The 115343-nt window shown below is 71.7% G+C and carries 89 protein-coding genes, 2 tRNA genes and 2 pseudogenes (2 of these 93 running past the window's edge); 48 read left to right on the top strand and 45 right to left on the bottom strand.

Annotation, left to right across the window (positions count from 1 at the left end):
* The 10 genes from manD to ACH4UK_RS16155 form a co-directional block, all read left to right on the top strand.
* Positions 1-839, top strand: the 3' portion of a protein-coding gene (gene manD, locus ACH4UK_RS16200; RefSeq protein ID WP_398356766.1) for a D-mannonate dehydratase ManD. Its footprint begins 376 nt before the window's first position; the window shows 839 of its 1215 coding nt (coding positions 377-1215); its start codon lies off the left edge, out of view; its stop codon occupies positions 837-839.
* 162 nt (positions 840-1001) lie between these two features.
* The gene (locus ACH4UK_RS16195) at positions 1002-2102 is read left to right on the top strand and encodes a LacI family DNA-binding transcriptional regulator (protein WP_398356764.1); all 1101 of its coding nucleotides are present in this window, start codon (positions 1002-1004) and stop codon (positions 2100-2102) included.
* 67 nt (positions 2103-2169) lie between these two features.
* Positions 2170-3783, top strand: a complete 1614-nt coding sequence (locus tag ACH4UK_RS16190; protein WP_398356762.1) for an FAD-dependent oxidoreductase — start codon at positions 2170-2172, stop codon at positions 3781-3783.
* A 190-nt stretch (positions 3784-3973) separates the two neighbouring features.
* Positions 3974-6103, top strand: coding sequence for a hydantoinase/oxoprolinase family protein (locus ACH4UK_RS16185; protein WP_398356760.1), 2130 nt, complete (start codon positions 3974-3976; stop codon positions 6101-6103).
* On the top strand, positions 6100-6732 hold the full coding sequence (locus tag ACH4UK_RS16180) for a hypothetical protein (RefSeq protein ID WP_398356758.1): 633 nt from the start codon (positions 6100-6102) through the stop codon (positions 6730-6732). The genes ACH4UK_RS16185 and ACH4UK_RS16180 overlap by 4 nt, the downstream gene beginning before the upstream one ends.
* A 4-nt stretch (positions 6733-6736) precedes the next feature.
* Complete coding sequence (locus tag ACH4UK_RS16175; protein ID WP_398356756.1) at positions 6737-8017, top strand: TRAP transporter large permease subunit; 1281 nt, start codon at positions 6737-6739, stop codon at positions 8015-8017.
* Positions 8018-8046: 29 nt separating this feature from the next.
* Positions 8047-9084 (top strand): hypothetical protein, encoded by a 1038-nt coding sequence (locus tag ACH4UK_RS16170; RefSeq protein ID WP_398356754.1) that lies wholly within the window; start codon positions 8047-8049, stop codon positions 9082-9084.
* A gap of 91 nt (positions 9085-9175) precedes the next feature.
* On the top strand, positions 9176-11047 hold the full coding sequence (locus ACH4UK_RS16165; protein WP_398356752.1) for a hypothetical protein: 1872 nt from the start codon (positions 9176-9178) through the stop codon (positions 11045-11047).
* 88 nt (positions 11048-11135) lie between these two features.
* Positions 11136-12149 carry an alpha/beta hydrolase gene (locus ACH4UK_RS16160; protein WP_398356751.1) on the top strand — a complete coding sequence of 338 codons (1014 nt, stop codon included), beginning with the start codon at positions 11136-11138 and terminating at the stop codon, positions 12147-12149.
* 96 nt (positions 12150-12245) lie between these two features.
* Entirely contained in the window at positions 12246-13346 is a 1101-nt protein-coding gene (locus ACH4UK_RS16155; protein WP_398356749.1) for a serine hydrolase domain-containing protein, read from the top strand.
* 35 nt (positions 13347-13381) lie between these two features.
* Here the strand turns inward: ACH4UK_RS16155 and ACH4UK_RS16150 are convergent, their stop codons facing one another.
* The 6 genes from ACH4UK_RS16150 to ACH4UK_RS16125 are packed head-to-tail and all read right to left on the bottom strand — an operon-like array spanning position 13382 to position 29496.
* Positions 13382-14575, bottom strand: a complete 1194-nt coding sequence (locus ACH4UK_RS16150) for a cytochrome P450 (protein ID WP_398356747.1) — start codon at positions 14573-14575, stop codon at positions 13382-13384.
* Positions 14576-14621: 46 nt separating this feature from the next.
* Entirely contained in the window at positions 14622-15677 is a 1056-nt protein-coding gene (locus ACH4UK_RS16145) for an MDR family NADP-dependent oxidoreductase (protein ID WP_398356745.1), read from the bottom strand.
* Positions 15674-17374, bottom strand: a complete 1701-nt coding sequence (locus ACH4UK_RS16140) for a phytoene desaturase family protein (protein ID WP_398356743.1) — start codon at positions 17372-17374, stop codon at positions 15674-15676. The genes ACH4UK_RS16145 and ACH4UK_RS16140 overlap by 4 nt, the downstream gene beginning before the upstream one ends.
* Positions 17371-19053: a phytoene desaturase family protein gene (locus tag ACH4UK_RS16135; RefSeq protein WP_398356741.1), complete on the bottom strand. Its 1683-nt coding sequence runs from the start codon at positions 19051-19053 to the stop codon at positions 17371-17373. Before ACH4UK_RS16135 ends, ACH4UK_RS16140 begins: the two co-directional genes overlap by 4 nt.
* Positions 19046-28501 carry an amino acid adenylation domain-containing protein gene (locus tag ACH4UK_RS16130; RefSeq protein ID WP_398356739.1) on the bottom strand — a complete coding sequence of 3152 codons (9456 nt, stop codon included), beginning with the start codon at positions 28499-28501 and terminating at the stop codon, positions 19046-19048. Before ACH4UK_RS16130 ends, ACH4UK_RS16135 begins: the two co-directional genes overlap by 8 nt.
* A 41-nt stretch (positions 28502-28542) precedes the next feature.
* Positions 28543-29496 (bottom strand): sterol desaturase family protein, encoded by a 954-nt coding sequence (locus tag ACH4UK_RS16125; protein WP_398356737.1) that lies wholly within the window; start codon positions 29494-29496, stop codon positions 28543-28545.
* Positions 29497-30054: 558 nt separating this feature from the next.
* Here ACH4UK_RS16125 and ACH4UK_RS16120 point away from each other — a divergent pair.
* Complete coding sequence (locus ACH4UK_RS16120) at positions 30055-31263, top strand: cysteine desulfurase-like protein (protein WP_398356736.1); 1209 nt, start codon at positions 30055-30057, stop codon at positions 31261-31263.
* 39 nt (positions 31264-31302) lie between these two features.
* Here ACH4UK_RS16120 and ACH4UK_RS16115 read toward each other — a convergent pair whose 3' ends face one another.
* Entirely contained in the window at positions 31303-32286 is a 984-nt protein-coding gene (locus tag ACH4UK_RS16115) for a MerR family transcriptional regulator (protein WP_398356997.1), read from the bottom strand.
* A 190-nt stretch (positions 32287-32476) separates the two neighbouring features.
* Between ACH4UK_RS16115 and ACH4UK_RS16110 the strand changes: the two genes are divergently transcribed.
* Entirely contained in the window at positions 32477-33022 is a 546-nt protein-coding gene (locus ACH4UK_RS16110; RefSeq protein WP_398356735.1) for a DUF4383 domain-containing protein, read from the top strand.
* Here ACH4UK_RS16110 and ACH4UK_RS16105 read toward each other — a convergent pair.
* A complete protein-coding gene (locus ACH4UK_RS16105; protein WP_398356733.1) occupies positions 33007-33849 on the bottom strand; it encodes a DUF1206 domain-containing protein in 843 nt (280 codons plus the stop codon). The two genes, ACH4UK_RS16110 and ACH4UK_RS16105, sit on opposite strands and share 16 nt — an antisense overlap.
* Positions 33850-33999: 150 nt before the next feature.
* Here ACH4UK_RS16105 and ACH4UK_RS16100 point away from each other — a divergent pair, with 150 nt between their 5' ends.
* From ACH4UK_RS16100 to ACH4UK_RS16090, 3 genes are all read left to right on the top strand, one after another.
* On the top strand, positions 34000-34578 hold the full coding sequence (locus tag ACH4UK_RS16100) for a fasciclin domain-containing protein (protein ID WP_398356731.1): 579 nt from the start codon (positions 34000-34002) through the stop codon (positions 34576-34578).
* A gap of 105 nt (positions 34579-34683) precedes the next feature.
* Positions 34684-35184 (top strand): MarR family winged helix-turn-helix transcriptional regulator, encoded by a 501-nt coding sequence (locus tag ACH4UK_RS16095; protein WP_398356729.1) that lies wholly within the window; start codon positions 34684-34686, stop codon positions 35182-35184.
* Between the two features lie 139 nt (positions 35185-35323).
* Entirely contained in the window at positions 35324-37456 is a 2133-nt protein-coding gene (locus ACH4UK_RS16090; protein ID WP_398356727.1) for an MMPL family transporter, read from the top strand.
* Here the strand turns inward: ACH4UK_RS16090 and ACH4UK_RS16085 are convergent.
* Together ACH4UK_RS16085 and ACH4UK_RS16080 are read right to left on the bottom strand one after the other, a co-directional pair.
* On the bottom strand, positions 37420-37950 hold the full coding sequence (locus ACH4UK_RS16085) for a hypothetical protein (RefSeq protein WP_398356725.1): 531 nt from the start codon (positions 37948-37950) through the stop codon (positions 37420-37422). The genes ACH4UK_RS16090 and ACH4UK_RS16085 overlap by 37 nt on opposite strands.
* Complete coding sequence (locus ACH4UK_RS16080; protein WP_398356722.1) at positions 37947-38477, bottom strand: DoxX family protein; 531 nt, start codon at positions 38475-38477, stop codon at positions 37947-37949. The genes ACH4UK_RS16085 and ACH4UK_RS16080 overlap by 4 nt, the downstream gene beginning before the upstream one ends.
* 206 nt (positions 38478-38683) lie before the next feature.
* Between ACH4UK_RS16080 and ACH4UK_RS16075 the strand changes: the two genes are divergently transcribed.
* Together ACH4UK_RS16075 and ACH4UK_RS16070 are read left to right on the top strand one after the other, a co-directional pair.
* Positions 38684-40699, top strand: coding sequence for an FAD-dependent oxidoreductase (locus ACH4UK_RS16075; protein ID WP_398356720.1), 2016 nt, complete (start codon positions 38684-38686; stop codon positions 40697-40699).
* A gap of 76 nt (positions 40700-40775) precedes the next feature.
* Positions 40776-41306, top strand: coding sequence for a PadR family transcriptional regulator (locus tag ACH4UK_RS16070; RefSeq protein ID WP_398356718.1), 531 nt, complete (start codon positions 40776-40778; stop codon positions 41304-41306).
* 41 nt (positions 41307-41347) lie between these two features.
* On the opposite strand, the gene ACH4UK_RS16065 is transcribed toward ACH4UK_RS16070, so the two are convergent.
* Both ACH4UK_RS16065 and ACH4UK_RS16060 read right to left on the bottom strand, forming a co-directional pair.
* Positions 41348-42316 carry a hypothetical protein gene (locus ACH4UK_RS16065; protein WP_398356716.1) on the bottom strand — a complete coding sequence of 323 codons (969 nt, stop codon included), beginning with the start codon at positions 42314-42316 and terminating at the stop codon, positions 41348-41350.
* The gene (locus tag ACH4UK_RS16060) at positions 42313-43311 is read right to left on the bottom strand and encodes a phosphatase PAP2 family protein (protein WP_398356714.1); all 999 of its coding nucleotides are present in this window, start codon (positions 43309-43311) and stop codon (positions 42313-42315) included. The genes ACH4UK_RS16065 and ACH4UK_RS16060 overlap by 4 nt, the downstream gene beginning before the upstream one ends.
* Before the next feature lie 160 nt (positions 43312-43471).
* On the opposite strand from ACH4UK_RS16060, the gene ACH4UK_RS16055 reads away from it, so the two are divergent.
* From ACH4UK_RS16055 to ACH4UK_RS16030, 6 genes are all read left to right on the top strand, one after another.
* Positions 43472-44101, top strand: a complete 630-nt coding sequence (locus ACH4UK_RS16055) for a TetR/AcrR family transcriptional regulator (RefSeq protein WP_398356712.1) — start codon at positions 43472-43474, stop codon at positions 44099-44101.
* A gap of 242 nt (positions 44102-44343) precedes the next feature.
* Positions 44344-45138 (top strand): SDR family oxidoreductase, encoded by a 795-nt coding sequence (locus ACH4UK_RS16050; RefSeq protein ID WP_398356710.1) that lies wholly within the window; start codon positions 44344-44346, stop codon positions 45136-45138.
* A 55-nt stretch (positions 45139-45193) separates the two neighbouring features.
* Positions 45194-46207: an SPFH domain-containing protein gene (locus ACH4UK_RS16045; RefSeq protein WP_398356708.1), complete on the top strand. Its 1014-nt coding sequence runs from the start codon at positions 45194-45196 to the stop codon at positions 46205-46207.
* The gene (locus tag ACH4UK_RS16040) at positions 46204-47103 is read left to right on the top strand and encodes a hypothetical protein (RefSeq protein ID WP_398356706.1); all 900 of its coding nucleotides are present in this window, start codon (positions 46204-46206) and stop codon (positions 47101-47103) included. Before ACH4UK_RS16045 ends, ACH4UK_RS16040 begins: the two co-directional genes overlap by 4 nt.
* Positions 47104-47197: 94 nt before the next feature.
* The gene (locus ACH4UK_RS16035; RefSeq protein WP_398356705.1) at positions 47198-47719 is read left to right on the top strand and encodes an NUDIX hydrolase; all 522 of its coding nucleotides are present in this window, start codon (positions 47198-47200) and stop codon (positions 47717-47719) included.
* 33 nt (positions 47720-47752) lie between these two features.
* Positions 47753-48157: an SHOCT domain-containing protein gene (locus ACH4UK_RS16030; RefSeq protein ID WP_398356703.1), complete on the top strand. Its 405-nt coding sequence runs from the start codon at positions 47753-47755 to the stop codon at positions 48155-48157.
* Between the two features lie 175 nt (positions 48158-48332).
* On the opposite strand, the gene ACH4UK_RS16025 is transcribed toward ACH4UK_RS16030, so the two are convergent.
* Together ACH4UK_RS16025 and ACH4UK_RS16020 are read right to left on the bottom strand one after the other, a co-directional pair.
* Positions 48333-48406, bottom strand: a tRNA-Pro gene (locus ACH4UK_RS16025).
* Positions 48407-48456: 50 nt separating this feature from the next.
* Positions 48457-51111 carry an ATP-binding protein gene (locus tag ACH4UK_RS16020; RefSeq protein ID WP_398356701.1) on the bottom strand — a complete coding sequence of 885 codons (2655 nt, stop codon included), beginning with the start codon at positions 51109-51111 and terminating at the stop codon, positions 48457-48459.
* A 110-nt stretch (positions 51112-51221) separates the two neighbouring features.
* On the opposite strand from ACH4UK_RS16020, the gene ACH4UK_RS16015 reads away from it, so the two are divergent.
* Both ACH4UK_RS16015 and ACH4UK_RS16010 read left to right on the top strand, forming a co-directional pair.
* Complete coding sequence (locus ACH4UK_RS16015) at positions 51222-51701, top strand: DUF309 domain-containing protein (RefSeq protein WP_398356699.1); 480 nt, start codon at positions 51222-51224, stop codon at positions 51699-51701.
* A gap of 113 nt (positions 51702-51814) precedes the next feature.
* Positions 51815-52270, top strand: coding sequence for a hypothetical protein (locus tag ACH4UK_RS16010; RefSeq protein ID WP_398356697.1), 456 nt, complete (start codon positions 51815-51817; stop codon positions 52268-52270).
* 34 nt (positions 52271-52304) lie between these two features.
* Here the strand turns inward: ACH4UK_RS16010 and ACH4UK_RS16005 are convergent, their stop codons facing one another.
* Positions 52305-53078: a sulfite exporter TauE/SafE family protein gene (locus tag ACH4UK_RS16005; RefSeq protein ID WP_398356695.1), complete on the bottom strand. Its 774-nt coding sequence runs from the start codon at positions 53076-53078 to the stop codon at positions 52305-52307.
* A gap of 148 nt (positions 53079-53226) precedes the next feature.
* Between ACH4UK_RS16005 and ACH4UK_RS16000 the strand changes: the two genes are divergently transcribed.
* Positions 53227-55146, top strand: coding sequence for a DUF2264 domain-containing protein (locus tag ACH4UK_RS16000; RefSeq protein ID WP_398356694.1), 1920 nt, complete (start codon positions 53227-53229; stop codon positions 55144-55146).
* A 3-nt stretch (positions 55147-55149) separates the two neighbouring features.
* Here the strand turns inward: ACH4UK_RS16000 and ACH4UK_RS15995 are convergent, their stop codons facing one another.
* The 5 genes from ACH4UK_RS15995 to ACH4UK_RS15975 all read right to left on the bottom strand — a co-directional run bounded on the left by ACH4UK_RS15995 (position 55150) and on the right by ACH4UK_RS15975 (position 59478).
* Complete coding sequence (locus ACH4UK_RS15995; protein ID WP_398356692.1) at positions 55150-55782, bottom strand: lactate utilization protein C; 633 nt, start codon at positions 55780-55782, stop codon at positions 55150-55152.
* Positions 55779-57332, bottom strand: coding sequence for a lactate utilization protein B (locus tag ACH4UK_RS15990; protein ID WP_398356690.1), 1554 nt, complete (start codon positions 57330-57332; stop codon positions 55779-55781). Before ACH4UK_RS15990 ends, ACH4UK_RS15995 begins: the two co-directional genes overlap by 4 nt.
* Positions 57329-58096 (bottom strand): (Fe-S)-binding protein, encoded by a 768-nt coding sequence (locus ACH4UK_RS15985; RefSeq protein ID WP_398356688.1) that lies wholly within the window; start codon positions 58094-58096, stop codon positions 57329-57331. Before ACH4UK_RS15985 ends, ACH4UK_RS15990 begins: the two co-directional genes overlap by 4 nt.
* A gap of 144 nt (positions 58097-58240) precedes the next feature.
* Positions 58241-58993 (bottom strand): FadR/GntR family transcriptional regulator, encoded by a 753-nt coding sequence (locus ACH4UK_RS15980; RefSeq protein WP_398356687.1) that lies wholly within the window; start codon positions 58991-58993, stop codon positions 58241-58243.
* Positions 58994-59190: 197 nt separating this feature from the next.
* Entirely contained in the window at positions 59191-59478 is a 288-nt protein-coding gene (locus tag ACH4UK_RS15975) for a DUF3040 domain-containing protein (protein ID WP_398356685.1), read from the bottom strand.
* Between the two features lie 247 nt (positions 59479-59725).
* Between ACH4UK_RS15975 and ACH4UK_RS15970 the strand changes: the two genes are divergently transcribed.
* The 3 genes from ACH4UK_RS15970 (at position 59726) to ACH4UK_RS15960 (ending at position 62381) form a co-directional block, all read left to right on the top strand.
* On the top strand, positions 59726-60679 hold the full coding sequence (locus tag ACH4UK_RS15970) for a HAMP domain-containing sensor histidine kinase (RefSeq protein WP_398356683.1): 954 nt from the start codon (positions 59726-59728) through the stop codon (positions 60677-60679).
* A gap of 2 nt (positions 60680-60681) precedes the next feature.
* Complete coding sequence (locus ACH4UK_RS15965; RefSeq protein WP_398356680.1) at positions 60682-61374, top strand: response regulator; 693 nt, start codon at positions 60682-60684, stop codon at positions 61372-61374.
* Between the two features lie 98 nt (positions 61375-61472).
* Positions 61473-62381 carry a DUF2510 domain-containing protein gene (locus ACH4UK_RS15960; RefSeq protein ID WP_398356995.1) on the top strand — a complete coding sequence of 303 codons (909 nt, stop codon included), beginning with the start codon at positions 61473-61475 and terminating at the stop codon, positions 62379-62381.
* Between the two features lie 102 nt (positions 62382-62483).
* On the opposite strand, the gene ACH4UK_RS15955 is transcribed toward ACH4UK_RS15960, so the two are convergent.
* The 13 genes from ACH4UK_RS15955 to ACH4UK_RS15895 all read right to left on the bottom strand — a co-directional run bounded on the left by ACH4UK_RS15955 (position 62484) and on the right by ACH4UK_RS15895 (position 76361).
* Positions 62484-64550 carry a phosphocholine-specific phospholipase C gene (locus tag ACH4UK_RS15955; protein WP_398356678.1) on the bottom strand — a complete coding sequence of 689 codons (2067 nt, stop codon included), beginning with the start codon at positions 64548-64550 and terminating at the stop codon, positions 62484-62486.
* A gap of 179 nt (positions 64551-64729) precedes the next feature.
* Positions 64730-65731: a beta-ketoacyl-ACP synthase III gene (locus ACH4UK_RS15950; protein WP_398356676.1), complete on the bottom strand. Its 1002-nt coding sequence runs from the start codon at positions 65729-65731 to the stop codon at positions 64730-64732.
* A gap of 51 nt (positions 65732-65782) precedes the next feature.
* Positions 65783-66580 carry an FAD-dependent thymidylate synthase gene (gene thyX, locus ACH4UK_RS15945; RefSeq protein ID WP_398356674.1) on the bottom strand — a complete coding sequence of 266 codons (798 nt, stop codon included), beginning with the start codon at positions 66578-66580 and terminating at the stop codon, positions 65783-65785.
* Positions 66577-67905, bottom strand: a complete 1329-nt coding sequence (locus ACH4UK_RS15940) for a cytochrome P450 (RefSeq protein ID WP_398356672.1) — start codon at positions 67903-67905, stop codon at positions 66577-66579. Before ACH4UK_RS15940 ends, thyX begins: the two co-directional genes overlap by 4 nt.
* 14 nt (positions 67906-67919) lie before the next feature.
* On the bottom strand, positions 67920-69509 hold the full coding sequence (locus tag ACH4UK_RS15935; protein WP_398356670.1) for a class I adenylate-forming enzyme family protein: 1590 nt from the start codon (positions 69507-69509) through the stop codon (positions 67920-67922).
* Between the two features lie 79 nt (positions 69510-69588).
* Entirely contained in the window at positions 69589-70065 is a 477-nt protein-coding gene (locus ACH4UK_RS15930; protein WP_398356668.1) for a PaaI family thioesterase, read from the bottom strand.
* 14 nt (positions 70066-70079) lie between these two features.
* Positions 70080-70739 carry a 4'-phosphopantetheinyl transferase gene (locus ACH4UK_RS15925; RefSeq protein WP_398356666.1) on the bottom strand — a complete coding sequence of 220 codons (660 nt, stop codon included), beginning with the start codon at positions 70737-70739 and terminating at the stop codon, positions 70080-70082.
* 17 nt (positions 70740-70756) lie between these two features.
* Positions 70757-71008 carry a phosphopantetheine-binding protein gene (locus ACH4UK_RS15920; protein WP_398356664.1) on the bottom strand — a complete coding sequence of 84 codons (252 nt, stop codon included), beginning with the start codon at positions 71006-71008 and terminating at the stop codon, positions 70757-70759.
* Positions 71005-72045: a hypothetical protein gene (locus ACH4UK_RS15915; protein ID WP_398356662.1), complete on the bottom strand. Its 1041-nt coding sequence runs from the start codon at positions 72043-72045 to the stop codon at positions 71005-71007. Before ACH4UK_RS15915 ends, ACH4UK_RS15920 begins: the two co-directional genes overlap by 4 nt.
* Positions 72042-72323 carry an acyl carrier protein gene (locus tag ACH4UK_RS15910; protein ID WP_398356661.1) on the bottom strand — a complete coding sequence of 94 codons (282 nt, stop codon included), beginning with the start codon at positions 72321-72323 and terminating at the stop codon, positions 72042-72044. Before ACH4UK_RS15910 ends, ACH4UK_RS15915 begins: the two co-directional genes overlap by 4 nt.
* Before the next feature lie 38 nt (positions 72324-72361).
* Positions 72362-74014 (bottom strand): AMP-binding protein, encoded by a 1653-nt coding sequence (locus ACH4UK_RS15905; protein WP_398356659.1) that lies wholly within the window; start codon positions 74012-74014, stop codon positions 72362-72364.
* A gap of 81 nt (positions 74015-74095) precedes the next feature.
* Positions 74096-75748 carry an MFS transporter gene (locus ACH4UK_RS15900; RefSeq protein WP_398356658.1) on the bottom strand — a complete coding sequence of 551 codons (1653 nt, stop codon included), beginning with the start codon at positions 75746-75748 and terminating at the stop codon, positions 74096-74098.
* A gap of 136 nt (positions 75749-75884) precedes the next feature.
* On the bottom strand, positions 75885-76361 hold the full coding sequence (locus ACH4UK_RS15895; RefSeq protein ID WP_398356994.1) for an RrF2 family transcriptional regulator: 477 nt from the start codon (positions 76359-76361) through the stop codon (positions 75885-75887).
* 666 nt (positions 76362-77027) lie between these two features.
* Between ACH4UK_RS15895 and ACH4UK_RS15890 the strand changes: the two genes are divergently transcribed.
* The 9 genes from ACH4UK_RS15890 to ACH4UK_RS15850 all read left to right on the top strand — a co-directional run bounded on the left by ACH4UK_RS15890 (position 77028) and on the right by ACH4UK_RS15850 (position 88547).
* Positions 77028-77894 carry a tryptophan 2,3-dioxygenase gene (locus tag ACH4UK_RS15890; RefSeq protein WP_398356656.1) on the top strand — a complete coding sequence of 289 codons (867 nt, stop codon included), beginning with the start codon at positions 77028-77030 and terminating at the stop codon, positions 77892-77894.
* Positions 77894-78784: an alpha/beta hydrolase gene (locus tag ACH4UK_RS15885; RefSeq protein WP_398356654.1), complete on the top strand. Its 891-nt coding sequence runs from the start codon at positions 77894-77896 to the stop codon at positions 78782-78784. Before ACH4UK_RS15890 ends, ACH4UK_RS15885 begins: the two co-directional genes overlap by 1 nt.
* Before the next feature lie 58 nt (positions 78785-78842).
* A complete protein-coding gene (locus ACH4UK_RS15880) occupies positions 78843-80438 on the top strand; it encodes a tryptophan halogenase family protein (RefSeq protein ID WP_398356652.1) in 1596 nt (531 codons plus the stop codon).
* Between the two features lie 68 nt (positions 80439-80506).
* Positions 80507-81802, top strand: coding sequence for a cation:proton antiporter (locus ACH4UK_RS15875; RefSeq protein ID WP_398356650.1), 1296 nt, complete (start codon positions 80507-80509; stop codon positions 81800-81802).
* Positions 81799-82308 carry a flavin reductase family protein gene (locus ACH4UK_RS15870; RefSeq protein ID WP_398356648.1) on the top strand — a complete coding sequence of 170 codons (510 nt, stop codon included), beginning with the start codon at positions 81799-81801 and terminating at the stop codon, positions 82306-82308. Before ACH4UK_RS15875 ends, ACH4UK_RS15870 begins: the two co-directional genes overlap by 4 nt.
* 82 nt (positions 82309-82390) lie before the next feature.
* On the top strand, positions 82391-83650 hold the full coding sequence (gene kynU / locus ACH4UK_RS15865; RefSeq protein WP_398356646.1) for a kynureninase: 1260 nt from the start codon (positions 82391-82393) through the stop codon (positions 83648-83650).
* On the top strand, positions 83637-85130 hold the full coding sequence (locus tag ACH4UK_RS15860; RefSeq protein WP_398356643.1) for a class I adenylate-forming enzyme family protein: 1494 nt from the start codon (positions 83637-83639) through the stop codon (positions 85128-85130). Before kynU ends, ACH4UK_RS15860 begins: the two co-directional genes overlap by 14 nt.
* Positions 85127-86914, top strand: a complete 1788-nt coding sequence (locus ACH4UK_RS15855; RefSeq protein ID WP_398356642.1) for an FAD-dependent monooxygenase — start codon at positions 85127-85129, stop codon at positions 86912-86914. Before ACH4UK_RS15860 ends, ACH4UK_RS15855 begins: the two co-directional genes overlap by 4 nt.
* A gap of 97 nt (positions 86915-87011) precedes the next feature.
* On the top strand, positions 87012-88547 hold the full coding sequence (locus tag ACH4UK_RS15850) for an FAD-binding oxidoreductase (protein WP_398356640.1): 1536 nt from the start codon (positions 87012-87014) through the stop codon (positions 88545-88547).
* 114 nt (positions 88548-88661) lie between these two features.
* On the opposite strand, the gene ACH4UK_RS15845 is transcribed toward ACH4UK_RS15850, so the two are convergent.
* From ACH4UK_RS15845 to ACH4UK_RS15825, 5 genes are all read right to left on the bottom strand, one after another.
* Positions 88662-89252, bottom strand: coding sequence for a hypothetical protein (locus tag ACH4UK_RS15845; protein WP_398356638.1), 591 nt, complete (start codon positions 89250-89252; stop codon positions 88662-88664).
* 108 nt (positions 89253-89360) lie between these two features.
* Positions 89361-91835 carry a glycoside hydrolase family 3 N-terminal domain-containing protein gene (locus ACH4UK_RS15840; protein ID WP_398356636.1) on the bottom strand — a complete coding sequence of 825 codons (2475 nt, stop codon included), beginning with the start codon at positions 91833-91835 and terminating at the stop codon, positions 89361-89363.
* Positions 91832-92653, bottom strand: a complete 822-nt coding sequence (locus tag ACH4UK_RS15835) for a carbohydrate ABC transporter permease (protein ID WP_398356635.1) — start codon at positions 92651-92653, stop codon at positions 91832-91834. Before ACH4UK_RS15835 ends, ACH4UK_RS15840 begins: the two co-directional genes overlap by 4 nt.
* Entirely contained in the window at positions 92650-93585 is a 936-nt protein-coding gene (locus tag ACH4UK_RS15830) for a carbohydrate ABC transporter permease (RefSeq protein WP_398356633.1), read from the bottom strand. The genes ACH4UK_RS15835 and ACH4UK_RS15830 overlap by 4 nt, the downstream gene beginning before the upstream one ends.
* A 32-nt stretch (positions 93586-93617) precedes the next feature.
* The gene (locus ACH4UK_RS15825) at positions 93618-94919 is read right to left on the bottom strand and encodes an ABC transporter substrate-binding protein (protein WP_398356631.1); all 1302 of its coding nucleotides are present in this window, start codon (positions 94917-94919) and stop codon (positions 93618-93620) included.
* A gap of 140 nt (positions 94920-95059) precedes the next feature.
* Between ACH4UK_RS15825 and ACH4UK_RS15820 the strand changes: the two genes are divergently transcribed.
* Complete coding sequence (locus tag ACH4UK_RS15820; RefSeq protein ID WP_398356629.1) at positions 95060-96088, top strand: LacI family DNA-binding transcriptional regulator; 1029 nt, start codon at positions 95060-95062, stop codon at positions 96086-96088.
* 174 nt (positions 96089-96262) lie between these two features.
* On the opposite strand, the pseudogene ACH4UK_RS15815 reads toward ACH4UK_RS15820, so the two are convergent.
* A pseudogene (locus tag ACH4UK_RS15815) lies at positions 96263-96988 on the bottom strand (cellulose binding domain-containing protein); the annotation flags it as partial.
* A gap of 39 nt (positions 96989-97027) precedes the next feature.
* Positions 97028-99625, bottom strand: coding sequence for a glycoside hydrolase family 9 protein (locus ACH4UK_RS15810; RefSeq protein ID WP_398356627.1), 2598 nt, complete (start codon positions 99623-99625; stop codon positions 97028-97030).
* Between the two features lie 975 nt (positions 99626-100600).
* Between ACH4UK_RS15810 and ACH4UK_RS15805 the strand changes: the two genes are divergently transcribed.
* The 4 genes and pseudogenes from ACH4UK_RS15805 to ACH4UK_RS15790 form a co-directional block, all read left to right on the top strand.
* Positions 100601-101683, top strand: a complete 1083-nt coding sequence (locus tag ACH4UK_RS15805; protein WP_398356626.1) for a lytic polysaccharide monooxygenase — start codon at positions 100601-100603, stop codon at positions 101681-101683.
* Positions 101684-101959: 276 nt separating this feature from the next.
* Positions 101960-103390: an endo-1,4-beta-xylanase gene (locus ACH4UK_RS15800; RefSeq protein WP_398356624.1), complete on the top strand. Its 1431-nt coding sequence runs from the start codon at positions 101960-101962 to the stop codon at positions 103388-103390.
* A gap of 937 nt (positions 103391-104327) precedes the next feature.
* Complete coding sequence (locus tag ACH4UK_RS15795) at positions 104328-104606, top strand: sensor histidine kinase (RefSeq protein ID WP_398356622.1); 279 nt, start codon at positions 104328-104330, stop codon at positions 104604-104606.
* Between the two features lie 13 nt (positions 104607-104619).
* Positions 104620-104848, top strand: a pseudogene (locus ACH4UK_RS15790) (response regulator transcription factor); the annotation flags it as partial.
* Positions 104849-105041: 193 nt separating this feature from the next.
* Here ACH4UK_RS15790 and ACH4UK_RS15785 read toward each other — a convergent pair.
* A tRNA-Pro gene (locus tag ACH4UK_RS15785) sits at positions 105042-105115 on the bottom strand.
* A 127-nt stretch (positions 105116-105242) separates the two neighbouring features.
* Between ACH4UK_RS15785 and ACH4UK_RS15780 the strand changes: the two genes are divergently transcribed.
* Both ACH4UK_RS15780 and ACH4UK_RS15775 read left to right on the top strand, forming a co-directional pair.
* Positions 105243-105968, top strand: coding sequence for a transketolase (locus tag ACH4UK_RS15780; protein ID WP_398356620.1), 726 nt, complete (start codon positions 105243-105245; stop codon positions 105966-105968).
* Positions 105969-106042: 74 nt separating this feature from the next.
* Complete coding sequence (locus ACH4UK_RS15775; protein WP_398356618.1) at positions 106043-106945, top strand: transketolase family protein; 903 nt, start codon at positions 106043-106045, stop codon at positions 106943-106945.
* Between the two features lie 89 nt (positions 106946-107034).
* Here the strand turns inward: ACH4UK_RS15775 and ACH4UK_RS15770 are convergent, their stop codons facing one another.
* Positions 107035-107418 carry an MmcQ/YjbR family DNA-binding protein gene (locus tag ACH4UK_RS15770; protein ID WP_398356617.1) on the bottom strand — a complete coding sequence of 128 codons (384 nt, stop codon included), beginning with the start codon at positions 107416-107418 and terminating at the stop codon, positions 107035-107037.
* Positions 107419-107639: 221 nt separating this feature from the next.
* On the opposite strand from ACH4UK_RS15770, the gene ACH4UK_RS15765 reads away from it, so the two are divergent.
* Positions 107640-111140, top strand: a complete 3501-nt coding sequence (locus ACH4UK_RS15765; RefSeq protein ID WP_398356616.1) for a ThuA domain-containing protein — start codon at positions 107640-107642, stop codon at positions 111138-111140.
* Between the two features lie 152 nt (positions 111141-111292).
* The gene (locus tag ACH4UK_RS15760) at positions 111293-112021 is read left to right on the top strand and encodes a sugar phosphate isomerase/epimerase family protein (protein WP_398356615.1); all 729 of its coding nucleotides are present in this window, start codon (positions 111293-111295) and stop codon (positions 112019-112021) included.
* Positions 112022-112274: 253 nt separating this feature from the next.
* On the opposite strand, the gene ACH4UK_RS15755 is transcribed toward ACH4UK_RS15760, so the two are convergent.
* From ACH4UK_RS15755 to ACH4UK_RS15745, 3 genes are read right to left on the bottom strand one after another with little or no spacing between them, the layout of a single operon-like run.
* The gene (locus tag ACH4UK_RS15755; protein ID WP_398356614.1) at positions 112275-113105 is read right to left on the bottom strand and encodes an ABC transporter ATP-binding protein; all 831 of its coding nucleotides are present in this window, start codon (positions 113103-113105) and stop codon (positions 112275-112277) included.
* Positions 113102-114124 carry an ABC transporter substrate-binding protein gene (locus ACH4UK_RS15750; RefSeq protein ID WP_398356613.1) on the bottom strand — a complete coding sequence of 341 codons (1023 nt, stop codon included), beginning with the start codon at positions 114122-114124 and terminating at the stop codon, positions 113102-113104. The genes ACH4UK_RS15755 and ACH4UK_RS15750 overlap by 4 nt, the downstream gene beginning before the upstream one ends.
* A gap of 26 nt (positions 114125-114150) precedes the next feature.
* Positions 114151-115014: an ABC transporter permease gene (locus ACH4UK_RS15745; protein ID WP_398356612.1), complete on the bottom strand. Its 864-nt coding sequence runs from the start codon at positions 115012-115014 to the stop codon at positions 114151-114153.
* Positions 115015-115271: 257 nt separating this feature from the next.
* Between ACH4UK_RS15745 and ACH4UK_RS15740 the strand changes: the two genes are divergently transcribed.
* On the top strand, positions 115272-115343 hold the 5' end (the start) of the coding sequence (locus tag ACH4UK_RS15740) for a LacI family DNA-binding transcriptional regulator (RefSeq protein ID WP_398356992.1). Its footprint extends 951 nt past the window's final position; 72 of the gene's 1023 nt are visible here — the first part of the coding sequence; its start codon is at positions 115272-115274; its stop codon lies off the right edge, out of view.

The raw sequence follows: 115343 nt of genomic DNA, 5'->3' as shown, positions 1-115343 counted from the left end.
GGGACATACCCGAGCTGCTCGACTCCGTACGGGCCCGGCTCGCCGAGGGCTACCCCGCCGTCCGCATCCAGTCCGGCATCCCCGGACTCAAGGCGGTGTACGGGGTGTCGGCCACCGACGACACCGGCGCGCCGGTCCTCCACCAGCAGGCCCGCCCCCTCGTGGAGGACTGGGACACCGCGGCGTATCTGCGCCACACGCCGGCCGTGTTCGAGGCGGTGCGCGCCGAGTTCGGCGCCGAACTGCCCCTGCTCCACGACGCCCACCACCGGCTCACCCCGATCCAGGCCGCCCGCCTCGGCAAGGACCTGGAGCCCTACCGGCCGTTCTGGCTGGAGGACTGCACCCCGGCCGAGAACCAGGAGGCGCTGCGCCTGGTGCGCCGGGGCACCACCACGCCGCTGGCCGTCGGCGAGGTGTTCAACACGGTGTACGACTACCAGGCCCTGATCACCGAGCAGTTGATCGACTACGTGCGCTCGGCGGTGACCCACTTCGGCGGCGTCACCCCGCTGCGCAAGCTCTTCGACTTCGCCGCGCAGTACCAGATCAAGAGTGCCGTCCACGGCCCCGAGGACATCTCCCCGGTCGGGATGGCCGCCGCCGTCCATCTGGACCTGGCCGTGCACAACTTCGGCATCCAGGAGTACTCGGGTCACACCCCGCTCACCGATGCGGTGTTCCGGCACGCCTACACCTTCACGGACGGGTACCTGCACCCGGGCGAGGCGCCCGGCATCGGCGTGGAGCTCGACGAGGAGCTGGCCGCCGCCCACCCGTACGCGCCCGCGTATCTGCCGGTCAACCGGCTCCACGACGGGACCGTGCACGACTGGTGACCCTCGGTGCGAGGTCCGGCGACGGCCGGGCCTCGCCCCCACAGGTCCGCGCCCAACAGGCCGAAAGAAGTCTTGCGCGATCCCTTGACCCCTGCGGGACGGAGGTTCACAGTACTCACTAATGCGCATTAGTAATACGCATTAGTGATCCGGAGGAACACCGTGGAAGAACCCAGGAAGCGGTCCCGGCCGGGCCGGGCGCCCGCCCCCGCGGGACGTACGTCCCGGCCCCGCCAGGCCGAGGTCGCCCGGCTCGCCGGGGTCTCGCAGGCCACCGTCTCGCTGGTGCTCGGGGCCCGGAAGCAGGGCGCCACGATCTCCGAGGAGACCCGGCGGAAGGTCCTCGACGCGGTACGGGCGCTGGGCTATGTGCCGGATCCGGCCGCCAGCCGCCTCGCCGCCGCCCGGAACAATCTGCTCGGGGTCTTCAGCTTCACCTCCACGTTCCCCACCGACGTGCAGCACTCGTACTACCCGTTCCTGATCGGCGTCGAGCAGGAGGCCGCGGCCCGCGGCTACGACCTGGTGCTCTTCACCGGTTCCAGCTCGGGCGGCGCGGGGGCCGGCGGGCCGAACGCGCTCGCCCGGGTCCGGCTCGCCGACGGCTGCCTCTTCCTGGGACGCCACGCCCCCGCCGACGAACTGCTGCGGCTGGTCGCCGACGGCTTCCCCGTGGTCCACCTGGGCCGCCGGGACGAGCTGGAGGGGCTGGCCTGGGTCGGCGCGGACTACATCAGCGCCGCCCAGGAGGTCGTCGCGCACCTCGCCGCCCTCGGACACCGGCGCATCGTGCTCGTACGGGAGGACGACGAGGCACCCGCCTCCACCGACCGCGAGCACGGCTTCCTCAAGGGCCTGGAGGAGGCGGGGCTGCCCGGCGGTCCCGCCGCCGTCTTCCGCTCCGCCGACCCCGAGCGCGACCTGACCGCCGAGCGGCTGCGCGGCTGGCTCGACGACGGCGTGACCGCGTTCGTCGCGGAGGAGACCGACACCGGCGACGCCTGGCGCGCCCTGCACGGCGCCGCGCACTTCGTCGGCATCGACTGCCCGCGCGACGCCTCGCTCGCCCTGCTCGGCAGCCCCCCGCCGGATCTGGCGGACGGGCCCGTCCCCACCGGTTTCGACGTCCCCCGGCCCCAACTGGGCGCGGCCGCCGTGCGCATGCTCGCCGCGCTGGTGGCCGGGGAGAAGGCGACGGAACCCCTGGTGGCCTGCACCTTCCGGCCCGGCTCGACGGCCGGCCCGGCCCCCGTATCTCTCTGACCCGGCCTCCGGAGGCGGTCGCACCAGCTCCAACGCACCACGTTCACACAGCACTTCAAGGAGAACCGTGACATCCGAACCCGACATCCTCATCGTGGGCGCCGGACTCGGCGGCGTCGCCGCCGCTCTCGCCGCCTGCCGGGCGGGGCGCACCGTCGTCCTCACCGAGGAGACGGACTGGATCGGCGGCCAGCTCACCTCGCAGGCGGTCCCGCCGGACGAGCACCCGTGGGTCGAGGAGTTCGGCGCCACCGCCTCGTACCGCACCCTGCGCGATTCCATCCGGGACTACTACCGCCAGTGGTACCCGATGCGCTCCGAGGCGCTCGCGCTGCGCAACCTCAACCCGGGCGCGGGCCGCGTCAGCAAGCTGTGCCACGAGCCGCGCGTCGCCCTGACCGTGCTGGAGGCCATGATCGCGCCGTACCGCTCCTCGGGGCGGCTGACGCTCCTCACCGAGCACCGGCCGGTGGCCGCCGAGGCGGGCGACGACGACACCGTACGGTCGGTGACCCTGGCCGACCTGCGCGGCGACAACCACCGTACGATCCACGCCCGTTACGTCATCGACGCCACCGAGACCGGTGAGCTGCTCGAGCTCGCCGGGGTGGAGCATGTGATCGGGGCCGAGGCACGGAGCGAGTTCGACGAGCCGCACGCCCCCGACGAGGCGCAGCCCCTCAACCAGCAGGGCATCACGGTGTGTTTCGCGCTCTCGCACCACGAGGGCGAGGACCACACCATCGAGCGCCCGGCCGACTACGACTTCTGGCGCACCTATCAGCCGGACTTCTGGCCGGGTCCGCTGCTCGGCTTCCTCGCCCCCGACCCGCGCAGTCTGGAGGCCGTCCCGCGCACCTTCGTCCCCAATCCGGAGCTGGATCCGCTGGACGTCAACGCCGACCAGTCGGCCGACGCGGGTGACAAGGAGCTGTTCGGCTTCCGCCGGATCCTGGCCCGCAAGCTGCACCGGCCCGGCGCGTTCGACTCGGACATCACCCTGGTCAACTGGCCCTTGAACGACTACTGGTTGAAGCCGCTGATCGGCGGGGGCGAGGAGACGTCGGCCGCCGCGCTCGCCGAGGCACGCCAGCTGTCGCTGTCGGTCCTGTACTGGCTCCAGACCGAGGCCCCCCGGGCGGACGGCGGCACGGGCTTCCCGGGTCTGCGGCTGCGCCCGGACGTGACCGGCACGGCGGACGGTCTGGCCAAGGCCCCCTACGTCCGCGAGTCGCGGCGGATCAAGGCCGTCACCACGGTCACCGAGCACGACGTCTCCATCGACATCGTCGGTCCCTACGGCGGCACCCGCTACCGGGACTCGGTCGGCGTCGGCAACTACCGCATCGACCTGCACCCCTCGACCGGCGGCGACAACTACGTCGACATCGGTTCGGTGCCGTTCGAGATCCCGCTCGGCGCGCTCATCCCGCGCCGCGTCCGCAATCTGCTGCCCGCGGGCAAGAACATCGGCACCACGCACATCACCAACGGCTGCTACCGGCTCCACCCGGTGGAATGGAACATCGGCGAGGTCGCCGGCGCCCTGGCCGCGCACTGTGTCGCCGAGAGCGTCGAGCCGCACCGGGTCCAGGCCGAGGACAAGCGGTTCGAGGCGTTCGCCGCGCTGCTGGAGCGCGAGGGCGTCCAGCGCCACTGGCCCGACGTGCGCGGCTACTGACCGACCCCGTCCGCGCACGACGGACGCGGACGACGCATCACCTGCTCCACCGCACGGCCCTCAGGGTGAGCGCGGAGCGCCGGGCGGGCGCAGCTCCACCTGTACCCGCCCGGCCCCAGGCCCCGGACCTCTCGACGACGTCCGGACCTGCCGCCCTCGCCCTGCCACCCGCACAAGGAGGTGCCCAGCCATGAACACCCACCGCATCCGCGTCGGCATCGACGTGGGCGGAACCTTCACCGACGCCGTGGCCGTAGACGCCACGACCCTGAACCTGTTGGGACAGGTGAAGGTCCCGACCAGCCACCATCACGAGGACGGCGTCGCCCACGGCATCGTCGAAGCTCTCGACCGGCTGCTGGAGCAGACCGGCCATACGCCCGAGGACGTGACGTTCCTCGCCCACGGCACCACACAGGCTACCAACGCCCTGCTGGAGGGCGACGTCGCCACCGTCGGACTGATCGGCATCGGCGCAGGCCCGAGCGGAGCGCTGACCCGCCGGCTGGCCGCGTTCCGCAAGCTGGAGCTGACCCCCGGCAAGCGACTGCCGCTCGCCTACGGACATGTGGCCGACCCGGACGACGCGCCCGCCGTGCGGGCGGCGCTGGACGCCGTCGTGCGGGAGGGCGCCGAAGTCGTCGTCGCCAGCCAGCCGTTCAGCGTCGACCGCCCCGAGGGCGAGGACGCGGTGGTGGCCGCCGCCGAGGAGCGGGGTCTGCCGACGACCGCAGCGCACGACATCACCTCGCTGTACGGGCTCCACAAGCGGACCCGGACCGCCGTGGTGAACGCCGCGATCCTGCCGCGCATGCTCGCCACCGCCGACCTGGTCGACGCCTCCATCACCAAGGCGGGCGTGAGCGCTCCGCTGATGGTGATGCGCTGCGACGGCGGGGTGATGTCCCTGGACGAGATGCGGCGCAGACCGCTGCTGACGGTGTTGTCGGGACCGGCGGCGGGCGTCGCCGGGGCGCTGATGCAGGAGCGCATCAGCGAGGGCCTGTTCCTGGAGACCGGCGGCACGTCCACGGACATCAGCGTGGTGCGGCGCGGCAAGGTCGCCGTCCGGCACGCGACCATGCTGGGCCGGACGTCGTATCTCTCGGCGCTCGACGTGCGGACCGTCGGGGTCGGCGGCGGGTCCATGGTCCGGGTCGACGGCGGGAAGGTCGTCGGCGTGGGGCCGCGCAGCGCGCACATCGCGGGGCTGCCGTACGCCTGTTTCGCGGAGCTGGAGGACCTGCGCGACGCGCGGCTCACCACGATCCGGCCGATGGCGGACGACCCGGCCGACTACGCGGTGCTGGACGCCGCCGGGGGACGCTTCGCGATCACGATGACCTGCGCGGCGAACGCGCTGGGACGGGTCCCGGAGGGGGACTTCGCCCGGTGCGACCCGGCCGTGGCGAAGGCCGCGCTCGCCCCGCTGGCCGCCCGGCTCGGCACCGATGTCGCCGCGGCCGCGACGCAGCTCCTGGACGCGGGCGTCGATCAGGTGAAGTCCGTGGTCGAGACGATGATGCGCGACTACCGGCTGGACCAGGACACCGCGCTGCTGGTCGGCGGAGGCGGCGGCGCTGCCTCCGTGACCCCGCATCTGGCGGCCATGACCGGCCAGGAGGGCAGGATCGCCCAGCACAGCGAGGTGATCAGCCCCATCGGCGTGGCGCTCGCCCTCATCCGGGAGCAGGTCGAGCGGATCATCCCGGGCGCGGGCCAGGAGCAGATCCTCGCCGTGCGGGCCGAGGCCGAGGCCGCCGTCGTCGCCCAGGGGGCCGCCGCCGACGGGGTGGAGGTGGAGGTCACGGTCGACCCGCAGACCAGCACCGTACGAGCGGTGGCGACCGGCGCCACCGAACTGCGCACCCAGGACCGCGCCCACCGGGCCGACGAGGCGGACCGGCTGCGCGCCGCCGCCGACAGCCTCCGGGCCGATCCGGCCTCGGTGCGGGTGCTCGCGGGCACCCCCGCCCACACCGTGTACGGCACCGAGGTGCACCGCCGGTTCCGCGCGGACCGGCACCCGGTGCGGGTCGTGGACGCGGACGGCGTCGTACGGCTGCACGCGCCGGACGCCCGGGTGGAGACGACGACCGTGGGGCAGGCGCCCGAGGTTCTCGCGGGGCTGGTGAAGGAGGCCACGTCGTACGGGGACGGCGGCGTCCGCGCCCCGGCGCTGCGGCTCCTGCTCGGCTCGCGGATCGCCGATCTGTCCGGGGTGATCGACCCGGATCCGCTGCTGGCGCTGGCCCGCAGCGAACTGCGCTCCCGGGCCGCCGACGAACCGGTCGTCGCGGTCGTGGAGGTGCGCTCATGACGGCCGCCCTGCTCGACCGGGCCGCCCGCACGGCCATCTCGGCCCTGGAGGCCGACGACGACGTCGAGTTCGGCGCCCGGCTGCTGGCGAACACGCCCACGCACGAGGGGCGCGATCCGGAGCTGCTGCGCCGCTGGGCCCGTACGGCCGACGCGTTCGGCGCCGCGCTCCCGCCCGTCGCCGCGACGGCCCAGATCGTGGAGAGCGACGGCGGCCTGGCGCGGGGGCTCCTGGCCCGCTACACCTCCCGGCCGGTGCCCACCGTCGAGCTGTTCAGCGACACCCTGGCGCTCGCCGACGAGCTGATCGATCTGCTCGGCTGGCGCGAGCTGTATCCGGCCGGATCGGTGCGGGCCGCGGCGATCGCGCACGAGGCGGTGCACGAGCGGCTCCACCACGGTCCGGCGAAGAAGTCGCTGAAGCACGCCCTGAACCACGTGGTGCTGCGGGCCGGCCGGCACACCCTGTACGGCCATGTCGCGGGCGCCGACGAGATCGCCGCCCATGCCCATGCCCGCACGGTCTGCGGCCTGGGCCGCAGTCCGCTCCTGCTGACGGCCGCCCTGGCCACCGCGGCCGAGCCGCGGCACGGGTCCTCGCACGGATCCCCGCACGGAAGAGAGAAGTAACGCCATGGGCGTCGTCATCCTTCTTGTCATGGCGGCCGGAGTCGCCGCGATGCTCACGCGCAGGCTGCCCACCGCCTTCGCCCTCGTCATCCTCGCCGTGGTCATCGCGTTCGTCGCGGGCGCGCCGCTGACCGGCGAGAACAGCGTGCTCGACACGGTCGTCCAGGAGGGCGCTCCGGCGCTCGCCGCCACGATGATCGCGATCCTGCTCGGCTCCTGGCTGGGCAAGCTCCTGGACGAGACCGGTATCGCGGGCACCCTGGTGCGCAAGATCGTCGAGTTCGGCGGGGACCGGCCGGTGGTGGTCGCCCTCGGTGTCCTCGGCGTCTCCACCCTGGTCGGCACGGTCACCGGCTCGGCCCCCGCGGCGATGCTCGCCGGGATCATCGGCATCCCCGCCATGATCGCCGTCGGCATCCCCAAGGTCACCGCCGCCGGGACGATCCTGATGGGCATCGCCGCCGGCATGCCCTTCGAGCTGCCCCTGTGGCAGTTCTTCTCCACCGCGCTGGAACTGCCCGTCGAGACCGTGCGCGGCTTCATGTTCAAGCTGTTCCCGTTCGCGCTGGCCGCCGCCGTCCTGTTCGTCCTCATCGAGACGCGCCGGCGCGGCGTCGAGCACGCCTGGTCGCTCAAGTCCGCTTCCGCCAAGCCCGCTTCGCGTCGCAAGCAGCTGGGCGACGCCCCGTGGTACGCGCTGCTCACCCCGGTCGTCCCGCTGGTCCTCGCGCTCGGCTTCGAGGTCGCGATCCTGCCCTCGATGCTGGCCGGCATCCTGTTCGCGCTGGTCACGACCACCCGGCCGCGCGAGATGAACAAGCGGCTGCTGCGGACGCTGTACGGCTCCTTCGAGGTCGCCGCGGCCCCCATCGTGCTGTTCATCGCCATCGGCATCCTGCTCGCGGCGGTGAAGCTGCCCGGTGCGGTGGAGTCGCTGGAGCCGCTGGTCAAGGCCGTCAGCCCGCAGAATCCGGTGCTGTTCGTCCTGGTCTTCACGCTGCTCGTGCCGCTCTGCCTGTACCGGGGGCCGCTGAACGTCTTCGGTCTCGGCGCGGGCATCGCCGGTGTCCTCATCGCCGCCGGGATCTACCCGGCCGTCGCGGTGCTGGGTCTGGCCACCTCGTACAACCAGGTCTTCGGCGTCTCGGACCCCACCAGCACGCAGACGGTGTGGAGCGCGCAGTACGCGGGGGTGACACCGCAGCAGGTGATGCTGCGGACCCTGCCGTACGTCTGGGCCGTGGCGCTCGGCGGGTTCTGCGTCACCGCCGCCAGCTATCTGTGATCGCTCACCTCTTCGGGACGGAGAACGACATGACACAGCACGAGGACACTCCCCTCACGTCCGGTGCGTTCCGGCCGAGCCGCAGGATCTTCCTGCGGGGCGCGGTGGCGGGCACCGCGGCGACCGCCGGACTGATCGCGACCGGCGCCGGGGCGGGCACCGCCGCCGCGGCCCCCGGCGGATTCCCGGACTACCGCCACCTCAAGCCGCTGCTGACGCCTTCCCAGCTGAAGTACAACCCGACGGGCGAGATCATCTTCCCGTGCATCCGGGGCGTCTACGACAAGCTGGCGAACCCGCTGGGCCGTTACTACCTCTACTACGCCCCGCACGACGCGCCCGGCGGCATCTGCCTGGCCTACGGCGACTCGCTGGAGGGCCCGTTCACCGAGTACGCGGCGAATCCGCTCGTCTCCAACGACTGGCAGCCGCACTACAAGGTCAGTCATGTCTCCTCGCCCCACGTCCTGTGGAACGAGGACGCCAAGGAGCTGTGGCTCTACTTCCACGGCGAGAACCACACGACCCGGCTCGCCCGTTCCCGGGACGGCATCACCTTCACGTACGACAGGACCGTGCTGACCAAGGACATGCTGCCGGCGGGCACCAACGAGACGTCCTACGCCCGGGTGTTCCGGCACGACCTGCCCGCGCGCGGTGCGCGGTACGTGATGCTCTTCATGATCAACAATCAGTCCAACCATCGGGACATCGCCTGGGGCTGGTCGAAGGACGGCCGGGACTGGACCTTCGCCCAGCAGCCGCTGATCCGCCACTCCGACGTCGGCGTGAACAACCTCAGCGGTCCGCACCTGCTGACCCGGGGCGGCAGCACGTTCGTCGTCTACCACACCGGCAAGGAGAACGGCGGCAACATCCTGATCACCGAGGTCGGCGACGACTTCTCCCGCCGCGACCACCTCGGCGTGTTCTACGACTCCGGCAGCGCCGCGCCGGAGAACGGCCGCGCCGCCTCGCCGAGCTTCGGCACGGACCGGGGCGTGCCGTACCTGGTCTACGAGGCGGGCGACCGGCTCGGGGGCTCGATCGCCGTCGCACGCGGCTGACGGCGGCCGGGGTGCCCCGGACCGGAATCCGGCGCACCCCGGCCGTTCTCTGCCCCTTCACCGAAGCCCTTCCCTGCCCAGGAGTCGCCCAGTGACGTACGGAACGTTCCTCTCACGCCGCACCCTGCTGACCGCCGCCGGCGCCGCCGGCCTCGCCGTCGCGCTGCCCGCACCGCCCGCCCTCGCGGCCGCCGCACCGGATCTCGCGGCCCTGCCCCCGGTCTCCCCGGACCGGCGGGCCTTCGCCGCCGACGAACAGCTCTACGCCCCCTACCTGGTGAGCCTCGCCGGGATGACCGGCGACATCAGGACCGGCTCCCCGAACGCGGGCTTCCTGGGCGGCGGCTGGTGGCGCAAGCCCGCGGAGCCGTACAACGCCCGCGTGCAGGAGCACGTCTACACCCTGGCCTGGTTCCTCACCAACTCCCGCCCCTGGAACCCCTACCGGGGGAACACGGAGCTGCTGGCGGGACTGGACGCGGCGCTCGGCCACTACCTGGGCCTGCAGCACGCGGACGGTTCGTGGCCGGAGTACAACCCGGACGAGCACTCCCTCGCGGCCACCGGCTTCGCGCTGGGCTATCTGAGCAAGACCCATGTGCTGCTCAAGGACGCGAAGCTGCTGCCCACCCGGCGTACCCAGATCGCCCGCGCCCTGCACGCCGCGATGGTCTGGCTGCTCAACCCCTCCAACGGGCGGGTGTGGCAGACCCCGATCTCCTTCGCCAACCAGGTCGCGGCCGGGCTCGCCGGCTCGGCCCTGGCGCTGCGCACCAATCCCGACGCGGCTCTGCGCACCCAGCTGAACAACGCCTTCGCCCGGATCGCCCAGCACGGGCAGGGACCGGCCGGCTTCTTCTACGAGAAGGGCGGCACGGACATGAACTACAACTTCGAGGTGATGCTGCCCGAACTGGCCGACGCCTGGCGTCAGTCCAACAACACCCACCTGGTGACGATGGCCAGGAAGTACACGGGCTGGCTGGGCTACAACCTGCTGCGGGAGCCCGACGGTTCGGGGTGGTTCAGCAATGTCGCGCCCTCCACCCGGACCAGTGCCCTCGCCTACGACAACACCCGCCCGGACCCGGAACGCACCGCTCTCAACGCCCAGTTCGTGCCGGAGGTGCCGGCGCTCGGGGCGTTCGTCTCCGCCCGCGAGGATCTGGCGGCCGCGCGCGCCTCCTGGGCCTCGGCCGGTTCGCCCGTGCCGGGCCTCACCAAACAGGACACCTCCCCGCGGATCCTCGCCCACGCGCTGTACGGCGAGCGGTATCCGACCCGGCAGGGCAAGGCCGACGCGGTGCGGGACCTGCCCTACATCGCCTCGAAGAACTTCACCGAGCGCCGCACCGACCGGGGCCAGGAGTTCCTCTACATCCGGCGGCCCGACGTCTATCTGGGCGCGTACCTCGGCAACCGGGCCACCACCATGGCGCGCACCGGTCTTTCGTTCCTGTGGCATCCGATCGCCGGCACCGTCGTCCAGTCCCTCAACGACAACAACCACGGTGTGTGGGCCACCGTGCTGCCCGGCCAGGTCCCGGACTCCGACGGCCCGCAGGCCGGCCAGTTCTTCGGCGGCAGCCCGTACGCCTTCCGCTTCGCCACCCCCAGCGGCTCGGTCGTCACCGATGTACGGGTCGGCGACGGGCTGGTGCGGCGGTCGGTGCGCGCCGTCTCGTCCGCGACCGAGACGGTCCCGCTGATCCTCAAGGCCTCCGACCGGGTGGTGTTCACCAACGGGACCACGGTGCCCTGGGGCGGCTCGGCCTCGGCCACCGCCACGGGCCTCGACCTGCACCGGGGGTCCGGTGTCGTCCGGATCCGGTGGGGCGCGGCCCGGCCGGCCACCCTCGCGGCGGCCTCCATCAGGTATCTGCGGGACGGCAGCCGCAGGATGCACATCCTGAAGGTCCCGCACGGTGGTTCGATCGATGTGAGCATCACACTCGAGTACTGACCGCCCCTCGGTTCACGCTCCGCTGCCGCGCTCCGCCACCCGACGCCGGGGCGCGGCAGCGGAGACCTCAGGAAGAAGGCTCCACCCGATGTCCCACGACCCCCGTCTGGATCCCGAGATGGCCGCGGCGCTCGCCGCCGGCCCGCTGCCGCCCACCGTGCTCGAGGGCCTGACCGGCGAGGGTCTGGCCGCCCTGCGCGCCGCCCGCGCGGACATCGCCCACCCGCCGCCCGCCGAGGGCGTCCTGGTGACCGACCACCGGCTGCCGGGCCCCGACCCCGTGCGGCTGCGGGTCTACCTCCCCCGCGAGCCCGCCCCCGGGCCGCTGCCGTGCCTGGTGTGGATCCACGGCGGGGGCCTGGTGCTCGGCACGCCCGAGACGGACGACGCGCGGGTCTCCGCGTACGTCCTGGGGGCGGGCTGTGCCGTGGTGTCCGTCGACTACCGGCTCGCCCCCGAGCATCCCCATCCCGTGCCCGTCGAGGACTGCTACCGGGCGCTGCTGTGGACGGTGGACCGGGCGGATGCGCTCGGCATCGACCCGGAGCGCCTGGCGGTCGGCGGGATCAGTGCGGGCGGCGGCCTCGCCGCCGCCACCGCCCTGCTCGCCCGGGATCGCGGCGGCCCCCGCCTCGCCTTCCAGTTCCTGCTCTGCCCGATGCTGGACGACCGCAACACCACGGAGTCCAGCCGGGAGTTCACCGAGCCGGTCACCTGGCCGCGCGCCAACAACCTCTACGGCTGGGCCGCGTTGCTCGGCCCGCTCGCCGGCGGCGACGAGGTGTCCGCGTACGCGGCGCCGGCCCGCGCCACCGACCTGTCGGGGCTCCCTCCCGCCTACGTCGACGTCGGCGAGCTGGAGGTGTTCCGGGACGAGTGCGCGCAGTACGCGCTCCGGCTGATCGCGGCCGGGGTGTCGACCGAATTCCATCTGTGGCCCGGCGCGTTCCACGGTTTCGACGGGGCGCTCCCCCATCTCGCCCTCTCGCGCAGGGCCGCCGCCGAGCAGCTCGCGGTGCTGCGACGGGCGCTCGGGTCCGCTGCGCACGGGACGTCAAGGGGGCCTGGGTACACCCCCGGTTCGGGGGGCCGGACGTACTGATCCGGTGCGGGAAGCCTGGCAGGGTCGTCGGCAGGAGAACGATCCGAAAGGCCGGGGCGCCACCGCGCGACGGCCGGGCCATGTCCAGGGGGACCCATGTACCGCAAGCGCCTGACCACCGCTCTTCTGTTCACCACCACGCTCGCCGTGGCGTTCGCCCCGACGGCGTCCGCCCACCGGCCCGACCCCGTGCAGCGGCAGCTGGATTTGCTCGTCGAGCGGGACGGGGTGCCGGGCGCTCTCGCGTTCGACGGCAGGACGACCACTGCCGCCGGGGTCGCGGACCTGGAGACCGGCCGCGCGATGGTCGGCTCCGACGGCAGCTTCCGGCTGGCGAGCAACACCAAGGCCTTCACCGCGACGGCCGTCATGCGGCTGGTCGTGGACGGACGCCTCCACCTCGACGACCCGGCGGGCGACTACGTGCCGCAGCTTGCCGGACACCCCGTCACCGTACGTCAGTTGCTCAAGCAGACCAGCGGGCTGCCGGAGTACACCCCGCTGGTCGACTGGAGCCGTCCCGGCACGCCCGAGGACTATCTGGCCCTCGCCCTGGCGGAGCCGCCGGTCTTCGAGCCGGGCGACGACTGGGGCTACTCCAACACCAACTACCTGGTGCTCGGCCTGGTGATCGACGAGGTGACGGGGGTCGGCTTCCGCACGTACATCGAGCGCGAGATCCTCCGGCCGCTGCGGCTGGCCGACACCTACTGGCCGGCGCCGGGCGAGCTGGCCCTGCGCGGGCCGCATGCCCGCAACTACGGTGTCCACCCGGCCGATCCGGAGGCGGGACGGGTGGATGTGACGGAGCTGCCCGGCTACGAGTTCGGCGCGTCCGGGGGGCTCGTCTCCACCCCGAGGGACCTGAACGCCTTCTGGGACGGGCTGTTCGGCGGCCGGCTCCTGCCCGGGTGGGCGCTCCGCCTGATGACCCGGGACACCAGCGACATCGGCGGTCGCGACGTCTACCCGGCGGGGAGCAGGTACGGCTACGGAGTCGCTTCCGTCCCGCTCAGCTGCGGCGGTGTCTACTGGGGTCACGGCGGCGATCTGCCCGGCGGCTCGGTGGGCGGCGGCCGGGCCTCGGGGGGCCGCTCCACCGTGACCGTGTACACCACGACCTGGACGGCCGAGGGCGAGGGCCTGCGTCACCTCCAGGGTGCGGTGGACGCGGCCCTGTGCGCCGGGGGCCGCTGAGCGGGGGGCGCGTCGCCGCCCGGTGCGGGGCGGCGCTACCACCTCACGCCGAGCCGCCGCGGGCTCCGGGAGGTAGTTCCGGTCCGCCAGTCGACGGCGCCCAGGGGGGCGGCCAGCCGCAGGTCGGGGAAGCGGGCGGCCAGCCGGTGCAGGGCGAGCTGGAGCTCGGCGCGGGCCAGCCAGGCGCCGAGGCAGTAGTGCGGGCCGGCCCCGAAGGAGAGGGTGGGGGCCTCCAGCGGGGCGAACAGGTCGTGGAGGGTGGCGGGCGGGAAGACCTCGGGGTCGCGGTTGGCCATGCCGCAGTCGGCGAGCACGATCGCACCGGCCGGGATCAGCACCCCGCCGACCTCGACGTCCGTGGCGGCGTGGCGGGCGCTGCCCCGGTCGTCGCCGAGCGGGACGAGGTGGACGATCCGGTCGGCGACCTGCCCGGCGGCCTCCTCGTCGGCGGCGATGCGCGGCCAGGCCTCCGGGCGTTCACCGAGGAGATAGAGCAGCGCGTTGCCGAGCATGGTCATCGTGCTGTCGTGGCCGCCGACGACCAGCCCGCACACCAGGCTGACCAACTGGCTCTCGGGAACGCCCCCTTCGTCGTCGGCGGCCGCGACCAGGCCGCTGATCAGGTCCTCGCCGGGCGACCGGCGTCGCTCCGCGAGGAGGTCCGCGCCGAACGCGCTGAACTCCTTGAGCACGGCGGCCACTTGCTCGCCCTCATGGGTACCGTCGGAGAAGGCGTGTTCGCTCCAGTGCCGCATCCGGCCCCCCGCGGCCTCATCGAGCCCCATCAGCCTGCTGATCACCGCCACCGGCAGGGGGAGGGTGAACTCAGCGACCACGTCGGCCGGTTGCGGCCGCGACTCCAGCCGGTCGAGTAGTTCCTCGACGATCGCGGCGATCCACGGCCGCCAGCGGGCGACGGCCCTCGGGGTGAAGGCGCGGCGCAGAGTGCGCCGCAGCCGCAGATGGTCGGGGCCGTCCTGGTTGAACACCAGGTCGGGGTCGTTCACGAGGTCGGGCACCTCGGAGAGGGCCGGTGCGTCGGGGCCGTACAGCCGGGCCCGGCCGAAGCGCGGATCGGAGAGCACCTGACGGACGTCGGCGTACCGGCTGACCAGCCAGGCGGGGGCGCCGCCCGGCAGCTCGGCCGGGCGGGGCGGCCCGGGTTCCTCGAAGAGCAGGCGGTGCATCGGTACCGGCGCGGGGAGCGCGGGCTCGGTCGCGGTCAACATGCCTCCAGAGAGGGACGGTCGAGGTGCGGTCGGGGAGGGGCCGGAGTCAGAGTTCGACGAGCACCTTGCCGCGGTTGGCCGCCCGGTCTCCGTAGAGGCTGCCGTAGGCGGCGGGGATGCGGTCGAAGCCGTGGTGCAGGGTGTGGTCGCAGACGACCTCGCCGCGCCGGACCCGGCCCCCCAGATCGGCGTGGAGATCCTGCCAGTTCTCCTCGGTGAACCACTCCAGGGAGAAGATGCCGCGGACGGTGGCGCGCGGGAACATCAGGTACGGCAGGAGCCGGGGGCCGGTGCCCTCGTTGCCGACCTGGGTCGCCCACTGCCAGCACACCGCCACCTGGCCCCCGACGTTGAGCATCGGGAACACCGCGTCGGTGACCGTGCCGCCGAGGTTGTCGAAGTACCGGTCGACACCGTCGGGGGCGGCCCGGCGCAGTGCCTCGCGCACGGTGTCCGGGCCGTCCCCGTGGCGGTAGACGACCACCGCGTCGAATCCGAGCCCGGTGAGGTAGTCCGCCTTCTCCGGGGAGGAGGTGGTGCCGACCACCCTGGCCCCCGCGAGCAGGGCGAGCTGGCCGACCAGGGCGCCGACCGCGCCGGAGGCCCCGCTGATGACGAGCGTCTCGCCGGGGCTGATCGTCATGTACTTGGAGAGGGTCCCCCAGGCGGTCATGCCGGGGCCGCCCATCGCGCTCAGGGCGGTCGGCAGCGGCAGGGCCTCGTCGTACCACCGGGGGTCGAGCCTGCGGTAGGCGGGGAAGACCATGGGGAACGTGCCGGTCTGCCAGAGTTCGGCCGCTCCGGTGCTGACCACATGGGTGCGCCAGCCGCCGAAGCCCTGCACGAGGTCGCCGACGCGGTGGGCGGCGCGCGGTCCCGCCTCCACCACCTCCATGATCGAGTCGGCGCCCATGTGCCGGCCGATGGGGGTGTCGAGGGCGATGCCCTGGAGGTAGGGGTCGACCGAGACGTACAGGGTGCGCAGGAGCATCTCGTCGGGGGCGAGGCGCACCTCGACGTTCTCGACGACCTTCTCGTAGACGCGGCCCACGTCGGGCACGCCCTCGATGTGTTCGCGGACCACCCATTTCGCGATCTTCATGACTTCCTCTCCGTCGGTGCGCCGGGGCGAACGGGCACGGGGATGACGCGATGGGTCGGCGGTGGTGCGGTGAGGTCGAGCGATGCGGTGAAGGGGCGGCCGTCGTCGCGGCAGACGAACTGCATGACGTGGCGCCCGGCGGCGGCGGCCCGGATCAGCCCGCCGGTGGTGGCCCAGACGCCGGACTGGTAGAAGTCGCGCAGTCCGGGGAGGCCGGGGCCGTGCTTCTTGACCAGCTCTTCGAGCCGCTCGCCGCTCTCGACGAAGGGCTGCCAGCCCAGGACGGTCCCGTCGTAGTTGCCGGTGTAGCGGACCTGGGTGAGGGGGCTGGAGACGTCACGGACGACGATGGCGTCCCGCAGGCCGGGATGGCGCTGTTCCAGGAAGCCGATGAGGGCCTCGCGGGCCCGCCGTTTCGCCGCGTAGTAGCCGCGCCCGTGCCGTACGGGCAGGGTGTGCAGCTCCTGGCCGCCGCGGGCTCGGGTGACCTGTTCGGGGCCCTCGTCCAGGGCGCGCCAGGGGGCGATGTCGCAGAAGTAGGTGGCGTAGACGACGGTGGTGCCGTCCGGGGACAGTTCGGGGTAGTGACGGCTGCGGAACTGGACGTTGATGCTGGAGTGGCGGATGCCGGTCAGCTCGGCCGCCGTGGCCTCGTCGAGGAGGTACGTCGTGCAGGGGTCCCCTTCGGGGAAGGGGCGGGAGAGGCCGAGGAAGAGGGTGAAGTAGCCGGGGAAGACCATGCCGGGTTCCTGGATGGTCCGGGTGTAGAGCTTGCGGTAGTCCTCGCCCAGGTATCTGCCTCCCAGGAACTTCATGGTCGTGGTGTAGCCGTCGCACGCCGACACGACGATGTCGGCGCGCAGCTCCCGGCCGTCGCTGAGCCGGACGCCCACCGCTCGGTCGTCCTCGACGATCACCGTCTCGACCTTCGTGTTGTACGTGACCTCGCCGCCGAGCCGGCGGTAGCGGGCCTCGATGGACTCGGCGAGGCCGAGGGAGCCGCCCTCGGGGACGCCGGCGGAGAGGTTGGCGTGCGAGGCGAGCTGGAAGTGGAACGGCAGGACGGGGAAGGCCGGGTGCTTCTCGTACAGGATGAAGTTGAAGGCCTCCCGCAGCAGGGGGTCCTTGAACTTCGCCGAGAAATCGGTCATCAGGACGGTGATCGTGGTGCGGACGGCGTTGACGTACGGCAGGAACGAGGCGAGCATCCGCCAGCGCTCCCGGCGTCCCATCAGTCCCACGGGCTTGAGGAAGGGGTAGACCGCGAGCGCCTTGCGGAAGCTGCGCAGTTGCGCGCAGAACCTCCGCACCAGCCGGGTGTCGGCGGGCGAGAGGGCGATGAGGTGGGCTTCGAGCCGGTCCGGGTCGGAGTAGAAGTGGACGGCCCGGCCGTCGGTGCCGCGCACGATGTTGAAGACGTCGAAGTGGCGGATCTCCTTGCCCTGCAGGGCGCCGAGCTCCAGCCAGATCTGGTGCATCTCGTTGCCGGGGCCGCTGCCGAGGAGCCAGCTGACGCAGGCGTCCAGCAGGAAGCCGCCGCGCTCCCAGGCGGTGCAGCAGCCACCGGGCATCTCGTGCATCTCCAGGATGCGGGTGCGGTAACCGTTCATCTGCGCGTAGCAGCCGGTGGAGAGACCGCCGAGGCCGGCCCCGATGATGATCATCGTCTCCCGGGGGCTGTTCCCGCCGCCGCTCATGAGCCCTCGCTCTCTCGTGCGGACCACCGGTCGAGCTGGGGCAGGTGGCCCAGTTTCCCGGGGTGCCAGGGTTCGGCGCCCTTGCTCTCCCAGGCGCGGAACTCCAGGCCCAGTTCGCGGCAGAGGTACTGCACGGCGAAGCGGCCGGTGGAGGCGGCGCGGATCAGGCCGCCCATGCCGATCCACTGCCCGGCCATGGAGAAGCCGCTCAGGCCGGGCAGCCGCATCCGGTCCCTGCCGACCAGGCGCGCCGCGACGTCGTCAGCGTCCGAGAACGCCTTCCAGGCGAGGATGGAGCCGCCGAGATTGCCGGTGTAGCGGTGGTTGGTGGCGGGGGTGGCGACGTCGACGAGGTCGATGCGGTCGGCGATACCGGGGGTGCGGCGCTCCAGGAAGTCGCGGACGAAGTCGGCGACTTCGCGCTTGCGCCGGCGGTACTCCTTGCGGTTCCTGGTGCGCAGGTCCTTCCAGTGGGCGTAGTCGCTGAAGTAGGTGCAGTGCAGGACCGAGTGGCCCGGCGGTGCGAAGCCGCCGGAGTAGCGGGAGCGCGCCTGGACGACGAGGCTGTCCTGGAGGGCGCCGGGGAGGTGGGCCGCGTCCGCCGGGCCGAGGAGGTGCGTGGTGCTGTGCGCCTCGTCGGGGTCGAGGTCGCCGCGCAGCCCGACGAAGGCGGAGACGACGGCGGGGAAGAGCATGCCGGGGCGGTGCAGGAGGTCGGTGTACAGCTGGTCGACGCGGGGGCCGGTGTACCGGCCGCCCAGGAGTCCGTAGACGGTGGTGTGGCCGTCGCAGGCGGAGACCACGTGCTCGGCGAAGTACCTTTTCCCGCCGCGGAGTTCGATGCCGATCGCCCGGTCGTTCTCGACCAGGATCCGCTCCGCGCGGGCCCGGTAGGTGACCGTTCCGCCCAGGCTCCGGTAGCGCTCCTCGACGGAGCGGGCGAGGCCGAGCGAACCGCCCTGCGGGAAGCCCGCGTTGCCGTGGTGGGCGGCGGCCATGTTGAAGAGGTAGGGCAGCAGCGGGAAGCCCTCGGGGTCCTGGAAGAAGATGTTGCGGAACGCCTTGCGCAGCAGCGGGTCCTGGAACCGGTCGGCGAAGACGTGCATCGGGGTGGCGGCGGTCCGCCAGAACAGCCGGAACGCGGGGAGCACCGTGCGCAGGGTCCGGGCCCTCTCCCGTACGGTGCGCAGCGCGGGCGCGGTCAGGAACGGGTACAGCTCGATGTCGATGAAGCGCCGCAGGTCCCGGGTGAAGGCCCGGATGAGCGGGGCGTCGGCGGGTGAGATCTCCAGGAGGTGGGCCTCCAGGCGGTCGGGGTCGTTGTAGAACGTCACCGACCGGCCGCTCTCGTCCTCGACCTTGTTGAACAGCTCGAAGTTGGTGACGGTCTTGCCGTCGAGCGCGCCGAGTTCGCTCCACACCCGGTGGGCGTCGTTGCCCGGGGCGGTGCCGATGAGCCATTCGATGCAGTAGTCGAAGAGGTACCCGTCGCGCGACCAGGCGGTGCAGCAGCCGCCGGGCAGCACGTGCTTCTCGAAGATGCGGGTCCTGGCGCCGCTCATCTGCGCGTAGACGCCGGTGGCGAGGCCGGCCACGCCCGCGCCGACGACGATGACGCGGGGCGGAGTGCCCGGGGTGCGTTCCCTGCTGGTCCAGTCGGCGGCGTCGTCATCAGCCATGGGCCGCGTCTCCCGTCAGGGTGGAGCGCACCAGCTCGGCGTTGCGGGGCAGGTGCTTGGCGTCGAGCATGTCGGCGTGGACGCCGGAGCCGCGCAGTACGGCGGTGGCGCCGGTGGAGCTGCCGTGCCAGGTGCCGTGCTCACCGGCGGCGTACAGGCCGGCCTTCTCCTCGTCGGTGATGACGCTGACCGTCGCGGCGACGGTGCCGGTGTTGGGGGTGCGCCCGCAGAAGGCGAGGTATTCCGCGGCGTGGGCGAGGGTCTCGCGGGCGACGGCCTCGGATCCGGTGTGCTTGCGTACATGCTCGGCGAGTTCGGCCTCGAAGTCGGCGATACCGGCGGCGTCCGGTTCGTAGGCGGCGAGGATGCGGCGGGAGTCGAGGATGACGACGTGGGCGACCCGGCGGCCGCGCCGCTCCAGCTCCTTGGCCGTCTCGAAGGCGAGGTTGCCGCCGAGGGAGTAGCCCAGGAGGAGGTAGGGGCCGTCGGGCCGGGCGGCCTCGATCAGGTCGGCGTAGCGGGCGACCTTGTCGTCGCCGGGGAGGTAGTTGAAGCCGATCACGGTGTGGTCGGGGAGCTGGGCGGCCAGGCCCCGGTAGACGAGGCCGTGGCCGCCGGCGGGCGGGAAGCAGAAGAGGGCGGGGTGCTGTCCGGCGTTGAAGGTGAGGCTGGGCAGTTCGTCGGCGGTGGCGCCGAGGAGGACGTCCTGCACCGTGGCGGCCATGCCGTGCAGGGTGGTGACCTGGTAGAGCCTGCTGACGGGGACGCCGACGCCGAACTCGGTGCGCAGGTGGTGGAGGAGTTCGATGAGCTTGATCGAGCTGCCGCCGAGCTCGAAGAAGTCGTCCTCCAGGCCGACCTGTTCGCGTCCCAGGAGGGTCTTCCAGTGCCGGGCGACGCTGATCTCGTACAGGGTCACGGGCTCCTCGTGCGGGCGGTCCCCCGCCTCGGCGCGGGGGGCGGGCAGGGCGGCCGTGTCGACCTTGCCGTTGGCGGTCAGCGGCAGGGCGGGCAGTTCGGTGAAGTGGGACGGGATCATGTACGAGGGCAGCGAGCGCGCCAGGTGGCGGCGCAGGGCCCGGACGTCCAGGGCCGCGCCGGGCTCCGGCACGCAGTAGGCGCAGAGCGCCGCGTCTCCCCCGGTGTCGGTGCGCACGGTGACGACGGCACGGGCGAGCGGGGGCCACTGGGCGAGGTGCGCCTCGATCTCGCCGATCTCGATGCGGTGGCCGCGCAGTTTGACCTGTCCGTCGGTGCGGCCGAGCAGATGGACCCGGCCGTGGGCGTCCCAGCGGGCGATGTCTCCGGTGCGGTAGAGCCGTTCGGGCCGGGCTTCGGTCCCGGCGGCCCGGCCCAGCGTCCGGGTGACGAAGCGCTCCTCGGTCTGTTCGGGGTCCCCGGCGTAGCCGAGGGCGACGCCGTCGCCGCCGATCCACAGTTCGCCGGGCACGCCGGGCGGGACGGGTTCGCCGTGGGCGTCGAGGACATGGAGGGTGCTGCCCGGCAGGGGCCGGCCGATGGGGACCATCGCGCCGGGCTCCAGGTCGTCCACGGGGCCTTCGAAGAACGCGCTGTCGATGGTGGCCTCGGTGAGGCCGTAGGAGTTGACGAGCCGGGTGCCGGGTCCGCAGAGCCCGGCCAGTCGGCGGTACTCCCCCACGCTCCAGGCGTCCGAGCCGACCACCAGCAGGCGCAGGAAGTCCAGCCGCAGCCCTTCCCGGGCACAGTGGTCCATCAGGCCGCGGACGACGGCGGGGACGAACTCCGCGCAGTCGACGCGTTCCTGACGCATCGTGCGGTAGAGCCGGGTGGTGTCGAAGAGGAGGTCGCGGTCGACCAGGACGAGGGTGCCGCCCGAGCACAGGGCGCGGACCAGGTCGCCGGTGAACACGTCGAAGGAGGGTTCGGCCATCTGAAGGTGCACCCGGACGTCGCTCTGAAGCCGGTACTCCTGCCGCCATGCGGCGTGGGCGGCGGCGAGGTTGCGGTGGCTGACGCGGACGGCCTTGGGGCGGCCGGTGGATCCGGAGGTGGTGATGACGTACGCCGGTGAGTCCGGGCCGACCTCGGCCGCCGGTGCGTCCGGGTGCGGTGCGGTGCCGCCGAGCTGGGTGAGGGTGAGCGTCGGGACGGCCAGCGCCCCGGTCTGCTCGGGCCCGGCGTCGTCCGCCACGAGGACGAGTGCCGCGCCGGTGGCCGATACGAGGTGGGCGAGCCGGTCGGCGGGCTGGTCGGGCCGGAGCGGGAAGTAGGCGGCGCCGGCCTTGAGCACGGCGAGCAGGGCGACGATCAGCTCGGGCGACTTGTCCAGGCACAGGACGACCACCGAGCCCTCGCCGACGCCGAGGGTGCGCAGCCGCGCCGCGGTGTCGTCCGCCCGCCGGTCCAGCTCCGCGTAGGTCAGACGGCGCGCCCCGCCGTGCGCCGAGGGCATCGTCACCGCGACGGCGGTGGGGTGCTCGGCGGCCGCGCGGCCGATCAGCGTCTGGACCGGGGTGAAGGGCTCGTCCCGGTGTCCGGTGGGCGGCGGGGCCGGGCGGCTCCACTCCTCGACGAGCCGCTCCCGCTCCCGGGCGCCGAGCATCTCCAGCCGGGAGGCGGGCCGTTCGCCCGGGGCACGGGTCATCCGGTCCAGGAGGCGGGTGTAGTGGCCGGCCATCCGGCGCATGGTCTCCGGGAGGAAGAGGTCGGTGTTGTACTTGAAGACGCAGTGGAACCGGCCCTCGGCCTCGTCCTCGTAGGCGGACAGCGTTATGTCGAACTGCCCCTCTTCCTCCGGTAGTTCGATGTACTCCAGGCGGTAGCCGTACTGCTCGGCGGCCACTTGGTGGGTCAGGAGGATGAACATCGCCTGGAACACGGCGGACCGGCTCGGGTCGTGCGGGAGGCCCAGCTCCTCGACGAGCAGGACGAAGGGGTACTCCTGGTTGTCCAGGCCGCCGAGCACGGTCTGGCGGACCTGTTGCAGCAGTTCGGCGACGGTCGGGTCGTCGGACAGGTCGGCGTGCAGCGGAAGCGGGTTGACGAAGTAGCCGTAGACGGAGGAGAAGTCCTGGCGGGTGCGGCCGGTCACGGGGCTGCCGACGACGATGTGGTCCTGTCCGGAGTAGCGGTGCAGCAGGAGGTAGTAGGCGCTCAGCAGCACCATGAACGGAGTGACGCCGTGCGCGCGGGCCAGGGTGTGGACGCGGGCGCTGAGCGCCGCGTCCAGGACGAAGAACTCGGAGGCCCCGTTGTGGGTCTGGACCGCCGGGCGCGGCTTGTCGACGGGGAGGTCCAGGAGCGGCACCTCGGCGGGCAGGTGGGCGCGCCAGTGCTCGAGCATGCCGGTGGCCCCGGGCCCGGCCAGGAAGGCGTTCTGCTGGTTGAGGAAGTCCAGGTAGCGGGCCTCGACCGGCGGCAGCTGCGGTTCCTGGTTGCGGCGCAACGCTTCGTAGACGGCGAGGAGTTCGTCGATGAAGGTGAAGGTGGAGATGGCGTCGGAGACGATGTGGTGGACGGCCTTCATGATGATCCAGCGGTCCGGTCCCCGCTTGAAGAGACGGAAGCGGACCAGTGGGTCGTGGGCGAGGTCGTAGGGCTTGCGGTACTCCTGGACGATCGTCGCGTGGATGGACTCCCAGTCCTCTCCCTGGACGTCGAAGAGGGCGAGGTCGGTCGGGGCGTCCTCGGAGACCCGCTGCACGGCCTGCCCGTCCACCAGCAGGAAGTTGGTGCGCAGCGCGGGGTGGCGGGCGATGAGGCGGCGGACGGCCTCGAACATCAGGTCCGGTTCGAGGGCGACGTTGACCTCGACGGCTCCGCCGATGTTGTACGCGTGACCGTCGGGGTCGAGGTGTTCGAGGAACCAGAGCGCCTTCTGGTTCTGCGTCAGCGGGTACTGCCGCGCGTCCCGGTGGAGCTCGACCGCGCCCGCGGACCCGTCGGGGGCGTCGGCGGAGGCGAGGGCGGTGAGGCCGTCGTGGAGCTGGGCGGCGAGCTCGCCGGCCGGGGTGCCGCTGAGCAGGGCGACCACGGGGAGGGCGACGCCGAGCTCGGCGTGGATCCGGGCCCGTAGCTCCATGGCGAGCAGCGAGTCGAGTCCGAGCTCGCCGAGGCCGGTGGCGGGGTCGATGCGGTCCGTTCCGGTGCGCAGCACGGTGGCGGCCAGGGCGGCGAACCGCTCGGCGACCAGGGTGCGGCGGGTCTCTTCGCCGGCGGCGCGGAAGGTGTCGAGGAATCCGTTGCCGGATGCGGCGTCCGGGGGTGGGGCGGCGGCTGCCGCGAGGTCGGCGACCAGCGGCGGCGGGGACGGGTACCAGGCGAGGAAGACGGGCCAGTCGACGACGGTGGCGACGACCAGTTGGGCGTGGTCCTGGCCGATGACGCGTTCCAGCACGGCCATGCCCGCCTCCGGGGACAGTGAGCTCATGCCGCGGCTGTGCAGGTAGTGGTCGACCAGGCCGAGTTCCTCGATCATTCCGGTGGCCCAGGGTCCCCAGTCCAGGCTCAGCGCGGGCAGCCCCTGGGCGCGGCGGTGGTGGGCGAGGGCGTCCAGGAAGGCGTTCCCGGCGGCGTAGTTGGTCTGGCCGGCGGTGGTCAGCAGGGAGGCGATCGAGGCGAAGAGCACGAAGTGTTCGAGGGGTTCGTCCCGCAGGTGCCGGTGCAGGAGGTGGGCGCCGACGGTCTTGGGGTCGTGGACGGCGTCGAAGGCGGCCCGGTCCAGGTCGGCGACGAGGGTGTCACGGACCTGGCCGGCCAGGTGGAACACCCCGCGTACGGGCGGCGCTCCGCTGTGCCGGTGGGCGTCGAGCCAGCCGGTCAGGGCGTCCTCGTCGGTGATGTCGAGGGTCGCCAGGACGGGTTGCGCGCCGAGCGCCTCCAGCTCGCGGAGCAGGGCCACGGCCCTGCCCTCGGCGGTGGCGGGGTCGGCGCCGGCCCACTTCTCCCGGGCCGGGACGGGGGTGCGCCCCACCAGGACGAGCCTGCGGGCCCCGCGTCGTACGAGGGTGCGGCACAGCAGTCGGCCGAGCGCGCCGAACGCACCGGTGACCAGGTAGCTTCCGTCGGCCCGCAGCCGCAGCGGCAGCGGCCGGGTCAGGCCGTCGGCGGGGCGCAGGCGGCTGGTGCGGCGGCGGCCGTCCCGCAGGGCGATCTCCTCCTCGTCCTCGCTCAGCGCCTCGCGCAGGAGCGCTTCGGCCTCGGCGCGGTCCCCGTCCGGTCCCGGCCGCCGCCGGGGGTCGAGGTCGATGAGCTTGCCGGGGTGCCCGATCAGCTCCTGGTGGCGCAGTACGCGGCCGATGCCCCAGGCGGGTGCCCCGAGGGGTTCGGGTCCTTCGCCGGGCAGGGCGGGCTGGGCGCCGCGGGTGACGATGTGCAGGCGTCCTCCGTCGCCCCTGGCCGACAGGAGGCGGGCGAGGGCGATGAGCGCGTACGCGCCCGCGCCGGTGTGGTCGCGCAGTGCGGACCGGTCGCAGGTGGCGAGGGCGGGCGCGTCGAGGTTCCACAGGTGCAGGACGGTCCCCCGGAACGGGCCGCCGTCGCGGTCCAGGTCGGCGAGGAGACGGCGCAGATCGGCGTCGGACCCGGGGGCGACGCCGAACGTGGCGCCGTCGCCGGACGCGGTGTAGGCCGTACCCCGGCGCACCAGGCGGCAGCGTTCGCCCCGGGTCGCGGCGAGGGCGGCGAAGGCGTCCGCGACGCCCCCGGTGTCGGCGAAGATCAGCCAGTCCCGGTCCGGTGCGACGGTCGCCCGCGCCGGCTGCGGATCGCCGTCGTTCCTCGTCGGCTCGCCGCGTACGCCACCGTCGCTCGGGTCCTGCGGTCCGGCGGCGGTGTCCTCGACGGGCAGCGGTGGGCAGTCGGTCCAGACGGGTTCGGCGAGCCAGGAGTCGATGGTGGTCCGGGCGACGGCGGTGGCCGCCTTCTCCACGTCGGCGGCGCGGAAGCCGTGGACGCGGCCGAGCGGTGCGCCGTCGTCGGCGTACAGGGCGATGTTCCCGAGGGTCGTGTCCGCGTCGCCGGGGAGCAGGGTGGCGTGGGCCCAGAACGGCTGGTCGCCGATGGGTTCGAGGGCGATCTCGTCGAGGGCGAGGGGCAGTCTGATCCCGCCCTCCGCCGCGGGTCCTTCGAGGATCAGCGGGGTGAGCAGGGTCTGGAAGCAGGCGTCGAGGAGGGCGGGGTGGAGGTGGTGGCCGGCGGCGTCGTCGCCGATCGCCCGGGGCGGGCGGATCCGGGCGAGGGCCTCTCCGGAGCCGATCCAGACCTCCTCGACGGCCTGGAAGGCGGGGCCGTAGTGGTAGCCGAGGGCGGCGAGCGCGGTGTAGCAGTCGGGGCCGTCCAGGCGTCGAAGGCTGCGGTCCCGGATCGCGGGGGCGTCGAGCGGCGGGGCGGTGCGGCGACGCTGTCCGGTGCGGACGATCCCGCTCGCGTGCACGGCGCGCTCCCCGTCGTCCCCGGTCGGGGAGGCGATGGTGAAGGCGGCGTTCTCCAGGGAGAGCGACACCTCCACGGTCCGGTCCTCGCCGTCGGGCAGGAAGAGCGCCTTGCGCAGATCGATGTCGGCGAGGACGGCGGTGGTGCCGCCGGTGAGCCGCAGGACGGCCTGCGCGGCCATCTCCAGATAGCCGGCGGCGGGGAAGACCACGGTGTCCTGGATGCGGTGGTCGGCGAGGTAGGGCAGGTCCTCGGTGTCCAGGGTTGCCTGCCAGGTGGGTTCGGTGGCGTCGGTGCGGCGGCCCAGCAGCGGGTGGTCGCGGTGGCCCAGCCTGACCTGGGCGACCGGGCGGGGTTCGGTCCAGTGGCGGTCGCGCCGGAAGGGGTGGCGGGGCAGAGTGACGGGCCGGCCGGCGGGCTGGAGCGCCTTCCAGTCGAGGGCGACGCCCAGGTTGTGGAGCGAGCCGAGGGAGGCGGCGAAACGCTCGCTCTCGTTCTCCCGGCGGCGGATCGAGGGCAGCGTGAGCCCGGTCGTCCCGCCCGCGTCGAGGCATTCGCGGATCGCGTGGCCGAGGACCGGGTGGGGGCCGATCTCCAGGAACACCTGATGGCCGTCGCCGGCGATCCGGTCGACCGCCGCGCGGAAGCGGACCCGGTCGCGGACGTTCCGCCACCAGTACGCGGCGTCCAGCTCCTCGCCCCGGGCGGTGCCCTCCGCCCCGGTGAGGTACAGCGGAACCCGGGCCGCACGCGGCTCCAACGGGGCCAGTTCCGCCAGTAGTTCGTCCTTGATCCGTTCCATGCCGACGCTGTGGTAGGGCACTTCGACGGTGAGGAACTTCGCGAACTGCTGCTCGGCCCGCAGCTCCTCGGCCAGCCGGGTCAGCGCCGCCTCGTCTCCGGCCAGGGTGATCGCGGTGGGGCTGTTGACGGCGGCGATGGAGACCCGGTCGCTGTAGGGGCGCACCCGGCGCTCCGCCTCGTCCTCGGACAGGCTCACGGCGAGCATGGCGCCCGTGCCGGCCAGGGTCTGCTGGAGACGGCTGCGGTGCACGACGATCCTGGCCGCGTCCCGCAGGGAGTAGACGCCCGCCGTGTGGAAGGCGGCGATCTCGCCGGTGCTGTGGCCGACCACGGCGTCCGGGCGTACCCCGTGGGAGCGCCACAGGGCCGCCAGGGCGACCTGCACGGCGAAGTTCGCGGGCTGGGCGAGCCAGGTCTGCGCCATCCGGGAGACGGACTCGTCGGCGGTCATCTCCTCGAGCAGGGACCAGTCGGCGAACTCCCGCAGCGCCCGGTCGCACGCGGTGACGGCGTCGCGGAAGACCGGTTCCTCCTCCAGCAGTTGGCGGCCCATGCCCCACCACTGGGGGCCCATGCCGGTGAAGACCCACACCAGCCGCCGGTCGGCGGCGTCCCGGGCGCGGCCGTGGACGACCCGGGGGTGGGCCTCGCCGCGCTCGTGGGCGGCGAGGGCCTCGTCGAGGGAGGCGCGCGAGGAGTAGACGACGGAGAGCCGCTCGGGGAGGTGCTGGCGGCGGTGGGCCAGGGTATGGCCGAGGTCGTCGAGGGAGACGGCCGGGCCGTCGGCGCCCGCCAGTTCACCGCGGATCCCGGCTGCCAGGTCCACCAGGGCGTCCGGATGCCGCGCGCTGAGCGGCAGGATGCTCCAGCGCCGCTCGGCGGACGCGCCGGGACGGAGGTCCGGCGGGGGCGGCGGGGCCGCCTCCAGGACGACATGGGCGTTGGTGCCGCCGAAGCCGAAGGAGTTCACCCCCGCGCGGGCGGGCCCCTCGTGGTCCGGCCAGGCGGTGGGCCGGGTGGGGATCTCGTAGGGCAGGGTCGCCGGGTCGATGGCGGGGTTGAGGTTCTCCAGGTTGATGTGGGGCGGGATGGTCCGGTGCCCGATGCTCAGGACGGTCTTGATCAGCCCGGCGATCCCGGCGGCGGATTCGGTGTGGCCGATGTTCGTCTTGACCGAGCCGACGTAGGCGCGGGCGCCCGGGGCCCGTCCGACGGCCAGCGCGCGGGCCAGGGCGTTCGCCTCGATCGGGTCGCCGACCGGGGTCGAGGTGCCGTGCGCCTCCATGTACTGGAGGTCGCCGGGGGTGATGCCGGCCTCGGCGCAGACCCGGCGGATGAGGTCGACCTGGGCGTCGGGGTTGGGGACGGTGATGCCGTTGGTGTGGCCGTCCTGGTTGACGCCGCTGCCGACGATCACCGCGTGGATCCGGTCCCCGTCCCGTACGGCGTCGTCCAGCCGCTTCAGCGCGACCAGACCGACGCCTTCGGCCCGTACGTAACCGTCGGCGGCCGCGTCGAACGTACGGGAGCGGCCCTCGGGCGACAGGAACCCGCCCTTCGTCTCGGCGACGGTGTACTGCGGGGCCATGTGCAGCAGGGTGCCGCCGGCCAGCGCGAGGTCGCTCTCCCCGTTGTTCAGGGCCTGGCAGGCCAGGTGCACGGCGACCAGGGAGGAGCTGCACGCGGTGTCGATGGACAGGCTGGGGCCGCGGAAGTCGAAGCAGTACGAGATGCGGTTCGACACCATCGTCATCATGGTGCCGGTCGCGGTGTGGGCGGCCAGCGAGGTGAAGCCCAGGTCGGCGAATTGCAGGATCTTGTAGTCCAGGGTGAACGCGCCGACGTAGACGGCGACGTTGCCGCCGGCCAGGTCGGCGGGGCGCTGGCCACCGTCCTCCAGTGCCTCCCACGCCACTTCGAGGAGCTTTCGCTGCTGCGGGTCCATGTGGTCGGCCTCGCGCGGGCTGATGCCGAAGAAGGCGGGGTCGAACTCGTCGAAGCCGTCGATGTATCCGCCGCGGCCGCCGACGAGGCGTCCGGGCTTGTCCCGGAAGCGGCTGCCGAGCGTACGGACGTCGTACCGGTCGGGCGGTGTGGGCGTGATGCAGTCCTTGCCCGCCACCAGGTTCCGCCAGAACGTGCGGTGGTCCGAGGCGCCGCCGGGCAGGCGGCAGCCCATCCCGATGATCGCCACCTTGTCGCGTAACGCCCGGTTGTTCGCGTCGGCCATTCGAACTCCTCAAGTCGTGGTGGAGCGTCAGGGGGCGGCGGTCACTCCGGCCGGGGACCCGGGTCCGGACGGCTTCGCCAGGGGTGCAGGAGGGCGGCGAGGATCTCGCCGGTGCCGGGGAAGGACGTGGGGTCGTGCAGGCCGACGGCGGCGGGTTCGCGGCCGGGGCGCCAGGTGAAACTGCCGAAGAGGTGGTCCCAGCACGACAGGTCGGAGCCGTAGTGGCCGGCTTCGGACAGATCGGTGCTGTGGTGCAGACGGTGCTGTTCGGGGCTGGCCAGCAGGTGGTTGAGGGGTCCGATGCGGACGTCGATGTTGGCGTGGACGAAGTAGCCCTGGGCGGCGACGAAGAGTCCGACCACCAGCACGGCCGGCCGGGAGAATCCGATGAGGGCCAGGGTCAGTTGGACGAGGCTCTGTGCCAGGACGATGTCCAGCACGTGGTTGACGCCGTTGTTGGCGACGTTGACCTTTTCCGGCACGTGATGCACTCCGTGCAGCCGCCAGAGCAGGGCGCTCCGGTGGCCCAGCCGGTGCACCGAGAAGCTGACGAGCGATCCGGCGAGGAGGGCGCCCGGGATCTCGGCCCCGAGGTGCCGGGTCGGCTCCTCCGGCGAGATCAGGCCGACGGCCAGGGCGACCAGCAGTTGCGCCAGTCCGCTGCCGACCATGGTGAGCAGGAAGTAGATCCCGTACCAGCGCCATTCGTCCTTTCCCGGGTGCCAGTTCCGGTCGTAGGGAATCAGCCGTTCCAGGAGCGTCAGATAGGTGATGACCCCGACCAGAAAGAGCGGACTCACCCATGCCGGGTCCCATCCGAGACGTAATGCCGACGCGCCCACGAGAACGACGGCGAGGAGAAGAAACGGATAGGCGACGACACGAAGGGACCGAGCAGGAGAATTACCGGTCCTGCCGTTCCTGTCGATCGAGGAGTCGGCCGAGGAGTCGGCCGAATAGATTTCGCCATCGGCGGAGTGCTCGCGCTCGTCCATCCGTGACCCTCCACAAGAGACAGTAACCGGGAGAGAGACCGCCGCATTACATCAGCGCAGGTCACGGCAGCCTTGAAAGGAGTGGGAATCCCCGACTGGCAGCCATGCCCCCGCACTGGCGACTTTCAGACACCCGACCTCGACGGTGTGCGGTCGTGGCGTGAACTGATGCCCCCGATCTCATCAGCCCAGATCATCTATTTCCCGTTCCCACGGCTTTAACCACCGTCGACTCACAGAAATTGCTCGGCGCATTCATTTATGGGCGGGAATACGGGAGGGGTCGCACAGCCGAGGCGAGTTCATTTGTGCGAGCAATTCTTTCGTAGGATCATCGCGACGCCGAAAGACGGCGCATTCCGGTGCGCCGGGACATCTGGTTCCACGCCCTGGCGCGTGTTCGATCGAGGAGCGGTGCGCCCGCGCGGAGCCGGCACCTCGAAAGCGCCCCCGTCCGGTCCCACTCCTTCCGCCCGAGGACACCGCCCTGCGATGATCACGGCGAAATCCGACCGCGCTGTCCGGCAGCGCGGTCCGGCAGCGAATCGAGGAGTCTCCTTGTCGTACGACGTCAGCGCGGTGCGCGAGCGGTTCCCCGCCCTTCGGTCCGGTACGGCGCACTTCGACGGACCCGGCGGCACCCAGACCCCGGCCTGTGTCGTCGCCGCGATCGGCGAGGCGATGAGCCGCCCGCTGTCCAACCGGGGCGCCGCTCTGCCCGGAGAGGTCAACGCGGAGGAGATCGTCCACGGGTTCCGGCAGGCGATGGCGGATCTGCTGGGCGCCGATCCGGCCGGGATCGTGTTCGGCCGCAGCGCCACCCAGCTCACGTACGACTTCGCACGCACCCTGGCCAGGACCTGGGATCCGGGCGACGAGGTGGTGGTCAGCCGGCTGGATCACGATGCCAACATCCGCCCGTGGGTGCGCGCGGCCGAGCGGGCGGGGGCGGTGGTGCGGTGGGCCGACTTCGACCCGGCGACCGGCGAGCTGTCCCCGGAGGCCGTCGCCGCACAGATCACCGGGCGGACCCGGCTGGTCGCGGTGACCGGGGCGTCCAACCTCATCGGCACCCGGCCCGACATCCCGGCCATCGCCGGACTCGTCCACCGGGCCGGCGCGATGCTGTACGTGGACGGGGTCCATCTCGCCGCTCACCGGGCCGTGGACGTGGAGCGGCTCGGGGCGGACTTCTTCGTCTGCTCCCCGTACAAGTTCTTCGGACCCCATCACGGGGTGCTCGCCGCCCGGCCCGAGCTGCTCGGCGCGCTGCGCCCCGACAAGCTGGCGCCGTCCACCGACGCCGTACCGGAGCGCTTCGAACTCGGCACTCTCCCCTACGAGTTGCTGGCGGGGACCCGGGCGGCGGTGGACTTCGTCGCGAGTCTGGGCACCGGCTCCGATGTGGCGGGCGGGCGCCGCGAGCACCTGCTGTCGGCCTACGCGGCGATCGACGCCCACGAGACGGCGCTGCGGGAGCGCGTCGAGCAGGCGGTGCGCGAACTGGACGGGGTGACGGTGCGCTCCCGGGCCGCCGAACGCACCCCCACCCTGCTGCTCACCTTCGAGGGCCGCGACGCGTCGGACGCCTACCGCTCCCTCGCCCGCTCCGGGGTGCACGCACCCGCCGGATCCTTCTACGCCCTGGAGGCCTCCCGCCACCTGGGGCTCGGCGACAGCGGCGGCCTGCGCGTCGGACTGTCCGCGTACAACGACACCCACGACGTGGAGCGGCTGCTGACCGGACTGTCGGACTTCCTGCGCTGACGGCGCCGACGGCAAGGGCTGCGGGGGCGGCGCGTGCCGTCACCGCGCACCGAGCGTGGCCAGCGCGTCCACCGCGTCGGCCAGTCCGGCCGGGTGCCGGGCTCCCGGGGGCCGGCACCCGGCCCAGCCCGGTCCGGCCACGAAGACGACGGGACGCCTGCGCGCGCCCCTCACGCCCCACTCGATCGCCTGCACCCGGGTCGCGAGCGAGGGGCTCGCCGTCCCGCGCGACTGCGCCCAGAGCACCACCGCGTCGGGTCCGGTGCGCCTGACCGCCTCCTCCAGCGCCTCGACGGGCAGGGCGGCCCCGAACATGCGGACCGGCAGCGCGTGCCGGGTCAGGGTGGCGGCGAGCGCCTCCAGGGCCAGCGTGTGGGTCTCACCGGGCACGCAGGCCAGCAGGGCGAGGCCCGCGCCGGGGGTGGGGGGCCGCTCGGCCGCGACGCCGCGCAGCGCGCCGGAGACATGCCAGGACAGCAGGTGCTCGACCTCGACGTACCGCTCCCCCGCGGTCTCCCACTTGCGGCCCACCGCGTTCAGCGCCGGCATCATCACCTCGTCCCAGGCGGCCGGCAGCCCGTAGCGGTCGAGCGCCTCCGTGAGCAGCTCCTCCATGGCGGGCGCGTCCAGCCGGAGCGCCGCGCGGGCCAGCCCCCGGCACTCCCGGCGGGCCCGGTCGGCCGGAAGCGCCCCGGGGGCCCTCGCCGCGCGCCCGGACCGCGGCGCGGCGGCGCGGGACGTTCCGGCCAGGACGGCGCGAGCCGCCTCGGCCGGCGGCAGGCCCGCGCCCGTCAGACGGCACATGGTCCGCAGAGCGGCGATGTCGGCCCCGGTCCAGCGGCGGTGCCGGCCGTCCTCCCGCGCGGCCGGGCCGAGGCCGTAGCGGCGGTCCCACGAGCGCAGCGTCGTCGGCGCGACCCCCAGGAGGCGGGCCACCGCGCCGGTGGTCAGCCCCCCGTCGGCCGGAGCCCGCGGGGGCCGCCCTCCCGCCGGGCCCGGCACGGATTCCGCCAGGGGGTCCATCGCGGGGCGCATCACGGGGTCCATGAATCCCACCATACGACGCAAAATCGATGCATATGGCCCGGTGTATCGCCGTGCGGTTCGCTGAAGGCACCGGAGTCCGCGCCGGGCCCGCACCCTCGGGTTCCCCGCGCGACCGCGCCGGGCCCCGCCCCGCCCCGCCCCGCAGCAGGAGTGACAGGAGACGGCCATGAAACTGAGCGACGAACTCCCCGTCGATCACCGGCTGGCGAAGGTGTACCGGATCGGGGCGGGCCTCTGCGGCGCGATCCTGCTGGCCTTCGGCGTCCTGGGCTTCACGAGCCGGCTGAGCTTCTTCGACACCAGCGGCGATCACATCGCCGGGCTGTCGACCAACGGGCTGCTGAGTCTGATCTCGGTGGTCGTCGGCGGGCTGCTGATCGCCGGGGCCGCCGTGGGCGGGAACGTCGCGTCCACGCTGAACATGGCGATCGGGTCGCTCTTCCTGCTGAGCGGCTTCGGCCATCTCTTCATCCTGGACCGGCCCGCGAACATCCTGGACTTCGGCATGCCCAACGTCGTCTTCAGCTTCGTGATGGGGCTGCTGATCCTCACGTTCGGGATGTACGGGCGGGTGACCGGCGGCCTGCCGCACGACAACCCGTACTGGCGCCGCCGCCACCCGGCCCAGGCCGACCGCGAGGCCGCCGCCGCCCGCAGGAGTGCGGCGGCGGGCGGACAGCTCGGCCGGGGAGGCGCTCAGACCTTGCGGTAGCGGCCGTTGGCCCAGGAGAACACGCCGAAGGCGACCAGTCCGAGGGCGATGACCACCAGGAGCCACGGGCCGACCGGGGTGTCGGTGAAGGAGCGCAGGGTGTCGTCCATGCCCTTGGACTCGTCCGGCTGGTGCTTGATCGCGGCGGCCACGGCGAATCCGCCCGCGGTGGCGAACACGATGCCGCGCGCCGTACCGCCGAACACTCCGGTGAAGTCGACCGCCTGGCGGACCCGCTTGGACATCTCGGACATCTTCAGGTGCTTGTGGTACTTCCGCAGGAGCGCCCGGACCGCGATCCAGACACCGGCGCAGGCCACCCCCGCACCCGCGATCCCGACGATCCACTGGCCGCCGGGCCAGCCGAGCGCCTTGGCGGTGATGTCCTTGGACTGCTGGTCCGACGATCCGCCGCCGCTGCCCGCGTCGCCGGCGGCGAAGGCCAGGACGGAGTAGGCGACGAATCCGTAGAAGACGGCCCGGCCCGCCGCCATGGCCCGCTTGGCGGGCTTGCGGCCGTCGGGCCCGGCCGAGCCGAACAGGGCCTCGGACAGCCGCCAGAGCGCCATCCCCACCAGGGCGATGCCCAGCACCCACAACAGGATCTTCCCGAAGGGCTTCTCGGCTATCTCGCCGATCGCACCGCCCCGGTCCGCCTGCTTCCCGCCGCCTCCGGACAGGGCGATCCGCAGGGCGAGGACGCCCACGAGGACGTAGATCACCCCACGGGCGACGAAGCCCGCGCGGGCTCCCGCCTCCATCGCGGTGCTGTTCGCGGCTCTCTTGGCCTGGCCTCGTCCCTGCGCTGCTACTGAACGGTTATTCATGGATCCCGGTTGCCCCCGTCCGGCGGATCAATGTCATGAGCGTGCCGGGAGGTGACTTTCGACGCAGAAACGACGCGGCGGGCGGTCGGCGAGGACGCGGGTCAGCGTGGAGATGAAGGAGAAGGTCCCCCGCTCTCCGGAGGAGACATCATGACGATCACCCGTCTGCAGCGCACCGCGGCGGCCGCCGCGGCACTGGCCTTTCCCGCCTCCCTGGCGTTCTTCGCCCCGCAGGCCCAGGCCGAGGCGCCCGCCGAACCGTACGGCCCCGCCTGCTCCTCCGTACCCGAGGAGGGCGCGGGCAGCCTGGAGGGGATGGCGAAGGACCCGGTCGCCACGGCCGCCTCCAACAACCCCGAACTCTCCACCCTCGTCAGCGCGGTGAAGAAGGCGGGCCTGGTCGACACCCTCAACAACGCGAAGAACATCACGGTGTTCGCGCCGACCAACGCCGCCTTCGAGAAGATCCCGCAGGCGGATCTGGAGGCACTCCTCAACGACAAGGCCGAGCTCACCAAGGTGTTGACGTACCACGTGGTGGGCGAGAAGGTCACGACCCAGCAGATGGAGGACGGCACCTTCAAGACGCTGGAGGGCGGCGACCTGACGACGAAGGGCTCGGGCACCGAGTTCACGGTGAACGACTCCTCGAAGATCGTCTGCGGCGATGTGCCGACGGCCAACGCCACGGTGAACCTGGTCGACACGGTGCTCATGCCGCCGTCGTAGCCAAGGCCGTGGCACCGCCTCCCCCGCGCACGGGGATCCCGCGCCCGGACCCCTCGGGACGGTCCGGGCGCGTCCCCGATGACGCCCGTTCTATACGCTGAGGGCGTGACCAGCGCCGACGACCGACCGACCCGGAGCGGCGCCTCGGAACCCGAGGCGCCGCTCGCCGACCTTCAGGCGTTCGCGGTCGAGCTGCGCCGGATGAACGGCGAGATCAACCGGATGACCCACGGTTTCGCGGCGAACCAGCGGCTGCACCCCACGGACGTGAGCGCGCTCGCGGCCATCCTCGACGCCCCCTCGCCCCTCACTCCGGGCGCGCTGCGCGAGCATCTGGGCCTCACCTCCGGCGCGGTGACCGCCTGTCTGGACCGCCTCGAGCGGGCCGGGCACATCCGCCGGGCCCGGGAGAGCGCCGACCGCCGGGTGGTGCACGTGTACTACGAGGCGAGCGCCCGCACGGCCGCCCGCGACTACTTCATGCCGCTCGCCGAGGCCACGGCACGGGCCAGGGCACGCTTCAGCGAGACGGAGCTGACGACCGTCCTGCGCTTCCTCGCCGCCATGAACGAGGAGCTGGCCGGGCTTCCCCCGGCGCGCCGCTGAGTTCCCCCGGCCGGGTGCGTTCCTGCGGGGACGGGCCGCCGCACCCACCCCCCTGCGGTTCTCCGCACGAGCAGTCCCGTAATGTATTTCAATGATTGAGATTGTTCACTGCTGAGATATCTCCACCCCCGGGAGACGCATGTCCACCGCCGCACGGCCCATTCGCTGGCTCATCCCCGTCGTCCTGCTGATCGCCTGGCTCGGCATCGGCGGCGGACTCGGCCCGTACGCCGGGAAGCTCGGCGAGGTCGCCACCAACGACCAGGCCGCCTTCCTGCCGCAGAACGCCGAGTCCACCCAAGTCATCGACGCCCAGAAGGCGTTCCAGCAGAACGAGACGCTGCCGGCCATCCTGCTGTGGACGTCGGCGGAGCAGGACGCGCCGGTCAACGACGAGCAGCGGAAGGCCGCCACCGACGCCCTCGCCTCGCTCGCCGGGAGCGACGGCGTCGTCGGAGAACCCTCCCCCGCGCTGCCCTCCGAGGACGGCCTCGCGCTCCAGGGCATCGTGCAGCTGAGCCCGGATCTCGGCGACGAGCTGCCGACGGCGCTGGAGAGCATCGAGGAAGCGGGCGCGTCCGTGCCCGGCACGACCGTCCAGCTCGCGGGGCCGGCCGCGAGTCAGGCCGATCTGTCCGACGCCTTCGCCGGCATCGACGGGCTGCTGCTCGGAGTCGCGCTGATCACGGTCCTCGTCATTCTGCTGCTGGTCTACCGCAGCGTACTGCTGCCCTTCGTCATCATCCTGGGGGCCGTGTTCGCCCTCGCCCTGTCCTGTGCGATCGTCTACGTCCTCGCCGACCACGACATCGTGCGGGTGGACGGTCAGGTGCAGGGCATCCTCTCGATCCTGGTGATCGGCGCGGCGACGGACTACGCGCTGTTGCTCACCGCCCGGTTCCGGGAGGAACTCGCCGTCCACGGTGACCGGATGGCCGCGATGCGGGCCGCGCTGCGCGAGTCCTTCGGCCCGATCACGGCCAGCGCCGCGACGGTGGCGCTGGGGCTGCTCGCCCTGCTGCTCAGCGACCTCACCAACAACCGGGCCCTCGGTCCGGTGGGCGCGATCGGCATCGTCTGCTCGGTCCTGAGCGCGCTCACCTTCCTGCCCGCCGTCCTGGTGCTGCTGGGCCGGACCGCGTACTGGCCGGCGAAGCCGAAGCCCGCCCGGAGCGACGCGGCCGGCGGCCACGGCATCTGGCACCGGGTCGCGGCCCTGGTCGACCGGGCGCCCCGCAAGGTCTGGGCGGTGACCCTGGCCGCCCTGATCGCCTGCGCCGCGTTCGCCCCCACGCTCACCTCCAAGGGGGTGCCGCTGGACGAGATCTTCGTCAACGACGCCCCGTCCGTGGCCGCCCAGAAGACGCTGAGCGAGCACTTCCCCGGCGGTTCGGGCAATCCCGTGGTGATCATCGCGGCGGCCGACCGGCTGGACGAGGTGAGCGCGGCCGCGAGCCGTACCGACGGGGTGGCCTCGGCCGCGCCGGTGAGCGCGAGCGGCCGGCCGGGCGGCGGCGGCGAACCGCTCGTCGTCGACGGCAGGGGCCGGATCGACGCGACCCTCGATGACGCGGCCGACAGCGACGGTGCGAAGGAGACCGTGGCCGCGCTGCGCACCGCGGTCCACGCGGTGCCCGGGTCGGACGCCCTGGTCGGCGGCTACACCGCTCAGAGTTACGACACCCAGCGAACGGCGGAGGACGACCGCATGCTGATCGTGCCGGTGGTGCTGGCGATCATCCTGGTGATCCTGGTCTTCCTGCTGCGGTCGCTGCTGATGCCGGTGCTGCTCGTGGTGACGGTGGCGCTGAACTTCCTGGCCACGCTGGGCATTTCCTCGCTGGTCTTCACCCATGTGTTCGGCTTCAGCGGCACGGACTCGTCGGTGCCGCTGTACGGGTTCGTGTTCCTGGTCGCCCTGGGCGTCGACTACAACATCTTCCTGATGTCCCGGGTCCGGGAGGAGTCGCTGCGGCACGGGACCAGGGAGGGCATCCTGCGCGGGCTGACCGCGACCGGCGGGGTCATCACGTCGGCGGGCGTCGTCCTGGCGGCCACCTTCGCCGCGCTGGGTGTGATCCCGCTGGCGTTCCTGCTCCAGATCGCGTTCATCGTGGCCTTCGGCGTCCTGCTGGACACCCTGGTGGTCCGGTCGCTCCTCGTCCCGGCGCTGGTGCGGGACATCGGGCCGAGGGCGTGGTGGCCCGGGGCGCTGAGCCGCGAGACGTCCGGCGGTCAGCCCGGTGCGGAGTCCCGGGCCGGGTCCCGGTAGGCGGCGAGCGCCCAGATGACGAAGATGTCCAGGGCGATGACGACCACCGACCAGAGGGGCGCGTACGGCAGGAAGAGGAAGTGCGCGAAGAGGTTCAGGGAGGCGAAGAGGATGCCGGTCACCCGCGCCCAGCCCGCCCCCTTGAGCACTCCGGCCCCGGTGACGGCGACACAGACGCCGAGCGCCAGGTGGATCCAGCCCCAGCCGGTGAGACTGATCCGGTAGAGGTACTGGCCGACGTCGCCGTAGACGTCGCCGCCGGCCAGTGCCGCGATGCCCTCCAGGACCGCGATGATCCCCTGGCCGAGCATCAGCACCCCGGCGAAGAGCACACCGCCGGTCACCCAGGGACTGTCCGGGTCGGGCGCGGGGGCGCGCCCGGCCGGACCGTCGCCGCGCTGCCACGGCGCGTCCCCCTGGCCGGGTCCCGGCCGGGGTCCCTGGCCGGAGCCGGGCGGCACGGTCGCGTCGGGGCGGGAGAGGCCCTCGCTCATGAGAACTCCTGCTGCTTCTGGTCGGCCTGCCCCTTCGCGCGCTTGCCGACCACGGTGGCGGCCGCGACCGCACTGCCCGCGAAGGCCAGCGCGACCATCCAGGGGCGGTCGAAGACATGACAGGTGGCGTGGTCCACGGAGTAGCGCCCGGGGCCGGTCAGACCGATGGCCGCGGCGGTGAAGCCGAGGAACGCCGGATACTCGTAGCCGCCGCCCTGGGCGAAGAAGCCCGCCGGGGCGTGCACGGCCACCGCACCCGCCATCGCCCCGGCCGCCGCCGCGCCCGCCGCCGGGGTCGCGAGACCCAGCGCCAGCAGCACCCCGCCGCCCGCCTCGCCGAGCCCGGCGGCCACCGCGCTGTGCTTGGGCGGGTGGAATCCCATCGCCTCCATCGCGGCCGTGGTGCCCTGGATGCCTCCGCCGCCGAACCAGCCGGCCAGCTTCTGGCTGCCGTGGGCGGCGAGCACCGCGCCGGTGCCGACGCGCAGGACGAGCAGACCGAGATCACGCCGGTTGACGCAGACCATGAGGACTCCCGGGGTGAGGGGCTTGGGGTACGGATCCCACTCTCGTCGGCGCGCGGCGGGCGGGCGCGATCGAATACGCCGTACGGGACACGGGCCTGACGCCGCACGGCCCGGGGTGCGACGCAGATCATTGTGCAACTTGTTGCATAAGCGTCGCGCGGTGGTTTACAACTGAACGCGACGACCCCGTGCGGAGGAGACCCCCGATGAGCCCCTACCCGACCCTGCTGAGCCCGTTGGACCTCGGGTTCACCACCCTTCCCAACCGGGTGCTCATGGGATCGATGCACATCGGTCTGGAGGAGGCCGAGCGCGGCTTCGAGCGGATGGCGGCCTTCTACGCCGAGCGCGCCCGGGGCGGCGTCGGCCTCATGGTCACCGGCGGCATCGCCCCCAGCGAGCGGGCCTGTTCCTTCCCCGGCGGGGCCAAGATGACGACCGAGGCCGAGGCCGAGCAGCACCGCGAGATCACCTCGGCGGTGCACGCGGCGGGCGGCCTGATCGCGATGCAGATCCTGCACTTCGGGCGGTACGCGCACCACCCGGACCTGGTGGCGCCGAGCGCGCTCAAGGCCCCGATCAGCGGGTTCACCCCGAACGCGCTCACCGACGACCAGGTCGAGGAGACCATCGAGGAGTTCGTCCGGGCGGCCGAGCTGGCGCGCCTCGCGGGCTATGACGGCGTCGAGATCATGGGCTCCGAGGGCTATCTGATCAACGAGTTCATCGTCTCCGCGACCAATCACCGCACCGACCGCTGGGGCGGCTCGTACGAGAACCGCATCCGGTTCCCCGTGGAGATCGTGCGCCGGGTCCGCGAGCGGGTCGGCAGCGACTTCATCCTGATCTACCGGCTCTCGATGCTGGACCTGGTGCCGGGCGGCTCGACGCTGGAGGAGGTCGTGACGCTCGCGAAGGAGATCGAGGCGGCGGGCGCGACGATCATCAACACCGGCATCGGCTGGCACGAGGCGCGGATCCCCACCATCGCCACCTCCGTGCCGCGCGGCGCGTTCACCTGGGTGACCGAGAGGGTGCGCGGCGCGGTCTCCGTACCGCTGGTGACGAGCAACCGCATCAACACCCCGGAGGTCGCCGAGGAGATCCTCGCCTCGGGCCGGGCGGACATGGTCTCCATGGCCAGGCCCTTCCTGGCCGACCCGGACTTCGTCGCGAAGGCGGCGGCGGGCCGGGCGGACGCGATCAACACCTGCATCGGCTGCAACCAGGCGTGCCTGGACCACATCTTCAGCCTCCAGATCACCTCCTGCCTGGTCAATCCGCGCGCCTGCCACGAGACCGAGCTGGTCCTGAGCCCGACCCGGACCCGTAAGCGCGTCGCCGTGGTCGGCGCGGGACCCGCGGGCCTCGCGTGCTCGGTGACGGCGGCCGAGCGGGGGCACGCGGTGACCCTGTTCGACACGGCGGACGAGATCGGCGGACAGCTGAACGTGGCGCGCCGGGTGCCGGGCAAGGAGGAGTTCGACGAGACGCTGCGCTACTTCCGTACGCGGCTGGCCGAACTGGAGGTCGATGTCCGGCTGGGCACCCGGGCGGACGCCGGATCGCTGGACGGCTTCGACGAGATCGTGCTCGCCACCGGCGTCGAGCCGCGTACCCCGGCGATCCCCGGCACGGACCACCCGAACGTCGTCAGCTACCTGGACGTGCTGCGCGACGGGGCCCCGGTCGGCGACCGGGTCGCGATCGTCGGCGCGGGCGGCATCGGCTTCGACGTCGCGGAGTTCCTCACCGACGGCGGCGAGGCGGCGAGCCTGGACGCGGACACGTTCTTCCGGCAGTGGGGGGTGGACACCTCCTACGCGGACCGCGGCGGCCTGCGCGCCCCCGAGCGGCCCAAGCCGCCGCGCACCGTGCACCTGATCCAGCGCAAGACCACCAAGGTCGGCGCGGGACTCGGCAAGACCACGGGCTGGATCCACCGCACCGAACTGCGTCACCGGGGCGTCGAGATGATCGCCGGCGCCTCCTACGACCTCATCGACGACGAGGGCCTCCACCTCACCGTCGACGGTGAGCGGCGGGTGCTGCCGGTCGACACGGTGGTGCTGTGCGCGGGTCAGGAACCGCGCCGCGAGCTGTACGAGGAGCTGCGCGCCGCGGGCGGCCCGGTCCATCTGATCGGCGGCGCGGACCTGGCGGCCGAGCTGGACGCCAAGCGGGCCATCCGCCAGGGCACGGAACTCGCCGCCGCCCTGTGAACGTCGGGGAGCGGTCCCGTACGGCGGTGAGGGAGCGGGCGCTGCCCGGCCTCCGCGCGTCCTTAGGATGCACCCCATGTCACTGCCGCACGCGATTCTCACCGCTCTGCTGGAGAAGCCGTCCTCGGGTCTCGAACTGACCCGCAGGTTCGACCGGTCGATCGGCTACTTCTGGCCCTCGACGCACCAGCAGATCTATCGCGAGCTGGGGAAACTGGAGCAGGCGGGGCGGATCAGGGCCCTGCCCACGGCGGCGCCCGCCCGGGGGCGGAAGAAGGAGTACGAGGTGCTGCCCGCGGGCCGCGAGGAGCTGGCGGTCTGGGTGGCGCTGCCCGAGGATCCGCGGCCGGTCCGCGATCCGCTGCTGCTGCGGATGCGGGCGGCGGCAGTCGTCGGGGCGGACGGCCTGGGCGCGGAACTGCGCCGGCACCTCACGCTGCACGAACGCCGACTGGCGGAGTACCGGGAGATCGAGGAGCGGAACTTCACCCCCGCGCCGACGACGGACGAGGACCGGCTGCGGTATCTGGTGCTGCGGGCCGGCATCGACCTGGAGACGTTCTGGATCGGCTGGCTGACCCGGGCCATCGCCGACATGGACGGTTGAGCAGGGGCCCCGTCGGCCGTCCTCACGCGCCCCGCGACCGGTCAGCCGCTCGCGTGGGCGGGGAGGGGTTCCGGGGCCAGGGGCGCGGTGTCCGCGCGCCGCGGGCTGCCGATGACGACCCTGGCCGGCACCGGATCCGCCGGGGCGGGAGCCTGTTCCTCGGGCGCGTCGTCCCGGTCGGGCAGCCGCGCCTGGGCCCGGCTGAGGAGGATCACCCCGCGCACGGCCGCCGCCGTGCCGAGGAGGGCGAGCACCAGGCTGAGCGGCCCGCCCTGGAGGCGCTCGCCGAGCAGGGCCAGGCCGATCGCGGCGGCGGCGACCGGGTTGGCGAGGGTGACCACGGCGAGCGGTGCGCCGAGCCCGCCCCGGTACGCGGTCTGGGACAGCAGCAGGCCGCCCATCGCGAAGGCGGAGACGAGCAACGCCACCGTCAGCAGCCGCCAGCTGAACAGCGGGCCGCCGGAGTGGTCGGTGACGGCGACGGTGAGGGTCTGGGTGAGCGCGGAGGCGACACCGGAGGTGATCCCGGAGGCCGCCGCGTGCCGCAGCCCGGGGCGGGCCCCGGGCCGGCTGAGCCCGGCGACGACCGCCATGGTGGCCGCGCCCACGCCGAGCGCCTCGGGGAGGCTGAGGGTCTCGCGCTGGGCGGAGCCGCCCGCGGTCAGGAGCAGCGCGCCGAGGCCGAGCAGCGTGAGGACCGTGCCCCGCCACTCGACGCGGCCGACCCGGCGTCCGGCGGCCCGCGCCCCGAGCGGGACCGCGGCGACGAGGGTGAGTGCGCCGAGCGGCTGGACCAGGGTGAGCGGGCCGTAGTTGAGCGCGGCGACGTGCAGCAGCGCGCCGCCGGCGTTGAGACCGACCGCCGACCACCAGGCGCCCCGGCCCAGCAGCCGCAGCACTCCGGTGGAGGGGTCGGTGCGGCCGGCGAGCCGGGCCTGGGCCACGGCGGCGGCCGCGTAGGCGCCGGCGGAGACGAGGGAGAGCGCGACGGCAAGCAGGGTGGCGTTCATCGCGCCGCTCCGGCCCGGGTACGCGTCCGTGCTCCGGCACCGGCATCGGGTGCGGAGGACCGAGGCGGGACGGTCCTCGCACCGGCGGCCGGCCGGAACGACCGGGGCGCGGGGGCACCCGCTCCGGCGGCGGGCCCGTGGGCCCCCGGCGGGACGGCCGCCGCGAAGGCCGCGGGACCGGCCGCGCCACCCGCGTACGCCGGTACGGCAGTCCCCTCACCGCTCCCCCATCCGCCCGGCCGGGGCAGGCGCGCGGGGACGGTGCGCGCGGACAGCGGCGGCCGGAACACGGCGAGCGCGACGGCGAGCAGCGCCACCACGACGATCGCGTCGAGCCAGTAGTGGTTCGCCGTGCCCACCACGACGAGCAGGGTGAGCGCCGGGTGCAGCAGCCACAGCCCGCGCCACCGGGAACGGGTGGCGGCGATCAGCCCGACGGCGACCATCACGGCCCAGCCGACGTGCAGCGAGGGCATCGCGGCGAACTGGTTCGCCATCGAGTCGGTCGCGGGCGTCTGCCCGTAGACGGTCGGCCCGTACACCTGGCCGGTGTCGACGAGCCCGGCGACCGGGAGCAGCCGAGGCGGGGCCAGCGGGAAGAGCAGGTGCAGCGCCAGGGAGGCGGCGGTGAGTGCGGCGAGAACCCGGCGCGACCAGACGTAGTGGCGGGGGCGGCGCCAGTAGAGCCAGACCAGGAAGAGTGCCGTGGCCGGGAAGTGGACGGCGGCGTAGTAGGTGTTCGCCGCGTGGATCAGGGGCTGGCCGTGCAGCAGCAGCCCCTGGACCGCGCCCTCGCCGGGGAGGTGCAGGGCCCGTTCGAGGTCCCACACGTTCCCCGCGTTGCGGAACGCTTCCTCGACATGGCCGTTGGCGGCCTGGCGGCCGAACTTGTAGGCCAGGAAGAGTCCGGCCACGAGAAGGAACTCGCGAACGAGGGGCGGTCGGGCACGTATGTCCGGCTCCTGGTCCGTGGGCTCGGTGCGGGCGTACGTCACCCGGTGCCCCCTTGGATGCGAAGCGGTGTCAGGACGGCCTGGTCAGATCCCTGCCGTATCGATACGCCAGTGTACCGATACGGCGGCGTATCGGTACACGCGCGTATCGGTACACTGGCGTATCGAGAACCTCACCGCACCGCCGCAGGAGGTACAGCCCATGCCGTCGCCCGATTCCGTACCGGAGTCAGCCCTTGCCTCCCCCCGGTCGAAGATCACACCGGAGCGGGCGCAGGAGCTCTATGCGGCGGTGCTGGAGCTGTTGCGGGAGAGCGGTTACGAGTCGTTGACGATGGAGGGCGTCGCCTCCCGCACCCGGTGCGGGAAGTCGACGCTGTACCGGCAGTGGGGCTCCAAGCCGGAGCTGGTCGTGGCGGCCCTGCACGGCACCCGCCGGATGCGGCTCCCCCACATCGACACCGGGACGCTGGCCGGGGACCTGCTGGCGGCCGCGCGGGCGATCGGCGAGGCCTCGGGGCGCGACACCCCGCTGATGCACGCCCTCAGCCATGCCGCGCTCCAGAGCCCGGAGCTGCTGTGCGCACTGCGCGAGGCGCTGATCCTGCCGGAGATCGCGGCGATCGACGCGATGGTCCGGCGGGGGCAGGCGCGCGGCGAGATCGCCCGGGACCTCCCGGGGGCCGAGTTCGTGGCGGCCCAGCTGCTCGGCGTGATGCGTGCCCGGCCGCTGCTGGAGGGGCGTTACGCGGACGCGGCGTATCTGACCCGCTTCGTGGAGATGGCGATCCTCCCGGGCCTCGGACTCACGGCGGGAGCGCCGGAGTCCTGACAGACGTGGACCGCCCGTCCCAGCGGATGGGGACGGTCCACCCGCGCCGCACCGTGGGGACGGGGGCGGCGCACCGCCCGGCCGGCCGGTGACCTCAGGGGAGGTCACCGGCCGCCCGTGTGTCCGCGCCTCCGCACGGCCCGCACCCTAGCTCCCCTAACAAACGCTTGGTAGATTCGAGCGGCGCGGGCACGCGGCTACAGCACCGGGCGAGCCCCGGAACCACGGGCGAAGGGCGGACCATGGACCTGTCCCAGGCGATGGACTTCACCGGGCGGGCGGTGCTCGTCACCGGCGGCACCAGAGGCCTGGGGGCCGCGACGGCGCGGGCCTTCCTCGCGAGCGGGGCGGACGTCATGGTGTGCGGGCGCGACACACCGGCCACCCTGCCGTCGGCGGACGGACGGGAGGCCGCGTTCCGGGCCACGGACCTACGGGACCCGGTGGCGGCGGCCGATCTCGTCGCCGCCACCGCCGAGCGCTTCGGGCGGCTCGACGTGCTCGTGAACAACGCGGGCGGCTCCCCGGACGCCGACGCGGCGACGGTCTCGCCGCGCTTCGTCGAGAAGGTGGTCGCCCTCAACCTCCTCGCACCCTTCTATACGGCCCAGGCGGCCAATCTGGTGATGCGGGAGCAGCCCGGGGGCGGCTGCGTGATCAACATCGGCAGCGTCTCCGCCCACCACCCGCAGCCGGGCACCGCCGCCTACTCCGCGGCCAAGGCTGGCCTGCTCGGGCTCACCCGGGCACTGGCCCTGGAGTGGGCGCCGAGGGTCCGGGTCAACCACATCACGGCGGGCCTCATCCGCACCGGGAACGCGGCGGCGCTGTACGGCGACGACGACGGGGCCGCGGTGGCCGGCGTCGTGCCGATGGGGCGGCTGGCGGAGCCGGACGAGGTGGCACGGGCCTGCCTCTGGCTGGCCTGCGGCCTCTCCTCGTACGTCAACGGCGCCGATCTCGCGGTGCACGGGGGCGGGGAGGTCCCGGCCAGGCATACGGCCCTCCGGACCCGCCCTCCTTTTTCGTCGTCTTGACGGTATCGACCATCACCCCTTATCGTCATCATGACGACATCAAAGGGGGGCCCTCATGGCCGACATCACCCGGCGGTTCGGCTGGCGCCACCTGCGCTCCGCACCCACCGCCCACATCCGCCACCACAAGCGCGGCCGGCTCGCCCACGACGGCCAGGGACTGAGCTTCTGGTACCGGTCGCTGTCGGCGGCGCTCTCCGAAGTGCCGGTCGACGACCGGGAGCTGGCCATGGCGTTCCACGCCCGTACGGCCGACTTCCAGGACGTCACCGTGCAGGCCACCGTCACCTACCGGATCAGCGATCCGGCCGAGGCGGCGAACCGGCTCGACTTCTCCGTGGACCCGGACACCGGAAGCTGGCGCGGCGCACCGCTGGAGCAGATCGCGACCCTACTCACCGAGACGGCGCAGCAGCACACGCTGGACGTCCTGGCCCGCACCCCGCTCGCCGCGGCCCTGGTGGACGGTGTCGCCTCCGTACGCGAACGGGTCGCCACGGGTCTCGCCGCCGAGCCCCGGCTCCCGGCCACCGGCATCGACGTGGTGGCCGTGCGCGTCGTCGCGATCCGCCCCGAGGCCGAGGTCGAGCGGGCCCTGCGCACCCCGGCCCGCGAGCAGATCCAGCAGGAGGCGGACCGGGCGACCTACGAACGGCGGGCCGTGGCCGTCGAGCGCGAGCGCACCATCGCCGAGAACGAGCTGGCCAGCCAGATCGAGCTGGCCCGACGCGAGGAGCAGCTGGTCGACCAGCGCGGCACCAACGCCCGCCGCGAGGCCGAGGAGAAGGCCGCGGCCGACGGCGTACGGACCGAGGCGGAGGCGGCCCGCAAGGTGCGGCTGGCCCGCGCGGACGCCGAGGCGGCGCGCGAGACGGGCGCGGCACGGGCCGAGGCCCAGGCCGCCTGGCTGCGGGTGCACGGCGAGGTCGCCCCGGCCACACTGCACGCCCTGGCGGCGACCCGGCTCGCGGAGAACCTGCCGCGGATCGAGAGCATCACGCTCTCCCCCGACATCGTCACCGGCCTGCTCACCAAGCTCGGGCGGCCGGCGGGCGGTGCGGACGCGTGAGCCTGGCCCCCCGGGCGGTGCTCGTCCACCGGCGCACCGAGTACGAGGAGCTGCTCGCCCGGCACGGGACGCACGGGCAGGCCGCGTTCTTCCTCTCCAGCCGGGGCCGCTCGATCGACGAGGTGGCCCGCCGCCACGAACACACCCGGGTGGCGCTGCGCGAGGTGGCGGCGGCGGTGCCGCTCACCTGGCGCAGCTCCCGGGTGGAGCGGGCGGACCTGGACCGCTTCCTGTTCGCCCCGGAGGACGTGGTGGTCGTGGTCGGCCAGGACGGACTGGTCGCCAACACCGCGAAGTACCTGTCCGGACAGCCGGTGGTGGGCATCGACACCGACCCGGGGCGCAACCCCGGCGTCCTGGTGCGCCACCGCCACGCCGACGCGGCCACCCTGCTGCGCGCCGCGACCGCCGCAGGGGGCGGCGCGGAGGAGCTGACCATGGTCGAAGCCGTCGCCGACGACACCCAGCGTCTCCTCGCCCTGAACGAGATCTATCTCGGGCCGCCCGGCCACCAGACGGCCCGCTACCGCCTGGGCGACGCCGGCGAAACGGCCCCCGGCGAGGCCCAGGCCTCCTCCGGGGTGCTGGTCGGCACCGGCACGGGCGCCACCGGCTGGCTCCGCTCGCTGTGGCTGGAGCGGGGCGGCACGGTCCCCCTGCCCGCCCCGTGCGACCCACGGCTCCTGTGGTTCGTCCGCGAGGCCTGGCCCTCCCCGGCGACCGGGACCTCGCGCGTGGCGGGCGAGCTGGGACGCGGACAGGGGCTGCGGCTGACCGTGGAGTCGGACCGCATCGTGGTCTTCGGGGACGGGATGGAGTCCGACGCCCTGGAGCTGACCTGGGGTCAGAGCGTACGGCTCGGGATCGCGGAGAGGTCGCTGCGCCTGGTCACCTGAGCGCGCCCGCCCGGACACGGACAGGCCGGCGGCTTCGCTACGGTGGTCCGCACCTGCACCCTGCACCGGCACCGAAGAGCGGAGAGCCAGCACCATGTCAGCCGACCCTGTCACCGAGCCCGCCCGCAACACCCGCCCGCCCACGGCACAGGCGGCCCTCGGGGTCGGAGTGATCGTCGAGGACGACCGGGGACGCGTCCTGCTCGGCCGGCACCACAGCGGTACGTGGGAGCTGCCGGGAGGCAAGGTCGACGCGACGCACGAGTCGATCGCCGCGGCGGGCGCCCGGGAGCTGCGCGAGGAGACGGGACTCGTGGTCGACGAGGCGTCCGTGGAGGTCATCGCGATGGTCCACGACGTGATCGGCGGGATCAACCGGATCAGCATGGCGGCCGTCGTACGGCTCGCCTCCGGCGTCCCGGAGGTGACCGAACCGCACCTGATCAGCGCCTGGCGGTGGATCGCGCCCGAGGAACTGCCGGCCCCGCTGTTCGATCCGTCGGCCCAGATCCTGGCGGCCTGGCGGCCGGAGCTGGGCATCGCCCACCCGCCCGCGCACGTGCTGCGGATCGCCTCTGACGCCTACGGATGCGGACCTATCGCACCAGCTGTATGAATAAGGGACCATCCGTGCGATCGGAGTAGGCCCATGGACGATTACCCGCTCCTGAACCTCTTCCTGACCATGCTGTATCTGTTCCTGTGGGTCATGTGGTTCTTCCTGCTGTTCAAGGTGATCACCGACCTCTTCCGGGACCACTCGCTGAACGGCTGGGCCAAGGCGGGCTGGCTGGTCTTCGTCATTCTGCTGCCCTATCTGGGCGTGCTCATCTACCTCATCGTCCGCGGCCGCAGCATGCACGAACGCGACGCCAAACTGGCCAAGGACTCGGAGAGTGCCTTCCGCGACTATGTGCGCGAGGCCGCGGGGAGCCGGAGCGGATCCGGTGGCAGCGACCATGTGAACGATCTGGCGAAACTCGCCGAACTCAAGGACAAGGGCGCGCTCAACGCCGAGGAGTACGAGCGGGCGAAGGCGAAGCTGCTCGCCTGAGTCCGAGCGGCGGGACCCCCGAACGCTGCCGCTCCCCGGGGAGACCCGTTGACGGCGCTCTCCGGGCCGAACTGCGGGACCGGGGGGCGCGGATGACCGTCCGGCAGCTCCCACAACGAGCAAGGGCCGGTCTCGGATTTCTCCGAAACCGGCCCTGAACTGCGACTGTCTCCAGTCGGGACGACAGGATTTGAACCTGCGACCCCTTGACCCCCAGTCAAGTGCGCTACCAAGCTGCGCCACGTCCCGCTACGATTCCTCCCGGTTGTCCCGGGTGGCCGCGCAGGACAAACATTACCTCACTCCGAGGTCCGTATCGACGCCCGCGCCTGTCGGGCCCGAGCGGCCAGCCCCTCGGCTCCGCAGGCCATCGCCTGCTTCTGGGCGCGGGCCAGCTCCCGGTGCGAACTGATCGCGATGCCGTAGTCGACCCGGGCGAGGGCGTGCTCGTAGGCGGACGAGGACTTCTCCAGGTGGCCCACCGCCTCGGCGAGCAGTTCGGCGGCCCGCTCCGGGGGTGCGAAGAGGGCGACGCAGCGCAGCGCCTCGCCCAGGGCGGTCGGCGTGCCGAACCGTTCGGCGTGCACCCGGTTGCGGGCGGCGAGATGGGCCGCGCGGGCCGGATCGCTCGCGGCCAGGGCTCGGGCCAGGTCGCCGGCCCAGGGCGCCCAGATGCCGTTGAAGCGCTCGCGCGGCTCCAGAGCGGCGCCCGCCGCTTCGAGCTCGGCGATCGCCTCCTCGGTTCGGCCCTCCGCCAGCAGCAGGCGGCCCCGGACGCACGGTCCGTCGGGCAGCACCATGGCGCTGGGGTAGGGCGAGCCGAAGTCGTAGCGGTCGGCGACGCGGCGGGCCTCGTCGGTGCGCCCGCGGGCCAGCAGTGTGTCGATGAGCAGGCAGGCCGCGTCCCAGTGCACGGGCAGTCCGGAGCCGACGCGGTCGGCGAGCCGGAGTCCTTCGCGCAGGAAGCCCTCGGCCTCGGCGAGGCGGCCGCGACGACGGTGGACCATGCCGAGCAGGGTGTGGGCGAACGCCAGGTGGGCGCCGCTCCAGCCGGAGATCTCGAAGGCCCGGACCGCTTCGCCGAAGAGGCTCTCGGCGCGGTCCAGCTGGTCGACGAAGGTGTAGGTGATGCCGACCATGGTGGGGAGTTCGAAGCCCCACTCGGAGTCGGTCCAGCCGAGGCCCCGGGCGGGGCTGCCGTCGATCAGGGCGCGTTCGCAGAGGTCGACGATGAGCTGGGCGTTCTCACCGCGCAGCATGGCGTCGAAGGCCCGCAGCGTGAGCAGCGCCCGCTCCGCGTTGTCGCGGCCCTTGAGATGGTCGGCGTTGCGGGTGAGCCGCCGGGAGCGGGCCGGGCCGTCGTCCTCGGCCGCCTGCATTCCCTCCCACATGAAGTGTGCGGCCTGCAGCCGCATCAGCCCGGGGCCGGGCGCGGTGCGTGCGGCCTCGGCGGCCAGCGAGAGCGCCGCGTCCTTGAGCTGGTTGTTGTGGGCGAGCGCGGCGGCGAGCCGGAAGGTCGCGTCGACCCGCAGTCCGTCGCCGAGCCCCGGCATGTCCAGGGCGGCGCGCAGGTGCTGCACCGTGGTGGGCGGGGAGCTCAGCAGCGTCGCGCAGCCCAGCTCGTACAGCAGGACGGCCCGGTCCTTGGGGCGCGGCGGCTCCTCCAGCGCCCGTTCCAGACAGCGCCTGGCCGCTTCGGGGGCACCGACGGCGAGGTGCTGGCCGGCGGCTTCCCGCAGCTGGGCGACCAGCTCCTGGTCGTCGTCCGGGTGGACCTCCAGCAGGTGCCGGGAGGCCACGGCGGCGCCGAGACCGGCCCGGGTGATCGCCCAGGCGGCGCGCCCGTGCATGGCGGTGCGGGTGGCCGGCGGGATCGAGCGGTAGACCGCGGTCGCGATCAGCGGGTGGACGAACTCCAGCGGGTCGAAGCCGCTGACGATACGGGCGTCGCGCAGCCGGGCCGTGCAGTCGGCGGCCTCCGCCGAGCTCATTCCGGCGAGTGTGGCGGCCAGTTCCTGGGAGATGTCGGTGCCGAGGACGGCGGCGGCCCAGGCGAACCGGTTGGCGTTGGTGCCGAGCCGCTCCAGCCGGGCGACGAGGCCGCTGCCCCGGGCGGAGGCGCCGAGCTCGCGCAGCTCGCCCGCCGACTCCTCCACCGGCGGCAGCTCGCGGTCCTGGACCTTGGCGACCAGCTCGACCGCCTCGTACGGGTTGCCGCCGGTGACGGCCCACACCTCGCGGCAGAACGGGTCGTCCGCGTGGTCGCCGAGGCCCGCGCGGACCAGCACGGCGGTGGCGTCCGGTGTCAGGGCCCGCAGGGCGACCCGGGCCACCGTGCCCTGGCCGTCGGCACTGCGCTCGGCCTCGCGGTCGGCGATGTAGTTGGCATCGCGCTCGGCCAGCTCCTGCGGCCGGTGCGCCTGAACCACCAGGACCGGGAGTTCACCGAGGCGGGCGGTGAACGAGGCCAGCCAGGCGAGGGATTCGCCGTCCGCCCAGTGGGCGTCGTCCACGATGAGCAGCAACGGCCGGTGGCTGAGCCGGGACGCGAGCCGCCCGACGACGAAGTCCAGGCCGTCGCGCACACCCTGCGGGTCGGGCTGCGGTCCGCTCGGCTCGGCCAGTCCCAGGGCCGGTGCGGTGGTCTCGTACCAGTCGCCGAAGAGGGCCCGGGTCTCGTCGGGCGGGAACCGGTCGAGGGCGGGCTGCAACAACTGCCGTACGACATGGAACGGTACGGAGGTGACGGTCTCGCCGCCCCGGGCGGACCAGACGGTGCAGCGGTCGGCGGCCATCGCCCGGATCTCCGCGAGCAGCGCTGTCTTGCCGATCCCCGCCTCTCCGCTGAAGACCAGGAGCCCGCCGACGGCCTGCGCGCTGCACAGGGCGTCCACCGCCTCGGCAGCGGCGGCGAGTTCCGGTTCACGCTCGTACAACGGCCGGGACGGCTTCATGCCCACCCTTCCCACAGAGGCAGTCTTCTCGACGGTCGAGCCTAGTCGTGCGCGGGTGCTCGCCGAAGGGGTTCAGCCGATTCCCCGCAGGTGCGGGGCACAATCGAGGGGTGAACGAGACGCGCAGAGACCGTGATGCCGAGGGCCGGGCGCGCAACGCGCGCCCCCGTGACGGACTGGGACGCCCCCTGCCGTACGGGACGCCCGGTGTCGAACGACAGCCGGAGGGCGTCGTCCGCACGCCCCCGGAGACGCTCCGGGAGGCGCAGCGGCTGCTGGACGCGGGGATGCCCTTCCACGCGCACGAGGTCTTCGAGGACGCCTGGAAGTCGGGGCCGGCGGACGAACGCGAGCTCTGGCGGGGGTTGGCCCAGCTCGCGGTGGGGCTGACCCATTCCGCTCGGGGCAACACCGCGGGCGGGGCGCGGCTGCTGCGCCGGGGCGCGGGAGCGCTCGCCCCGTTCGCCGGGCCGGGGCCGCACGGGATCGCGGTGACCGGATTGTCCGACTGGGCGCGGGAGCTGGCGGACCGGGTGGAGTCGGGCCCGACGGTGGACGCGGCGGCCGAGGCGCCCCGGCTGCTGGGGTAGTCCGCAGGGCGGCTCCTGGGGCCGGGGCAGGAGCCGGGCCCGGGGCCAGGTGCGCGGGCGGAAGGTCCGGGTCCGCGGACCGGGGCTCGCGACAGCTACTACGATCCGGCTCCATGAGCACTTCTGACCAGGACCAGCACCGGGACCAACGCGAGGACGGGCCGAACGACGAACAGTCCGACCAGGACCGGGGCGCCGACGCCCCGATAGCCGACGCCGCCGCGGGGACGGGGGTCCGGACGGAGACGACGGCGGAGACGGAGACAGCGACGGAGACGGATGGACTCGACGCCCCGGCCGGTCAGGACGGGAAGAGGCTCACTCCGCGCCAGGCCCGGCGGCTGCGGATCGTCCTCTCCTCGGCTGGCATGGCGGCGATGGCGATCGTGCTCGGACTGCGCATCGCGAGCCGCTCGTCGGTGCTCGTCGTCGGTGTCTACGGGCTCGCGCTCATCCTGTGCGGCGTGGTGATCGAGCTGAGCAGGAACGGCCGCACCCGGCTGGCCAGCTGGCTGCTGGGCGCGGGGCTGCTGGCCGCCGTGGGCGCGGACTGGCTGCTGCTTCCCTGAGCCTGCGGCTCGGCGGCTCGGCGGCTCGGCGGCCTCAGATCAGCAGCAGTTGGAGTCCGCCGACCACCGTGGCACCGATGACGATCCGGTCGAAGACCTTCTGGTTGATCCGGTCGACGCACGCGCGGCCCAGGTAGGCGCCGGGCAGGACGAAGAGCAGCAGACAGGCGTCGAGCAGCAGGGATCGGGCGTCGATCAGGCCGAGACCCACGCTGAACGGCACCTTGGACACGTTCACGATCAGGAAGAACCAGGCCGAGGTGCCGAGGAAGCCGAGCTTGCGGAAGCCGGCCGAGAGCAGATAGAGCGACATCACCGGCCCCCCGGCGTTGGCGACCATCGTGGTGAACCCGCCGAGGACGCCGTATCCGCGAGCGGCCCTCCGGCCGGCGCCGGCCCCGCTCCCGCTCCCGTCGTCCTCCCGCTTGTCCGCGGCCCTCTCCACGACCCGGCGACGCCACAGCGTGACGCCCGTCATGAACAGCAGGATCGCGCCGATGGAGGTGCGGACCGCCGCGTCGTCGGCCCACAGCATGAACAGCGTGCCCGCCACGACGCCCACGGCGACGGCGGGGAACAGCCGCAGCAGCGTGGGCCAGTGGGCGTGACGGCGGTAGACGCGTACGGCGAGGAGGTCGCCCGCGATGAGGATCGGGAGCAGCACTCCGGTCGATTCGCGGGCCGGGAGAACGGCCGCGAACACCGCGAGGCTGATCGTGTTGGCACCGCTGACGGCCGTCTTGGAGAAGCCGACGAGGGTGGATGCCGCCGCGAGTGCGGCCAGTTGCCAGAGGGTGATGGTGTCCATGTCGGGAAGGATGGTAAGCACACCGGCTTTTCGGCTCGCGCCCCGAGACCCTCACCTCACCACCGCCCCCTCGGTGATCGTTTGATCGAATCAGCCCGCTTCCGATCGATCTCTTGACCCACTTCGATCAGTCGATCAGGATTCCGGCATGACTCCTGCCGCTCCGGCTCCCTTCGGGCTGCCCCCGGATGACCGTGCGTCGAGCCCGTACACCGGATACACCCGCGCCCACTGGGAGGCCGCCGCGGACGGGATGCTGGACGCCGCCTGGAAGTGGGCCACCCCGGGCGGCGCGAGGCTCGACCTGCCCGGTCCCCCGTCGCACTCGGGTGTCCGCTCCGACGGTCTGGAGGGGTACGCGCGCACGTTCCTGGCGGCCGGTTTCCGGGTCGCGGGGGCGGCGGGTGAGGACCCCAACCGCCTTCTGGAGCGGTACGCGGCCGGGCTCGACGCCGGTACGCGGACGCCGGGCCGGGACGACGCGGAGTCCTGGCCGCTGATCCTGGACCATCAGGTGCAGGGGCAGCCCATGGTGGAGTCCGCCTCGGTGGCCCTGGGCCTGCGGCTCACCCGGCCCTGGCTCTGGGACCGGCTGACGCCGGACGTGCGGGACCGGGCGGAACACTGGCTGCGGGGCGCGCTGCGGCACGTTCCGGCGGGCAACAACTGGTACCTCTTCCCGTACACCGTCGCCGGGTTCCTGGAGTCGGTGGGCCGGGGCGACGCGGAGACGGCGCGGGCCCGGGAGCGCGCGCTGGAGCTCTTGGAGCACTGGTACCGGGGCGACGGCTGGTACGCGGACGGGGACGGGCGCGCCTTCGACCACTACAACGGCTGGGCGCTGCACCTGTATCCGCTGCTCGACGCCCATCTGGCCGGTGACGAGCGGGAGTCGGCGCGGCACGGGGCGCGGTTGCGCGAGCATCTGGAGAGCTTCTCGCTGATGTTCGGGGGCGACGGGGCCCCGCTGCACTTCGGACGTTCGCTGACCTACCGCTTCGCCGCGAGCGCGGGCGTGGGCCTGGGCGCGGTGACCGGGCACACCCCGCTCGCCCCGGGGGCGTCCCGGCGGGTGGTCAGCGGGTCGCTGCGGTACTTCCTGGAGCGCGGTGCGGTCGGGGCCGACGGACTCCTGAGTCTCGGCTGGCACGGCCCCAACCCGGCGACCCTGCAGACCTATTCGGGCCCCGCGTCCCCTTATTGGGCGTCGAAGGCGTTCGTGGCCCTCCTGGCCCCCGCCGAGCACCCTTTGTGGGCGTCGACGGAGGAAGCGGCCCCGAGCGAGGGCCCCGACCGGGTGCTGTCGGTGCCGGCGGCGGGCTTTCTGGTGCAGTCGACGCGGGCGGACGGCGTGGTGCGGCTGCACAACCACGGCAGCGACCATGTCCGGCCGGACGAGGGCGAGTCGGCGGCGGACGAGGACCCGCACTACGCGCGGCTCGCGTACTCCACCGTGACCGGACCGACCTCGGCCGCGAACACGGCGGACAACCATCTGTCGGTGACGGTCGGCGGGGCGCGCAGCGCACGGCGGCGCATCCATCCGCTCGGGTCCGGGCACGGCGTCGGCTGGGGCTGGGCGGCCTCCTGGCATCTGCCGGTGTTCCCGGCGGGCCCGTCCACCGTCCCCGGGCTGCGGGTGGAGAGCGTGACCGTGGCGCGGGGCGGCCACGAGCTGCGGCTGCACCGGGTGCTGGGCGCGCCGGACGGGGCGCGGGCCGAGCTCACGGGCTGGGCGACCGACCCCGGCGGCCCGGTGCGCTCGCAGCTGCACGGGCTGCACGGCTGGGACGCCCCCGAGGACGTACGGGCCCCGCAGGGAACGGCGTTCACCTCCTGGGCGACCGTTCCCCGGCTCGCCGCCGAGGTGACCGGCACGGTGGTCCTGGCGGCCCTGGCCTCCCTCACCGCCGACCCGGAAGCCGCCCCGCTCGAGGGACTGGTGGACCGGGTGGCGGTGGCGGGTGACACGGTCGAGGTGCGCTGGGCGGCGGACGGGACGCTGACCCGGGTCACCTTCGGCGGTGCGGCGGTGACGGTGGATCACGGGCAGCCGTACGCCCTCTGACGGCTAGGCGTCGGTGCGGATCACCACCACCAGCGTGCGGGGCCCGTGGACGCCCTCCACTCGCTCCAGCTCGATGTCGGAGGTGGCGGACGGTCCGCTGATCAGCGTCGTCGGCCGTTCGGGCACCAGGCGCGCCACCGCCTCGGGCACGCCCGCCTCGACGGTGGAGAGGTCGACGACGCACACATGCAGGTCGGGGACGAGGGACAGCGCCCGGCGGCCCTGGCCGGGCGAACCGTCCAGGAAGATCGTGCCGGTCTCGGCGCAGCCGGCGGCCGATCCCGTCACCACCGCGTCCAGCGCGTCGAGCTGCGTGGGCGCGACGTCCTCGTCGTCCTGCCGCACCTCGCCGTCGTACCCGGCGATCCAGTCCGCCTCCAGCCCGGCCGGCACGCCGATGCGGCGGGCGCCGTGCTCCCGCAGGACGTCGAGGACGACCTCGGCGGTACGGTCGGCCGTGCAGGGGTGCACCCGTGCCTGGTAGTCGAGGAGCCGGTCGGTGAACAGGGCGAGGCGTTCCTCGTCGGGCAGGACCCGGCCGGTGCGGTAGTCGCGCGGGACCACGACGGGGGGCGCCGGGGCCAACGCGAGGGCGTCGCGGATCCGGCCCAGCACGGTGTCGCGGGCACTGGTCATGTCGCGTCCTCCTCGTCGTGCTCGCCGCCGGTGATCGCGGCGTCGTGTTCGGCGGCCGCGGCGCGCAGGGCGTCGGCGCCCCCCTCGGAGGCGAACCAGGAGCGGAACGTCTGCCGGGGCGGGGCCGGGGTGTCGCGGCTGTCGCTCCAGCCGCTGAGCGGTGGGGGCAGCCGCGAGATCGTCCCGTCGCGTCCCGCGATGGCGCGGCCGAGGACGGACGCCTTCTGCGCGGCGGTGAAAAGGGCCGGGCGGCGCATCACGGCGGCCGCCGCCTTCATCGCCACCTTCTCCGGTGTGACGCCGGTCTGTTCGGTGTGCTGGTGGCGCAGTTCCACCAGCAGCGACGGAATGTCGATCTTGACCGGGCAGGCGTCGAAGCAGGCCCCGCAGAGGCTGGAGGCGTACGGCAGGGAACTGTTCGGGTCGCCCTTCGCCGCGTGCATCCCCGCCAGCTGCGGGGTGAGGACGGCGCCGATGGGCCCGGGGTAGGTCGATCCGTAGGCGTGGCCGCCGGTCCGCTCGTACACCGGGCAGACGTTGAGGCAGGCGGAGCAGCGGATGCAGTTGAGGGCCGCGCGCCCGATCGCGTCGGCGAGGGCGGCGGTGCGCCCGTTGTCGAGGAGGACCAGGTGGAAGTCGCGCGGACCGTCGCCGGGCGTCACTCCGGTCCACAGCGAGGTGTAGGGGTTCATCCGCTCGCCCGTCGAGGAGCGGGGCAGGAGCTGAAGGAAGACCTCCAGGTCCTGGAAGCGCGGGAGTACCTTCTCGATGCCCATCACGGTGATGAGGGTGTCGGGCAGGGTCAGGCACATGCGGCCGTTGCCCTCGGACTCGACGACGGCCAGCGTGCCGGTCTCCGCGACACCGAAGTTGGCGCCGGAGACGGCGACCTTCGTCGTGAGGAACTTCTCCCGGAGGTAGCCGCGCGCGGCGGCGGCGAGGTGGGCGGGGACGTTGTCCAGGTCCGGGTCGACGCCGGGGATCCGGTCGAGGAAGATCTGCCGGATCTCGTCCCGGTTGCGGTGGATGGCGGGCACCAGGATGTGTGAGGGCTTGTCGTGGGCGAGCTGCACGATGAGTTCGGCGAGGTCGGTCTCGTGCGGGGTGATGCCCACGGACTCCAGGTGCTCGTTGAGGCCGATCTCCTGGGTGGCCATGGACTTGACCTTGATGACCTCGTCGCTGCCTGCGGCCTTCACGAGCCGGGCGACGATCTCGTTGGCCTCGGCGGCGTCGCGCGCCCAGTGCACGGTGCCGCCGCGCGCGGTGACCTGACGCTCCAGCTGTTCGAGGAGTTCGGGCAGCCGGTTCATGGCGTCGGTCTTGATGGCGGAGCCGGTGTCCCGCAGGGCTTCCCAGTCGGGCAGTTCGCCGGTGACGTCCAGCCGTTTGGCGCGGATGGTGCCGGTGGCGCGGCCGAGGTTGCGGCGGAGCTGGTCGTTGCCCAGTTCGTCGTGGGCGGCGCGGGGGAAGGACCTGTCGCCCCGCAGGTTGCCGGTGCCGTACGGGGAGCGGGGCGGCGGGGCGGGCATGCCGAGGAACGTGCTCATACGGAGGCCTCCGTCAGGACGTCGGGCGTGGTGCGGGTCGCGGCGAGGATCCGGGCGAGGTGCAGCGTGCGGGTCCCGGACCGGATCCGGGAGAGCCCGCCGCCGATGTGCATCAGGCAGGAGGAGTCCCCGGCGGTGCAGACCTCCGCCCCGGTGGCCTTGATGCTGTCCATCTTGTCGTGGAGCATCGCGGTGGACGTCTCGGCGTTCTTGAGCGCGAAGGTTCCGCCGAAGCCGCAGCAGGAGTCGGCTCCCGGCAGTTCGACGAGGTCGATGTCCTCGACGGCCCGCAGCAGCCGGAGCGGTTTGTCGCCGACCCGGAGCATCCGCAGCGAGTGGCAGGTGGGGTGGTACGTCACCCGGTGCGGGAAGTACGCGCCGACCCGGGTGACGCCGAGGACGTCCACGAGGAGTTCGGAGAGTTCGTACGTCTTCGCGGCGACGGCGTCCACTCCGGCGCGGAGCGCGGCGTCCCCGTAGCGGTCGGCGACGATCTTGTGCTGGTGCCGGACGGAACCGGCGCACGAGCCCGAGGGCATCACGACCGCCTCCATCGAGGCGTCGCCGAACCCGTCCGCGAAGTTGCGTACCAGGGAGACGGGTTCGCGCTGGTAGCCGGTGTTGATGTGCATCTGCCCGCAGCAGGTCTGGCCCGGCGGGAACACCACTTCGTGACCCAGGCGCGTGAGCAGGATCGCGGTGGCCTTCACCGCGTCGGGGAAGAGCGTGTCTCCCAGACAGGTGGCGAAGAGTCCGATGCGCATGGAGCCTCCCCGGTCGGGTTCGCCGCGGCGGTCGGGTGTCCGTCGCGTTTCACTATGAGGTTTCTATGGTCGGACCATACTAGGCGCAGGCCGTTGAAGGGAACGCCGGCGCACCGTGCGTGTCGTGGCGAGCCGGCCCGACCCCTACGGCGCGCCGGGCCCCTCCCGCGGTGCGACGGGTCCCTCGACCAGCGTCCCGTGCAGTCCTCGGATGTGCCGTTCGACCAGGTCCGCGGCCTCTGCGCCCCGCCCCTCCCGCACCAGCGCGAGGAGGTCCCGGTGCTCGGCGTTGAGGGCGCGCGCGGTGGCCGGCCAGTCCTCGGCGGCTTCCAGGGCGCGCAGGATCAGCGGCCGCACGGACTCGCGTACGGCGGAGGTGAGCGTGGACGTCAGGGCGTTGCCGGAGCTGCGGGCGATGAGCACGTGGAAGCGGGTGTCCAGATCGTTGAAGCCGCTCACCCCGATTCCCGGCTCCGCCATGCCCGCCACCAGCTCCTGCGCCTCGTCGAGATCCTCCGGCGGTGCGTGACAGGCCGCGGCCTCGACGCTGGACCGCTCCAGGACCACCCGGGCCTCCAGCACGTCCTGGAGGCTGTAGCTGCCGAGGGCGAAGTGCAGGCGGAGCAGCCGGCCCAGGGCATCGTCCGGGTTGCGCACGATCCGGGCCCCCGCGTCGGGCCCCCGGCCGGGCTGGGCCACCAGGACGCCGATGGTCTCCAGCACCCGGAGCGCCTCGCGCAGGGCGGAGCGGCTGACGCCGAGCACCGGAGCCAGTTCCCGTTCGGGGGGCAGCCGGTCGCCGGCCCGGAGCTCTCCGGCGACGACCCGTTCCTCGATGCTGCGGAGCACGAGCTCATGGGTACGGGACTGCCGCACGGGCTGCCATTCGACGGGCATCCGTCACTCCCTGCTTCGTCCGGATCCGGACATGCAGCCTATGTCACACCGAGCATGTGGTCGGACCTCACACAGGTCGGTTCCTCCCCAGTACGCGCGAAGGCCCCGTCCGAAGGTGCGGACGGGGCCTTGCGCCGGCCGGAAGGGGGCCGGTGGGGCGGGTGCATGCGGGCACCGCCGGGAACGGACGGCGGGGGTCAGCGGGCGCTGGGAATGTCCCGCCCGTGCAGGCGTCCGCGCTGCGGATCGAAGAGCTGCGCCGCCGCTCCGGACACGACCAGGCCCGCCGCGATGAGGAGACCGTGGCCCACGGCGATGCCGATGCCCAGTGCGGCGAGCCCGACGGCGAGCCAGAGCCAGGCGTTGCGGCGGCGGTACTCGCGCGGAGTGCGCGGGGTCCCGCCGGACATCGCCTCGGCGAACCCGGGATCGTCGTGGCGCAGCTGCTCCTCGAGGTCACGCAGCCGCTCGTCGTACGTGGGCATGATGTCTCCCTCCCGGTACGGAAACCCTCTCGGCTCCTGAAGCCCCGGCTCCCCGCGGTGCGGCACGGGGCAGGGCCCCCCGGGGCCCTGGACCTCATGGTCGTCGGCGAGGGCCTCCGGGGGCCATCGGGGGCAGCACCCATATCCGGGGGTGCGCACCATGCAGACGGGGCGTGCGTGCGCAGCGGCGATAGTGGAGGCTGGCACCGCGCCCGCACGACCCGATCCCCGAAGGAGCCGTTCGCCCTTGTCCCTGTTCTGGCGGATCTTCCTGCTCAACGCGGCCGTGCTGGTCGCGGCCGGCGCCCTGCTGCTGCTCGGGCCGATCACCATCTCCACCCCGGTCCTGCTGACCGAGGCCATGATCCTGACCGGCGGCATCGCCTTCATGCTCGCGGCCAACGCGGCCCTGCTCCGGCTCGGCCTCTTCCCGCTCCAGCGGGTCACCCGCGCGATGACGACCACCGATCTGCTGCGTCCGAGCCCGCGCCCCGAGGTGGCGGGGCACGGTGAGATCGCCGCGCTGATCGAGACGTTCAACACGATGCTGGACCGGCTGGAGGCCGAGCGCGCCACCAGCAGCGCCCGCGCGCTCTCCGCCCAGGAGGCCGAGCGCCGCCGCGTGGCCCAGGAGCTGCACGACGAGGTCGGGCAGACCCTGACCGCGGTTCTGCTGGAGCTCAAACGGGTCGCCGACCACGCCCCGGAGCCGCTGCGCGGAGAGTTGCGGCAGGTCCAGGAGATCACCCGGGGGTCGCTCGACGAGATCCGCCGGATCGCGCGCCGGCTGCGGCCCGGGGTGCTGGAGGAACTGGGACTGGTGAGCGCGTTGGCGGCGCTGATCACCGAGACCCCGACGCCGGACGGCCTGACGATCCGCCGCCGGACGGAAAAGGACCTGCCGGAGCTGGGCGCCGAGGCCGAGCTGGTCGTCTACCGGATCGCGCAGGAAGCCCTCACGAACACGGTCCGGCACGCCCGCGCCACCCGGCTCGAACTCTCCCTGCGCCGCGGCCCCGGTGGGGTGGAGCTGCTCATCCGCGACGACGGCCGCGGTCTCGGGGACGCCCCCGAGGGGGCCGGCCTGCGCGGGATGCGCGAGCGCGCTCTGCTGATCGGCGCCGAGGTGTTCTTCGGTCCCGGCCCGTGGGGCGGCACCGAAGTCCGTCTCGATGTGCCCGTCCCGAACGGAAGCAAGTGACCATGCCCACCTCACCCTCCATCGCCACGCCCGCCCCGGGTCCCGCCGCTCCGACCCGCATCCTGCTGGCGGACGACCACGCCCTCGTGCGGCGCGGCGTCCGGCTGATTCTCGACGGGGAACCGGACCTGACGGTCGTCGCCGAGGCCGGCGACGGCGCCGAGGCCATCGAGATGGCCCGCAGCGAACGCCCCGACCTGGCCATTCTCGACATCGCGATGCCCCGCCTGACCGGCCTCCAGGCGGCGCGCGAGCTGTCCCGGGTCCTGCCGGGTCTGCGCATCCTGATGCTCACGATGTACGACAACGAGCAGTATTTCTTCGAGGCGTTGAAGGCGGGGGCGGCCGGGTACGTCCTCAAGTCGGTCGCGGACCGGGACCTCGTCGAGGCCTGCCGGGCGGCGATGCGCGACGAGCCGTTCCTCTACCCGGGCGCGGTGACCGCGCTCATCCGCAACTTCCTCGACCGGGCCAAGGACGGCGAGGACCTGCCGGCGCGGGCCATCACCGAGCGCGAGGAGGAGATCCTCAAGCTGGTCGCCGAGGGCCACTCCTCGAAGGAGATCGCCGAGCTGCTCGTCATCAGCGTCAAGACAGTGGAGCGGCACCGGGCCAACCTGCTCCAGAAGCTCGGCCTGCGCGACCGTCTGGAGCTGACCCGCTACGCGATCCGCGCCGGGCTGATCGAGCCCTGAGCCCAGGCGAGGCGGACGGGCGGGCGTTCACCGGCCCGCGGGCGCGGGCAGTTCATGTGATTCTCACCCGGTCCGCATAAGGTGCCTCCGTGACCCAGATGACCCCGCCCGGCTGGCATCCAGACCCCGGGCACTCAGGCAATGGCCCCGCTCAGGAACGCTGGTGGGACGGAGCGCAGTGGACCGGCCATGTCCGCGCGTCGCCCGGCGCGGCGCGCCGTCGCGGCATCCGTATCGGCGTCGGCGTGACGGTCGGCGTGGTGGTGCTCGCCGCTATCGGGGGTGGCGTGTATCTGCTGGGCGAGGACGGCGACGGCCGGCCGGACACCGCGGCCTCCTCGCCCTCCGCCGTCCCCGACCCGCCGGGCGCGCCGGGGGGCGACGGGAAGGACGGCGAGAAGCGCGGCGAGGGCGACGGCGGGGAGAACGGCGACGGCCAGGGGCCCGACCAGCAGCTCCCGCCGACCGAGCCGGGCTTCGCCACGGACCTGGCCTCCGGGATCAGCCTTCCGGTGCCCAAGGAGTGGAAGGGAACGTCCGGGGCGGTCGGTGCCGGACTGACGACGGGTGAGCACCCCTGCCCCGGCGACACCGCCGAGACCTGTGTGCGCGGCGGGGTGTTCTCGGCCCCTGCTGCTGCCATGAAGCTCACCGCGGGGACGGCGGAGGAAGCGGCGAAGAAGGACATCTCCCTCAACGCCACGGAGTCCTACGGGGGAAAGAGCTACGGGAAGGTCACCTCGCACGAGGAGCTGAAGTCCGAGGCCGTCACGGTGGCGGGCGGCAAGGGCTATGTCGTGCGCTGGAAGGTGGTGACGGAGAAGGGCGACGACGGCTACGTCGAATCGCTGGTGTTCCCCTCCCCCGCCTCCAAGGACATGCTCGTCGTGGTCCGGTCCGGGTTCGACATCAACAAGGACGCGCCGAAGCTGTCCGTCCTGGACGAGATCACCCGCGGGATCAAGGCCGCGTCCGGCGCCGGAGGGGGCGCCGGCGGCGCGGTCTGAGCCGCACAACACAGCTCAGCACAGCACAGCACAGCACAGCACAGCACCAGGCAGCACAGCACGAACGTCGGGCCCGGACCGGAGTCGGTCCGGGCCCGACGCTCAGCCCGTGATCGTTGCCGGGTCGCTGACCCCGACGGCCCCCGTCTCGACATGGCCGGCGAAGCGGCGCAGGAAGACCGGGTCGCCCTCGGCCGTGACGGACACGTCGTACCAGCGCTTGCCCGCCCGCAGGTCCACGGTGCGCGACACCGTGGCGCCGGGCCGGACGGTGACCGTCTGCTCCGCTCCCCCGTAGGCGTCGGCGCTGGCGAGCGTGAGGCGGGCCTCGGTGTCACCGGGGTTGGTGAGGGTCAGGTCGAGTTGGCCGCTCCCGTCGTTGTGGCGGGCGGTGACCTCGGGGCCGACCGTGGAACCCGGGCTCCGGAACGTACGCAGGAAGCCGTTGGGGCCGTGAACGGTGAGGTCGTGGGCGCCGCCGGAGTAGGCGGAGTTCCAGGCGTCGGCGATCGTCCTGCCCGCCTCGGCGGTGTACGTCCACGGGGCGTCGGTCCGGTTCGCCGAGGTCACGTAGAACTGCGCGCCGACCGCCGTCCCCGGGCTGAAGGTGAGCGCGATCTTCCCGGTGCCCGCGTCGACGGCGCCGTCGACGTACGGGGCGTACGGGAGCGGCCGGGCGGGGCGGCTGCCCGGTTCCTGCTTCGGCAGCGATCCGACGGCGGGCGGGGTGGGCCGGTAGTCGGGGTGCCGCTCGCGGTCCGGGGGCTCGTAGGCGGAGGTGTCCGGCAGGTCGCCGGGGGCCGGCTCGGTCCGGGCGAAGTCGAAGGCGGAGGTCAGGTCGCCGCAGACGGCCCGCCGCCAGGGCGAGATGTTCGGCTCGCGCACCCCGAAGCGCTGTTCCATGAACCGGAGCACCGAGGTGTGGTCGAAGGTTTCGGAGCAGACATAGCCGCCGGTGCTCCAGGGCGAGACGACCAGCATTGGGACGCGCGGCCCGAGTCCGTAGACACCGGGGCCGTACGAGGAGCCGCCCGCGTACACCTCGGTCGAGGTGTCGGCCGTGGACAGGCCCCGGTCGGCGGAGGTCGGCGGGTGGGGCGGCACGACGTGGTCGAAGAAGCCGTCGTTCTCGTCGTAGGTGATGAACAGGGCGGTCCGGCTCCACACCTCGGGGTCGGACGTCAGCGCGTCCAGCAGCCGCGCGATGTACCAGGCGCCGTAGTTCGAGGGGAAGTTGGAGTGCTCGGTGAAGGCCTCCGGCGCGGCCACCCAGGAGATCTGCGGCAGTGTTCCGGCCCGGACGTCGGCGGCGATCCCGTCGAAGTAGCCGTCGCCGCCGGCCACGTTCGTACCGGTGCGCGCCTTGTCGTACAGCGGGTCCCCGGGCTGGGCGTTGCGGTACTTGTCGAAGTAGAGCAGCGAGTTGTCGCCGTAGTTCCCCCGGTAGGCGTCGTCGATCCAGCCCCAGCCGCCGGGGCCGTCCAGGCCGTCGCCGATGTCCTGGTAGATCTTCCAGGAGACCCCGGACTCCTCCAGCCGTTCGGGGTACGTCGTCCAGCCGTAGCCGCGCTCCTCGTTGCCGAGGACGGGCCCGCCGCCGGTGCCGTCGTTGCCGGTGTGCCCCGACCAGAGGTAGTAGCGGTTGGGGTCGGTGGCCCCGATGAACGAGCAGTGATAGGCGTCGCACACGGTGAAGCGGTCGGCGAGCGCGTAGTGGAAGGGGATGTCGTCCCGCGTCAGATGGGCCATCGTCGTCGGCGTCTTGGCCGGGATCCAACGGTCGTAACGCCCGTCGTTGTACGCCTGGTGGCCGCCCGCCCAGTCGTGGTTGAGGCCCTGGAGGAACTGCATCCCCAGGTCGTCGGCGGTCGGGTGGAAGGGCAGGGTCTCCTTGCCCGCCGCATCGGCCTGGTGCCAGACGGGCTTCCCGCTCGGCAGCGTCACGGGCCGCGGGTCCCCGAACCCCCGCACGCCCTTCAGCGCGCCGAAGTAGTGGTCGAAGGAACGGTTCTCCTGCATCAGGACGACGATGTGCTCGACATCCTGGATCGTCCCGGAGACGCGATGGGCGGGGATGGCGGCGGCGCGGTCGATGCTGCCCGACAGAGCGGCGAATCCCGCGGTGGCACCGGCGATCTGGAAGAAGCGGCGCCGATTCATATCAGCCATGAGTGAGGGGCCTCTTGGAGAGTCGGAAACAGAAGCGAACAGGATGTTCCAAGAGAATCGAACAGAACGGAAGAGGTCGTGACGGATCGGTTAACGCCGGACGTACGCCGGGCACGGGCGCGCCGGCCGCGGTGGAGCTCGGGCCGGTCGCACAGGCCGTGACCGAGCATCACGGCGGTTCAGGGCAGCGCCACGACGCACCCGGCGTAGGACAGGCCCGCGCCGTAGCCGAGCAGCAGCGCCGTGTCGCCGCTCCTGGCATCACCGGAACCGAGCACCGCCTCCATGGCCAGCGGAATCGACGCACCCGAGGTGTTCCCGTTGTGGACGATATCCTTGCTGACGGTCACCTCCGGAGGGAAACCGATGCGGGACGCCATGGCGTCGATGACGCGGACATTGGCCTGGTGGGGGATGAAGACATCCAGGTCCTCGACCCCGAGGCCGGCCGCACGGACCGCTCGCAGCGCCACCTCGGGCATCTCGTAGACGGCCCACCGGAAGACGCTCCGGCCCTCCTGGCGCAGCGAGGGGAACGCGGCGTCGGAGGCGCCCCTGAGGGCGGTCCACGGTTCCGTCTGGCTGATGACGTCCGCCTGGGAGCCGTCCGCGCCCCAGACCACCGGGCCGATTCCGGGAGTCTCCGAAGGGCCGACGACCACGGCCCCCGCGCCGTCGCCGAAGATGAAGGCGGTCGAGCGGTCGTGGAGGTTCAGCAGGTCGGTCATGCGTTCCGCGCCCACCACCAGGACGTGGCCACCGCGGGCCCGGACGGCGTCGGCGGCGAGCGCCACGCCGTGCACGAAGCCCGCGCACCCCGCCGAGACGTCGAACGCCGCCGCGCGGGTGGCGCCCGTGCGGTGAGCGATCCGCGCGGCGACGGCCGGGGTCTGCATCAGATGGGTGAACGTGGCCACGATGACGCAGTCGATCTGCGCGGGGTCGGTCCCGGCCGCTGCCATGGCCTTGTCCGCCGCCTCGCTGCCCATCGCCTCCAGGGTCTCGTCCGGCTCGGCCCACCGGCGGGTCACGATGCCGGTCCGCCGGCGTATCCATTCGTCCGTGGAGTCGATGAACCGGCAGACCTCGTCATTGCCCACAACGCGCCGGGGCCGGTAGGCGCCCACCCCGAGAATGCGAGCGTGGCGTACCCCGACCGGGGTGGCGATCTCTGGTTTCACGGCACCTTCCAAAGGATCGGTGTACGGGACCGGCGCTGCGGCGCGGCGTGATCAGACTCTCCGCCACTCCGGCACCCAGGCCCCCTCCTGTACCTCGTAGTCGCTGAACAGTGCCGGGGCCTCCGCGCGCATCAGTTCCCCGACCTTGTGGAAGACCAGGCGGATCTCCTCCTCGGCGCCCGGTGCGGTCCGCGACTCGATCGTGTGCCGCAGCGTCCGGATGTTCGCGGTCCAGACGAGGCTCGTCCCCACCCCCTCCGGGGCGAAGCGCCTCATGAACGAGGTCTTGTGCTTCTTCTCCCCGAAGGCGACGCCCTCGTCGTCCAGCCCGAAATGGTCGGCCATCCAGGACTGGAACCGTTCGAGCTCCGTGAGCACCTCGCTCGCCCGCTCCATGAGCTCCGCGTCCTCCTGGGCCCAGTCGGGCAGCCAGAACGGGATCTCCTGGAGCCGGACGAAGCGCAGCGACTCCTGGGAGACCGCGGTGCCGACCCGGTGCCGGACCAGCTCATGGGTGAGGACCCGGCTCACGTCCTTGAGGACGAACGTGAAGTTGACGTGCTCCAGGACCGAGCCGTGGGCGCTCGACAGGATGTTGCGCAGATAGACCGCCTGGTCGGTGCGGACGCGCTTCACGTTGGGGTTGAGTCCGGGTTCCCACGACCGATAGCACATGCGGCCCGCGACCTCGGCCAGGGTCTGCGCGTCGTTGAGATCGCCGTCGAGCCGGCCCTGGTCGAGCCGGGCCAGCCACTCCTCACCTCCGATCTCCTGGAGGTAGGAGGAGATCTCCTCGAGGTCGAGGGCGGGCCTGGCGATCACGGAGACCTCGGGTTCCACCGATTTCATGGTGCTGTGCTGCCTTTCGCCGCGTACGGATGTCCCTGGGCACGGGAGAGGGTCCGCGTCACCTCCAGACGCGTGGGGGCGCGGAACGAGACCAGTTCGAGGAAGGGCGGGCGCTCCGGCGTGGCGAGCCGCAGGTCCGGGAAGCGCGCCGCCGCCGCGCTCAGCACCACCCGGCCTTCGACCCGTGCGAGCTCCGCGCCCGGACAGCGGTGCCGGCCGAGGCCGAACCCGAGGTGCCCGCGTCCGTCCTTGCGCATCGGGCAGATCTGCTCCGGCTCCTCGTAGGCCTCGGGGTCGGTGCCCGCGCTGGTGAACATGAGGAGGAGTTCGGCCCCCTCCGGGAGTTCGACGCCGCCCAGTGCGGTGGCCCGGCTCGTGACCCGACGCCAGGCCGTCAGGGACGGCTCCCGGCGCAGGGTCTCCTCGGTCCACCCCTCGGCCAGGCCGGGGTCCTCGCCCAGCGCGCGCCACCGGCCGTCGCGCTCCAGGGCGCGGTAGGCCGCCGTGCTGATCATCTGGGAGGTCGTCACATGACCGGCGACCATCAGGTTGGAACAGACGGCGACGGCGACCTCCGGGGACACCGGGGACCCGTCGGGCATCCGGACCCGTGCGAGGGCGCCGGCCAGGGAGTCGTCCGTGTCGCGGCGCGTGGCCAGGTCGCGGAGCCAGGTGTAGAAATCGGCTACCTGGAGGGCCAGTTCCCGCTGCCGGTCCTTGTCCGTACGTCCCCAGAACAGGGTGATGAACGCGTCCGTCCAGTCGGCGACCGTCTCGATGTCCACGCGCGCGTCCCCGGGGACGCCCAGCATCTCGAGCATGACCCGGACCGGGATCCTGCGCGCCGGGCCCTGGGCGAAGTCGTGGCGCCCGGTGGTGGCGAGCTCGGCCGCCATGAGGTCGAGTTCCTCATGGGTGACCCGCTCGATCATCGGCAGGGCGGCGCGCACCTGCTGGGCGCTGAACAGTTTGAGCACGGCCCCGCGCAGCACCGGGTGGGTGTCCCCGCTGTTGTTGAACAGCGCGGGCGGCAGGGTCTTGAACCCCGCCCTGTCCAGGATCCGCAGCGCCGGCAGCCGCAGCGGCACAACCGAGCCGAGCGCGTTGTCGTTGCGGTAGGTGGCCGGTTCCAGGAGCACCTGGCGGATGTCCTCGTCCCGGCTGACCAGCCACAGTTTCGTGGCCGGGTCGTAGTGGACCGGCGCCGAGCGGCGCAGGTGGGCGTAGGCCGGGAACGGGTCGGCGGTGAACTCCTGCGAGAAGAGGTCGACTTCGGGTACGGCGTGCGCGGCCGCGGGAGCGGCGGCGGACGTTTCGATGGTCATCTCGGCGCCTCTGGTCAGACCTTGGCCGCGGCGCCCACGAGGGGCAGCGCGCCATCGGTCACCAGGGTGCTCAGGGCCTGCCGCCGGACCTTCCACGTGGAGGTCATGGGGATCGCGTTCCAGCGGCAGTGCAGCGGTGCGGCCATCGTGGGCAGATCGGCCACCGCGCGCTCCCAGGCCCTGAGGTCGAGGGGCTCGTCGTCGTGGGTCGAGACGACCGGGATGGGACGCCCCTTCTCGTCGCCCACCAGGACCATCTCCGTCAGCTGCGGCAGCCGCTCCATCAGCGTGTCCTCGACCCGCAGGCTGCTGGCCACGCCGTCGATGTGGTCGATCTCCCGGTCCAGCAGGTGCACACAGCCCCACTTGCTGCGGTAGCCCAGGTCGCCCATGCGCCACCAGCCACCGGCGAAGCGCTCGGCGAACTGCTCGGCCCCGCCGATGATGCCCAGGCTGTGGCCCTGGGTGCGGACGAGGATGGGGCCGATCTTCTGGGGCCCCGGGGCGTCCGCCAGCGGTTCGCCGATCTTCACCTCGGTGATGCCCCGGAAGGTGTGCCCCAGGCAGCGGCCGTCGGCGGTCTCGACCAGCTTGCGGGTGTAGGGGCGCAGACAGATCGGGCCGGTCTCGGACTGCCCGTACCCCTGGATGTACACCGGCATTCTGCGCTTGCTCGCGCCGAGCAGGATGCGCATCGTCCGCGGGTGCATGGCGTCGAAGGTGTTGATGAAGTAGCGGATGCTGGAGAGCGGGCCGCGCGGGTCGTCGGCCAGCTTCTCCCACTGGATGAAGCAGTTGGGGTGCGCCTCCAGCAGGCCGGGCCGGGTCTCGCTGAAGAGGTCGGCGACCTTCTTGGGATCCGGGTCGGTGAGCACCACGGTGTGCTGACCGCGGGAGATGACGATGTAGAGCAGGGGCCACATCCGGGCGTGCACCAGGGAGACGCAGACGGCGCGGGTCTCCTTGGCTCGCATGATCTTGGCGGTCTTCAGCTGGGGCTTGAGGTGCCACCACAGGCTGCTGGCGGACTGCTGCACGAGCTTGGGCAGGCCCGTGGTGCCGGAGGTGTGGGTCACCAGGCTCGGGGCGTCGGCCTCCGCGCGCACCGGCGCCCGCAGCGGCGCACCGGCGAACTCCTCCAGGCGGGTGTGGCCCTCGGCCGCACCGCTGATCAGCAGCACCCGGCTCGCCGCCCCGGACAGGTCGACGCCCTCCAGGGCGCCGCCCAGGGTGTCGGCGTCGGTGAGGAGCAGCGGCGGCTCGTCGAACTTGGCGAGCAGCTGCGCCACCACGTCACCGTCCAGCCGCGGCGAGAGCAGCACGGGCACCGCTCCGGACCGTGCCAGCGCGCAGGCGGTGAGCACCAGGTCGAAGGTGTTGGAGGCGAAGAGCACGACGTGTTCGCCGGCCCGGACGTCCGCCGCGGTGAGGCGCGCGGATATCTCGGCCACGTGGTCGGCGAGCCGACGGAAGGTGATCCTGGTCCCGGACTCGGGGAACATGCGCAGCGTGTGGTCGAGGGTCATGTGGCTGTTCGGGTGCTGCTCGGCACCCATGTCGAACAGCTCGCCGATGCGAAGGGCCTCACTGGATCGTACGGACATGGCGGCGTCTCCAAACGGTACGGTCGGGCGGGATGATCGGGGATGGCGGGCCGGGCAGGCGGCAGTTTGACGACAGGTCCTAGGGCAGCGCTCGGGCCGGGAGGGGCGCCGACGGCCGAGCCTCATCGACGGGCTTCTTCGCGGGTATGACGACCTGGACCGCCTGCGCCGTGCAGACCTTCAGGCCGTCGTCGGTGGTGAACACCGTGTCCACCCAGACGCGCCGGCCCTCGCTCCGTACGACGGCCGACTCGGTACGGACGCGGCCGCCGGTCACCGGCAGCAGGAAACGCAGGGTCAGTTCCCGGGTGGCCAGCCACTGGCCTTCTTCGAGAACGGTATACATGCAGATCCCGGAGAAGCTGTCCGCGACGGCTGCCAGGTACCCGCCGAACACTCCGCCGGGTCCCACCACGACCGGGTCCACGTCCCAGCTGCCCCAGACCCGGCCGTCCGCCCATCCATCGGGGCGGGGCAGCCGAAGGGCCTCGGCGAAGGCAGGGGGGCCGGCTTCGCCGGCGACGATCCTGTCCAGGAGCCGGTGGTAGCTGCGCATGAGACGTCCTTACATCAGGTGCGGGCAACTGCCCAGGTCAGTACGGATCGTGAGGAGCGCACGCCACCGGATTCGAAGCGGACTCCGCGCACGGTGAAGCGCCCTGTGAGCGGGAACCCCTCAAGGAGGCCCACCGGGCACTCGACCTCCTTCAGGCCACGGACGCCCACCCCCAGCGCGCAGAGCGCCTTGTACAGCGACTCCTTCAGGGAGAACAGCGCGCCCAGCCGGTGGACGGCGTCGCCCGGCCCGCACTCCAGCCAGCCGCGCTCGCCCTCCGTGCAGACGAGCCGGGCCGCGGCCAGCGGCAGTGCGTCCACGCGTTCGATGTCCACCCCGACCGCGCGGATCCGCGGGCCCGCGGCGGCGAGGCACACCGCCGTGCCGTCACGATGGCTGATCGAGCCGGTGACGCCGTCGGGGAACCGCGGCAGCCTGCCGTCGGCGAGTACGGGGCCCGGTGCACCCAGCCGGGTCAGGCAGCGTGCGGCCGCCACCCTGCCCAGCCGGAAGTCGTCCCGGCGCGCGGCGGGCAGGGCCGTCATCAACCGGTGCTCCGCCGCATGGAGGGCAGGGGGTGCGCCCTCGTCGTCCCGGACCAACCCGATGACCGTTCCCTCGGGCGGTCCGCCACCTGCCGCGACGGCCGCCGCCATGACCGTCCCCGCCACCACCGTCGCGTTCCCGGAGGCTACGCCGCGTCCTGCGCGGAACCGGCCGACGGGCCGGCCGCACGCAGGAGGGCGTCGATGCTCGCGATCGTGGTGACCGAGGCGATCTCGTGGTCGTCGAGCGCCCTGCCGATGCTCTCCTCCAGGCGCATCACCGCCAGGACGATCTCACCCGAGTTCAACCCCGCTTCCCGCAGGTCCTCGTCGTCCGCCAGGGAGTCGAGGATCGCGGGCGCGGATATGCACTGGGCCAGGAATTCGCGGCCGTTCATGAAGGGATCTCCTTGAGTGGGTTGACCAGCACCACGTTGCGCGTCGGGGCCGGTGACTGCCGGTGGGTGTGACGTACGGTCTCCAGATCCGCGGGGCAGTCGCAGGGGACCAGGCGGTTGGGCACCGAGCCGAGGCAGAACTCGACGAACTCCTCCGAGGCCCCCTGCCGGAGGCCGAGCAGCGCGAAGACCGGGTCGATGACCTTCCACTCCCCGTCCTCGCGGACCTCCACCCAGGAGTGGTCGCTGCCGAGGATGCCCATCAGGTAGCCCTTGCGGCTGCGGGCCTCCAGACCGGCGTCGGTGAAGACCCGCTCCAGGTGGAGGCTGACGCTGATGCAGTTCGCCGTGCCGTTCGCACGGGCCGCCGCCGGGTCGTTGCGCAGGGCCGGCGGCATCGCCTGGTAGTACATGCGGCCGGTGCGCATCTCGTCGAGCGAGGCGTGGAAGGCGTCGCGCACCAGCTGGTCGCGGACCTTCCGTACGGCGCCGACGGTCCGCACGGTGGCGCTGAACTCCGCCAGCGGCGGGTACCCGTCGACGCTGGCGCCACGGGAGTCCACGGCGCCGTCGGTCACGGTCCGCTCGTCCCAGGAGCGCCCCGCGAAGTCCTCGGCGGCCAGTGGCGCGAACTCCCAGGGCTCTTGGCAGTCCGTGACGTCGGGGCAAGCGCCCAGGTTCCGTATCGCCCAGGCCCGATCGTCGATCCACTCAGCCGGTCGGGACACCGCGAAGCGGAAGAGATAGCGCTGCACCAGCTCCAGCACCGAGCCGCCCGATCCGGAGGCCGCGGCCACGTTCCGGATGTCGCTGTCGTCGAACAGCACCCGGTCGCCCTCGGTACGGTGCCGCAGTCCCGCCCGCATCAGCTGATCGAGGACGTCCGGCGAACACCGCATGACGGCCAGGGCGCTGTCGCGCTCGGTGTCGTAGCGCACATAGCGGTCGGGGGTGGGCACGATCCGGTGCAGTGCGTCGATCCACCCGGCCGTGCCCCGTGGCCCGGCGACGACCGGGGCCCCCGTTCTTCGGGTCACGGCCCGGACTCCGCCGCGGTCTCGTCCGCGGCCCGCCCGCCCCGCAGGACCTGGACCAGATCGTCCACGGTATCGATGGAGAACAGCGCGTCATCGTCGAGGGAGACGCCGTGGACCTCCTCCAGCGCGCTGACGATCCGCAGAAGCTTCACGGACTCCATGCCGGGCAGCAGGGAGAGTTCGTCATCCCCCGCCACGGAGTCGGCCTCGATGCCCAGTTCGGCCACGAGAGCCTGACGGACCGACGCCTCGACGTCGACCGGAACAGTCGTCCCCACCTTCGTGCTCCTTTCGGTTCTTCGTTCCGCGGATGTGGTCACGCCTGGCCCCCGGCCCCCGTGGCACCGTCGCCGACGAGCTCGCCGAGAGACGAACGCAGCCTGTTGCGCTGGACCTTGCCACTGCTCGTCTGGGGCAGGAAACGTGCCGGGGCGAGGTAGACCGTGACCTGGTGGAGCCCCATCCGGGAGCGGATCTGCCGGTGGCACTCGGCCACGAGCGCGGCACACTCCTCCTCGGTCTCCAGGGCGGTCTCCACCACGAGCGCCATATGGTCCTCTTCGGGCACGGCGGCGCACCGCTTGCGGAACACTCCGGGGAGGTCACGGATGACCGCCTCGGTGTCCTCCGCGTAGTAGTTGACGCCCCGGACGATGATCATGTCCTTCTTGCGCCCGAAGATGAACAGGTCGCCGTCCGCGATCACGCCCATGTCGCCGGTGCGGCACCAGCCGTCCGCCGAGCGCTCCTCCCCGGGCTCCCTGCGGTAGTACCCCTGCATCACGGGAGGGCCCGAGATCTCGATCTCGCCCGGCCGGCCCTCGGGCAGCGGTCCCTCGTCCCCGCAGATCCGGACGTCGACGCCGGGCACCGGACGGCCCACCGCGACGAGTGCGCGGGCACCCGGCCCCTCGGCCGTGGGGACGAAGTGCCCGTCGGCGAGGGCCTCGCGGTCGACCCAGCGCACCACGGGCTCGCGGCCCAGCGGCGGGAAGGTCACCGTGAGCGTCGCCTCCGCCATGCCGTACACCGGGCACATGGACTGGGGCCGGAAGCCCCAGGGGCGGAAGATCTTCTCGAACTCCGCGAGGGAGTGCGCGTTCACCGGCTCGGCGCCGTTGCACCAGACCCGCCACTTCGACAGGTCGGCCTGCTCCGGGGGTGTCTCGTCCTCCTTGACGGCCTCGACCAGCGCGTCGACGAAGAAGTTGGGCGCGGCCGTGTGGGTGCACCCCTCGGCGGCGAACCGGCGCAGCCAGTCCAGGGGGCGCCTGATGCCGCCCCGCGGCCGCCACAACACCACGTCGGCTCCCGCGGACAGCGCGGTCAACAGGCAGAACATGCCCATGTCGTGGAAGAGCGGCACCCACAGGCCCCAGCGGTCCTCGCTGGTCGTGCCGGAGGGGGTGGCCAGGGCGTACAACCCGGCGATGATGTTGGCCTGGGTGAGCGCCACTCCCTTCGGCCGGGACGTGCTGCCGGAGGTGTACTGGATGTACGCCAGCTGTTCGGGAGCACCGGCCCCGGGGGGTACCGCGCCGGTGTCCGGCGTCGCGTGCAGGGTGTCGGCCGACACGACGGCGACCTCGGGCAGTGCGGCGTCCAGGGCGCGCCGTACCCGCGCCAGGTCCGGGTCCACCACGAGGATGCGGACGTCCGCGTCCTCGAGGATGGCGCGGACGTACTCGACGTACCCGTCCACACCTCGGTACCCGAAGGGCAGGGCGATGGACAGGGGCACCGTGTGGGCGTACTGGGCGCCGAAGAGCACCCTGAGGAAGCCGCTGCCGTTCTGCATGATGAAGGCGATGCGGTCTCCCGGGGCGGCGCCCTGGGCTATCAGGCCGCCCGCGGTCACCCGGGATTCAGCCAGCAGGTCGGCGAGGGAGAGTCTGCGGTCCTCCTCCACGAAGGTGAGCGAGGAGAGCTCGCCTCTGCTCTCCATTAACTGCAGTACCGTTTCGGTCATGTCGAGAAGTCCGTTCTGGCCGCAGGGGTCCGCGGCTCGGGTTCACGGCTTGGGTTCACGGCTTGGATTCACTGCTCGGGTTCACGGCTTGGGGGCGGGCGCGGGGCGCGGCAGGAACTTGACGCCGAGCGCGACCAGGGCGACGGCTGCCGCGAGCACGAAGGTGCTGAGCGCGTAGGCCATCCGGTAGTCGTGGCGCTTGGCTTCCACGACCTGCGTCTTCACGGTGGTGTCGGATCCGGTGACCAGCGCGTGGCACGGTCCGGCCGAGGTCTCGCCGCCGTCGCCCTGAGCGACCACGCAGGCCGAGAACGCCTCGGTCAGCCGATCCGCCTGGTCGGCGCCGGCGCTCGCCGAGACGGCGGCGCGCACCGTGTCGGACCGCTGCTCCGCCGAGTTCTCGCCGGCGCTCGCGAGAGTGCCGAAGAACACGGCGCCCACCAGCGCCACGCCCAGGACCGCGCCGACCTGTTGGCCGGTGCTCAGCGTGCCGGACGCGGAACCGGCGTCCGAGCTGCGCACCGAACCCAGAACCACTCCGAGGAGGGGGGCGAGGGCGATGCCGAGGCCGAAGCCGGCGACCGTGAAGGAGGGCACGAAGTGCCAGCCCTGGAGTCCGTTTCCGACCAGCAGCGTGGTGGCGCCCACCACGGCGACTCCGGTCGCCCAGATCAGTGCGCCCACGGTGACGGCCACGCGCCCACTCGTCTTCTTGGCGAAGGGAGCTGAGGAGTAGTAGCCGATCATCGAGCCGATCGCGAAGGGGCTCATGATCGCCGCGACGGCCAACGCGCTGTACCCATAGGCGAACTGGAGCATCAGCGACTGGTAGAGGAAGAACGACGCGATGGCGGAGTAGGCCAGGACGTACATCACCAGGCCCACGGTGAAGGCCCGGTCACGCCACAGGGACGGAGGCACCAGAGCCGACTGCGTCTCCCGGTGCACCTTGGAGCAGCGGAGGTGGAAGGCGCCGAACAGCGGGATGGAGAGGACCATCAGGGCGAAGGACCACCAGGGCCAGTCGCGCTCGTGGCCCTCGATCAGCGGGTAGATGAGGCAGGCGAGCGCGGCGGTGACCAGCAGGACCGACGGAAGGTCGAGCTTGCGGGCCTGTTCCGAACGCGACTCGGGCAGATACCGCATCGCGGCCAGCACGCCGAGCAGCCCGATGGGGAGGTTCAGCAGGAACGCCGGCCGCCAGCTGCTGCCGAAGAGGTCCAGTTCGATGAGGACGCCGGAGATCATCGGGCCGGCGATGGTGGCACCGCTGATGACCATGCCCAGGGCGGCGAACGCCTTGGGGCGGCGCTCGAGGGGAACCACGACCTGGATGACGGCGAGGGTCTGCGGGTACATGAGGGCGGCCGTCGCGCCCTGGAGCGCCCGCGCCGCGATGAGCATGGGGGCGGTGGTCGCGAATCCGCACGCGGCCGAGGTGATCACGAAGCCGACGAGGCCGATCACGAACAGCCGCCTGCGGCCGTACAGGTCGCCGAGCCGGCCTCCGGTGACCAGCAGCACCGCGTAGGTGAGCTGGTAGACGGCGACCACCCACTGGGTCTGGGCGAAGCTGGCGCCCAGATCGCTCTGCAGGACGGGTGCCGCCACATTCACGATGGATGTGTCAGCGAGGACGAGGAACGCCGCTACCAGAACGATGGCAACAGCGAGACCCGGAGATCGGGGCTTGATTGAATCTGTATTCAGCGGGGCGGTCGCACTGCTGGCCATGGCACCCTTCTGCCTGTATTTCGAATAGTGCATGCCGAAGGTGCCCACTTGCGAGGGGCGCGCGATTATGCGACGAAGCGCCCAACGCCGGAGACACCCCGGGGAAGAGAGAGTTGAGAAATGAAGGTATCTGGGTTCAGTTCGCTGCGATCCACTTGCGGGTGACGTCCACCACGTGCGGCGCACCATTTTCCAGACGCTTGGCCAGATCCTCAATGGTCTGTGCGGCCAAGGTCTTTCGCCAGGCCATTTCGGCCTTCGACATCTCGATCTGAACGATGCACGGAAGATTCATGTTGCTCAGGCCGGAATCGGCGATCACACCGCTTTTCCGGATCTCTGCGCACTGGAAGAGCTCGGCTCGGCCCTCCACAGCCGCGACGATGTCCATCAGCGTGATCTCGGCGCTGGGGCGCGCCAGCGAGAAGCCGCCTCGCACCCCTGGAGCGGAACGCAGAATTCCGTACCTCACGAGAGCCTGGAGCTGCTTCGTGAGGTAGGGCTTCGGCAGTCCGTGGAACTCCGCCAGCGCGCCGGACTGCATCGATACCCCGGGGGGTGCGCACGCAAGCGTGAGGCACACATGGACTGTCCACTCAACCGTCGACGACATCTTCACGACACTCAAGATAGCAGTTGTCCTGGTTCCCGCCCAGGGTCGCCCGGTCGCCAACTGCCCCCGGACCGGGGGATCCTCGCACCACTTCGCCGACCAGAACGCCACATATAGCCATTCGCGCGACCCCGGCAAGCGAGCGCGGAAGCACCAGAATTGGCCAGAACGGAGCCGTTCATCACCCCGGCGTGATCCGGTCACCAACGGCGCGTGAAGCGACGGATCCTCAAGCCACCGCGAGGCCGGAACGCGGCCTGAAGTCATTCGCACTGCCCCGGCAAAGGCGCGTTGAAGCATCAGAATTAGCCAAAACCGAGCCGCGATCCAAATCTATCTTCGATCACCAGAAGATCTGGACGTGAAGGATTCCGCTTAGCGTGCGACACATTTACCCAAAGGGCAATAGCCCGGTCGGCGGTTCAACACGATGCGGCCACTGAACTCTTGACTCGAGAAAATTGCGTCCCGTAGGGTCCGGATCTGCGCTGCGGTTACTCCAGGAGATATGGCCAACACCCCTACTCCACCGCAGAGTTATGTACCCCACCCCATCCAAAGTGCACCCACGGCGCCGACGTCGTTCCAGGGTTCACCAGGCATGACTGGAGTTCATCTCGCATGGCAACCGAGGGAGTTACGCAAGGCCCCCGCGCATACCGCGCGATGACCGAGGAGGAGCGGCGCGCCCAGTCCGAGCAGACCGACGGCGAGCCGGTCCTGGACTTCAGCGTGGGCCGTGTCAACGAGAACAGCACCCCGTACATCGACTACCACAGCGTGGACGTACTGCTGAGCCTGCAGCACCCGCGCACCGAAGAGCCGGCGGAGCTGACCTTCTACATCACGGGCCAGGTCCAGGAACTGCTGTTCAAGCTGCTGTTCACCGAGATCAACCGGGTCCGTGACCTGCTGTTCGACGACAGGATCGACGATGCCCTGCGCTACCTCCGCAGGATCGAGCGCGTCCAGCACGTGCTCATCTCCTGCTGGGAACCGGTCAGCACCCTGACTCCCAAGGAGTTCGCCAACTTCAGGGACGAGCTGGGGGCCGCGTCGGGCTTCCAGTCGTACATGTACCGGCAGTTGGAGTTCTCCCTCGGCAACAAGACCCGTCGCCTGGCCGAGGCGTACCGGGCCGTTCCATGGCTGTACGAGCAGGTCACATCGGTTCTGGAAGCGCCGAGCCTGTACGACGCGACGCTGTCCCTGCTGCACCGCAGGGGACGCGTTCCCGAGAAGTGCGTCCCCGTGGAGTACGCCGAACCGTACGAGCCGAACCTGCTCGTGGAAGAGGCGTGGGGCGCCATCTACCGGTCCCCCGAGGAGGACCCCCAGCTCCACGCGCTCGCCGAGGCCCTCTCCGAGCTGAACTACCAGTACTCCCGCTGGCGCACCACGCACCTGCTGACCGTCGAACGGATCATGGGCCACAAACCCGGAACGGGCGGCACGCTGGGCGTGGAATGGCTCCGTCGGGTGGCCGAGCACCGCTTCTTCCCCGAACTGTGGTCCGTACGAACGGAGTTCTGATGCCGAAGGAAGGCAGAACGGACACGCTCGTCTACGGGGCCTACGACCAGGAGTCGCTGGACCGGCAGTACTCCCCCAGCTCCCGCGTCGCCGACATCACGGTGTTCCTGGACGCGTACGCGGCGCTCAGCAAGCGGACCAGGGACGAGCTCACGGTCCGTACGGGAATCCCGTACGGCGCCGAGGCGTGCGAGACGCTGGACTTCTTCCCCGCCGCCGAGCCCGATGCTCCCCTGCTCGTGTTCGTCCACGGTGGCTACTGGCAGGAGCTGAGCAAGGACGAGTCGTCCTTCCCGGCGCGCGGGACCGTGCCGGCGGGCGCCGCCTTCGCCGCCCTCGACTACGGTCTGGCGCCCGCGTACCGGCTTCCGGACATCGTCGCCCAGGTGCGCCGTGGGCTGGAGTGGCTGGTCGTGCACGCCGCCGAACTGGGCGTGGACAAGCGGCGCATCATCCTGAGCGGCAGCTCCGCGGGCGCCCATCTGGTGCTCATGGCCCTGCTGGACGACTGGCGACCGGGCGGCGCTCACCCTGCCGACGCCTTCGCCGGCGCCGTCCTGCTGAGCGGGGTCTACGACCTGGAACCGCTCAGACTCACCTACGTCAACGAACCGCTCGGTCTCACTGCGCGGACCGCGCGTCCGATGAGCCCGCTCCACCGGCTGCCCGACCGCCTCCCGCCGCTCGTGGTGGCCCGCGGCGGAGCCGAGACCGACGAGTTCCGCCGTCAGCACGACGACCTGGTGTCGGCGGTGGCCGCGCGCTCGCCCGAGGTCCGGGACCTGGTCGTCTCCCACCGCAACCACTTCGACATCACCTTCGATCTCGACGATCCCGCCACGGCTCTCGGTGCGGCCGTATTCCGTCGGCTGGGCCTGACGGCTGCGTGATCACGCGCCTTCTTCCGCACCACTCCCTGCAACCGATCATTTTGGGGTTCACACAGTCATGACCACTGACAACCGGATCAAGAGCATTGTCGTGCTCGGAGGCGGCACCGCGGGATGGATGTCCGCCGCCTACCTGGGGCGCGCGCTGGGCGATACCGTGAAGATCACGGTGCTGGAGGCGCCGGCGATTCCCAGAATCGGCGTCGGCGAGGCCACCATCGCCAACCTCCAGAAGGTGTTCTTCGACTTCCTCGGACTGAGCGAGGAGGAGTGGATGCCGGAGTGCAACGCCAGCTTCAAGATGGGCATCCGCTTCGTCAACTGGCGGACGCCCGGCGCGGGTGAGTCCGAGAGCCGCCCGTTCGGCAAGGACAAGGACCGCTTCGACCACCTCTTCGGACTCCTGCCGGAGCACGACAACCTGCCGCTCTCGCACTACTGGACGCACAAGCGGCTCAACGGGCTGACCGATGAGCCCTTCGACCGCGCCTGCTACCCGCAGCCGGCGGTCTTCGACCAGAAGCTCTCCCCGCGCTACCTCGACGGGACCAAGTGGGCCAGCTACGCCTGGCACTTCGACGCCAACCTGGTCGCCAACTTCCTGCGGCGCTTCTCCACCGAGCAGCAGGGCGCCGTCCACATCGAGGACAAGTTCGTCAGCGCGGAGATCGACCAGCGCGGCCACATCACCTCCATCAGGACCGAGGGCGGTCTCACCCTGGAGGCCGACCTCTTCGTCGACTGCTCCGGCTTCCGCAGCCTGCTCATCAACCAGACGATGAAGGAACCGTTCCTGGACATGAGCGACCACCTGCTCAACGACCGCGCGGTCGCCACGCAGGTGCCCCACGACGACGAGGCCAACGGCATCGAGCCGTTCACCTCGTCGATCGCGATGTCGTCCGGCTGGACCTGGAAGATCCCCATGCTCGGCCGCTTCGGCACCGGCTACGTCTACTCCAGCCGGTTCGCCACACAGGACGAGGCCACCGAGGAGTTCTGCCGCATGTGGGGCCTCGACCCCGAGAAGCAGCCCCTCAACCACGTCAAGTTCCGTGTCGGCCGCAACCGCCGCGCCTGGGTCAAGAACTGCGTCGGCATCGGTCTGGCCTCGTGCTTCCTGGAGCCGCTCGAGTCCACCGGCATCTACTTCGTCTACGCGGCCCTCTTCCAGCTGGTGAAGAACTTCCCCGACAAGCGCTTCGACCCCGCCCTGACCAACCGGTTCAACGGCGAGATCGAGACGATGTTCGACGACACGCGGGACTTCGTCCAGGCCCACTTCAGCTTCGCCCCGCGCAACGACACGCCGTTCTGGCGCGCCTGCAAGGAACTGGAGCTCGCCGAGGGCTTCAAGGAGAAGGTCGCGCTCTACAAGTCCGGCCTCGGGGTGAACCTGCCGATCACGGACGAGAGCAACTACTACGGCAACTTCGAGGCGGAGTTCCGCAACTTCTGGAGCAACGCGAACTACTACTGCATGTTCTCGGGCCTCGACTTCCTGCCCGATCACTCCCTGCCCGCGCTGGCCCACCGCCCCGAGTCGATCGCCACCGTCGAGGCCGCGTTCGCCGAGGTCAAGAAGCGCGAGGGTGAGCTGTTGCGGACCCTGCCCAGCACCTACGACTACCTGCGTCAGCTGCACGGCAAGTAGTCCACCGCCCGTCCGGGCCCTCCACGGCCCGGACGGGCGGCCCCTCTCCCGACACCGACAGGAACCCCGTGACAGCCCCAGAACTACTGCTTCGAGCCGCCCATCTGCTCGCGGTCCTCTGTGCTGCGGTGCTGGTCGTGCGCGCGGGCCGGCTGGCGGCTCGCACCACGCGTCAGCCCGAGGTGATCGGCGAGATCGTGGCGGGCCTGCTGATCGGCCCCGCCCTCATCCGGCTGCTCGGACCCGAGACCTTCGAGACCCTCCTGCCCGACGCCGTCCTCGACCACCTCAAGACGATCGCCGAGGTCGGCCTCGTCCTGTTCATGGTCGGGCTGGCCGGCCATCTCCGCCTGGGCCCCGCCGGGGCCAGGTCCAAGCGCACCTGGTGGCTCATCGCCGGATCGTTCCTGCCCGCGCTCGCGGCAGGGCTGCTGCTGGCGGGCTGGGTGCTGCTCACCGACGACCAGGCCGCCCGCGGCAGCGCCCCGCTGGCCTCCTTCCTGCTCGTGGTCGCGGTGTCCATGTCCATCACCGCGGTTCCCGTGCTGGCCCGGATCCTCGACGACCGGGGGCTCGCGGACACCGACACGGGCCGCACCGCGCTCCTCGCCGCGATCGTGATCGACTGCGTGGCGTGGCTGCTGCTGCCCGTGGCGGTCGGCCTGCGCTCCGGCGACATCAGCGGCTTCCTGCGGGCGGCCGGGGTCCTCGCCGCGGGCACGCTCGTGGCGTTGGCGGTGCGCGCCCTGCTCGCGACCCGCTTCAGCACCCGTGCGTGCACCCGGTTCCCCAGGGCGGCCGCGCTCCTGGTCGCGCTGTTCGCCGTCGCCCTGGCCTTCACGATGAAGGAGCACGGCATGACGGCGATCGTGGGAGCCGTGCTCGCCGGGCTGGCCGTCCCCACCCGGTCCGGTCAGGCGTGGCAGCGCCCGGTGGCGAGCGTGACCAAGGTCGGGCACGCGCTGGTGCCCGTCTTCTTCGTGGTCAGCGGCGTCACCGTGCTGACCGAGGCGCTGGGATCCGCGTCGGTCGTCCTGATCGCGCTCACCGTCCTGCTCGGCACCGCAGGCAAGGCGCTGGGCGGGTACGCCGGTGCGCGCCTGGGCCGGTACGGGCGCTTCGACTCCCTGCGGATCGGGACGCTGATGAACACCCGCGGACTCACCGAGCTGATCGTGCTCCAGATCGGCTACAGCACCGGGATTCTGACCAGCACCCTCTACCTCGCCCTCCTCGTCATGGCGCTGGCCACCACCGCCATGACCGGGCCCGCCCTGCTGGCCATCGACCGCGCCGAACACCGCCGCCTGCCGGACACGGTTGCGGCCCCCGGGCTCGCACCAGCGAGAGGAAACGTTCCGTGACCGACCTGTCGACCATCTCCCCCAAGCCCGTGGCGGCCGAGGACTTCCGCACCCTGATGTCCGAGTTCCCCACCGGGGTCTCCGTCGTCACCACGCGCGACCGCCAGGGGCGGCCGTGGGGCATGACCTGTTCCTCGCTGTGCAGCCTCAGCGTGTCACCGCCGACGGTCCTGGCCTGCCTGCGCGCGGAGAGTCCCACGCTCGCCGCCCTGCTGGAGAGCGGGGCCTTCGCCGTGAACCTGCTGCACGGACAGGCGGAGTCCGCCGCCGCCCTGTTCAGCTCCGGGGACTCCGACCGGTTCGACCGGGTGCCGTGGTCGCCCGGCGGGGGCGGGCCCCACCTCGTCCAGCAGGCGCACGCCGTCGCGGACTGCCGGGTCACCAGGACCGCCGACGGAGGCACCCACGTCATCGTGTTCGGCGAGGTCTTCGGCGTCACCACCGCGCCGGACCTCCGGCCCCTGCTCTACGGACGGCGGCGCTACTGCAGCTGGCCCGAGGACTGACCCCTCACCGCGTTCCCGGCGCGGGCGTCCACGGACGCCCGCGCGACACGACCGCCCCGCACCAGATCGGAGATCCCCGTACATGACGAGCCGAGCAGCCGCCGAGCGGCTGGACCGTGCCGACCCCCTAGCACCCGCTCGTGACCGCTTCGAGCTTCCGCCCGGCGTCGTGTACCTGGACGGCAACTCCCTCGGCGCCATGCCCACCGGCGTACCGGACGCGCTGGACCACACCGTGCAGCGGCAGTGGCGCAACCACCTGATCAAGGGCTGGACCGACGACGGCTGGCTGGACTCACCCCTGCGGACGGGCGACCGCATCGGCCGGCTGATCGGCGCGGCGGCAGGGCAGACCGTGACCGGCGACTCCACCTCCGTACAGCTGTTCAACGCGCTGACGACGGCCGCCCGGCTCAGGCCGGAGCGCAAGGTCATCCTCTCCGACGGCGACGGCTTCCCCACGGACCGCTACCTCGCCTCCTCCGTCGCCAGGCTCCTCGGGCTGGAGGTCCGACCCGTCCCCATGGGCGGCATGGGCGCCGCCCTGGACGCGTACGGCCACGAGGTCGCCGTCGTCCTGGGCAGTCCGGTCGACTTCCGCACGGGCGAGGCGTTCGACGTCGGGGAGCTGACCGCGCGGGCCCACCGGGCGGGCGCGGTCACCGTGTGGGACCTGTGCCACGCCGCGGGGGCCCTGCCGTTGTCGCTGGACGCGGACGGCGTCGACCTCGCGGTCGGCTGCAGCTACAAGTTCCTGTCCGGGGGCCCCGGCGCCCCCGCGTACCTCTACGTCGCCGAGCGGCACCGCGCCGCCACCGACCCGCCCCTGACCGGATGGCTCAGCCACGCCGCGCCCTTCGCGATGACGCCCGACTACCGTCCGGCCGACGACATGTCGCGGTTCCGCGTCGGCGCGCCGCACATCCTCTCGCTGTCGGCGCTCGACGCGGCCCTGGACGTGTTCGACCACGTGTCCGTCGAGGACATCCGGGCCAAGAACGTCCGGCTCGGCCGGTTCTTCATCGAGTGCTTCGACGATCACCTGGCCGACCTCGGATTCGACCTGGTCACGCCCCGCGAGGACGAACGGCGCGGCAGCCAGGTCACGTTGAGCCACCCCGACGCCTCCCGTCTCATGGACCAGCTGGCCGAGCGCGGCGTGATCGGCGACGTACGGCCACCCACCCTGCTGCGCTTCGGCTTCAACAGCCTCTACGTCTCGTACCGGGACATCCACGATGCCGTCACGGCCCTCGGCGAGCTGGCGGAGTCGAACCGCACGCCGCGCGGACAAACGGACGCGACGCACAGACTCATCGGAGAGACCCATGTGGCTCAGTGACATCCTCGACCAGCACTGCCAGCAACGCGGGGACGCGCCCGCCGTGGTGGAGGGCGACCGCAGCCTCACCTGGCTCGAACTCAGGGGCGCCGCGCACTCGATCGCGGCGTACCTGAGCGAGCACGGCATCCGGCACGGCGACCGCGTCGCCGTGTACTCGCGCAACAGGCTGGAAGTCATCGCGAGTTACTTCGCGCTGGCGCATCTGGGGGCGCCCTTCGTCCCCGTCAACCACGCCATGTCGCCCACGGAGTTCGCCGACGCCGCCGAGCGGATGGACATCCGGCACGTCCTGGGCGAACAGCGCCCGGTGGAGAGGCTCGGCCTCGCCGGGGACCGGACGACCGTGTTCGACTCGGAGGAGTTCCAGAAGCTGCTGGTCGCCGGGCGGACCCCGCCGCCGCTCGCCGCGACGCTGGACGACCCGCTCGCGGTGCTCCTGACGTCCGGCACGACCGGCGCGCCCAAGGGCGTGCTCCAGACGGCGGGCGCGCTGCGGCAGATGACGCTGTCCTGGCTGGCCCAGGCCCGCGTGGACGACAGCGTCCGGCTGCTCAACCTCAACTCGCTGTCGCACGGCAGCATCACCGCCACGCTCCACTACGTCGCGGCCGGCGCCACCCTGCACATCATGCGTGAGTTCCAGCCCCGGGCGGTCCTGCGGCAGATCACCGAAGGCGGCATCACGCACATCTGGATGGTGCCGCAGATGCTGCGGTTCCTGATGATGGCGGTCGGCAAGGACACCAAGGTCCCCAACACGCTGCGCGAGATCATGTTCGGCGCCTCGCCGATGAGCCCCGAGCTGCTCCGGGACGCCCGGCACGCCTTCGGCTGCGCCTTCCGCAACGTCTACGGCATGACGGAGGCCGGCGGCACCTTCTGCACCTGGCTGTCCGACGCGTCCACGGAGCAGGACGGCAGCATCCCGCTGGAGTCCAGCGGGCGGAGCGTGCCCGGCATCCGCGTCGGGATCCACGACGAGCAGAACCTTCCGCTGCCCGCCGGCGAGGTCGGCGAGGTGTGCGTGCTGGCCGAGGGGCGCATGTCGCACTACGTCGGCGACGCGGCCGAGACGAGCCGCACCATCGTCGACGGCTGGGTCCGCACCGGCGATCTGGGCTGGATGGACGCGAACGGCTACATCCATCTCAAGGACCGCAAGAAGGACGTGATCAAGCGGGGCGGCCAGAACGTCTTCCCCGCCGAGATCGAGAACGCCATCGCCGGTTTCGACGGGGTGGCCGACGCCGCGGTGATCGGCGTCCCCGACGACGTGTGGGGCGAGGTCCCCCTCGCGTTCGTCGTCGTCGAGGAGGGCGCGGAGTTCTCCTCCGACGCCCTGCTCGTCTTCCTGCACGGGCGGCTCTCCTCGTACAAGCTCCCGAAGGAGGCGCGGACCGTGTCCGAGATCCCCCGCAACCCCGCAGGGAAGATCCTGCGCCGGGTGCTCGCGGAACAGGTTGGCCCGGCCCGATGACCGCTCCCCGCACCGGCAGCGCGCACAGGACGGTCGCCTGCGTGGGGGCGGGCCCCGCCGGTCTGCTGGCCGCCACCCAGATCAAGAGGGCCCGTCCCGACTGGCATGTCGTCGTCCACGAGCGGTCGCCGAAGGACGTGACGTACGGGTACGGCGTGGTCTTCTCCGACGTCGCGGTGCGCACGATCGAGTTCATGACGCCGTCGCTCGGCGCCGTCCTCTCCTCCCAGGTGACCTGGCAGGACGTCGAGGTCCGGGCGCACGGCCGACGGCACCGCAGCTCGGGCCATGGGTATGTGGCCCTGTCCCGGCAGCAGTTGCTCTCCGAGCTCGCCGGGCAGGCCCTCCACGCCGGGGTCGAGCTGCGCTACGAGTCGCCCGCCGAGATCGACGGTCTGCGCTCCCGCTACGACCTCGTGGTCGCTGCGGACGGCGCGCACAGCCGGACCCGGACAGCCTTCGCGACCGACCTGGGGGCGCGCATCGGATACGGCAGGTCGCGCTTCGCGTGGCTCGGCACCACCGCCGCGTTCGACGCCATGACGTTCATCTTCGAGGAGACCGCCGCGGGCCCCGTCGTCGCCCACGGCTATCCGCACGGCGACGGCATCAGCACGTTCGTGGTCGAGGTGCCGTGCGGAGGCGGCGGGCCGCGGGAGGACCTGGAGCAGGACCTCGGCCACTGGTCACGGGTCTTCGCGGAGCACCTGGACCACCGGCCCCTACAGGCCAAGGAGTTGCGCTGGGCGCACTTCCCCACCGTCCACCTCGACCGGTGCGTGCACGAGAACGTGGTGCTCATCGGCGACGCGGCGCACACCGCGCACTACTCGGTGGGTTCCGGGACGCGTCTGGCGCTGGAGGACGCGTTCCTCCTCGGGCAGGCCCTGGGGCGCGACGACGACATCGGGACCGCTCTGGCGGAGTACGAGCGGCGGCGGCTGCCCGGCGTCCGGGAGCTGAGGGCGGCGGGCGAGCGCAGCATGCGCTGGTTCGAGCGCGCCCCGGAGTACCTGGCCAGGCCCACGCCACAGTTCGCCGTGCACCTGCTCAGCCGCACCTCGCCGACCGGGCTGGAGCGGGTCGAGGCCGACGCCCCCGACCTGGTGGAGCAGGCGACACGGCTGCTGGCCGGGGACGCGCCGCCGTCCGCCGGTGTGCTCTCGCTGCCCCTGGAGGTGGGGGCCACCCGGCTGCCCGGACGCCTCGTGCTGGACCTCACCGCCGGGCCCCCCGGGCCCGAGGAGCAGGAGGAACGGACGTACGGGTGCGTGCTGGGCGCCGCGGACGACCCGGCGGACCCCGGCCCCGCGTCGCGGGACCTGCCGCGGGGAGTGGTGGTCGCCGCCGAGGACGTGATCCTCGGGGGACGTCCCCACGCCTCGGCTCCGCTCGTCGTGATCGACATGGGGCCGTGCCCGCGGGACCCGGAGCGGGCCGCGGCGGAGGCCGGCGCGTTCGCCGAGGCCGCGCGGGCCGCCGGGTGGCCGGCCGGTCCGGCCGTGGCCGTGCGCACCGGGTTCGCCGACGCGGCGGAGGCGGCGCTGGCCCGGCTGCGTGTGCTGCGCGCGGCGGGCCTCTGCGACCTGGCCGACCTCGCGGCGCCGTTCGGCGGCGCCGCCGAGCCGGACACGGTGCTCGACGCCCTCGAAGCGGCCGACACGGTGCGTACGGCCCTGGGTGTGCCGGTCATGCTCAGCGGCTTCCGGGCCCGCCCCGACCAGGTAGCGACGCAGGTCCTGGCGGGTCGGATCGATGCGTGGTGCGTTCCGGGACCGCAGTAGCCCGGCACGCGTTCCCGCCGGTGCGGGGGCCGCTCCTCTGCGGTACCGCCCCGTCGCCGGCATGCACATGAACCGAGCAACAAAGGGAGATGGACAGATGATCAGCCGCAGAACCCTCCTGGGAGCAGGCGTCGGCCTCACCGCCGCCGCCGGCGGAATCGTCACGGCCTCCGTGGCCGCGGCCCGCTCCGCCACGAGCGCGGACACGAAGTGGGACGCGCTGCGCGCGTCGCTCACCGGCGATGTGGTCCTTCCCGCCGACGCGGGCTACGAGGGCGCCAGGCAGCTGGCCAGCGCCCAGTTCGACTCCATATATCCGCAGGCGGTCGCCCTCTGCGAGACGCCTCAGGACGTCAGCACGTGCATCCTCTTCGCCCAGGACCACGGCATCCACTCCTCGGTGCGCAGCGGCGGCCACAACTACGGGGGCTGGTCGACCACCGAGGGCCTCGTCATCAGTCTGACCCGGATGAACCAGGTCGTGCCCGGCGCCGACGAGGTCCGGCTCGGCCCCGGTGTCCAGACGGTGGACGTCGTGGACAAGCTCAGCTCGAGCGGACTGACGGTGCCCTCCGGTTTCTGTCCGACAGTCTGCCCCGGCGGATTCATCACGGGCGGCGGCACCGGCTGGCAGTACCGCAAGTACGGCCCCGCGTCCGACCGGCTGCTCTCGGCCGAGGTGGTCCTGGCGGACGGGCGCGTCGTCACCGCGTCGAAGTCCCAGAACGCCGACCTCTTCTGGGCCCTGCGCGGCGGTGGCGGCGGCAACTTCGGTGTGATCACCGACTACCGGGTGAAGCCGACCTCCATCGCCCGGGTCGGGCACTACACCCTGACCTGGTCCTGGGACAAGGCGCAGGCCGCGATCGCCGGCTATCTGGAGTGGGTGGCGCAGGGCTCCGCCGACCTGGCCTGCGGCGGCGTCCTGCGGATGCCCGACGCGCGCCCGGGGGCCGTCCCCGTGTTCGTCGTCTCCGGTGTGCACCTCGGCTCGATGGAGGCGCTCGACGCCGAGCTGCGGATGCTGTCGGCCCTCATCGGCAGTGAGCCCGCGACACGCGCGGTCCAGGACCTCACCTACGAGAAGGCGATGATGCGTGTCTTCGGCTGCGAGGACAAGACCGTGGACGCGTGCCACACCACGGGCAGCAGCCCCGAGGCGTCCATCCCGCGAACCGCCTACATCAAGAACCGCGGCCGGATGTTCAGCCGGGTCCTGCCCGGGGCCGGGGTGGACGAGATGCTCGCCGCGTTCGACGCCGACCGCAGGGCGGGCCAGCTCCGCGTCATCAGTCTGCTCGGTCTGGGCAAGGACGCCAATCTCCCGGCCACCGACTCCACGGCCTGGGTGCACCGCGACGCGCTGTACAGCGCGACCGTCACGACCAGCCTCAACGGTGCGTACCTCACCGACGAGGACAAGGCGGCCGCGGGACAGTGGCTGGACGGCATGTTCGAAGCTGTGGATCCCTACTCCAACAGCCGTTCGTACGTGAACTTCCCCGACCCCGACCTCACGAACTGGGCTGACGCCTACTACGGTTCGAACCTCCCCGAGCTCAGCCGGGTCAAGCGCGCCTACGACCCGAACGGGTTCTTCCGTTTCCCGCAGGCCATTCCTGCCTCTGCGTAACCTGCGTACACCGTCCTTCGCGGGTTCCGAAGGTCCGTAGGGTCCGGTGCCGACGAACGGTCGGCACCGGCTCCCGGCCCAGCGCGGCGACTCCCTGGCCACCGGGCGGCCGTCTCACCTCGGGGTGTCCTCGCCGTAGCAGCGGCCGCATCTCGAAGAGCTCCCCTTCGCCGTATCGGCGACCCACCGGCGGCGGTGGGACGTCAGCGCCGACGGCGTGCGCCGCTCCGGCTCGACGACCACGGGGAACAGGCCTCCGTCGCCGGTCTCGGGCTGCTCGCATTCGGCCTTGTCGAGGGACGTACGTACGGCTGGATCATCGGCGTCCACCTGCTGGAGGTCCTCGGCCTCACCTGGTCCGGCGGCCCCTCGCCCGACCTGGTGGACGAGGGTGACGCGGACCGTGTCCTGATGGATGTGAGCCTGTTCTCCATCGCGTCGTTCCGGAGCGGCAATATCGCCACGCTGATCATCGGAATCGGCGAGTTCGGCGTCATCGCGATCCTGCCGCTGTGGCTGCAGTTCACTCTCGGCTACAGCACCCTGCAGGCCCGTCTGGCCCTCGTTCCCGTTGCCATCGGCTCCCTCGTCGCCAGCGGGGCGAGCTTCGGCACGGCCGCCAGGGTCGCCCCACTGGGCCAGCTGCGCGCCCGGAGCGCGGCCGTGGTCGTCCACGAGGGCGGGGTCAACCTTCGGTTCGGTCACCCTGGGGCCTGGCGAGCCGGCCCCATCGCCGGTCCTCGGAGGTTCGCTCCGGGACCTGTCCGTCCGCGGCGGGGACAGGCGGACCATCGGACGGCCACCCGCACCGGGCTACGGCGCTTCCGTGAGGATCTCCGTCGCGGTGCTCATGTGCAGGCGGCGGGTGTGGTCGACCGTTCGTACCGGCCCGGTCACCGTGACCCGGGCCGTGAGGCGCGTGTCCGTGCTCGACGCGCTCAGCCACAGTTCGAGATCGCCCGGCTCGACGATCCGGTCGCCGTCACGGCCCGTGAAGGAGGCGAGGTCCGCCGGGACCGTCATCCGCACCCTGGCCGCCCGCCCCGGATCCAGATCGAGGCGTACGTACCCTATGAGGCGCCGCACGGGCTGGACCACGGAGGCGACCGGGTCGTGCAGATACACCTGGATCACTTCGGTCCCCTCCCGCGCACCGGTGTTGCGGACGGTGCAGGAGAGCGCGAACTCCCCTTCCGTGGAGGCCATTCCGTGCTCCACAACGAGGTCGCTCCACTCGAAGGCGGTATACGTCAGCCCGTGGCCGAACCCGTACGCGGGGGTCGGGTCGACACTGGACACCTCGCTCAAGTGGCCGAGCCGCGCCGCCAGGTACGTGGAGGGCTGGGAGCCCGGGTGGCGCGGCACGCTGACGGGCAGCCGGCCGGACGGTGCGGTGCGACCGCTGAGCACCGAGGCGATGGCCCTCGTTCCTTCCTCGCCGGGGAAGAACGACTGCACGACCGCGGCTGCCTCGTCCGCCGCCTGCCCGAGGGCGTAGGGGCGCCCGGCGAGCAGGGTGACGACTACGGGGGTGCCCGTGTCGAGGAGGGTGTCGAGCAGGTGCTGCTGGACGCCGGGGAGCGCCAGGTTCTCCGCGTCGCAGCCCTCCCCGCTCGTGCCGCGCCCGAAGAGACCGGCCCGGTCGCCGAGCGCGACGATCACGAGGTCGGCGCTCCTGGCCAGTTCGGCCGCCTCATCGATCCCGCCGGTGTCCGGGCCGTCGATGTCCGCGCCGCGCGCGGTGACGATCTCGCTGTGGGGGAACTCCGCCGCGCACGCCTCGCGCAGGGTGGGCAGTTCGATGCCGAGCGGGGTCCCCGGGTGCCGTCCTCCGACGTGGACGGGAAAGGCGTAGCAGCCGAGGACGGCGGTCGGGGCCTCGGCGTTGGGTCCGATGAGCGCGATGCGGGCAGGGGCTCCGCCGGCCGCGTCCGCCGCGAGAGGCAGGGTGCCGTCGTTGCGCAGGAGTACGACGGCCTGTTCGGCGACGCGGCGGGCGAGCGCGCGGTTCTCGTCGGTGTCGAGACGGACGGTCCCGCGCAGCGCCTCCGAGTTCCCGGCCGCGGAGCCGTCCGCCCCCGTGGCTGCGGCGAGCACCGGCGGCACCGGCTTCCAGTCCGCGTCGAGCAGACCCAACCAGGCCTTCTGGACCAGGACTCGGCGTACCGCACGATTTACCAGCGCCTCAGGCACGAGGCCCTCGGCGATAGCGTCGGTGAGCGGGCTGCCGAACGCCTTGACGGTCGGCAGCTCCACGTCCACGCCCGCGCCGAGTGCGGCGCCGGCCGCTTCGCCGAAGGTCCCCGCCACCCCGTGCAGCGTCTTGAGGAACGCGATGCCGAAATAGTCAGCGACGACGGTCCCCTCGAAGCCCCAGGTGTCGCGGAGCAGACCGGTCAGCAGCGGTCCGTCGGCCGCGGAGGGGATGCCGTCGGTGTCGGTGTAGGCGTGCATGACGGACCGTACGCCGCTTTCGCGTACGGCCATCTCGAACGGGGGCAGGATGATGTCGGCGCGTTCCCGGGCGCCCATGCCGACGGGGGCGAGGTTGCGGCCCGCCCGTGAGGCGGAGTACCCGGCGAAGTGCTTGAGCGTGGCGACGACCCCGGCCGACTCCAGCCCCCGTACGTAGGCGGTGGCGACGGTCCCCACCAGGTACGGGTCCTCCCCGATCGTCTCCTCGACTCGGCCCCAGCGTGCGTCGCGTACGACGTCGAGGACGGGGGCGAGCCCCTGGTGCACGCCGACGGAGCGCATGTCGCGGCCGATCGCGGCGGCCATCTCACGGATCAGCTCCGGATCGAAGGTGGCGCCCCAGGACAGTGGCACCGGATAGGCGGTCGCGCCCCAGGTGGCGAAGCCCGCAAGGCATTCCTCATGGGCGAGCGCCGGTATGCCGAATCGGTTCGCCCCGACGATGCGCTCCTGGGTGCGCGACAGCGAGAGGGCACCAACGGCCGGGTCGACCGGGGCCGTCCCGAACGGGCGGGTCAGCTGGCCGAGGCCGTGCGGAAGAAGATCGTCGAGGGCGACGACCTCCTCCATGTCGTGCTGGAACGGCGCGACTTCGCCGCCCTTGTCGGACGCGCCCACCCAGACGCCGAAGAGCTGGGAGACCTTCTCCTGGAGGGTCATGGCGGCGATCAGGGCGTCGGCCCTGGCCTCGGGAGCGAGGGCGGGATCCTGCCAGGGCCCGGCGAGGCGGGCCGGGGGGCCGGACACCGGCGCCCCCGGGTCGGTGGCCTCGGCGGGTGTCCGCATCCCGGCGTTCTCGATGTTGGCGGTCACTTTCCTCCCACTCCCATCAGCCCTTGCACCAGGGCACGACGTGCGAACAGATAGACGATCAGGATGGGGAGCATGGACAGGACGACCGCGGCGAGCAGGCCCGGAGTGTCGACTCCGTGTTCCGTCTGGAAGTCGTAGAGCCCCAGGGTGATCACCTTGGTCTCCGCCGACTGCGTCAGTACGAGGGGGAAAAGGAAGCCGTTCCACGCCTGGAGCGCGGAGAAGACGACGATCGTCGAGACCCCGCTCCGGGACAGCGGCAGCACCAGCTGGAAGAAGACTCTCCGGGACGAGGCGCCGTCCATCGTCATGGCCTCGTACAGATCGGGGGTGATGTCCCGCATCACACCGGTCAGGATCAGGGCGCACACCGGCATGGCGAAGGCCGCCGTCGGCAGGATGACGCCGATGAGGTTGTCGTAGAGACCGGCCTCGCTGATGACGAAGAACATCGGGACGATGACCGCCTGCGAGGGGATCGCCAGGCCCAGGAGGAACAGCCGGAAGACCGTGGTGGTGGCGCGGCCCCGGCTCCTGACGATGGTGTACGCCAGCGGCGGGACGAGGAGGACGACGATGCCCACCACGCACACGGTGACGATGACGGTGTTGAGGAAGTACTGCGCGAAGCCGCTGTTGAGGTCGTCGACGTAGTTGTCGAGCGTGAAGTGCTCGGGGAAGGACAGCGGGCCGTTCGCCGCGTAGTCGGAGCGCGATTGGAAGGTGGCGACGAGCATCACGTACAGCGGCAGCCCCACCACGAGGAGCCAGACCAGCGAGCCGAAGCCGGCGAAGTAGTTGGGACAGCTCTTCCTCACAGTCCCTCCATGGTGCTGCGCATCTTGTCGTAACCCGAGAGCCGCACCACGATCAGCGAGATGACCGTGGAGACGAGGACCAGGAGGAGGGCGATGGTGGACGCCGCTCCGTAGTCGAAGCTCTTGAACGCCTTCTGGTACATGTAGTACGCGCTGATGGTGGTGTCGCTCCCCGGTCCACCCTGGGTCAGGATGAGCACGGTGTCGAAGGTCGTGAGTCCGCCGACCACCATCAGGATCATCGAGGTGATGATCGAGTTGCGCAGCTGCGGCAGCGTGATGTGGAAGAACTGCCGCACCGTGCCCGCGCCGTCGATCTGCGCCGCCTGGTAGAGAACCTGCGGCACCGCGCGCGCCGCGCCCTGGTAGATCAGCGTGTGCAGGGGGGTGAACTGCCAGGTGCTGACGAAGACCAGGACGCCGATCGCGGTGGCCTGCGTCCCGAACAGGTTGCCGTCGCCGAACAGCCAGGTGGCTTGCGCGGGGACACCGAGGTTGGGGTCGAGGACGGCGCGCCACAGCACGGACACGGCCGCCACGGACAGCAGCATGGGCACGAAGTAGATGGCGGACAGGACGGCCCGGTTGCGCTGGTGCCCCGCCGCCCAGACCCCGAGGAGGATGCTCAGCGGGGTCTGGACGGCGACGCCGAGCACGGTGAGCAGGACGCTCAGCCAGAGGCTCTTGATCATGACGGGGTCGTCGAGGAGAGTCTTCCAGTTGTCGAGGCCGGCGAATTCCGGATCGCTCAGGCCGTCCCAGCTGGCGAAGGAGAGTACGGCGACCATGATGAGCGGGACGATGGCGAAGAGGCCGAAGAAGACGGCGGCGGGGGCCGCCCAGAGGAATCCCGGGCGGCCCGCTCCGATGCCGGACGAGCCGGCCCTCCTGACCGTGTCGCCGTCCGCGGAGGGGGCTGGGGTTGTGGTCATGTCATGTGTCCCGGGTCCGGATTTCCGTGGGCTCACGAGGTCGGCAACGCCTGCATGGCCTTGATGAAAGCGTCCTCGTCCATCGAGCCGTTGAAGAACTGCTGGAGGGACTGGTACATCGTGACGGCGGCCGACTGGGGGTACGCCTGGTCCCAGGAGAGCTGGAACGCCGGGGCCGCCTTGACCATGTCGTACTGGAACTTCGCGAACCTGGGGCTGGCGGCGGTGTCCAGGAGGCCTTCGGTGTTCGTCGTGGTCGGCAGGTTGCCGATGGCGAGCTGCGCCTTGACGAATCGCTCCGAGTACATGAGCTTCAGGAACTCGGCGACGGCCTGCGGGTGCTTCGTCTTCTTCACCACGGAGTAGAAGTTGTTGGTGTTGCCGACGACGTTCGCCTGCTCACCCTTGCCGCCCGCGACGGAGGGGAAGGCACTGTATGCGAGGTCGCTCTTCGCGAACTCGGGGTGGGCGTCCTGGTGCGTCGAGTACGCCCACGAGCCCATCAGTTCGAAGCCCGCTCTGCCGGTCGCCAGGAGCGTGGGGGAACCCTGGTCGGTGAACTTCACCGAGTCGTAGTTGGTGCCGAAGGCTCCGGCGTCCACCAGTTCCCTGATCCTGCTCAGCGCCTTCCGGCTGTCCGGACTCGCCCAGGCTTCCCGGTCGCCGTCCAGGGCCTTCTGGAAGAGCTCCGGGCCGGCGATGCGGTCGTACAGGTACTCGAACCACATCAGCGTCGGCCACCGGTCGCCGCCGCCCAGCGCGATCGGGGTGACGCCGTCGGCCTTCAGCGCCCCGACCGCCGCCAGCAGGTCGTCCCACGTCTTCGGTGGTTCGACGCCCGCCTTCTTGAGGACCTTGCCGTTGTTGAACAACAGCACGGGCTGCGTACCGCGCATGGGGATCCCGTAGGACGTGCCGTCGACGACCGCGCTGTTGAACACGGACGGCAGGAACTTCGCCTTGAGGTCCGGGTCCTTGGCGATGAAGGGGTCCAGCGGGAGCAGCAGGTCTGCGTCGACGAACGGCTTGATACTGCCGCCGCCCCAGTTGAAGAAGACGTCCGGCGCCTGCTTGCTGTTGATGATCGTCTGCAGTTTCGCCTGGTAGTCGGCGCCAGGGATCGTGTCCAGGACGGCCTTCACCTTCGACGTCTTGTTGAAGGTGGCGACGACCTCCTTCTCCACCTTGTTCGCCGCGTCCCCGTAGACCAGGACGTGGATGGTGTCGTCGCCGGCCGCGTCGGAGTCCTCGCCGCATCCGGACAGGGACAGCACCAGGGCGAGCACGGCACCACCGACGACAAGGGTCCGCGAGGACCGTGCGCGTCGCTTCATCGGCACACCTTTCGAAACTTTTTCGGAACAGTTACCGAAACTTCCTGAGTCGGGACGCTAGAACTCCTCATCTGGAGGGTCAACCCTCGGTCGCGGCGTTATCAAAGCGTTACGCCTGGGCGGCAGTTGTCCCGTGCTTTATGCTCCTCGCCATGCACGATGACGAGAAGACGGGCCGCATCACCCTGGCTCAAGTGGCCGAACGGGCCGGCGTCTCCATTTCGACAGTTTCGAAGGTCCTCAACGGACGGCAGGACGTGGCGACCTCCACGAGGGTCAAGGTGGAACGCCTGCTGGAGGCCCATGCGTACCGACGAACGACCCGGTCGGCCAGCGAGGCGCGCCTCATCGAGATCGTGTTCCACGAGCTGGAGAGCATCTGGGCGATGGAGCTGATCCGGGGAGTGGAGAACGTCGCCAAGGCCTACGGCGCCGGTGTCGTCCTCACCGAAAGCGGAACCCGTCACTCGCCCGGCCCCGACTGGATGGAGGCCATGCTCCAGCGGCGGCCGCTCGGTGTCGTCCTCGTCTTCTCCACTCTGCCCAGCGAAGTGAAGCAGCAGCTCAGGGCGCGTTCCATCCCGTTCGTCATCATCGACCCCGCGGGCGACCCCGACCCCGACGTTCCCTCGGTCGGCTCGGCCAACTGGAATGGCGGACTGGCCGCCACCCGCCATCTCATCGAGTACGGCCACCGGCGCATCGGGGTCATCACCGGACCCGAGGACATGCTCTGCTCCCGCGCCCGGCTGGACGGCTACCGGTCGGCGATGACCATGGCCGGGCTGGAGGTGGACCCCGGACTCATCCTGTTCGGCGACTTCCACGTGGAGGGCGGATACGACCGCGCCACCGAGATGCTGTCCCGCCCCGGGCAGCCCACCGCGATCTTCGCGGGCAGCGACCTCCAGGCGCTCGGCGTACTCGAAGCAGCCCGGGTGCACGGCCTGCGCGTCCCCCACGACCTGTCGGTGGTCGGCTACGACGACGTGTCGATCGCCCGCTGGGCCAGCCCGGCCCTGACCACGGTCCACCAGCCGCTGCTCCAGATGGCGGAGGAGGCAGCGCAGATGCTCATGCGGCTACGGGCCCAGGAACCGGTGTCCACGCGGCTGGAGCTGGCCACGAGCCTGGTCGTACGCAAGAGCACGGCGCCGCCCCGCCCATGAGGTCGCGGGTGGGGCTCCGGTCGGCCGGAGCCCCACCCCCTGTTCGGCCGGTCAGCCAGACGGGTCAGTCTGTGGGGAAGAGTCGGGGGTGCTGATGCGGCTCTTGAGGAGCGCCCCCGACTCGGTCAGCACACCGCTGCTGCTGTAGTCGCCGCCGTCGCAGGTGCCCGGCCTGAAGGCCGCGCTGCTCTCGGCCACGACGACGAGGCCGTTCACCCGGCTGGTGAAGCCCGCCGGGTCGGTCTCGCAGCCGCCTTCCTGGACGTACATGGCCACGCGCAGCAGGTCGGACTTCCAGTCCTGCGCCAGCGCGTCCACGGACGCGGCGTTGCAGCACTTGCTGAACCACTGGATGCCGTGGGTGCTCGTGCCCCGCAGCTGTACCGGGCGGTCGTACTGGTTGCACAGGTGCACGCCGCGGACCTGGAGCCTGCCGTTGACGTCCACGGGGGTGCCGGTGCCCGGGACGGGCGGGTCGACGGGCGGGGGGCCGTCCACGGATCCCGTACAGGCGACGCCGTTCAGTGTGAAGGCCGTGGGTTTCGGGTTGGCGCCCGTGAAGGACCCCACCATCCCCAGATCGGCCGACGCACCGGTGGCCAGGGTGCCGTTCCAGCCGATGGGGACGGCGGAGACCGCGGAACCGGACTGCGACCAGGTGGCGTTCCAGCCCTGGACGAGCTTCTGACCCGCGTCGGGCATCGTGAACTTCAGGGTCCAGCCGGTGACGGGCTCACCCAGGTTGGTGACCTTCACTCCGGCCTGGAAACCACCCTGCCACTGGCTGGTGACCGTGTAGGCGACCTTGCATCCGGCGGCAGCCGCCGCCTGGGGACTGAACAGGGCGGTGAGGCCCAGGGTCATGGCACAGGCGGCCAGCAGAGCGAGTAGGCGTTTCACAGCGATTCTCCTCCTACACGGTAGGAGCAGGCCGGCCGCTCATCGTCGTGATGCCGTCCCGCAGGCCATGCCGTTCAGCCTGAAGACCTGGGGGTCGTGCACGAGGCCGGTGGGCAGGCCGTTGAAGCCGAACCGCACGGTGCCGCCGGGCGCGAGAGCGGCGTTCCAGTCCAGGGCCTCGGCGGTGACCCGGGGCCCGGCCTGCCCGATGTCGGCGCCCCAGGCGTCCGTCACCCGCTGCTCGTCGGCGAACGTCCAGTCGAGCCGCCAGGGCTGGACGGGGCGGTCGCCGGTGTTCTTCAGCGCGACGTGGGTGGTGAACCCATTGCTCCAGCGCTGCGAGGTGAAGGTCACCTCGCACTGCGTCCGCACGGGCTCACCGCCGCCCAGATCGTCCGCGTAGGACGCGACCCACGCGAGCGGGGCGTTCCAGTTGATGGTGATCTCGTTCGTGGCCCAGGACTCGATGTCGTCGATGTAACACATCGCCGGTGCGCAGCCCTTCAACTTGGCCTGCGCGACCGGGTCCTCGATGGACGCGTTCGGACCGCCGGCCAGGGATCCCGGTGCGGGATTCGGCAGGGCCGGGTCGAGCTGGTTCGCCCAGAACCGGTGGTGCTGGTTACGCGAGTCCCGCTCGCCGTACCCGGTGACATAGGACTGGTTCAGCGCGTTGCGGCCCAGCAGGTAGTCGAGTCCGCGCAGTACGGCGTCACGGTAGGCGGTCCTGCCGGTCAGGTCGTGCGCGGAGCCCAGGACGACCATATTGTTGGCGACCTGACTGTTCGAGCCCCATACGTAGTGCCCGTCGTCGGGGGCGTACGGAAGGCCGTAGGCGGCCCCGGCCGAGTCTGCCGCGTAGCCGTCGGCGGCTTCGGTCACCATGCCGCGCACCGCGGCCAGTTGCTCGGCGGACAGCTTGCCCGGCACACTCGCGAGGTTCAGGGCTCCGAGCCCGGCGACCGAGCCCCACGACATGCCGCCGCGCGGGAAGACCGCGTCGGTGTCACCGTGCAACGGGGAGCGGAGGAGTTCCTGGCGGTAGCCGTCGTCACCGGTGGTGAGAAAGAGCTCCGCCGCCGCCCAGTAGAACTCGTCCCGTACGTCGTCGTCGTTGTAGGCGCCGCCGCCCGTGGCGTCCTGCGGATCGGCGAGGATGTCCGGATGGGCCTTGGCCGCTGTCCACGCGGACCGCGCGGCCGACCGGCACCGCGCGGCGAAGTCCGCGTCGTAGACCTGGAAGAGGCGGGCGCACTGGGCTGCGGTGGCCGCCAGGTTGAGGGTGGCCGCCGTGGTCGGCGGATGCAGCTCCCGGGGCTGGGGGTCCCGGTCCGGCCGGAGCGGCAGTCCGGTCCACGCCTTGTCGTGCAGCTTGTGGTGGGCCATACCGGCGAGCGGCTCCCCTGCGGGCACCTGCATCCGCATGAGGAACTCCAGCTCCCAGCGCGCCTCGTCGAGGATGTCCGGAGTAGCGTTCCCGTGCTCGGGCAGCCGGAGTGCGCCGTCACCGAGCGGCCCGGGTTCGGCGGTCTCCTCGTACAGGGTCCGTTCGAACGTGGACATCAGCTGGGCGACCGATATACCGCCGTTGACCACGTACTTGCCGTGGTCACCGGCGTCGTACCAGCCACCCGCCGCGTCGAGGCGGTAATCGCACACGCCCGGCTGGCAGGGGACGTCGTTGTCGCCCTGGTTGGGACTCACCCCGACATGGCCGGCGGACCGTGCGTACTGCTCGCCCACGATGCCCGCGTCGATCTCGATGCCGCTGCGGTTGTGGTAGAAGTACGCGAGCGCGTCGGTTCGCAGTGACGCGTAGAGGTCGTCGCCGATGGCGAACGGCTCGCTCTTCTCCCCCGCGACCGTGACGGTGTACCCCTCCCCCGCGGTCGTCACCGCGCTGAAGTCGAAGGTGTGGACGTTCCGTCGCGATGCGGTGTCCACGCCCGCCGGAGTGGTGGTGCCCTCGGCCACGCGTGTCCCGGCGGCCGAGTCGAGTATCCAGGGCAGCGGGCCGGTCCCGTCGGTGACGACGGTGCCGGCCTTGGGGCCGTGCGTGAGGTATCCGACCTGGTTGACCCGGACCGGGGATCCAGTGTCCGGTTCGTACGGCGGCGGCGCGGTCCCGCCGCGCAGCGATACGTCGTCGACGCAGAAGGTGAGGGCCTCGGCACTGCCCCCGATCTGGAAGGCGAGCTGCGCCGCGTCATGGTCGGCTCCGGCCGTGAAGGTCTCCGTGACGCGTTCGACTGTCGCCCCGACCGGCTGCGCGGTGGAGAGCTCCGTGGACCACGGCTCGGTCGCCATCTGCACGTTGGTGCGGATGGTGACCGGCACGGTGGACGTCGCCGTGTAGCTCAGGGTGTATCCCTCGCCGGCGGTGAGGGCGAGCCCGTTCTGCCCGACGATGGCGTCCCACGCGTTGACCGTGCCCCCGGGGACGTCGGCACAGAGGCGTCCGTCCGAGACGGCGACGGGGCTATTGGCCGTCGACCACCAGGGGGCGGTGCCCGCGGAGAAATCCCCGTTGACGATGAGCTCGGGGGCCTCGGATGCCTCGTTGACGGATTGGGCCGCACCGGCGGGTGCGGCGAGGGTGCCGGCCAGCAGCCCGGCGGTGGCTGCGAGGCCGGCCAACAGGCTGACGCGTCTGGTGCGGTTCGGTCGGCGGAGCCTACGGGACGGGCGGGGGACGAGTGGTTGGTGTTGCGGCACGCCGAAGTCCTTCCGGGAGGGGGCAGAGCACGCGGTGATGGGGCACCCGATTACGTCCGGCGGGGTACGACCAGGAGTGGGAGCGCTCCCAACAACTTCGGGGGCGAGAGCCGCGCCGTCAAGCGGTTGCACAGAATTCACTTCTCGCTCCAGCCGACTCGCTTCAGCGGACTCATGGGAGGCAGCCGTCCGGACGGACGACACCATTCGATTCCGGCCCGACAGGCCCCCCTACCCCGCACCCTCGTCGATCCGAGCGAGACATCTTCCACGATGGGTTGTCAGGAGCACGGCAACGCTCCTACAGTCCGAAGTGTCAGCAAGTGGGAGCGCTCCCAGAGCCGAACCGCCGGGCGCTGCCGATTCCGCGATCGCTCATCCGGTCGTTCCTCCCAGAGAGGCCCGCATGCGAGCGTCACCGCACTCCCTCAGCGCTCCGCGCAACCTGCCCATCACTCCTGCCCACTTCGACCCGAAGCGGCCCGGTCGCCGCCGGATCCCGGCCGTGCGGGACCGGCCTCACCGGCACGGCCGTATCTGAACCGATCCGCACATCCGCACACGGGCCGGCCCGGCCTCCATCACCTCCCGGCAACAGGGTGGAGGCACCGGCGATATGCGCAGCGCAGCGCTTTTCGGTCCGCACATCGTCGACCCCTGCGGTGCGACAGCCGGTCCGCGCTCGGCGACCGCCGACCGGGTTCGACCGGTTCACCTCCAACGGGACCGATGGCTGCGGCTTGCACCGGCCACAGCGATCACGCCTACCTCGCGGCGGCGCTCGCCCGCGCCGGCGCCCCGCTGATCCAGGTGCCTCCCCCCAGACTCCTCGGCCGACGGTTGCCGCAGGAGAGAAGTACAGACGGAAGTCCATCCCCACACAGCACAGGAGATCTCATGGCCCGACGCAAGAAGCTGTTCGCCTCCCTGGCGGCGGTGCTCGCGACCCTGCTCGGCACCATCGGCCTGACGTTAATGGGCCAGGGCGACGCGCAGGCGCACGGCGTCACGATGACACCGGGTTCGCGCACCTACCTCTGCATGCTGGACGCCAGGACCGGCACCGGCGCTCTGGATCCGACGAACCCGGCGTGCAGGGCCGCGCTCGACGAGAGCGGCTCGAACGCGCTGTACAACTGGTTCGCCGTGCTCGACTCCAACGCGGGCGGACGGGGGGCGGGTTACGTCCCGGACGGAAAGCTGTGCAGCGCCGGTGACCGGTCGCCGTACAACTTCACCGGTTACAACGCCCCACGTTCCGACTGGCCCCGGACGCACCTGACGTCCGGGAAGACGATCCAGGTCAAACACAGCAACTGGGCGGCGCACCCGGGCTCCTTCCGGGTGTACCTGTCCAAGCCCGGCTACTCGCCCAGCGCCGAGCTGGGCTGGGACGACCTGGAACTGATCGAGACCGTTTCCGACCCGCCGCAGGCGGGCGGGCCCGGCACGGACGGCGGCCACTACTACTGGGACCTGGACTTGCCCTCGGGTCGCTCGGGTGACGCGGTCATGTTCATCCAGTGGGTGCGCTCGGACAGCCAGGAGAACTTCTTCTCCTGCTCCGACATCGTCTTCGACGGGGGCAACGGCGAAGTGACCGGCATCCGCGGCTCGGGGGGCACTCCGACCCCGACGCCCACTCCGCCCCCGACACCCACCGACCCGCACACCGGGTGCATGGCCGTCTACAGCGTGACCAACTCCTGGGGCGGCGGCTTCCAGGGTTCCGTCGAAGTCATGAACCACGGCACGACGGCGCGTGAGGGCTGGGCCGTGCAGTGGAAGCCCGGCGTGGGCGCCAACGTCAGCAGCGTGTGGAACGGTGCGTTGACCACAGCACTCGATGGCACGCTCACGGTCAGAAACCTCGATCACAACCGCACGATCGCACCTGAGGACAGTGTCACCTTCGGGTTCACCGCGACATCGACCGGCAACGACTTCCCTGTCGGCTCGATCGGCTGCGTCACCCCGTAGCGACTGACGCGCGCGGCGCCGGTTCCCGCGCCCTGCGGGAACCGGCTCTGTCGTGCGGTGAGGGCGACGGCTGGGCCATGGAGAGGCCACGGCACCCACATCGCCACGCCCTCTCGGGCGACAACGCCTTTCGCCTGTGTCGCTGTCCACGCCGAAATATTTACGGGATCCAGCACAACGCGCCCCACGCCGCATCAGCCAGCCCGTCGATGGGCGCGGCCGACACACCCCCTGCGCTGTCAGCCCTTCCGTGATTTCTACCTTGGAGGCACAGTCATGGGCTCGTATGCCCTTCCCAGAACCTCTGTCCGACTGAAGATCCGCAGCTTGCTGTTGGCGCTGGTCGTCGGCGTCCTCGGCGTGGTCACCCCACTGGTGGCCCCGCCGACCTCGCACGCCGCGGAGAACACGCTCGGCGCGGCGGCGGCGCAGAACGGCCGGTACTTCGGCACCGCCATCGCCTCGGGCAAGTTGAGCGACGCGGCGTACACGACGATCGCCGGCCGTGAGTTCAACTCGGTGACGGCCGAGAACGAGATGAAGATCGACGCCACCGAACCGCAGCGGGGCCAGTTCAACTTCACCGCCGCCGACCGCGTCTACAACTGGGCGGTGCAGAACGGCAAGCAGGTGCGCGGCCACACGCTGGCCTGGCACTCCCAGCAACCCGGCTGGATGCAGAGCCTCAGCGGCAGCACCCTGCGCCAGGCGATGAATGACCACATCAACGGCGTGATGGCCCACTACAAGGGCAAGATAGCCCAGTGGGACGTCGTGAACGAGGCCTTCGCCGACGGCGGCTCGGGCGCCCGGCGGGACTCCAACCTGCAGCGCACCGGCAACGACTGGATCGAGGTCGCCTTCCGCACCGCGCGCGCCGCCGACCCGGCGGCCAAGCTCTGCTACAACGACTACAACGTCGAGGACTGGACCTGGGCCAAGACCCAGGCCATGTACGCCATGGTCCGGGACTTCAAGCAGCGCGGCGTGCCGATCGACTGCGTCGGCTTCCAGTCGCACTTCAACAGCGGCAGTCCCTACAACAGCAACTTCCGCACCACCCTCCAGAACTTCGCCGCCCTCGGCGTGGACGTGGCCATCACCGAACTCGACATCCAGGGCGCCCCGGCCTCGACCTACGCCGGCGTGACCAACGACTGCCTGGCCGTTCCGCGCTGTCTCGGCATCACCGTCTGGGGCGTGCGCGACAGCGACTCCTGGCGGCCGGATCACACGCCGCTGCTGTTCAACAACGACGGCAGCAAGAAGGCCGCCTACACCTCCGTTCTCGACTCGCTCAACGGCGGCTCGTCCACACCCCCGACCGGTTCCGGAGAGATCAGGGGCGTCGGTTCAGGCCGGTGCCTGGACGTGCCGAACGCCAGCACCACCGATGGCACGCAGCTACAGCTGTGGGACTGCAACAGCAGCACCAGCCAACAGTGGACTTCCACCGCCGCGGGCGAGCTCCGGGTCTACGGCAACAAGTGTCTGGACGCCGCCGGGACCGGCAACGGAGCCAAAGTCCAGATCCACAGTTGCTGGGGCGGCGACAACCAGAAATGGCGCCTCGACTCCAACGGCTCCATCGTCGGCGTGCAGTCCGGCCTCTGCCTCGACGCCGTCGGCAACGGAACTGGCAACGGAACCCTGATCCAGCTCTACTCCTGCTCGAACGGCAGCAACCAACGCTGGACCCGCACCTGATGGGAGCTGTCGTCGACGAGCGGGTGACACCGTGCGGGCCAACAGTGCGGATTCTCCCGCCCACTCCAGGGAGACAACATTGATGGTCCTGGGGGTCGCCGCCGTGGTGGCGGCGACCGTCGGGAACGGGAATCGGCCCCGCGCCGAATCCGGCGCCCGCCGAACCTGCGACGGTGGACTCCGGCAAGGGGCCGACCACGACGGGTCCAACCAGCGGTTCCGCTCGGCCGAACCCGACATCGGCTTGGGGCCCGAAGCCGTCTGGACTCCTCCGCGAGCGAAGTCCGCCGCCCAGACCTCCGCCGGTCAGTGTTTTTCGCCGGTCGGTGGCTTTCGCCGGTCGGCTTCGGAGCTGTGGTGAGGCATGCAGCGGTCGCGGTGCCTCCTGTGCCGTACGAGGTAGAGCGACAGGGCCGGTACCGCGGCGCCTGCGCCGACGAACCCCCGGCTGAAGCACTCATGTCGCTCTCCTCCTTCTCCGTCTCTGAACCTGAGCTGAGATGCGACTCGAGCATGCCCCCCCCAGTCCCTGTACCGGTCGTCCCGCAGACGCAGGCACTTCCCCTGCCGTCGCTGCGGCATCCGGGTACCGCGGGTGCGGCAGTTGCGACGCGTGTACCGCGCCCGCGGTAGTCGGCTGCTTGTCCGCGAGCCGGATCCGCCCGCCACCGTGTCCGGCTGCGGTGCCCCCCATGGATATCGGACGGTTCGCGATTCCGGCCAAGGTCACCGACTGTTCGATCTCCGTGGGGTGGCGGCGCTGCAGCTGGGCACCGGGCTGTCCGGGCCCCACCCCTCCGAAGGCCGCGAGCTGTGGGCGTGGCGCTGCTGACGGCCGGCGCGCTGGCGCTGGCCGCGCGACACCGGGCACCGCTCGTGGTACTGCCGGACGACCGTGCTGAAGGCCGCGCTGACGGTCGAAGGGGATCCGCACCCAGTGCCGGCCGCGGTAGGCCGCACCACGTACCGGATCGTTCGGGAGTCGCTCACCAACATTTCCCGGCACGCCGCCACCACCGCCTCGGTACTGATCGACCACCGGCCAGGCACCCTCGCCGTCCACGTCGACGACGACGGAGAGACCACGCAGGACACCCCGCCGACGCCGGGCCTCGGGCTACTCGGCATGCGCGAACGTGTCACCGCCCTGGGCGGGTCACCTGAGCACCGAGCCGCGTCGCGGGCGGCTTCTCCGTCCAGGCCGAACTGCCCCTGAGCGGTGCCTCGTGATCGGGGTCATCGACATCCAGATGCCTCTCATGGACGGCATCGAAACAACCCGGCGCATCGCCCCAGACCCGGCCCTGGCCGACGTCCATGTCGTCATGCTGACCAACTACGGCATGGACGAGTACGTCCTCGACGCGCTGCGCGCCGGTGCCACCGGGTTCCTCGTCAAGGACATCCTCCCGGAAGACTTTGCTGCACGCAGTGCGCGGCGCCGCCCGCGGCGACGCCACAAGATCACGGCTGCCGGGGCGGCGCTCTCTGCCCACTTCAACGTGCTGCGCACGCCACGCTCACTGCCGTGCCCCATCATCATGACCCGCTGACCCGGTCAAGGACGCCGGACCCCACCTGGTCCCCAAGAACGACCAAGGGCCGGTTTCGGATTTCTCCGAAACCGGCCCTGATCCACGACTCTCACGAGTCGGGACGACAGGATTTGAACCTGCGACCCCTTGACCCCCAGTCAAGTGCGCTACCAAGCTGCGCCACGTCCCGCTGCCCGTCTGACCTGGGGATTCCCCTGGCTGAACGCGCATGAGAACAATACCGCACTCCAGCAGGTGGTCACCAACACCATTCCGCGCTTGACCTCAAGCATGGTTGATGCTGAACGCTCGGTGTCATGACCGAAACGATCGCAGCACCGGACCTCGCCCACCTGGAAGCACCCGCCCCCGACTACCGGGATCTCACCCGCCTGATCGCCCTGATGACCGGGGACGAGAAGCACGCCCCCGCCGCCCATTCGACGCTCGACGCCCTGTGGGTTCTCTACAACAGGGTCCTGCGGGTCGCACCGGCCACGGTCGACGCCCCCGGGCGGGACCGTTTCCTGCTCTCCAAGGGGCACGGGCCGATGGCGTACTACGCCGTCCTCGCCGCGCACGGCTTCTTCGGCGAGGAGCTGCTGCCCGGCTTCGGAACGTACGACTCACCGCTCGGGCACCACCCGGACCGGCTGCTGGTGCCGGGGGCGGAGATCGGCAGCGGGTCCCTGGGTCACGGGCTGCCGCTCGCCGTCGGAACCGTGCTCGGCCTGCGCGCCCAGGGCCTCACGGAGCCCCGGGTCTGGGTCCTGATCGGCGACGCCGAACTGGACGAGGGCAGCAATCACGAAGCCATCGCCCACGCGGGCCCGGCCGGGCTCGGCCAGCTGCACACCCTGGTGATCGACAACGCGTCCGCCACCCACGGCTGGCCCGGCGGCATCGCCTCCCGGTTCGCGTCCGCAGGGTGGGCGACGGCGACCGTGGACGGCCGCGACCACGAGGCCCTGCACTCGGCGTTCACCGCGCCCCACCCGGGCAGGCCGCTGGCCGTCGTCGCCCGCGTCGAACCCAAGAACTGACCCCGGCCGGCGCGTAGGCCCCGTCGCGCGCCCGCCGCTTCTCGCACACCGGAGCCCCCGGGAGGGACCCCTTCATGGACACCATGCGTGACCGATTCATCAGCACCGCCTCGCAGCTCCTGGACGAGGAACCCCGGCTGGCCGTCGTGCTCGCCGACATCAGCGCCGCCGGCTTCGACCCGGCCCGGCGCGCCCACCCGGACCGGGTCGTGAACGTCGGCATCCGGGAGCAGCTGCTGGTCGGGGCCGGGGCGGGGATGGCGCTGACAGGCCTGCGGCCGATCGTGCACACCTTCGCCAGCTTCCTGATCGAGCGCCCGTTCGAACAGGTCAAGCTGGACTTCGGGCACCAGGGGGTCGGCGGGATCCTGGTGAGCGCCGGTGGCTCGTACGACTCGCCCGCCGGAGGCTTCACGCACATGGCGCCCGGTGACGTCGCCCTCCTGGACACGCTCGACGGCTGGACCGTGCATGTGCCGGGCCATCCGGACGAGGCCGAGGCGCTGCTGCGGGAGTCGGTCCCCGGCGACGACCGGGTGTACGTACGCCTCTCGCACCAGGCGAACCGGGAGGCACGGCCGGTGGGCGGCGCGGCAGGGTTCACCGTGGTGCGCGAGGGAGGGCGCGGGACCGTGGTCGCGGTCGGCCCGATGCTCGACAACGTCCTCGCGGCCACCGAGGGGCTGGACGTGAACGTGCTGTACGCGACGACCGTGCGGCCGTTCGACGCGGCGGCGGTACGCCGGGCCGCCGGTGCGGCCACGACCGCGGACGTGGTGATCGTGGAGCCGTATCTGGCGGGCACCTCGGCCGCTGCCGCGGGCGAAGCGCTCATCGACCTGCCCCACCGGGTGCTCGGGCTGGGGGTGGGCCGCGCCGAGCTGCGCCGGTACGGGCAGATGGAGGAGCACATTGCCGCGCACGGCCTGGACCCGCGGGGCCTGCGGAAGCGGATCGCCGAATTCCTGCGCCCCTGACCCACGCCGTCAGTCGTCGCCCCCTCACGGCGCCCCTGGCCGCACGCCGTCAGTCCTCGCTCTCTTCCGGAATCCCTGACCCCACGCCGTCAGTCGTCGCCCTCCCCCGGCGCACCCAGCTCCGGATGCGCCGCCCCCAGCCGGCGCGGGGCGACCTGCCGCCAGGAGTCGGCGAGGACGGCGGCCAGCTCACCCGCGTCCTCCAGCGCGGCCAGCCGGACGCGCATCAACGCGTAGTGGTCGTCGTGCCCCTCACGGATGAAGAACTTCTCCGGCTCGGCGGCGATCAGCTCGGCACGGTCCTCCCGGGGGCACTTCACGCCCATCGTGGTCTCGTCGTCCCCGAGCGAGGCGAAGATCTTGCCCGCCACCCGGAAGGTCGGCTGGCCCCAGGCGAGCTTCTCGGTGGTGTCGGGCAGGGACAGCGCGGCCGACCGGACATCGGCGGCGGTGATCGTGGCGTCGGCGGTCATCCCGGTCTCCGTTTCGACGGCTCCGGCGGCCTGTCGCCGGGATTCGACCGTAACGCCCGGCACTGACATCCACCCGCGACCGGGCCACGCGTCGCGCCCGGCCCGGTGGGCCCTGCAGACCCATTGACCCCGCCGGAGGGCTGAACCTACTCTGAACGGCGTACTACAGAAAGCGCTTTCTATCACCCCACAGTCGGCTTCTACCGCACAGGGAGCGCCCCATGAAACGCCGTTCGTTACGCAGAGCCACCCGCACCGGCCACTCCCCCGGTGGCCCGTCCCCCCTCATCGCTCTGACCTCTCTGCTGGCCCTGGTCCTCGCCCTGTTGGTGGCGGCGCCGCCCAGCGCGCAGGCGGCGGCGTCCTTCCGGGTGCTGGTCTACTCCGAGGTCACCAACTCCGATCACCCCTCGATCCCGGCCGGGATCGAGGCGGTGAAGAAGCTCGGGGCCGAGCACGACTTCGAGGTGGAGGCCACCGCCGACTCCTCGGTCTTCAACGACGAGGACCTCGGCCGGTTCCAGGCCGTCGTCTTCAACAACACCAACTCCACCCCGGAGACCGGCGACCTGCTCAACGCCGAGGAGCGGGCCGCGCTCCAGCGGTACGTCCGGGCGGGCGGCGGCTGGGTCGGACTGCACTCCGCGTCCGCCAGCGAGCGGGACTGGGAGTGGTACGAGGGCCTGGTCGGCGCGATCTTCGACCAGCACCCCGTCCCCCAGACCGGCCGGATCAAGGTCCTCGACCATGCGCACCCCTCGACCAAGCACCTGCCCGACCTCTGGGAACGCCAGGAGGAGTGGTACAACTGGCGCGCCAACCCCACGTCCAAGGTGCACACCCTCGCCCAGATCAAGGTGCGTGACGGTGTCGACGGGCTCGACGAGGGCGTGGACCACCCGTTCTCCTGGTGCCAGAACTACGACGGCGGCCGCTCCTGGTTCACGGCGGGCGGGCACGACAAGGCGTCCTTCCAGGAGGAGGGGTTCGTCAAGCACCTCCTCGGCGGCATCCAGTGGGCGGCCGGCGCGGCGGAGGGCGACTGCACCGCGACGCGCACCGGTTCGTTCCAGCGGACCCCGCTGGCCACGAGCGATCTGGCCGACCCGTTCGAACTGGCCGTCGCCCCCGACCGCCGGGTGTTCTTCGCCCAGCGGACCGGGAAGCTGAAGGTGATCGACCAGGAGACGATGAAGGTCTCCACCGCACTGGACTTCGCGTACACCCCGGAGATGACGAGTCAGTCGGACGGGCTGCTGGGCCTGACGCTCGACCCCGGGTTCGCGGAGAACAACTGGCTGTACCTGCTCTACTCCGACAAGGTCGAGAAGCGGCTGAACCTGTCCCGCTTCACCGCTGACGGCAATACCGTCGACCCGGCCTCCGAGAAAAGGCTGTTGACCGTTCCGACGCTGCGGGGCGAGGGCCGGGCCAACTCGCACATGGCCGGTTCGCTCGCCTTCGACAAGGACGGCCACCTGTACGCGGCGACCGGCGACAACACCGACCCGTTCGCCTCGGACGGATTCACGCCGATCGACGAGGGCGAGGGCCGACGCGCCTGGGACGCACAGGGCACCGCGGGCAACACCAACGACCTGCGGGGCAAGGTCCTCCGGATCACCCCCGAGGACGACGGGACATACTCCGTACCCGAGGGGAACCTCTTCGCCCCGGGTACGGAGAAGACGCGGTCCGAGATCTACGCGATGGGCATGCGCAATCCGTTCCGGATCACCACCGATCCGCTGAGCGGGGCCCTGATGGTCGCTGACTACGGCCCCGACGCCCGCGAGGCGGTGGCGGACCGGGGTCCGGAGGGCACCGTCGAGTACACCCGTATCACGGAGGCGGGCAACTTCGGCTGGCCGTACTGCGTCGGGAACAACACCCCGTTCAACGACTACGACTTCGCGGCCAAGAAGTCCGGCCCGAAGTTCGACTGCGGGGCCCTGGTGAACGACTCGCCGAACAACACCGGCCTGCGGGAGCTGCCGCCGGCCCAGCCCGCCACGGTCTGGTACGCCTACTCCGCCTCGGCCGAGTTCCCCGAGGTGGGCACCGGCGGCGGTGGCCCGATGGGCGGCCCGGTCTACGACTACGACCCGGACAACACCTATCGCACCAAGTTCCCGGAGTACTTCGAGGGGAAGTCGTTCAGCTACGAACTGACGCGGCGCTGGTTCAAGACGTTCTCGTTCCAGAGAGAGGACCAGACCTTCACCGATCCCCGCTTCGACCCCGTGAAAGCGGGGGACCTCCAGTCGATCAACGGCATCTTCGAGGACATGGAGTGGAACCAGCCCTTCGACGCGGACTTCGGCCCTGACGGAGCGATGTACGTCATCGACTTCGGCCTCGGCAGCGGCACCGGCCGGGGCGGCAGCAACGAGGGCGCGGGCATCTACCGGATCGACTACGTCGGCGACGGCCGGCTGCCCGACGCCAAGATCTCCGTCGACCGGGACAGCGGCGAGGCTCCGCTCGCGGTCACCTTCTCCAGCGAGGGATCGGGGCTGCCCGGCGACCAACCGGTCAGCTATGCCTGGGACTTCGACGGCGACGGCACCACGGACTCGACCGAGGCCAACCCCTCGCACACGTACACGGCCAAGGGGCTGCACACCGCACGGCTCACCGTGACCGGCCCCGACGAGCTGACGGCGCTCGCGGTGCAGGACATCACCGTGGGCAATACCCGGCCCGAGGTGACCATCCAACAACCCCCGGACGGAGGGATGTTCAGCTTCGGGGACACGATCCCCTTCACGGTGAAGGTGACCGACGCGGAGGACGACCAGAGCGGACCGATCGACTGCTCGCGGGTCGTGGTGCAGTCGCAGCTCGGCCACGACACCCATCTGCACCCGCTGGACAACTACACCGGCTGCGCGGGCGAGATCGTCACGGACGCCGGGGACAGTCACGGACCGGGGCAGAACCTCTACTACGGAATCACCGCCCAGTACGAGGACAAGGGCGCACCGGACGCACCCGCGTTGACCGGCTCCACCTCGCTGACCCTGCGCACCTCCTTCCGTGAGGCGGAGCACCGGACGACGACGGGCGGCGCGAACGGCGGTGCGGAGACCGGCAGTCGGGACGACGCGTCCGGCGGAAAGCGGCTGATCGAGATCGAGGACGGCGACTGGGTCGCCTTCGACCCGGTCAACCTCCAGAACGTCGACTCGGTGACGGTCGGCGCGTCGTCCGGCGGGCTCGGCGGCACGGTGGAATTCCGGTCCGGCTCCCCCACCGGCGAACTGCTGGGCTCGGTGAAGATCCCCAACACCGGCGGCTACGACAAGCTGGTCTCCCCGACGACGAACCTCAAGGATCCGGGCGGAACGACCACGCTGTACGCCGTCTTCACCAACCCGGACTGGAGTCCCGAGAAGGCCGATCTGCTCTCGGTCGACTGGCTGCACTTCAACGGTCCGGGCGTCGAGAAGAAGGCCGGGACCACGGTGGCCGTGAAGGCCCGACCCGGGTCCGGCACCGCGCCCCTCGCCGTGTCGCTGAGCAGCACGGTCAAGCCCGCGGAGGGCCGCACGATCGCCTCGTACCACTGGGACTTCGGCGACAACGTGAAGCCGTCCGGGCCCGAGGGCGCGACGGCGACGCACACCTACGACCGCAAGGGCGCCTACACCGCGCATCTGACGGTCACCGACGACAAGGGCGACACGAGCACCGGTGCCGTCCGTATCGATGTGAAGTGAGGAGTCCTGTGAGAACGCATCAGGTGAACGGAGCCCGAAGGGCCTTTCTCGGTACGGCGTTGGGGGCGGTGGCCGCCGTCGGGCTGGGCGCGGTCCCGGCCGCCGCGGCCGGGCGGCCGGGTTGCCGGCGTATCCCGCCGTCGGGGATCGGGATGCACCTCTACACCATGCGGACACCGCTCGCGGCGGACTTCGCGGGGACGCTGGAGCAGCTCGCGGAGATCGGGTACGCGACGGTCGGCGTCAGCGGCCGGCACGGCAACTCCCCTGCCGCGATACGGCAGATGCTGGACCGGACCCGGCTCAAGGCGGTGCTGGAGCACGTCGGCTACGACCTCGTGACCGGCTCGGGACTGCCGCAGGCGCTGGAGGACGTCCACACGCTGGGCGGCAAGTGGATCGTGGTGCCGAGCCTGCCGGGCTCGCTGCACTCACCGGACGGATACCGGGAGGTGGCACGGCAGTTCAACCGGGCGGGGCTGGCTGCCCGGGAGTCCGGGCTGAAGCTGCTCTACCACAATCACGGCAGCGACCATGAGGTGGTGGACGGCGTCAGTCTGTACGACATCCTGCTGAACGAGACCGATCCGGAGCTGGTCGGTTTCGAGCTGGACCTGTACTGGGCGGCCGACGGCGGTTCCTCCGACCCGGGCGAACTGTTCGTCCGGCACCGGAACCGCTTCCCCGCGCTCCATGTGAAGGACATGGCGCCGAACGGTGACTTCGCGGACGTCGGGTCGGGAATCCTGGACTTCCCGGCGATGTTCGACACCGCGCGGCAGGGCGGGGTGAAGCAGTGGCTGGTGGAGCACGACGCCCCGGCCGATCCGTTCGCCTCGGCGCGAGCCAGCTACCGCTATCTGTCCCGGCTGCGCTACTGAGCGACGGCAGGGAGGTCCGGCCCCGGGTGCGCGGTACGGCGCCCGGGGCCGGACCGCGTTCGGTGCCGGGCGGTAAAGGGCTCCCCCGCTCCGGGCGGTGAGCGTGTCGAGGACGACCAGCCGCGCGCCCTCCGACTCCCCGACTGCCCCGGCTCCCCCGGATCCTCCGGCTCCTCCGGCTCCCGTGAACGCGAGCGTGCCGGGCAGGAGGCCTGCCCGGCACGTACCCCTTCCTTCTCGCCCCTCAATCCCCTCAGTCCTGCGCGGACACCGCCCCCAGCAGGTCGCGGATGTGCGCCGCCGCGGCCCGGAACTCCGGGCGGCCCAGCGTTTCGCTGTAGTCGCGCTCCGCGGGCAGGCCCACCTCGATGATCTCCGTGACGGTGCCGGGACGCGGGCTCATCACCACGACCCGGTCCGCCAGGTAGACGGCCTCCGAGATGGAGTGGGTGACGAGCAGGACCGTGGTGCCGGTGCTCCGCCAGATCCGGTTCAGCTCGGTGTTCATCTGCTCGCGGGTGAGGGCGTCGAGCGCGCCGAACGGCTCGTCCATCAGGAGGACCGGCGGCTCGTGCAGCAACGCACGGCAGAGCGCGACGCGTTGCTGCATGCCGCCGGAGAGCTCGTGCGGGTAGGCGTCCTCGAATCCGGTCAGTCCTGTCATCCGGATCAGCTCGTCGGCCCGGCCGCGCGCCTGGGCCGGCTCCATACGGCGGATCTCGGCCTGGAGCAGGATGTTGCGCAGCGCCGACCGCCATTCCAGCAGGGCCGCACGCTGGAAGACGTAACCGATGTCGTGCCGGGGCCCGGTGACGCGCTCGCCGCCGAGCAGGACGTCCCCCGAGGAGGCGGTGAGCAGACCGGCCACCAGTTTGAGGAGGGTGGACTTGCCGCACCCCGACGGTCCGACGATGGCGACGAACTCGCCCGGCGCCACGTCCAGGGACACATCGCTGAGCGCGGTGACATCGCGCTTCTTGCTGCGGAACCGGACCGCCACGTCCGCGAGCCGGACCCCGGCCGCCGGGCCTGCCCCGGTGGCGGACGGGGCGCGCGGCGTCGTCTGCTGTTCCGGCATCGTCATCCCTTCAGCGCCGTGTCGGTGTCCCAGTACTCGCCCACGGCCTTCGGCGAGGTGACCATGCCGGCCTCGGCGAACACGTCGATGGTCTGCTGCCAGTCCGCCTCGGTGTTGACGCCGGGCGCCTTGCCCTCGGTCGCCGCCGTGTGCAGCAGGGTCAGCGTCGTCGCGAACTGCTCGGACAGCACGGTCTTCGGCGGCAGCTGCTCGGATGCCCCCTCCATCGCCGCGACGGCCGGCTCGGGCGCCTTAGCGGCGGCCGCCCAGGCCTCGCTGACCGCCTTCACCATGCGCTGCGACACCTCCGGCTTCGAGCTGAGGATCTTCTGTCCGGCGAGCAGCCCGTTGGAGTAGAAGTTCAGGCCGTGCTCGGAGAAGCGGAGGTAGGAGACCGGCTTCTTGGCCTTGTCCTGCATGGTGGGACCCTGGTCGCTCGCGTAGCCGAGCAGCCCGTCGGTCTTCCCCGAGATCACCGCGGCGATCTTGCCCGCCGGGTCGGTGTTCTGGACGGTGACGTCCGATTCGCCGAGGCCGTTCTTCTTCAGGAAGATCGGGAAGGTCTTGGACAGCGCGTCCCCGGCCGTCCCGGCGATCGTCCGCCCCTTCAGGTCGGCGGGCCCTTCGATGCCCTTCGCGTCGAAGGACTGCACGGAGGCCGGAGTGGTCTGGAGGAAGACGCCGAGGCTCTTCACCTTCACACCCTGGTCGACGCCCGCGAGCAGGGCCGGGGTGTCGGCCCAGCCGAAGTCGGTCTGCCCGGCGGCCGTCGCCTGGACCGTCTTCTGGGAGCCCTGGCCCGCCCGGATGTCCAGGTCGATGCCGTGCTTCTCGAAGATCTTCTGCTGTTTGCCGTAGTAGAACGGCGCGTGTTCGCCGTACGGATACCAGTTGAGCGTCAGCGTGACCTTGTCCAGCTTCTTGCCGGAGTCACTGGTGCTGGTCGACGCGTCCTCGCCGCCGCAGGCGGTGGCGGCCACCAGGGCGAGGGGTACGACACCGATCAGGAGTCTGCGCGCATGCATGGGCTGGCCCTTCTCGCAACGGGGATTCAGAACGTGGTGGTAGCCGAGGACTCCCGGCGGCTGGCGTGCCACGGCAGGAGCAGCTTCTCGGCGATCTCGACGACGACGAAGAGCACGACGCCGATCAGCGACATCACCAGAAGCCCCGCGAAGAGCATCGGGGTGTCGAGGTTGCCGTTGGCCTGGAGGATGACGTAGCCGAGCCCCTCGTTCGCCCCGACGAACTCCCCGACGACCGCGCCGGTCACCGCGAGGGTGACGGCCACCTTCAGTCCGGAGAACAGGTGCGGAAGAGACGCGGGGAACCGGATCTTCACGAAGGTCTGCCAGGGCTTCGCCCCCATGGTGGCGGACAGTTGGAGCATCTCCGGGTCCACGGCCTTGAGCCCGGTGACCATCGAGATCACCACCGGGAAGAAGGCGATGAGCACGGCGATCAGGATCTTGGGGGCGATGCCGAACCCGAGCCACACCACGAACAGCGGGGCGATGGCGATCTTCGGCACGACCTGGGCGAAGAGCAGGATCGGGTAGAGCGTGCGCTCCACCGTCGAGGAGTAGACCATCACGACCGCGGCGAGCACACCGACGGCGACCGCGATGACGAAGCCGAGAAGCGTCTCGTACGTCGTCACCCAGGTGTGCTGCCAGAGGTACCCGGTCTTCGAGGTCAGGACGTCGAGCGTCGCACCGGGCGACGGCACGAGATAGGGCTCGATCAGCTCGGCGGCCGCGATCGCCCACCAGACCACCAGGGCGACCAGCAGCAGGGCGACGGGCCGCCAGCTCTGCTCCGCCGCGCGGGCGAGCCGCTCCCCGGTCGTGGGGCCGTCCCTGCGAGCGACCCCTGCCACATCGGCGGGGCGCTTGGCCAAAGCGCTCTGGCTCACGGTGAACTCCCTGGTACTTCGCGGGTAGTTGTGGAGAGCTGGGCAATGCTGCGATGCTGCGGACCCGTACCGTGAAGGCGCTTTCAGAAAGCGCTTTCTGGTAAGGTGCCGCCACGCTAATGACTGCTCCCTCGCACGGTCAAGAGGTCGTCCCGAAGTTTCGGGGCCCTGCCACCACCGCACCCCTGGGGGTCGAGTTGAGTGAACGGGAAACACCGGTCCACCCCGATACGCGACGACGGGCCCCCGCCGCCCATGTGACGCTGGACGCGGTGGCGCGCGAGGCGGGCGTCTCGCTCGCCACCGCGTCCCGTGCGCTCAACGGCACC

It is taken from the genome of Streptomyces sp. NPDC020884, assembly GCF_044333935.1.
Taxonomy (GTDB): Bacteria; Actinomycetota; Actinomycetes; order Streptomycetales; family Streptomycetaceae; genus Streptomyces.
Note: the sequence above shows the minus strand (reverse complement) of the source record. Positions and strands in the feature narration are given on the sequence as shown.

Bases quoted from the DNA above. Each gene is read 5' to 3' on its own strand.
- ACH4UK_RS16185 (WP_398356760.1), top strand. From the start codon at position 3,974: ATGAACACCCACCGCATCCGCGTCGGCATCGACGTGGGCGGAACCTTC.
- ACH4UK_RS16180 (WP_398356758.1), top strand. From the start codon at position 6,100: ATGACGGCCGCCCTGCTCGACCGGGCCGCCCGCACGGCCATCTCGGCC.
- ACH4UK_RS16175 (WP_398356756.1), top strand. From the start codon at position 6,737: ATGGGCGTCGTCATCCTTCTTGTCATGGCGGCCGGAGTCGCCGCGATG.
- ACH4UK_RS16170 (WP_398356754.1), top strand. From the start codon at position 8,047: ATGACACAGCACGAGGACACTCCCCTCACGTCCGGTGCGTTCCGGCCG.
- ACH4UK_RS16160 (WP_398356751.1), top strand. From the start codon at position 11,136: ATGTCCCACGACCCCCGTCTGGATCCCGAGATGGCCGCGGCGCTCGCC.
- ACH4UK_RS16155 (WP_398356749.1), top strand. From the start codon at position 12,246: ATGTACCGCAAGCGCCTGACCACCGCTCTTCTGTTCACCACCACGCTC.
- ACH4UK_RS16150 (WP_398356747.1), bottom strand. From the start codon at position 14,575: ATGTTGACCGCGACCGAGCCCGCGCTCCCCGCGCCGGTACCGATGCAC.
- ACH4UK_RS16145 (WP_398356745.1), bottom strand. From the start codon at position 15,677: ATGAAGATCGCGAAATGGGTGGTCCGCGAACACATCGAGGGCGTGCCC.
- ACH4UK_RS16140 (WP_398356743.1), bottom strand. From the start codon at position 17,374: ATGAGCGGCGGCGGGAACAGCCCCCGGGAGACGATGATCATCATCGGG.
- ACH4UK_RS16135 (WP_398356741.1), bottom strand. From the start codon at position 19,053: ATGGCTGATGACGACGCCGCCGACTGGACCAGCAGGGAACGCACCCCG.
- ACH4UK_RS16130 (WP_398356739.1), bottom strand. From the start codon at position 28,501: ATGGCCGACGCGAACAACCGGGCGTTACGCGACAAGGTGGCGATCATC.
- ACH4UK_RS16125 (WP_398356737.1), bottom strand. From the start codon at position 29,496: ATGGACGAGCGCGAGCACTCCGCCGATGGCGAAATCTATTCGGCCGAC.
- ACH4UK_RS16115 (WP_398356997.1), bottom strand. From the start codon at position 32,286: ATGGACCCCCTGGCGGAATCCGTGCCGGGCCCGGCGGGAGGGCGGCCC.
- ACH4UK_RS16110 (WP_398356735.1), top strand. From the start codon at position 32,477: ATGAAACTGAGCGACGAACTCCCCGTCGATCACCGGCTGGCGAAGGTG.
- ACH4UK_RS16105 (WP_398356733.1), bottom strand. From the start codon at position 33,849: ATGAATAACCGTTCAGTAGCAGCGCAGGGACGAGGCCAGGCCAAGAGA.
- ACH4UK_RS16100 (WP_398356731.1), top strand. From the start codon at position 34,000: ATGACGATCACCCGTCTGCAGCGCACCGCGGCGGCCGCCGCGGCACTG.
- ACH4UK_RS16090 (WP_398356727.1), top strand. From the start codon at position 35,324: ATGTCCACCGCCGCACGGCCCATTCGCTGGCTCATCCCCGTCGTCCTG.
- ACH4UK_RS16085 (WP_398356725.1), bottom strand. From the start codon at position 37,950: ATGAGCGAGGGCCTCTCCCGCCCCGACGCGACCGTGCCGCCCGGCTCC.
- ACH4UK_RS16080 (WP_398356722.1), bottom strand. From the start codon at position 38,477: ATGGTCTGCGTCAACCGGCGTGATCTCGGTCTGCTCGTCCTGCGCGTC.
- ACH4UK_RS16075 (WP_398356720.1), top strand. From the start codon at position 38,684: ATGAGCCCCTACCCGACCCTGCTGAGCCCGTTGGACCTCGGGTTCACC.
- ACH4UK_RS16070 (WP_398356718.1), top strand. From the start codon at position 40,776: ATGTCACTGCCGCACGCGATTCTCACCGCTCTGCTGGAGAAGCCGTCC.
- ACH4UK_RS16065 (WP_398356716.1), bottom strand. From the start codon at position 42,316: ATGAACGCCACCCTGCTTGCCGTCGCGCTCTCCCTCGTCTCCGCCGGC.
- ACH4UK_RS16055 (WP_398356712.1), top strand. From the start codon at position 43,472: ATGCCGTCGCCCGATTCCGTACCGGAGTCAGCCCTTGCCTCCCCCCGG.
- ACH4UK_RS16050 (WP_398356710.1), top strand. From the start codon at position 44,344: ATGGACCTGTCCCAGGCGATGGACTTCACCGGGCGGGCGGTGCTCGTC.
- ACH4UK_RS16045 (WP_398356708.1), top strand. From the start codon at position 45,194: ATGGCCGACATCACCCGGCGGTTCGGCTGGCGCCACCTGCGCTCCGCA.
- ACH4UK_RS16035 (WP_398356705.1), top strand. From the start codon at position 47,198: ATGTCAGCCGACCCTGTCACCGAGCCCGCCCGCAACACCCGCCCGCCC.
- ACH4UK_RS16030 (WP_398356703.1), top strand. From the start codon at position 47,753: ATGGACGATTACCCGCTCCTGAACCTCTTCCTGACCATGCTGTATCTG.
- ACH4UK_RS16020 (WP_398356701.1), bottom strand. From the start codon at position 51,111: ATGAAGCCGTCCCGGCCGTTGTACGAGCGTGAACCGGAACTCGCCGCC.
- ACH4UK_RS16010 (WP_398356697.1), top strand. From the start codon at position 51,815: ATGAGCACTTCTGACCAGGACCAGCACCGGGACCAACGCGAGGACGGG.
- ACH4UK_RS16005 (WP_398356695.1), bottom strand. From the start codon at position 53,078: ATGGACACCATCACCCTCTGGCAACTGGCCGCACTCGCGGCGGCATCC.
- ACH4UK_RS16000 (WP_398356694.1), top strand. From the start codon at position 53,227: ATGACTCCTGCCGCTCCGGCTCCCTTCGGGCTGCCCCCGGATGACCGT.
- ACH4UK_RS15995 (WP_398356692.1), bottom strand. From the start codon at position 55,782: ATGACCAGTGCCCGCGACACCGTGCTGGGCCGGATCCGCGACGCCCTC.
- ACH4UK_RS15990 (WP_398356690.1), bottom strand. From the start codon at position 57,332: ATGAGCACGTTCCTCGGCATGCCCGCCCCGCCGCCCCGCTCCCCGTAC.
- ACH4UK_RS15985 (WP_398356688.1), bottom strand. From the start codon at position 58,096: ATGCGCATCGGACTCTTCGCCACCTGTCTGGGAGACACGCTCTTCCCC.
- ACH4UK_RS15980 (WP_398356687.1), bottom strand. From the start codon at position 58,993: ATGCCCGTCGAATGGCAGCCCGTGCGGCAGTCCCGTACCCATGAGCTC.
- ACH4UK_RS15975 (WP_398356685.1), bottom strand. From the start codon at position 59,478: ATGCCCACGTACGACGAGCGGCTGCGTGACCTCGAGGAGCAGCTGCGC.
- ACH4UK_RS15965 (WP_398356680.1), top strand. From the start codon at position 60,682: ATGCCCACCTCACCCTCCATCGCCACGCCCGCCCCGGGTCCCGCCGCT.
- ACH4UK_RS15960 (WP_398356995.1), top strand. From the start codon at position 61,473: ATGACCCCGCCCGGCTGGCATCCAGACCCCGGGCACTCAGGCAATGGC.
- ACH4UK_RS15955 (WP_398356678.1), bottom strand. From the start codon at position 64,550: ATGGCTGATATGAATCGGCGCCGCTTCTTCCAGATCGCCGGTGCCACC.
- thyX (WP_398356674.1), bottom strand. From the start codon at position 66,580: ATGAAATCGGTGGAACCCGAGGTCTCCGTGATCGCCAGGCCCGCCCTC.
- ACH4UK_RS15940 (WP_398356672.1), bottom strand. From the start codon at position 67,905: ATGACCATCGAAACGTCCGCCGCCGCTCCCGCGGCCGCGCACGCCGTA.
- ACH4UK_RS15935 (WP_398356670.1), bottom strand. From the start codon at position 69,509: ATGTCCGTACGATCCAGTGAGGCCCTTCGCATCGGCGAGCTGTTCGAC.
- ACH4UK_RS15930 (WP_398356668.1), bottom strand. From the start codon at position 70,065: ATGCGCAGCTACCACCGGCTCCTGGACAGGATCGTCGCCGGCGAAGCC.
- ACH4UK_RS15920 (WP_398356664.1), bottom strand. From the start codon at position 71,008: ATGAACGGCCGCGAATTCCTGGCCCAGTGCATATCCGCGCCCGCGATC.
- ACH4UK_RS15905 (WP_398356659.1), bottom strand. From the start codon at position 74,014: ATGACCGAAACGGTACTGCAGTTAATGGAGAGCAGAGGCGAGCTCTCC.
- ACH4UK_RS15900 (WP_398356658.1), bottom strand. From the start codon at position 75,748: ATGGCCAGCAGTGCGACCGCCCCGCTGAATACAGATTCAATCAAGCCC.
- ACH4UK_RS15895 (WP_398356994.1), bottom strand. From the start codon at position 76,361: ATGTCGTCGACGGTTGAGTGGACAGTCCATGTGTGCCTCACGCTTGCG.
- ACH4UK_RS15890 (WP_398356656.1), top strand. From the start codon at position 77,028: ATGACCGAGGAGGAGCGGCGCGCCCAGTCCGAGCAGACCGACGGCGAG.
- ACH4UK_RS15885 (WP_398356654.1), top strand. From the start codon at position 77,894: ATGCCGAAGGAAGGCAGAACGGACACGCTCGTCTACGGGGCCTACGAC.
- ACH4UK_RS15880 (WP_398356652.1), top strand. From the start codon at position 78,843: ATGACCACTGACAACCGGATCAAGAGCATTGTCGTGCTCGGAGGCGGC.
- kynU (WP_398356646.1), top strand. From the start codon at position 82,391: ATGACGAGCCGAGCAGCCGCCGAGCGGCTGGACCGTGCCGACCCCCTA.
- ACH4UK_RS15860 (WP_398356643.1), top strand. From the start codon at position 83,637: ATGTGGCTCAGTGACATCCTCGACCAGCACTGCCAGCAACGCGGGGAC.
- ACH4UK_RS15855 (WP_398356642.1), top strand. From the start codon at position 85,127: ATGACCGCTCCCCGCACCGGCAGCGCGCACAGGACGGTCGCCTGCGTG.
- ACH4UK_RS15850 (WP_398356640.1), top strand. From the start codon at position 87,012: ATGATCAGCCGCAGAACCCTCCTGGGAGCAGGCGTCGGCCTCACCGCC.
- ACH4UK_RS15830 (WP_398356633.1), bottom strand. From the start codon at position 93,585: ATGACCACAACCCCAGCCCCCTCCGCGGACGGCGACACGGTCAGGAGG.
- ACH4UK_RS15825 (WP_398356631.1), bottom strand. From the start codon at position 94,919: ATGAAGCGACGCGCACGGTCCTCGCGGACCCTTGTCGTCGGTGGTGCC.
- ACH4UK_RS15820 (WP_398356629.1), top strand. From the start codon at position 95,060: ATGCTCCTCGCCATGCACGATGACGAGAAGACGGGCCGCATCACCCTG.
- ACH4UK_RS15805 (WP_398356626.1), top strand. From the start codon at position 100,601: ATGGCCCGACGCAAGAAGCTGTTCGCCTCCCTGGCGGCGGTGCTCGCG.
- ACH4UK_RS15800 (WP_398356624.1), top strand. From the start codon at position 101,960: ATGGGCTCGTATGCCCTTCCCAGAACCTCTGTCCGACTGAAGATCCGC.
- ACH4UK_RS15780 (WP_398356620.1), top strand. From the start codon at position 105,243: ATGACCGAAACGATCGCAGCACCGGACCTCGCCCACCTGGAAGCACCC.
- ACH4UK_RS15775 (WP_398356618.1), top strand. From the start codon at position 106,043: ATGGACACCATGCGTGACCGATTCATCAGCACCGCCTCGCAGCTCCTG.
- ACH4UK_RS15770 (WP_398356617.1), bottom strand. From the start codon at position 107,418: ATGACCGCCGACGCCACGATCACCGCCGCCGATGTCCGGTCGGCCGCG.
- ACH4UK_RS15765 (WP_398356616.1), top strand. From the start codon at position 107,640: ATGAAACGCCGTTCGTTACGCAGAGCCACCCGCACCGGCCACTCCCCC.
- ACH4UK_RS15760 (WP_398356615.1), top strand. From the start codon at position 111,293: ATGCACCTCTACACCATGCGGACACCGCTCGCGGCGGACTTCGCGGGG.
- ACH4UK_RS15755 (WP_398356614.1), bottom strand. From the start codon at position 113,105: ATGACGATGCCGGAACAGCAGACGACGCCGCGCGCCCCGTCCGCCACC.
- ACH4UK_RS15750 (WP_398356613.1), bottom strand. From the start codon at position 114,124: ATGCATGCGCGCAGACTCCTGATCGGTGTCGTACCCCTCGCCCTGGTG.